General features: G+C 73.0%; 99 protein-coding genes, 1 tRNA gene and 1 CRISPR repeat array (1 of these 101 running past the window's edge). Of the genes, 42 read left to right on the top strand and 58 right to left on the bottom strand.

Translation table 11 applies throughout. The features are described 5' to 3' along the window. On the bottom strand, nt 1-79 hold the start of the coding sequence (locus H299_RS0131220; RefSeq protein WP_027751650.1) for a LysE family translocator. The gene continues 560 nt to the left of window position 1, outside the view; the window shows 79 of its 639 coding nt (coding positions 1-79); its start codon is at nt 77-79; its stop codon lies beyond the left edge, outside the window. A 93-nt stretch (nt 80-172) separates the two neighbouring features. Here H299_RS0131220 and H299_RS38800 point away from each other — a divergent pair, with 93 nt between their 5' ends. Both H299_RS38800 and H299_RS37215 read left to right on the top strand, forming a co-directional pair. Beyond that, nucleotides 173-511 (top strand): DUF397 domain-containing protein, encoded by a 339-nt coding sequence (locus H299_RS38800; RefSeq protein WP_078513181.1) that lies wholly within the window; start codon nt 173-175, stop codon nt 509-511. 110 nt (nt 512-621) lie between these two features. Further along, nucleotides 622-816 (top strand): DUF397 domain-containing protein, encoded by a 195-nt coding sequence (locus H299_RS37215; RefSeq protein ID WP_037761494.1) that lies wholly within the window; start codon nt 622-624, stop codon nt 814-816. 10 nt (nt 817-826) lie between these two features. Here H299_RS37215 and H299_RS0131200 read toward each other — a convergent pair whose 3' ends face one another. Further along, nucleotides 827-1627 (bottom strand): SGNH/GDSL hydrolase family protein, encoded by an 801-nt coding sequence (locus H299_RS0131200; protein ID WP_027751647.1) that lies wholly within the window; start codon nt 1625-1627, stop codon nt 827-829. Continuing rightward, the gene (locus H299_RS0131195) at nt 1614-2195 is read right to left on the bottom strand and encodes a PadR family transcriptional regulator (RefSeq protein ID WP_027751646.1); all 582 of its coding nucleotides are present in this window, start codon (nt 2193-2195) and stop codon (nt 1614-1616) included. Before H299_RS0131195 ends, H299_RS0131200 begins: the two co-directional genes overlap by 14 nt. A 158-nt stretch (nt 2196-2353) precedes the next feature. On the opposite strand from H299_RS0131195, the gene H299_RS0131190 reads away from it, so the two are divergent. Beyond that, on the top strand, nt 2354-3358 hold the full coding sequence (locus tag H299_RS0131190) for a MerR family transcriptional regulator (RefSeq protein WP_027751645.1): 1005 nt from the start codon (nt 2354-2356) through the stop codon (nt 3356-3358). A 61-nt stretch (nt 3359-3419) separates the two neighbouring features. Here the strand turns inward: H299_RS0131190 and aac(3) are convergent, their stop codons facing one another. From aac(3) to H299_RS0131170, 4 genes are all read right to left on the bottom strand, one after another. Next, nucleotides 3420-4313 (bottom strand): aminoglycoside 3-N-acetyltransferase, encoded by an 894-nt coding sequence (aac(3), locus tag H299_RS37210; protein ID WP_037761491.1) that lies wholly within the window; start codon nt 4311-4313, stop codon nt 3420-3422. A gap of 90 nt (nt 4314-4403) precedes the next feature. Then, a complete protein-coding gene (locus H299_RS0131180; RefSeq protein WP_027751644.1) occupies nt 4404-4976 on the bottom strand; it encodes a cob(I)yrinic acid a,c-diamide adenosyltransferase in 573 nt (190 codons plus the stop codon). 34 nt (nt 4977-5010) lie between these two features. Beyond that, nucleotides 5011-5766, bottom strand: a complete 756-nt coding sequence (locus H299_RS0131175) for an ABC transporter permease (protein WP_027751643.1) — start codon at nt 5764-5766, stop codon at nt 5011-5013. 87 nt (nt 5767-5853) lie between these two features. Further along, the gene (locus H299_RS0131170) at nt 5854-6669 is read right to left on the bottom strand and encodes an ATP-binding cassette domain-containing protein (RefSeq protein WP_037761637.1); all 816 of its coding nucleotides are present in this window, start codon (nt 6667-6669) and stop codon (nt 5854-5856) included. Between the two features lie 89 nt (nt 6670-6758). Between H299_RS0131170 and H299_RS0131165 the strand changes: the two genes are divergently transcribed. From H299_RS0131165 to H299_RS37200, 4 genes are all read left to right on the top strand, one after another. Next, on the top strand, nt 6759-7397 hold the full coding sequence (locus H299_RS0131165; RefSeq protein ID WP_027751641.1) for a TetR/AcrR family transcriptional regulator: 639 nt from the start codon (nt 6759-6761) through the stop codon (nt 7395-7397). 179 nt (nt 7398-7576) lie between these two features. After that, on the top strand, nt 7577-8425 hold the full coding sequence (locus H299_RS0131160) for a 3-hydroxyacyl-CoA dehydrogenase family protein (RefSeq protein WP_027751640.1): 849 nt from the start codon (nt 7577-7579) through the stop codon (nt 8423-8425). Nucleotides 8426-8619: 194 nt separating this feature from the next. Further along, entirely contained in the window at nt 8620-9036 is a 417-nt protein-coding gene (locus H299_RS37205) for an STAS domain-containing protein (protein WP_078513180.1), read from the top strand. 75 nt (nt 9037-9111) lie between these two features. Then, entirely contained in the window at nt 9112-11949 is a 2838-nt protein-coding gene (locus tag H299_RS37200) for an ATP-binding protein (RefSeq protein WP_158692416.1), read from the top strand. 66 nt (nt 11950-12015) lie between these two features. Here the strand turns inward: H299_RS37200 and nucS are convergent, their stop codons facing one another. Beyond that, entirely contained in the window at nt 12016-12699 is a 684-nt protein-coding gene (gene nucS, locus H299_RS0131145; RefSeq protein WP_027751639.1) for an endonuclease NucS, read from the bottom strand. 217 nt (nt 12700-12916) lie between these two features. Here nucS and H299_RS0131140 point away from each other — a divergent pair, with 217 nt between their 5' ends. Further along, nucleotides 12917-13309, top strand: coding sequence for an SCO5389 family protein (locus tag H299_RS0131140; RefSeq protein ID WP_027751638.1), 393 nt, complete (start codon nt 12917-12919; stop codon nt 13307-13309). A 164-nt stretch (nt 13310-13473) separates the two neighbouring features. Here the strand turns inward: H299_RS0131140 and H299_RS0131135 are convergent, their stop codons facing one another. Further along, on the bottom strand, nt 13474-14511 hold the full coding sequence (locus H299_RS0131135) for an LLM class flavin-dependent oxidoreductase (RefSeq protein WP_027751637.1): 1038 nt from the start codon (nt 14509-14511) through the stop codon (nt 13474-13476). Nucleotides 14512-14686: 175 nt separating this feature from the next. Here H299_RS0131135 and H299_RS0131130 point away from each other — a divergent pair, with 175 nt between their 5' ends. Continuing rightward, on the top strand, nt 14687-15046 hold the full coding sequence (locus tag H299_RS0131130) for a hypothetical protein (RefSeq protein WP_027751636.1): 360 nt from the start codon (nt 14687-14689) through the stop codon (nt 15044-15046). An 82-nt stretch (nt 15047-15128) separates the two neighbouring features. Here the strand turns inward: H299_RS0131130 and H299_RS0131125 are convergent, their stop codons facing one another. The 7 genes from H299_RS0131125 to mce form a co-directional block, all read right to left on the bottom strand. After that, complete coding sequence (locus tag H299_RS0131125; protein ID WP_027751635.1) at nt 15129-16217, bottom strand: ABC transporter permease; 1089 nt, start codon at nt 16215-16217, stop codon at nt 15129-15131. Continuing rightward, on the bottom strand, nt 16214-17398 hold the full coding sequence (locus H299_RS0131120) for an ABC transporter ATP-binding protein (protein ID WP_027751634.1): 1185 nt from the start codon (nt 17396-17398) through the stop codon (nt 16214-16216). Before H299_RS0131120 ends, H299_RS0131125 begins: the two co-directional genes overlap by 4 nt. Nucleotides 17399-17787: 389 nt before the next feature. Next, complete coding sequence (locus H299_RS0131115) at nt 17788-18567, bottom strand: ABC transporter permease (protein WP_027751633.1); 780 nt, start codon at nt 18565-18567, stop codon at nt 17788-17790. 2 nt (nt 18568-18569) lie between these two features. Further along, nucleotides 18570-19571, bottom strand: coding sequence for an ATP-binding cassette domain-containing protein (locus tag H299_RS0131110; RefSeq protein ID WP_027751632.1), 1002 nt, complete (start codon nt 19569-19571; stop codon nt 18570-18572). A gap of 124 nt (nt 19572-19695) precedes the next feature. After that, entirely contained in the window at nt 19696-20649 is a 954-nt protein-coding gene (locus H299_RS0131105; protein ID WP_027751631.1) for a cellulose-binding protein, read from the bottom strand. A gap of 128 nt (nt 20650-20777) precedes the next feature. Next, on the bottom strand, nt 20778-24149 hold the full coding sequence (gene scy, locus H299_RS0131100) for a polarized growth protein Scy (RefSeq protein WP_486587505.1): 3372 nt from the start codon (nt 24147-24149) through the stop codon (nt 20778-20780). A 223-nt stretch (nt 24150-24372) separates the two neighbouring features. Beyond that, a complete protein-coding gene (mce, locus tag H299_RS0131095) occupies nt 24373-24816 on the bottom strand; it encodes a methylmalonyl-CoA epimerase (protein ID WP_027751629.1) in 444 nt (147 codons plus the stop codon). A 136-nt stretch (nt 24817-24952) separates the two neighbouring features. Between mce and H299_RS0131090 the strand changes: the two genes are divergently transcribed. The 3 genes from H299_RS0131090 to H299_RS0131080 all read left to right on the top strand — a co-directional run bounded on the left by H299_RS0131090 (nt 24953) and on the right by H299_RS0131080 (nt 28118). Continuing rightward, nucleotides 24953-26167, top strand: coding sequence for an acetyl-CoA C-acetyltransferase (locus H299_RS0131090; RefSeq protein WP_027751628.1), 1215 nt, complete (start codon nt 24953-24955; stop codon nt 26165-26167). Between the two features lie 129 nt (nt 26168-26296). Next, nucleotides 26297-27256: a methylmalonyl Co-A mutase-associated GTPase MeaB gene (meaB, locus tag H299_RS0131085; protein WP_027751627.1), complete on the top strand. Its 960-nt coding sequence runs from the start codon at nt 26297-26299 to the stop codon at nt 27254-27256. A gap of 70 nt (nt 27257-27326) precedes the next feature. Beyond that, complete coding sequence (locus tag H299_RS0131080; protein ID WP_027751626.1) at nt 27327-28118, top strand: hypothetical protein; 792 nt, start codon at nt 27327-27329, stop codon at nt 28116-28118. A 151-nt stretch (nt 28119-28269) separates the two neighbouring features. Here the strand turns inward: H299_RS0131080 and H299_RS0131075 are convergent, their stop codons facing one another. Then, on the bottom strand, nt 28270-28833 hold the full coding sequence (locus H299_RS0131075; RefSeq protein WP_027751625.1) for a PepSY domain-containing protein: 564 nt from the start codon (nt 28831-28833) through the stop codon (nt 28270-28272). A gap of 110 nt (nt 28834-28943) precedes the next feature. On the opposite strand from H299_RS0131075, the gene H299_RS0131070 reads away from it, so the two are divergent. Both H299_RS0131070 and H299_RS0131065 read left to right on the top strand, forming a co-directional pair. Next, nucleotides 28944-29609, top strand: a complete 666-nt coding sequence (locus H299_RS0131070; protein WP_027751624.1) for a response regulator transcription factor — start codon at nt 28944-28946, stop codon at nt 29607-29609. Beyond that, nucleotides 29602-31212 carry a sensor histidine kinase gene (locus H299_RS0131065; RefSeq protein WP_027751623.1) on the top strand — a complete coding sequence of 537 codons (1611 nt, stop codon included), beginning with the start codon at nt 29602-29604 and terminating at the stop codon, nt 31210-31212. The genes H299_RS0131070 and H299_RS0131065 overlap by 8 nt, the downstream gene beginning before the upstream one ends. Here H299_RS0131065 and H299_RS0131060 read toward each other — a convergent pair. From H299_RS0131060 to H299_RS0131045, 4 genes are read right to left on the bottom strand one after another with little or no spacing between them, the layout of a single operon-like run. Then, a complete protein-coding gene (locus tag H299_RS0131060) occupies nt 31148-31621 on the bottom strand; it encodes a MarR family transcriptional regulator (protein ID WP_027751622.1) in 474 nt (157 codons plus the stop codon). The genes H299_RS0131065 and H299_RS0131060 overlap by 65 nt on opposite strands. Nucleotides 31622-31675: 54 nt before the next feature. Further along, nucleotides 31676-32479 (bottom strand): AIM24 family protein, encoded by an 804-nt coding sequence (locus H299_RS0131055; protein ID WP_027751621.1) that lies wholly within the window; start codon nt 32477-32479, stop codon nt 31676-31678. Continuing rightward, a complete protein-coding gene (locus H299_RS0131050; protein ID WP_027751620.1) occupies nt 32476-33126 on the bottom strand; it encodes an AIM24 family protein in 651 nt (216 codons plus the stop codon). The genes H299_RS0131055 and H299_RS0131050 overlap by 4 nt, the downstream gene beginning before the upstream one ends. Further along, entirely contained in the window at nt 33126-33764 is a 639-nt protein-coding gene (locus H299_RS0131045; protein ID WP_027751619.1) for an AIM24 family protein, read from the bottom strand. The genes H299_RS0131050 and H299_RS0131045 overlap by 1 nt, the downstream gene beginning before the upstream one ends. A 355-nt stretch (nt 33765-34119) precedes the next feature. On the opposite strand from H299_RS0131045, the gene H299_RS0131040 reads away from it, so the two are divergent. From H299_RS0131040 to H299_RS37195, 3 genes are all read left to right on the top strand, one after another. Next, on the top strand, nt 34120-34479 hold the full coding sequence (locus H299_RS0131040; protein WP_027751618.1) for a DUF3817 domain-containing protein: 360 nt from the start codon (nt 34120-34122) through the stop codon (nt 34477-34479). Then, a complete protein-coding gene (locus H299_RS0131035; RefSeq protein ID WP_027751617.1) occupies nt 34476-34766 on the top strand; it encodes an MTH1187 family thiamine-binding protein in 291 nt (96 codons plus the stop codon). The genes H299_RS0131040 and H299_RS0131035 overlap by 4 nt, the downstream gene beginning before the upstream one ends. Before the next feature lie 161 nt (nt 34767-34927). After that, entirely contained in the window at nt 34928-36805 is a 1878-nt protein-coding gene (locus tag H299_RS37195) for a glycosyltransferase family 2 protein (protein ID WP_078513179.1), read from the top strand. 63 nt (nt 36806-36868) lie between these two features. On the opposite strand, the gene H299_RS0131025 is transcribed toward H299_RS37195, so the two are convergent. After that, nucleotides 36869-37858, bottom strand: a complete 990-nt coding sequence (locus tag H299_RS0131025; RefSeq protein ID WP_027751616.1) for a winged helix-turn-helix domain-containing protein — start codon at nt 37856-37858, stop codon at nt 36869-36871. Nucleotides 37859-37944: 86 nt separating this feature from the next. Between H299_RS0131025 and H299_RS0131020 the strand changes: the two genes are divergently transcribed. The 4 genes from H299_RS0131020 to icmA all read left to right on the top strand — a co-directional run bounded on the left by H299_RS0131020 (nt 37945) and on the right by icmA (nt 42144). Further along, nucleotides 37945-39270, top strand: coding sequence for an MFS transporter (locus H299_RS0131020; RefSeq protein ID WP_027751615.1), 1326 nt, complete (start codon nt 37945-37947; stop codon nt 39268-39270). Between the two features lie 21 nt (nt 39271-39291). After that, complete coding sequence (locus H299_RS0131015; RefSeq protein ID WP_027751614.1) at nt 39292-39801, top strand: MarR family transcriptional regulator; 510 nt, start codon at nt 39292-39294, stop codon at nt 39799-39801. Nucleotides 39802-39897: 96 nt separating this feature from the next. Further along, nucleotides 39898-40230 (top strand): DUF3817 domain-containing protein, encoded by a 333-nt coding sequence (locus H299_RS0131010; RefSeq protein ID WP_027751613.1) that lies wholly within the window; start codon nt 39898-39900, stop codon nt 40228-40230. Nucleotides 40231-40443: 213 nt separating this feature from the next. Next, on the top strand, nt 40444-42144 hold the full coding sequence (gene icmA / locus H299_RS0131005) for a coenzyme B12-dependent isobutyryl-CoA mutase large subunit (protein ID WP_027751612.1): 1701 nt from the start codon (nt 40444-40446) through the stop codon (nt 42142-42144). 55 nt (nt 42145-42199) lie between these two features. On the opposite strand, the gene H299_RS37190 is transcribed toward icmA, so the two are convergent. Continuing rightward, nucleotides 42200-42844: a TetR/AcrR family transcriptional regulator gene (locus H299_RS37190; RefSeq protein WP_037761482.1), complete on the bottom strand. Its 645-nt coding sequence runs from the start codon at nt 42842-42844 to the stop codon at nt 42200-42202. 198 nt (nt 42845-43042) lie between these two features. Between H299_RS37190 and H299_RS0130995 the strand changes: the two genes are divergently transcribed. The 4 genes from H299_RS0130995 to H299_RS39790 all read left to right on the top strand — a co-directional run bounded on the left by H299_RS0130995 (nt 43043) and on the right by H299_RS39790 (nt 47313). Next, the gene (locus H299_RS0130995; protein WP_027751611.1) at nt 43043-44008 is read left to right on the top strand and encodes a tetratricopeptide repeat protein; all 966 of its coding nucleotides are present in this window, start codon (nt 43043-43045) and stop codon (nt 44006-44008) included. A gap of 587 nt (nt 44009-44595) precedes the next feature. Beyond that, the gene (locus H299_RS0130990) at nt 44596-45210 is read left to right on the top strand and encodes a DUF6230 family protein (RefSeq protein ID WP_027751610.1); all 615 of its coding nucleotides are present in this window, start codon (nt 44596-44598) and stop codon (nt 45208-45210) included. Nucleotides 45211-45320: 110 nt separating this feature from the next. Further along, nucleotides 45321-45899, top strand: a complete 579-nt coding sequence (locus H299_RS0130985; protein ID WP_027751609.1) for a DUF6114 domain-containing protein — start codon at nt 45321-45323, stop codon at nt 45897-45899. Continuing rightward, a complete protein-coding gene (locus tag H299_RS39790) occupies nt 45889-47313 on the top strand; it encodes a hypothetical protein (protein ID WP_027751608.1) in 1425 nt (474 codons plus the stop codon). The genes H299_RS0130985 and H299_RS39790 overlap by 11 nt, the downstream gene beginning before the upstream one ends. An 89-nt stretch (nt 47314-47402) precedes the next feature. Here H299_RS39790 and H299_RS37185 read toward each other — a convergent pair whose 3' ends face one another. From H299_RS37185 to H299_RS0130965, 3 genes are read right to left on the bottom strand one after another with little or no spacing between them, the layout of a single operon-like run. After that, the gene (locus tag H299_RS37185) at nt 47403-48395 is read right to left on the bottom strand and encodes a phytoene/squalene synthase family protein (RefSeq protein ID WP_486587501.1); all 993 of its coding nucleotides are present in this window, start codon (nt 48393-48395) and stop codon (nt 47403-47405) included. After that, nucleotides 48365-49192, bottom strand: a complete 828-nt coding sequence (locus tag H299_RS0130970; RefSeq protein ID WP_027751607.1) for a class I SAM-dependent methyltransferase — start codon at nt 49190-49192, stop codon at nt 48365-48367. The genes H299_RS37185 and H299_RS0130970 overlap by 31 nt, the downstream gene beginning before the upstream one ends. Nucleotides 49193-49226: 34 nt before the next feature. After that, nucleotides 49227-49916 (bottom strand): tRNA-dependent cyclodipeptide synthase, encoded by a 690-nt coding sequence (locus H299_RS0130965; RefSeq protein ID WP_027751606.1) that lies wholly within the window; start codon nt 49914-49916, stop codon nt 49227-49229. A 278-nt stretch (nt 49917-50194) separates the two neighbouring features. Between H299_RS0130965 and H299_RS37180 the strand changes: the two genes are divergently transcribed. Then, nucleotides 50195-51034: a methyltransferase domain-containing protein gene (locus tag H299_RS37180; RefSeq protein WP_051263011.1), complete on the top strand. Its 840-nt coding sequence runs from the start codon at nt 50195-50197 to the stop codon at nt 51032-51034. Nucleotides 51035-51144: 110 nt separating this feature from the next. Here the strand turns inward: H299_RS37180 and pyk are convergent, their stop codons facing one another. From pyk to pta, 3 genes are all read right to left on the bottom strand, one after another. Beyond that, nucleotides 51145-52572: a pyruvate kinase gene (pyk, locus tag H299_RS0130955; RefSeq protein ID WP_027751605.1), complete on the bottom strand. Its 1428-nt coding sequence runs from the start codon at nt 52570-52572 to the stop codon at nt 51145-51147. Between the two features lie 69 nt (nt 52573-52641). Further along, on the bottom strand, nt 52642-53868 hold the full coding sequence (locus H299_RS0130950; RefSeq protein ID WP_027751604.1) for an acetate kinase: 1227 nt from the start codon (nt 53866-53868) through the stop codon (nt 52642-52644). Then, nucleotides 53865-56090: a phosphate acetyltransferase gene (gene pta / locus H299_RS37175; RefSeq protein ID WP_078513177.1), complete on the bottom strand. Its 2226-nt coding sequence runs from the start codon at nt 56088-56090 to the stop codon at nt 53865-53867. The genes H299_RS0130950 and pta overlap by 4 nt, the downstream gene beginning before the upstream one ends. Before the next feature lie 293 nt (nt 56091-56383). Here pta and H299_RS0130940 point away from each other — a divergent pair, with 293 nt between their 5' ends. Next, nucleotides 56384-57409 (top strand): 6-phosphofructokinase, encoded by a 1026-nt coding sequence (locus tag H299_RS0130940; RefSeq protein ID WP_027751603.1) that lies wholly within the window; start codon nt 56384-56386, stop codon nt 57407-57409. 77 nt (nt 57410-57486) lie between these two features. On the opposite strand, the gene H299_RS37170 is transcribed toward H299_RS0130940, so the two are convergent. The 7 genes from H299_RS37170 to H299_RS0130910 all read right to left on the bottom strand — a co-directional run bounded on the left by H299_RS37170 (nt 57487) and on the right by H299_RS0130910 (nt 64401). Beyond that, the gene (locus H299_RS37170; protein WP_051263010.1) at nt 57487-57861 is read right to left on the bottom strand and encodes a TIGR02452 family protein; all 375 of its coding nucleotides are present in this window, start codon (nt 57859-57861) and stop codon (nt 57487-57489) included. Beyond that, complete coding sequence (locus H299_RS37165) at nt 57798-58427, bottom strand: TIGR02452 family protein (protein WP_051263009.1); 630 nt, start codon at nt 58425-58427, stop codon at nt 57798-57800. The genes H299_RS37170 and H299_RS37165 overlap by 64 nt, the downstream gene beginning before the upstream one ends. A 75-nt stretch (nt 58428-58502) precedes the next feature. Further along, complete coding sequence (locus tag H299_RS0130930; RefSeq protein ID WP_078513174.1) at nt 58503-59396, bottom strand: carbohydrate ABC transporter permease; 894 nt, start codon at nt 59394-59396, stop codon at nt 58503-58505. A gap of 1 nt (nt 59397) precedes the next feature. Next, on the bottom strand, nt 59398-60327 hold the full coding sequence (locus H299_RS0130925; RefSeq protein ID WP_078513194.1) for a carbohydrate ABC transporter permease: 930 nt from the start codon (nt 60325-60327) through the stop codon (nt 59398-59400). 5 nt (nt 60328-60332) lie between these two features. Next, nucleotides 60333-61688, bottom strand: coding sequence for an ABC transporter substrate-binding protein (locus H299_RS0130920; RefSeq protein ID WP_027751600.1), 1356 nt, complete (start codon nt 61686-61688; stop codon nt 60333-60335). Between the two features lie 176 nt (nt 61689-61864). Beyond that, the gene (locus H299_RS0130915) at nt 61865-62578 is read right to left on the bottom strand and encodes a response regulator (RefSeq protein WP_027751599.1); all 714 of its coding nucleotides are present in this window, start codon (nt 62576-62578) and stop codon (nt 61865-61867) included. Next, the gene (locus tag H299_RS0130910) at nt 62575-64401 is read right to left on the bottom strand and encodes an ATP-binding protein (RefSeq protein WP_027751598.1); all 1827 of its coding nucleotides are present in this window, start codon (nt 64399-64401) and stop codon (nt 62575-62577) included. The genes H299_RS0130915 and H299_RS0130910 overlap by 4 nt, the downstream gene beginning before the upstream one ends. A gap of 227 nt (nt 64402-64628) precedes the next feature. Here H299_RS0130910 and H299_RS37160 point away from each other — a divergent pair, with 227 nt between their 5' ends. Beyond that, nucleotides 64629-66050: a cation:dicarboxylate symporter family transporter gene (locus H299_RS37160; RefSeq protein WP_051263008.1), complete on the top strand. Its 1422-nt coding sequence runs from the start codon at nt 64629-64631 to the stop codon at nt 66048-66050. A gap of 354 nt (nt 66051-66404) precedes the next feature. Here H299_RS37160 and H299_RS37155 read toward each other — a convergent pair whose 3' ends face one another. From H299_RS37155 to H299_RS0130880, 5 genes are all read right to left on the bottom strand, one after another. Continuing rightward, on the bottom strand, nt 66405-66959 hold the full coding sequence (locus H299_RS37155; protein ID WP_051263007.1) for a GNAT family N-acetyltransferase: 555 nt from the start codon (nt 66957-66959) through the stop codon (nt 66405-66407). A gap of 209 nt (nt 66960-67168) precedes the next feature. Next, nucleotides 67169-69553: a 1,4-alpha-glucan branching enzyme gene (gene glgB / locus H299_RS37150; RefSeq protein WP_078513173.1), complete on the bottom strand. Its 2385-nt coding sequence runs from the start codon at nt 69551-69553 to the stop codon at nt 67169-67171. An 81-nt stretch (nt 69554-69634) separates the two neighbouring features. After that, complete coding sequence (locus tag H299_RS0130890; RefSeq protein WP_027751597.1) at nt 69635-71095, bottom strand: maltokinase N-terminal cap-like domain-containing protein; 1461 nt, start codon at nt 71093-71095, stop codon at nt 69635-69637. Between the two features lie 441 nt (nt 71096-71536). Beyond that, nucleotides 71537-73252: a maltose alpha-D-glucosyltransferase gene (gene treS, locus H299_RS0130885; RefSeq protein WP_027751596.1), complete on the bottom strand. Its 1716-nt coding sequence runs from the start codon at nt 73250-73252 to the stop codon at nt 71537-71539. After that, nucleotides 73249-75267 carry an alpha-1,4-glucan--maltose-1-phosphate maltosyltransferase gene (locus H299_RS0130880; RefSeq protein WP_027751595.1) on the bottom strand — a complete coding sequence of 673 codons (2019 nt, stop codon included), beginning with the start codon at nt 75265-75267 and terminating at the stop codon, nt 73249-73251. Before H299_RS0130880 ends, treS begins: the two co-directional genes overlap by 4 nt. A gap of 201 nt (nt 75268-75468) precedes the next feature. Here H299_RS0130880 and glgP point away from each other — a divergent pair, with 201 nt between their 5' ends. Continuing rightward, nucleotides 75469-78051, top strand: coding sequence for an alpha-glucan family phosphorylase (glgP, locus tag H299_RS0130875; protein ID WP_027751594.1), 2583 nt, complete (start codon nt 75469-75471; stop codon nt 78049-78051). Nucleotides 78052-78060: 9 nt separating this feature from the next. Here the strand turns inward: glgP and H299_RS0130870 are convergent, their stop codons facing one another. The 6 genes from H299_RS0130870 to glgX form a co-directional block, all read right to left on the bottom strand. Continuing rightward, complete coding sequence (locus H299_RS0130870) at nt 78061-80028, bottom strand: M4 family metallopeptidase (RefSeq protein WP_051263006.1); 1968 nt, start codon at nt 80026-80028, stop codon at nt 78061-78063. Between the two features lie 391 nt (nt 80029-80419). Continuing rightward, complete coding sequence (locus H299_RS0130865; protein WP_027751592.1) at nt 80420-82015, bottom strand: M4 family metallopeptidase; 1596 nt, start codon at nt 82013-82015, stop codon at nt 80420-80422. 247 nt (nt 82016-82262) lie between these two features. After that, nucleotides 82263-84104, bottom strand: coding sequence for an ABC transporter ATP-binding protein (locus tag H299_RS0130860; RefSeq protein WP_027751591.1), 1842 nt, complete (start codon nt 84102-84104; stop codon nt 82263-82265). Between the two features lie 128 nt (nt 84105-84232). After that, complete coding sequence (locus tag H299_RS37145) at nt 84233-86158, bottom strand: ABC transporter ATP-binding protein (RefSeq protein WP_078513171.1); 1926 nt, start codon at nt 86156-86158, stop codon at nt 84233-84235. 32 nt (nt 86159-86190) lie between these two features. Beyond that, nucleotides 86191-87444, bottom strand: a complete 1254-nt coding sequence (locus tag H299_RS0130850; RefSeq protein ID WP_037761610.1) for an MFS transporter — start codon at nt 87442-87444, stop codon at nt 86191-86193. Nucleotides 87445-87598: 154 nt separating this feature from the next. Next, a complete protein-coding gene (gene glgX / locus H299_RS37140; RefSeq protein ID WP_051263005.1) occupies nt 87599-89791 on the bottom strand; it encodes a glycogen debranching protein GlgX in 2193 nt (730 codons plus the stop codon). A 275-nt stretch (nt 89792-90066) separates the two neighbouring features. Here glgX and H299_RS0130840 point away from each other — a divergent pair, with 275 nt between their 5' ends. Next, nucleotides 90067-91311, top strand: a complete 1245-nt coding sequence (locus H299_RS0130840; protein ID WP_078513191.1) for an Ig-like domain-containing protein — start codon at nt 90067-90069, stop codon at nt 91309-91311. Between the two features lie 55 nt (nt 91312-91366). Here the strand turns inward: H299_RS0130840 and H299_RS37135 are convergent, their stop codons facing one another. Beyond that, nucleotides 91367-92377, bottom strand: a complete 1011-nt coding sequence (locus H299_RS37135) for a CopD family protein (RefSeq protein WP_486587504.1) — start codon at nt 92375-92377, stop codon at nt 91367-91369. Nucleotides 92378-92510: 133 nt separating this feature from the next. Between H299_RS37135 and H299_RS0130830 the strand changes: the two genes are divergently transcribed. The 4 genes from H299_RS0130830 (at nt 92511) to H299_RS0130815 (ending at nt 95433) form a co-directional block, all read left to right on the top strand. Beyond that, nucleotides 92511-93278 (top strand): enoyl-CoA hydratase-related protein, encoded by a 768-nt coding sequence (locus H299_RS0130830; protein ID WP_027751588.1) that lies wholly within the window; start codon nt 92511-92513, stop codon nt 93276-93278. Between the two features lie 409 nt (nt 93279-93687). Further along, complete coding sequence (locus H299_RS0130825; RefSeq protein WP_027751587.1) at nt 93688-94185, top strand: ATP-binding protein; 498 nt, start codon at nt 93688-93690, stop codon at nt 94183-94185. Nucleotides 94186-94292: 107 nt separating this feature from the next. Then, nucleotides 94293-94366: transfer RNA gene (locus H299_RS0130820), tRNA-Met, on the top strand. A 263-nt stretch (nt 94367-94629) separates the two neighbouring features. Beyond that, complete coding sequence (locus H299_RS0130815; protein ID WP_486587500.1) at nt 94630-95433, top strand: SAM-dependent methyltransferase; 804 nt, start codon at nt 94630-94632, stop codon at nt 95431-95433. Nucleotides 95434-95457: 24 nt separating this feature from the next. Here the strand turns inward: H299_RS0130815 and H299_RS0130810 are convergent, their stop codons facing one another. Then, entirely contained in the window at nt 95458-96381 is a 924-nt protein-coding gene (locus tag H299_RS0130810) for a class I SAM-dependent methyltransferase (protein WP_027751585.1), read from the bottom strand. Nucleotides 96382-96589: 208 nt separating this feature from the next. Further along, nucleotides 96590-99892: an AAA family ATPase gene (locus tag H299_RS0130805; protein WP_051263004.1), complete on the bottom strand. Its 3303-nt coding sequence runs from the start codon at nt 99890-99892 to the stop codon at nt 96590-96592. Between the two features lie 175 nt (nt 99893-100067). On the opposite strand from H299_RS0130805, the gene H299_RS0130800 reads away from it, so the two are divergent. After that, nucleotides 100068-100721, top strand: a complete 654-nt coding sequence (locus H299_RS0130800; protein ID WP_078513170.1) for an NAD(P)H-dependent oxidoreductase — start codon at nt 100068-100070, stop codon at nt 100719-100721. Further along, nucleotides 100670-102061, top strand: a complete 1392-nt coding sequence (locus tag H299_RS37130) for an MFS transporter (RefSeq protein ID WP_486587499.1) — start codon at nt 100670-100672, stop codon at nt 102059-102061. Before H299_RS0130800 ends, H299_RS37130 begins: the two co-directional genes overlap by 52 nt. A 113-nt stretch (nt 102062-102174) precedes the next feature. On the opposite strand, the gene H299_RS0130790 is transcribed toward H299_RS37130, so the two are convergent. After that, a complete protein-coding gene (locus H299_RS0130790; protein ID WP_027751582.1) occupies nt 102175-102732 on the bottom strand; it encodes a DoxX family protein in 558 nt (185 codons plus the stop codon). Between the two features lie 151 nt (nt 102733-102883). Beyond that, complete coding sequence (locus H299_RS37125) at nt 102884-103678, bottom strand: type 1 glutamine amidotransferase (RefSeq protein WP_051263003.1); 795 nt, start codon at nt 103676-103678, stop codon at nt 102884-102886. A 135-nt stretch (nt 103679-103813) separates the two neighbouring features. On the opposite strand from H299_RS37125, the gene H299_RS0130780 reads away from it, so the two are divergent. Then, a complete protein-coding gene (locus H299_RS0130780; protein WP_027751581.1) occupies nt 103814-104629 on the top strand; it encodes an alpha/beta fold hydrolase in 816 nt (271 codons plus the stop codon). 118 nt (nt 104630-104747) lie between these two features. Continuing rightward, nucleotides 104748-105386 (top strand): hypothetical protein, encoded by a 639-nt coding sequence (locus H299_RS0130775; protein WP_486587498.1) that lies wholly within the window; start codon nt 104748-104750, stop codon nt 105384-105386. On the opposite strand, the gene H299_RS0130770 is transcribed toward H299_RS0130775, so the two are convergent. Both H299_RS0130770 and H299_RS37120 read right to left on the bottom strand, forming a co-directional pair. After that, nucleotides 105387-106778, bottom strand: a complete 1392-nt coding sequence (locus H299_RS0130770) for a cryptochrome/photolyase family protein (protein ID WP_027751579.1) — start codon at nt 106776-106778, stop codon at nt 105387-105389. It lies immediately after the preceding gene. Next, on the bottom strand, nt 106775-108334 hold the full coding sequence (locus H299_RS37120; RefSeq protein WP_078513188.1) for an SDR family oxidoreductase: 1560 nt from the start codon (nt 108332-108334) through the stop codon (nt 106775-106777). Before H299_RS37120 ends, H299_RS0130770 begins: the two co-directional genes overlap by 4 nt. 284 nt (nt 108335-108618) lie before the next feature. On the opposite strand from H299_RS37120, the gene H299_RS0130760 reads away from it, so the two are divergent. Next, nucleotides 108619-109212: a GNAT family N-acetyltransferase gene (locus tag H299_RS0130760; protein WP_027751578.1), complete on the top strand. Its 594-nt coding sequence runs from the start codon at nt 108619-108621 to the stop codon at nt 109210-109212. Between the two features lie 57 nt (nt 109213-109269). On the opposite strand, the gene H299_RS0130755 is transcribed toward H299_RS0130760, so the two are convergent. Then, on the bottom strand, nt 109270-110139 hold the full coding sequence (locus tag H299_RS0130755; RefSeq protein WP_027751577.1) for an imine reductase family protein: 870 nt from the start codon (nt 110137-110139) through the stop codon (nt 109270-109272). Between the two features lie 127 nt (nt 110140-110266). On the opposite strand from H299_RS0130755, the gene H299_RS0130750 reads away from it, so the two are divergent. Then, on the top strand, nt 110267-110884 hold the full coding sequence (locus H299_RS0130750; RefSeq protein WP_078513169.1) for a TetR/AcrR family transcriptional regulator: 618 nt from the start codon (nt 110267-110269) through the stop codon (nt 110882-110884). Here H299_RS0130750 and H299_RS37835 read toward each other — a convergent pair. Next, complete coding sequence (locus H299_RS37835; protein ID WP_027751575.1) at nt 110831-111880, bottom strand: hypothetical protein; 1050 nt, start codon at nt 111878-111880, stop codon at nt 110831-110833. The two genes, H299_RS0130750 and H299_RS37835, sit on opposite strands and share 54 nt — an antisense overlap. A gap of 262 nt (nt 111881-112142) precedes the next feature. Here H299_RS37835 and H299_RS0130740 point away from each other — a divergent pair, with 262 nt between their 5' ends. Beyond that, nucleotides 112143-112865: a Sir2 family NAD-dependent protein deacetylase gene (locus H299_RS0130740; RefSeq protein WP_027751574.1), complete on the top strand. Its 723-nt coding sequence runs from the start codon at nt 112143-112145 to the stop codon at nt 112863-112865. Here the strand turns inward: H299_RS0130740 and H299_RS0130735 are convergent. Together H299_RS0130735 and H299_RS0130730 are read right to left on the bottom strand one after the other, a co-directional pair. After that, complete coding sequence (locus H299_RS0130735; protein WP_027751573.1) at nt 112843-113088, bottom strand: DUF397 domain-containing protein; 246 nt, start codon at nt 113086-113088, stop codon at nt 112843-112845. The genes H299_RS0130740 and H299_RS0130735 overlap by 23 nt on opposite strands. After that, nucleotides 113085-114005: a helix-turn-helix domain-containing protein gene (locus tag H299_RS0130730; protein ID WP_486587497.1), complete on the bottom strand. Its 921-nt coding sequence runs from the start codon at nt 114003-114005 to the stop codon at nt 113085-113087. The genes H299_RS0130735 and H299_RS0130730 overlap by 4 nt, the downstream gene beginning before the upstream one ends. 91 nt (nt 114006-114096) lie before the next feature. Here H299_RS0130730 and H299_RS0130725 point away from each other — a divergent pair, with 91 nt between their 5' ends. After that, complete coding sequence (locus tag H299_RS0130725) at nt 114097-114483, top strand: ATP-binding protein (RefSeq protein ID WP_051263001.1); 387 nt, start codon at nt 114097-114099, stop codon at nt 114481-114483. A gap of 96 nt (nt 114484-114579) precedes the next feature. Further along, nucleotides 114580-115340: a CRISPR direct-repeat array (repeat unit 29 nt; unit sequence CTGCTCCCCGCGCACGCGGGGATGGACCC). Nucleotides 115341-115343: the final 3 nt, after the last annotated feature.

Here is a 115343-nt window from a genome sequence, read left to right as displayed (position 1 = left end):
ACATCATGTCGGGCCCTGGAGTGATACACAGGGCAAAGGCGGCGGCCAGGAAGGTCACGTACAGAGAAGCATCTACCATGGCCGCCATGCTGGCCAGTGCGCTCTCGCACGGCGACCCAATTCCACGGACTGAGATGTCGGCCGCTGGCCGCTGCGTCGTTCACACGCACGGATGGGCGCACGTTTGCGGGTCGCGGAGTTCGAACCAGACGCTCTTGCCGGATGCCGCGGAGCAGGCCGCTCTCAGCATGGAAGAGTCGGAACAGGTCATCCACCACATCGCACGAGAGTGGTGAGATCTGTGAGAATCAACAAGGCAACCGAGTGGCAGAAGTCCTCGTTCTCTGGCGGGGAGGGAGCGAATTGCGTCGAGGTCGCACAGAAGGCGCCTGGTGTCGCGCTCCGTGAAGGTGACGAACCCAGCGTTGTCGTGGAGACCACGCAGGCTCGGTTCGCCGGGCTGATATCCCTTGCCAAGCGCGGGGGTTTCCCATACCTCGCTGGTCGGTGACCTCCCCGTCGGTCGGGGGTTCGACCGCTTCGTGGGTGTGGGTGCCGTCTCCCCCGAGCATGACCGCCGCGCACGTGCCTGGCCCACATGGAGTGAACTGTGAGACGCGGATGCCGTGGCAGAAGAGTTCGTTCTCGGAGGCCAACGGCCCCGAGTGCGTGGAAGTTGTGCGGGTGGGCGATGGGGTCGCGCTCCGCGAGAGCGACGACCCCCGTGTCGTCATGGAGACCACACCCGTCCGGTTTGCCGGGCTGATAGCCGTCGCGAAGCGGGGGACGCTGGCGGGGGTCGGCCGGGGCCGGTGAGGCGCGCCGGTTAGCCCGGCAGCCGTACCGGGGTCAGTTCAGGCTGCTTCGCGGTGCGGCCGTCGCCCGTGGAGCGTCCGCGCATGCGGCGGTGTACCCAGGGGCCGAGGAAGCCGCCGATCCAGGCGGCCTCCGTCGCCGCCGTCTGCCACGCGCGGCGGGCGGGGCGTGGCGGCAGCGGGTGGGACCAGGAGTCGTCGCTGCCGGGCAGGCCCAGCGCGTCGGCGGCGGCTGCGGCGATCCGCGCGTGGCCCAGCGAGTTGGCGTGCAGCCGGTCCGGACGCCAGATGCGCGGGTCGGCGGCGAAGGAGAGGGGGAAGGTGTCCACGACGGTCACCCCGTGGCGCGCGGCGGCCAGCCGGATACGGGCGTTGAGGTCGAGTACGCGCGGGCGCAACGGCCGGGTGGCCGGGGCGAGCCGGGCGATGTCGGGGAAGGTGAAGGTGAACACGCGGGCCCCGGCTGCGGTGAGTTCCGCATACATCGCCTCCAGGTCGTGGCCGACGGCCACCGGGTCGTAGCCGGGCCGGATCAGGTCGTTCATCCCGGCCAGTACGGCCGCCAGGTCGGGCCGCATCGCGAGTGCGGGCGCGAGCTGCTCGTCGCGGATGCGGGCGGTGACCCGGCCGCGTACGGCCAGGTTGGCGTACCGGACCTCCGGGTTGACCGTGGCGAGCAGGGCGGCGAAGCGGTCGGCCCAGCCCCGGTAGCCGCGTATCTCGTCGCCGTCGCCCAGCCCTTCGGTCTGGCTGTCGCCGAGCGCGACGAAGCGGGCGTAGGCGGGTGCGGGCGGCGTTTCAGGGTCCGGCATGGCGGGTGGTCTTCCTCTCGTGCAGGACGCGCGCGGTACTCAGGCACCAGGTGCGGTGCTCCCGTTCGAGTGCCCGGCCGCGCAGGCAGGTCAGGTACGGTCCGACGCGGTCGCCCGCGCGCAGGAAGGTCTCCTCGTCCAGGTCGCCGCGCAGCCGGACGAGCAGCTGGTCGAAGATCGCGGCCCGGGCACCGGCGACCTCCGCGCGTTCGCGCAGCTGCGCGAGCACCGCGTCGGCTCCCTCGGTGTCCAGCTGGTCGACGGCCTGGACCTTGACCATCAGGTCGTCCCGGATGAAGGACGGTTTGGCGGCTGCCGCCGCGAAGCGCTCCAGTTCGCCCATCCCGGCTTCGGTGACGCGGAAGAGCCGCTTGTTGGGGCGGGTCTCCTGGACGACCTCGCGGCCGGCGACCAGCCCGTCCCGCTCCAGCTTCGCCAGCTCCAGGTAGAGCTGCTGCGGCAGCGCGTACCAGAAGTTGGCGACGCCGATGTCGAACGCCTTGGCGAGCTGGTATCCGCTGTACTCACCGTCGAGCAGCGCGGCCAGTACGGCGTGGCGCAGGGCCATGGGTCAGCCTCCTCCTCGGCGGTGGTGTCCGGTGGTGTCCGAACAGATAGTCAACAATATGAGTAATCATAACACTGAGCATGCCGAGTCGGCCGCTTGACCCGTCCCCAGGGGGTCGGGTCTAGCGTGCGGGTACCGGACCACGGAAGGAGGAGCAGATGCGAGCGGGAGAGGCCGCCGCCTCGGCCGGAGTGACGGTCAAGGCGCTGCGCTACTACGAGTCGGTCGGGCTGCTCCGGCCCGAGCGGCTGCCCAACGGGTACCGCGACTACAGCGCCGCCGACGTCCGCCTCGTCACGGAGATCCGCGCGCTGCGGTCGCTGGGCATGACTCCCGAGGAGACCCGGCCGTTCCTGGTCTGTCTGCGGGAGGGGCACGAGGCCGCCGACGACTGCCCGGAGTCGCTGGCCGCGTACCAGGAGAAGATCGACAGCCTGGACGTGCTGATCAGCGGGCTCACCCGCAGCCGGGCAGCGCTGGCGCGGCAGATGCGTGCCGCCGCCCGGCGGGGTTTCCCGCCGCCCTTCCCCGACGAAGAAGACGACTTCGCGGAAGACTCCGCAAAAGAGGAGGCACCACGCATGTCCACGGCACTACCCAGCCCCGACCCGCTGCCCCAGGGTCTGACCGCTCCCGAGGACGACGGCGGAGCCCGCCATCTGATCGGCCAGCGGCTGCCCCCGCTCTCCCTGCTATCCACGGACGGGGAGCACGTCGTCCTCGACTCGGCCGAGCGCGGCCGGTGGGTGCTCTTCCTCTACCCGCTGACCGGCGAACCGGGCCAGGACATGCCCCGCGGCTGGGACGAGATCCCCGGAGCACGGGGATGCAGCCAGGAGGCGTGCGGCTTCCGGGACAACCTCGCCGCGCTCGAGGCGGCGGGCGCCCGCCAGGTCCTGGCGCTGTCGTCCGACCGGGCCGAGTACCAGCGCAGCCTCGTACAGCGCCTGCACCTGCCCTATCCGCTGCTCTCCGACCCGCGGCTCTCGCTGGCGGACGCGCTGCGGCTGCCGACGTTCGAGGCCGACGGCAACAGGCTGCACCGGCGCCTGACGATGGTCGTCGACGGCGATCGGATCGCCCACGTCTTCTACCCGGTCTTCCCGCCGGACACGCACGCGGCGCAGGTCGCCACGTGGCTGGCGGCGAACCCGCCGGAGTGACGGGCGCGGGCCGGGGTGTGCCGCGCCGCCGGACACGCACGCGCCGCCGGGCGTGACGCGTTCAGCCGGGTGAGGGCTCGGGCGCAGGCGCATCCGGGGCGCTGCCGCCGCCCAGTTCGCGTTCCATCCAGGCCACCCCGAACCGGGCCGCCTCGCCCGCGTTGAAGAGATGGCTCTCCGCCGCGCCGACCTGGCCGCGGGTGCCGATGCCGGCCGCGAGCATGTCGCGGGCGATCACGGTGAACGGCCACTCGTCGTCGTCCGGCACCACTGACGAGTAGTCGAAGGCCCCGTCCTCCGAGTCGATGTCGTGGAAGCGGCGCCACACCCGCGCGCCGTCCACCAGGATCGGCTGCTCGTACTCCACGAAGCGCTTGCCGGGCGCATCCGCCAGCGCCTCGGAGTGGTGCAGCAGGGTCATCGAGTCGAGCGGCGCGCCCAGCAGCAGCACCTTGCCGTCCGCCTCGACCAGCCGGGCCAGCGGGCTGCCGGGGCCGTGCGGGCCGTCCCAGGGATGGTCCGCCATCAGCGCGGCGGCGCTGGAGCCCAACGCGGCGAAGCTCGCGTCCGGGTGGCGGCTGCGCACCGCGCCCGGCCAGCGGCGCAGCGCCTCGGGCAGCCTGCCGTTGGCGTGGTCGGCCTCGCTGACCTCCGGGTCGTACGCCGGGTGGTGCGCGCGCAGTTCCGCCTGCCACTCGGCGGGCCAGTCGGTGAAGTCGTACGGCGGCGCGTCGTTCCAGCCGCAGGTGACCATCAGTGTGCCCGCCGCGCCGACCACGTCCAGCAGCGCGCCGACGACCGTCGGCGGACCGCCCGCAACGTAGCCGAGCGCCGACATCCGGGTGTGGAACATCACCGTGTCGCCGGGGCGCAGACCGAGCGCGCGTACGTCCCTTGCCAGCCGCTCCCTGGTGACCGGGCCGCCGGAGCGGGCGAGCAGTTCCTCTTCATCCATCCGGCCAACCTGCCATGCGGACGATCTTGGCGCCAGCGATTTCCGGCCGGTGACCGCGAGCGGGCGGTACGGGGCGGGCGTGCGGCCGGACTAGCGGTTCTCGCCCGGCACCCACAGGACGTCGCCGACCGCCTTGTTCGCCGTACGGGCCAGGATGAACAGCAGGTCCGAGAGGCGGTTGAGGTACGTCGCCGTCAGCGCGTTCATGACGTCGCCGTGCTCCTCCAGAGCGGCCCAGGTCGAGCGCTCGGCGCGGCGTACGACGGTGCACGCGTGGTGCAGCAGGGCCGCGCCGGGGGTGCCGCCGGGGAGGATGAAGCTGCGCAGCTTCTCCAGCTCCTCGAGGTAGCGGTCGCAGTCGGCCTCGAGCTTGTCGACGTAGCCCTGCTCGACGCGGAGCGGCGGGTACTCCGGGTCCTCGGCCACCGGGGTGGCGAGGTCGGCGCCGACGTCGAACAGGTCGTTCTGCACGCGTACGAGGACCTCCCGCACGTCCTCCGGGAGCGCTCCGGTCGCGACGGCGACGCCGATCACGGCGTTCGCCTCGTTGGCGTCGGCGTAGGCGGTGATGCGGGAGTCCGTCTTGGCGGTGCGGCTCATGTCGCCGAGGGCGGTGGTGCCGTCGTCTCCGGTGCGGGTGTAGATGCGCGTCAGGTTGACCATGCGCCGAGCGTAGCCGTGCCGCCGCGACGGGCGCTCACGCGCCCGCCTTGCGGAAGAGGCGGGCGCCCGCCGTCATCGAGGCGGCGGCCAGGGCGGCGGCGACCGCCGCGCCCAGGAGCACCGTCCCGTCCGCGTAGTCGCTGACAAACGCCGCCCGTACCGCGTCCACCAGGTAGCGCAGCGGGACGAGGTGGGAGAGCGTGTCCAGCCAGCCGGGCGCCAGGGCCATCGGCAGCAGCAGTCCGGACAGCAGCATCACCGGCAGGTTGACGGCGTTGACGACCGGTGCGAACGCCTGCGGCGAGTCCACCCGCATGGCCAGCGCGTACGACAGCGAGGCGAGCGACATCGCCAGCACCGCCACGAACGCGAAGCCGACGAGCGCGCCGAGTACCGGGACGCGCAGCCCGAAGGCGACCCCGGCCAGCACCAGGAGAACGGACTGCATCAGGAGTTGTACGACGTCCCGCAGCACCCGTCCCAGCAGCAGGGCCAGCCTGCTCACCGGGGTGACCCGCATCCGCTCGATCACCCCGTACTGCTTCTCGAGCAGGATGGAGAAGCCCGCGAAGGCCGAGCTGAACAGGCCTAGCTGGATGAGCAGGCCGGGGATGAGGATCTGCCAGGCGTCGCCCTCACCGCCCAGCGGGACAGTCTCCAGCAGCGGGCCGAAGAAGACGAGGAACAGCATCGGCTGGAGGAGGCCGAAGGTCAGCGCGAGTCGGGAGCGCAGGGTCTGGCGCAGGTAGCGGCTGAAGATGACACCGGTGTCGGTCAGCAGTTGGGGCATGGGTATGGCTCCGCTTCTCTTCTGTACTGCACTGCTCTGTACGGCTTCTGTGGGACGCGGCTTCCGCGCGGCTTGCTCTGCCGTGCGTCAGACGGCGACCGGGGCGGCGGCCGGAGGTCCGGCGGGGGACGCCGGGCCGTGGCCGGTGATGGCGATGAAGGTGTCCTGCAAGGTGGCGTCGGGCGACCCGCCGTACTCCGCCTTGAGGGCCTGCGCCGTGCCCTGGGCGACGACCAGGCCCTTGTCGACGATCACCAGCCGGTCCGCGAGGGCCTCCGCCTCGTCCAGGTAGTGGGTGGTGAGGAAGACGGTCATGCCCAGCTCGGCGCGCAGCCGCCGCACCAGCTCCCACAGGTCGGCGCGGCTGCCGGGGTCGAGCCCGGTGGTCGGCTCGTCCAGGAAGAGGATCTCGGGCCGGTGGGTGAGGCTCATCGCCAGGTCGAGCCGCCGCCGCTGGCCGCCGGAGAGCGCCGCGCATCCGCGGTCCAGCAGGCCGGTCAGGTCCAGCTCGGCGGCCAGCTCCTCGGCGCGGGCCGCGGCCTGGGCGCGGGGGAGCCGGTAGAGCCGGGCCTGCGTGGTCAGTTCCTCCCGCACGGTGATCTGCGGATCGACCCCGCCGGCCTGGGCCACGTAGCCGATCTTGCGGCGTACGCCCTCGGGGTCGCGCGCCAGGTCCAGGCCCGCGACCGTCGCGGTGCCGCCGGTGGGGGCGAGCAGGGTGGTGAGCATGCGGAGCGTGGTGGTCTTCCCCGCGCCGTTGGGGCCGAGGAAGCCGAGGATCTCACCGCGCTCGACGGTCAGGTCGATGCCGCGTACGGCCTCGACGGTGCCGGACTTGAGGGTGAAGCTCCGGGCGAGGCCGGAGGCGTGGAGGGCGGGGGCGGGGATGGCTGGGGGGTGCATGGAGGAGGGCATGCCGCCAAGAAAAGCAGAGTCACTTAAATTTTGCAATCACTCCAAAATTCTCGGGCCGCGACCGGTAGACTGCGCCCATGACGGGGCTCAGGGAGCGGAAGAAGCAGCAGACCAGGCAGCTGATCGCGGACGTCGCCACCGGTCTCTTCCTCGACCGCGGGTTCGACGGGGTGACCGTCGCAGAGATCGCCGAGGCCGCTGAGGTCTCGGTCAACACGGTCTACAACTACTTCCCCTCCAAGGAGGAGCTGTTCTTCGACCGCGAGCCGGAGGTCGTCGCCCGCGCCTCGACGCTCGTACGGGAGCGGCGGCCCGGCCAGTCGGCGGCGGACGCCCTGCTGGACCGCCTGCGTGGGGACCTGGACGAGCGGAACGCCTACGTCGGCCTGACCGAGGGCTACGACCGCTTCATGCAGCGCGTCCGCGAGTCGCCCGCGCTGCTCGCCCGGCTCTGGCTGATGCAGGTGAGCGTGGTGGCGCACCTGACGGAGACGCTGCGCGAGGAGGCGGGCGCCGCGCCCGGCGACCCGGCTCCGGAGGTGGTCGCCACCCAGCTGAACGGCATCAACACCACCATCTTCCGCACGGTTTCGGCGGGCGTCACCGAAGGGCTGCCCGAGGACGAGATCGTGCGGCAGGCACGCCGCGCGCTGGACGTCTTCGTCTCGCTGCTCAGCGACGAGGTGCTCAACTACGCGACGCGCCCGGCCGGATGAGCGCGCGCGGCGGAGGCGGGCGCCCCGTACGCAGGCCGGAATGAGCACCAAGCCTCCCGGAACGGGCGCGGCCGGTGTGATGTCCGCCAGGTGAGACGTGATGCGTGTCTCTTCGCCGTCCAATGCCCCTGCCCCAGACGCTAAAGTCGCCCCACACCGTCAAAGGAGAGGTGACCGTCGTGGCGAAGAAGCTCGCCGTCATCGGGGCCGGACTCATGGGCTCCGGCATCGCACAGGTCTCGGCGCAGGCCGGCTGGGACGTGGTCCTCCGCGATGTCACCGACGAGGCTCTCAGCCGTGGTACGGACGGGATCAAGGCGTCCCTCGACAAGTTCGTCGGCAAGGGCAGGCTGGACGCCGAGGCGGCGGCCGGAGCGCTCGGCCGGATCACCACCACCACGGACCTGGACGCGGCGGCCGACGCCGATGTCGTCGTCGAGGCGGTCTTCGAGAAGGTCGACGTCAAGCGGGAGATCTTCCGTACGCTCGACCGGGTGGTGAAGGAGGACGCGATCCTCGCCTCCAACACCTCCGCCATCCCGATCACCAAGATCGCGGCGGCCACCAGCCGCCCGGAGCGCGTGGTGGGCACCCACTTCTTCTCGCCGGTGCCGATGATGGGGCTGTGCGAGCTGGTGCGGGGCCACAAGACCAGTGACGAAACCCTCGCCGCCGCCCGGGAGTTCGCCGAGTCGACCGGCAAGACCTGCATCGTCGTCAACCGCGACGTCGCCGGTTTCGTGACCACCCGGCTGATCGCGGCGCTGGTCGTCGAGGCCGCCAAGCTGCACGAGTCGGGTGTCGCCTCCGCCCAGGACATCGACACCGCCTGCAAGCTCGGATTCGGTCACGCCATGGGGCCGTTGGCCACCGCCGACCTCACCGGCGTCGACATCCTGCTGCACGCGGCGGACAACATCTACACCGAGTCGCAGGACGAGAAGTTCGCCCCGCCGGAGCAGATGCGCCGCATGGTGGACGCGGGTGACCTGGGCCGCAAGAGCGGCCAGGGCTTCTACTCGTACTGAGTGCACCGCCCGCGCGGGGCGCCGCACCCGGGCGGGCCGCCGCGGATCACCCGCAGGGGTGATTTCCGTATCGGTTCGAGCACGGACCGCGACTTGACTGGCCGTCAGGCAGTCGGGTGTGGTGAGAATTTGAAACGTAAAGGTTCACGCGCGCGCACCGGTGCACGCGCACAGCAGCGATCCCGGGAGCGTTTATGCACATCAGGGGCGACCACGCCGAGCTGGTCGTCGGAGGCCGCCTCGACGTCCGCAGTGCCGCGGACGCCCGTACGGCCCTGCACTCCGCCGTCGACTCCGGGCGCGGCGACCTCGTACTCGATCTGGCCGGTCTCGACTCCTGGGACGCGACGGGGCTCGGCGTCATCATGGGCGCCCACCGCCGCGCGGGCCGCTGCGGACGGCGCCTCGTCCTGCGCGACGTGCCGACGCAGATGCAGCGCCTGCTCGTCGCCACCCGGCTGCACCGCATCCTCGCCATCGAGGACGGACCGCTCGGCCCTCTCCCGGTGGCCCCCAGGTCCGCCCGCGGCGCCGCCCACGGGACCGGCCCCGCGCTGGGCGAGCCCGGTCCGCCGCCCGTCGCGCAGGTGCAGATCCTCACCAAGCCGTGACGTACCGGCTCGCGACGCGGCTGTCGGCCTCAGGGATACTGTGCAGCCGACAGCAGCTTCATGGGGGCGGAGGCCATGGTTCAGCACGAGGGTGACCACTTCGGCGGTCAGGAGTCCGGCGGCGGGGTTTCCGGCGGCGACGGAGCCGGTGCCCGGCAGCCGGGGCACGAGCCCGCCGGCCTCGGGCCGGCCGGCGCCGAACCGCCTGGCGGCATGCCCTCGCACGAGCCCGGCGGCCCCCCGGCCCGGATGGCCCAGCTGATATCCGGCGACTACCTCCTCACCGTCAACCCGGTGGACGGCAGCGAGATCGAGCCCTGCCCGCCCGGCCGCAGGCCCGGCGCCCCCGCCAGACGGGCCCTGCGCGACCGTCCGCGCGCCTCCCGCCCCCCGGCCGGGCGCCCCGGCCACTCGCTCAGCGGCGCCGCCGCCGGTCCCGCCCCGCTCCTGGAGCGGGAAGCGGAGCGGGAGCGCCTCGCCCGGCTGCTGGCGCGCGGCCGGTCCGTCCGGCTCACCGCCGCTCGCGGGTCCGGGCGCAGCGTCCTGCTGGACGCCGTCGCCGAGGACATCACCGCCCTGGCGCCCGACGGCGTGGTACGGCTCAGCGGCTACCACCGCACCGCCGACCAGATCCTCCGCGACCTCTTCGCAGCCGTCTACGACGCCCCGCACATCCGCCCCGACCAGCGGCAGCTGCACGAGTCACTGGCCACCGTCGGCGCGGTCGTGCTGCTCGACGACATCGAGTTCGGCGGTGCGGCCCTGGACGAAATCCTGGCCGCCACCCCCGAGTGCGCCTACCTCATCACCGCCACACCGGACATCGCCGCGCCCTCGGCGGACGCCGGACTGGAGGAGGTCTTCCTCGCCGGGCTCAGCCGCACCGGCTGCGTGGAGCTGCTGGAGCACGTACTGCGGCGGCAGCTCACCCTCGAGGAGTCCGACTGGGCCGGCGACCTCTGGTTCACCACCGAGGGGCTGCCGCTGGGCTTCGTACAGGCTGGTGCCCTGCTGCGGCAGCGGTCCCGGCGCGGCGGCGCCGGTGCGCCCGGCGCGGCGGGTCCGGCGCCGGCCGCGCTGCCGGGCACGGGCAGCCGGGGCGGCGGCGACGGCATCGCCGCCGTGGTGGCCGAGGGACTCTCGGAGCCCGCCCGCGAAGCGCTGCGCTTCACCCTGGCCCTTGGCGGCGAGCTGCCCCACTCCGCCCATCTGCCCGCCCTGGTCGGCGACACGCAGGCGGACGCCGCGCTCGTCGAACTGACCGGCTGCGGCCTGGTCACCCCGGTCGGCGGCCACTACCGGCTGGCGGCCGGAGCCGCCGCCGAACTGGTCGCCGCCGGTTACGAGGACGGCGCCGGGGACCGCGTGCTCTCCGCCGCCCAGCACTACGGCTGGTGGGTCGGCCACCCCAAGGTGCTCCCGGAACAGGTCGGCGCCGAGGCGGACGCCGTGCTCGCTGCCGTACGGGGCGCCCAGCGCGGCGGCCGGGCCAGCGCGGCCGTCCTGCTGGCCCGCGCGGCGGCGCCCGCGCTGGCGGCGGCGCTGTGCTGGGAGGCGTGGGAGCGGGCGCTGCGCAGCGGCCAGGAGGCCGCGCGGAACGCCGGGGAGGTCGCCGAAGAGGCGTACTTCCACCACGAGTTGGGCGTCCTGGCGCTCTGCCTGGGCAATCCGGAGCGGGCCCGCGCCGAACTGGAGACCTCGGTCGGCATGCGGGGCGCGCTGGCCGACCGGCGCGGGACGGTGGCCGGACGCCGCGCGCTGGCGCTGGTGACCGACCGGCTGGCGGCGGGCGCGGGCGGCGTCGCGGCGGCGCCCGCGGCGGGTGTGCCGGGCCCCGACGCCACACCGACCAAGGCGACCACGGCGGTGCTGCCCGGTGGGCCGCCCGCGCTGGGCGCGGGTGCGGGGGCGGCGGCGTCCGCACCGTTCACCGGGTCGGAGGCGGAGACGGGCGTACTGCCCGCCGTGGCCGCGGCCGGGCCCGGCGCCCCCGGGGGCACGCCGCCGAAAGCCTCGCCGGACGACGCGACGCCCTCCCAGCCGCGCCCCGCGCTGGGCGAGGAGGACTCGCCCTCCTCGGGCGTGCCGCCCGTGGTGCCGCTGGGGGCCAGCGCCTCCGCCCTGGCCTCGTCCGGGGGCGGCACCGACCGCACCGGGCCGCTGATATCCGGCGCGTCCGCACCGCCCGGGAGCCGTGCGGAGACCGGCCCCATGCCCACGCACCGGCTGGCGCGCAGCACCCGCCGCAACCTCGTGGCGGCGGGCGCCGGGGCGGCGCTGGCCGTCCTCCTGGGCACCGTGGTCACCGTCACCAGCGTCTCCGACAGTGACGACCAGCCGGCGGACACCGTGAAGCCCGAGCGGTCGACCTCGCAGCGCGAGACGGAGAGCGAGACGCCCTCCAGCAGCCCGTCCGCCGCCGCGGACACCCCGGCCCCCTCGGCACCGGTCAGCGAACAGCCCGCGCCCGGCCCGACGAGTGAGGTGCCCACCCCCTCGGAGTCCTCGAGCCAGGCCTCCCCGAGCGAGTCCGAGTCCACGCCGGAGGAGGACGGCTCCTCACCCGCCGACGGGGGCACCACCAGCGGTTCCGGCTCCGACGGCGGTGCGGACGGCGGGGGCGCCGACGGAGGAGCGGCCGACGGGGGCAGCGACGGCGACCCCAGCGGCGACCCCACGGGTGATCCGAGTGGTGATCCCACCGGTGATCCGAGCGGCGACCCGAGTGGTGATCCCACCGGTGATCCGAGCGGCGACCCCAGCGGCGATCCCACGGGTGAACCGAGCGGCGACCCCACCACCGGCGGGGAGACCGACGCGGGAGCGAACGGCGGCGCGGGCGGCACGGCCGAAGCGGTCGAGGGGACACAGCCCGGCGGAGGGGCCGGCGGCACCGCCGGAGCACCGGCCTGATTGCTCACCAGCCCTGTGCGGTGCGGGCTCCCGCGGAACAGCCGGAGCTTCGGAACAGCCCGGGCTTCAGAACAGCCGGAGCTTGTCGTCCTCGATGCCGCGCAGTGCGTTGTAGTCCAGCGTCACGCAGGAGATCGCCCGGTCCGTCGCCAGCACCCGTGCCTGCGGCTTGATCTCCTGGGCCGCGAACACGCCCTTCACCGGGGCCAGTCGGGGGTCCCGGTTGAGCAGTTCCAGATAGCGCGTCAGCTGCTCGACGCCGTCGATCTCCCCGCGCCGTTTGATCTCGATCGCGATCGTCGTGCCGTCCGCGTCCCGGCCCAGGATGTCCACCGGGCCGATGGCGGTGGGGTACTCGCGCCGGATCAGTGACCAGCCCTCGCCCAGGGTCTCCATCCGGTCAGCCAGCAACTCCTGGAGATGCGCCTCGACGCCGTCCTTGATCAGGCCGGGGTCCGTGCCCAACTCGTGCGAGGAGTCGTGCAGTACCTCCTCCATGGTGATGATGAGCTTCTCGCCGCCCTTGTTCTCCACCGTCCACACGGTGCCTCCGCCGTCGTCCGCGCCGCCCGTGACCTCCTTGAGGGTGCAGGGCGGAGACATCCAGTTGAGCGGCTTGTAGGCGCGGTCGTCCGCGTGGATGGAGACCGAGCCGTCAGCCTTGACCAGGATGAGGCGCGGGGCCGAGGGGAGATGGGCGGTGAGCCGGCCCGCGTAGTCGACTGAGCAGCGGGCGATGACGAGTCGCATGGTCGGTCACGCTACTGGACGCCTGCGGGTGCACGCGATTCGCCCTCCGGTCGGCCGGCCGGCCCGTGGCTTGTTGTGTGCGCATTCGCCTGGTGCGTCCGCACCAGCAGGCTTACGCTACGCAGCGGGAGCGTCGCCGTCCGGAACTGCCCGGCGAGGCGGGGTTCCCGGTCCCGTCCGCGAGACCCCGGCCTCCGGGGTCGCGAGAGGAGAACTCATGTCGCTCGACGTCTCACCGGCCCTCTTGGAGCAGGCCGAACGAGGCGAGGTCGACGAAGCCGACTTCGTCGACTGCGTCCGTACTTCGCTGCCCTACGCATGGGAAATGGTCAGCTCGCTGGTGGCACAACTGAGTTCGAACGGCGGTGAGTTCGCCGACAACCAGACACCCCCGCCGGACGAGCAGGCGCGAGGGCAGCTCCTGCGCGCGCTGGCGAGCGATGCGATACGCGGCTCGCTGGAGCGTCACTTCGGCGTCCGGCTCGCCTTCCAGAACTGCCACCGGGTCGCCGTCTTCCCGCTGGACCCCTCGGTCGACGAGCGGCTCGGCCGCTTCACGTCCGTACGGGGCCAGTTGCTCAACCAGTCACCGGAGCTGCGCGACTGCTGATTACGGCAGCGGCACCGGTCGCGGCAGCGCCTCTGGTGAGGGCATCGTCTCGGGTCGGCGCGAGCGAGCCGGTGGTGCGCCGTGGCGGCGGGTACCCCTCAGTCGCCGCCACGGCGCACCACCCATGGCGTACGCCCCTGGCTCCCTGCCCTCGCTGCCGCTGCTCAGTGCAGCAGCGGCAGCACGTCGCCGCCCAGCCGCCGGACGTTCTCCTCCGTCGCCGCGAGGTCGCCCGTGCCCTCGACGAGCAGGGCGAAACGGCTGATTCCCGTCAGCTCCGCCGTCCGCGCCAGCCGGTCCGCGCACCACTGCGGGGGCCCCACCGGGTGCAGTCCGCACAGCATCTCCGTGTAGGCGAGCGGATCGCGCACGGACCGCGCCCGCCCGTCCACCGTCCGGTGCGCGCCGAGCCCCTCGCGCAGCCAGCCGGGCATCGCCTTGGTCAGCGCCTCCGTGGCCTCCGCGCGGGTGTCCGCCAACTGCGCCACGCCCGCCGAGACATGCCGCGCGGCGGCCTCCGCGACCACCTCCGGCGGATGCCCGGCCGCGAGCGCCTCCCGGCGCCACAGCTGCGTCATCGACGCCTTCTCCTCGTCCCCGCAGTGCATGCCCAGCAGCATCGGCAGCGCCCGCCCGGCGGCCAGCCGCACCGATCCCGCCGAGGTGCACGCGACGACCACCGGCGGCGTCTCCGGCACCCCGGCCGCCCCCTCGCCCGAACGGGGGACGACCGCGACCTCGCGGAAGGCGAACCGCTCGCCGTCCGCGCCGACCGACGGCTCCCGGAGCCAGCGCAGCAGCAGGTCGAGCGCCTCCGGGAAATCCTGCTCGTACGCGCGCACGCCGCCGCCGAAGACCTCCAGGTCCATCCACGGGCCGCCCCGCCCCACACCGAGCGTGAACCGCCCGCCCGCGGCCAGGTGCAGCAGCGCCGTCTGCTCGCCGAGCGCCACCGGGTGGGTGCTGGAGAGCACGCTCACCGCCGTACCCACCCCGATCCGCCGGGTACGGCCCAGCAGCAGCGCGGCCAGCGTCACGGCCGACGGACACACGCCGTACGGCACGAAGTGGTGCTCGGCCAGCCACACCGCGTCCAGCCCGGCCCCCTCCGCCTCCTCGGCGGTACGCACCGCCCGGTGCAACGCCTCGCCGTGCCCCTGGCCCGGGAACTGCGCGGCCAGCACGAACGCTCCAACCCGCATCGAAATACGCCTCCTTGGGCCCGCCCACGACTCCCCACCCGGCATTAACGCCTGACACGTGCCAAGGGCACGGTCTGGGCTGAAAATCCTTCCATGAGCCTGGCTCACCGGGTCAGTACGCTGGTGGGACGCGCCGCAGGACCCTGCGGAGCGTCCCGGCCGAATGAGGTGTCCCGTGTCCCCGCGTCGTAATCGCCCGCGCAGCGGCGGCCGTTCCGCAGGCAGCCAGAGTGGGCGCGACGCGTCCGGTGACGAGGGCGCGGACGAGGGCCGCTCCGGGCTGCGCTACGGGCTGGAGCGGACCGAGGAGTGGCGCGGGGAGGAGTGGGTGGTGCGCATGGTCGGCGGGTCCTCCGGCAAGCGCTACCGGTGCCCGGGCTGCGACCAGGAGATCCCCTCCGGAGTCCCGCACGTGGTGGCGTGGCCCGGACAGGGGCAGGTGGACGACCGGCGGCACTGGCACAAGTCCTGCTGGAACGCGAGAGACCGCCGGAGCGCGCGGCTCCAGCGGTCTCGGCACGCACCCCGCTACTGAGGGCGGGGGCTGCCCGGGCCCTGTCGACCGGACAGGCCCAGAGGTCCCAGAGGTCCCAGGCGGCCCAGAAGACTCAGGCGTCCTAGACGTCCCGCTTGGTCAGCAGGGCGTACGCGCTCATCAGCGCCGCGGTCGTCACCAGTGCGAGCAGGCCCAGCAGCGGCCAGCCCGAGGCGTCCTGGTCGTCCTGCATAGGGATGAGGAAGAGCGAGGCCAGGCCGTTCAGCGGGGAGAACTCCAGGATCTTCTCGCGCAGCGTCTCCATGCTCTCGCCGACCATGAACAGCGCGATCACCAGCGGCAGCAGCACCACGCCCATCATCGTCGTGATGGCCCCGGCCGAGTGCCGCAGCATCGCGCCGACGGCGAGCGCGAGCAGGCCCAGCAGCGCGACGTACAGCCCGGCGCCTACGGTCGCGCCCAGCCACTCGCCGTCCTGTACGACGTACTCGCCCGCCTCGATGGAGTCCGCATAGTCCGAGTGGGAGTAGTCGCCGTAGAACGGCCGGTCCAGCGGGCCGGACAGCACCGAGTAGTGGATCAGCGCGGTGAGTGTGCAGGCGACCGTCGTCATGACGAAGGCCAGCAGGAAGAAGATCAGCGCCTTGGCGAGCAGCACCCGGCCGCGCTGCGGGCAGGCGGTGAGGGTGGTGCGGATCATGCCGGTGCCGTACTCGGAGGTGATCACCAAAACCCCGAGCGTCATGATGCAGATCTGCCCGAGCATCAGCCCGAACAGGCCGCTGGAGAGCATCGGCATGCTCACGCTGTCCTCGCCCGTGCGGCCCAGCGCGGTGAGCGCCCCGATGCCGACGACGAGCACGAACATGATGCCCAGCGTCCACATCGTCGAGCGCACCGAGCGGATCTTGGTCCACTCGGAGGCGATCGCGTGCCCCAGATGCGTCGGGGTGATCGGGATCGGCGACGCGTAGCCGACGGCGCCGTACGGGGCGGCTGCCGGACCCTGGCCGGCGGGCGGGCCGGACGGCGGCGGGTACTGCGCCGGGTGCCCCTGGGGCGGCGGCGGGCTCTGGGGCGGCGGCCCCTGCGGCGGGGGGCCCGCGGCCGGGGCCTGCTGCGGCGGCTTGTCGAGCGTGGTGGGCTGCGCGGTGCGGGCCGCGGCCTCGGCTCCCGGCTGTGCCTGGGGCTGCTGGTCCGGCGTCGTCATCGGTGGTCCTCGGGAGTGGGAGCGGCGGTGGGGGCGGTGGGGGCGGCGGTGGCGGCGCCCGGTACGGGCGGCGCGGCCTGGGCCGGGGGCGCCTGCCAGCCCTGCGGGGCCGCGTACGGCGACGGCTGCTGGCCCTGCGGCGGCGGCCCCTGCGGCGGCGGGTAGCCCGCGGGGGCGCCGCCGGGCGGCATCCCGTACGGCGCGGCCCCGTACGGCGCGCCGCCGGGTGGCACGGCGGGGCCCTGGAGCCCGGCGCGCTGGTCCGCGGTGGAGCGGTAGTCCACGGCGCCCTGCGTCATGCGCATGTACGCCTCCTCCAGCGACGCCTGGTGGGGCGACAGTTCCCACAGCCGTACGCCCGCGTCGTGCGCCAGGTCGCTGATCCGCGGCAGCGGCACCCCCGTCACGCGCAGCGCGCCGTCCTCCTCCGGCTGCACCGCCCCGCCCGCTTCGGCCAGCGCCGCGCCGAGCTTCTCGCGCTGCTCCGGCGCGTCGTCCGGGGTGCGGACCCGGGCGAAGCCGACCGAGTTCTGGGCGATGAAGTTGTCCACCGAGGTGTCGGCCATCAGCTGACCGCGGCCGATCACGATCAGGTGGTCCGCGGTCTGCGCCATCTCGCTCATCAGGTGGCTGGAGACGAAGACCGTACGGCCCTCGCTCGCGAGCCGCTTCATCAGGTTGCGCACCCAGAGGATGCCCTCCGGGTCGAGCCCGTTGACCGGCTCGTCGAACAGCAGCACCTGCGGGTCGCCGAGCATGGCCGCCGCGATGCCCAGCCGCTGGCCCATGCCCAGCGAGAAGCCCTTGGAGCGGCGGCGGCCCACGTCCTGGAGCCCGACGACGCCCAGCACCTCGTCCACCCGGCGGTCCGGGATGCCGGAGAGCTGCGCCAGCGAGAGCAGGTGGTTGCGGGCGCTGCGCCCGCTGTGCACCGCCTTGGCGTCCAGCAGCGCGCCGACCTGGCGGGGCGCGTTCGGCAGGTTGCGGAAGTTGTGGCCGCCCACGGTGACCCGGCCCGAGGTGGGCTCGTCGAGGCCCAGGATCATCCGCATGGTGGTGGACTTCCCGGAGCCGTTCGGGCCCAGGAAGCCGGTCACCGCCCCCGGCCTTACCTGGAAGGACAGGTTGTAGACGGCAGTCTTGGCGCCGTAGCGCTTCGTCAGGCCGTACGCCTCGATCATGCAGATGCCCCTGAACGCAGAAACGGGGCTCGATATCGCCCCCCGACACGGGCTAGGAGGCTACAGCGACGGTTTTGGTTCCCGAACAGCGGAGTCTGTTACTCCTCGCCCGCCTCCGGCCGCTCGTACCCGACGCCGACGCTCCTCGACACGGCGCTCGCTCGTGCCTCGCTCACTTGGTCTCCTCGCTTTCGGCGTCGGCGCGGCCTTTGGCGGGTGAGGGGGGTTTTTTCGCCCGCTTCCGGCCGCTCGTACCCGACGCCGACGCTCCTCGACACGGCGCTCGCTCGTGCCTCGCTCACTTGGTCTCTTCGCTTTCGGTGTCGGCGCGGCCTTTGGCGGGTGAGGGGGCATCGGCGCACCGATGCAGGCGGCGCGGGGTGAGTCCGTCAGGCGTCCCGCTTCTTGAGCACGAGGTAGCCCGCGACCAGCGCGGCGACCACCCAGCCGACCATGATCAGCAGCCCGCCCCAGGGCCCGTACGGCCGGTCGTCGCCGCCCATGCCGCCCTCCACCACGGACATGACCATCGAGCCCGCCTGGTCCGGCAGGTAGTGCCCGAACTTGCGGGTGGCCGACACGCTGCCGAGGATGTTCGAGATCAGGAAGAAGAACGGCATCAGGATGCCGAACGCCAGCAGCGGGCTGCGCATCACGAAGGTGACGCCCATCGCGAACAGCGCGATCAGCGTCATGTAGAGGCCGCCGCCGATCACCGCGCGCAGGACGCCGGGCTCCCCGATCGTCGTGCTGTGGTCGCCCAGCAGCGCCTGCCCAAGGAAGAAGGTGACGAAGCTGGTCACCATGCCGACCACCAGGACCAGGGCGGTGGCGACAACGAGCTTGCACGCCATGAACGTGCCGCGCTGCGGCACCGCGCCCAGCGAGCTGCGGATCATGCCGGTGCTGTACTCGTTGGAGACGACGAGCACGCCGAAGGCGATCATCGCCAGCTGTCCCAGCGTCATGCCGGAGAAGCTGATGAAGGTGGGGTCGAACGTCGCCTTGTCCTCGGCGCTCAGGTCGTCGAAGCTCGAGTTGGTGAACGCGCAGATCAGGGCCGACAGGCCCACCGTGACCAGCAGCGCGGTGACCAGGGTCCACAGCGTGGAGCGGACCGACCGCACCTTGGTCCACTCCGAGCGGAGCACCCGTGTGGTGTGTGCCATGGTCAGCGTCCCTCCGTCCAGCCCTGGCCCCACGCCTGCCCGCCGGGTGGCGGCTGCCCGCCCGGCGGCGCGAGGGGGACGCCGCCGGGACCCTCCGCCGTCGTGTGCGCGTGGTACTCCACCGATCCCGCCGTCAGCTGCATGAACGCCTCCTCCAGCGAAGCCTTCTGCGGGCTCAGTTCGTGCAGCACGAGGCGGTGCTCCGCCGCCAGTTCGCCCAGCCGCGCCGCGTCGGCGTCCTCCACCTCCAGCGACCCGTCCCCGACCAGCACCGGCGTGATACCCGCGCCGTGCAGCACGTCGCGCATCCGCTCCGGCTCGGGCGTCCGCAGCCGTACGTAGGTGCGCGAGTTCTCGGAGATGAACGCGGCCATCGAGGTGTCCGCCATGAGCTTGCCCTGTCCGATGACCACGAGGTGCTCGGCCGTCAGCGCCATCTCGCTCATCAGGTGGCTGGAGACGAAGACCGTACGGCCCTCCGAGGCCAGTTGCTGCATCAGCGTCCGCACCCAGTGGATGCCCTCCGGGTCGAGCCCGTTGACCGGCTCGTCGAACATCAGGATGCGCGGGTCGCCCAGCAGCGCGGCGGCGATGCCCAGTCGCTGGCCCATGCCCAGCGAGAAGCCCTTGGGCCGTTTTTTGGCGACCGACGCCAGGCCGACCATGTCGAGGACCTCGGAGACCCGCCGGTCGGGGATGCCGTTGCTCTGCGCCAGGCACAGCAGGTGGTTGTACGCCGTACGGCCGCCGTGCACCGACTTCGCCTCGAGGAGCGCGCCGATGTAGTTCAGCGGCTCCTGGAGCTGGCTGTAGTGGCGGCCGTCGATGCGGATGTCGCCCGCGGTCGGACTGTCCAGGCCGAGCATCATGCGCATGGTGGTGGACTTCCCGGCGCCGTTCGGCCCGAGGAATCCCGTCACCACGCCCGGGCGCACCGAGAAGGTGAGATGGTCCACGGCGAGCTTCGCGCCGTATCGTTTCGTCAGCCCTTCCAGCTCGATCATAGGAACGACGCTAAGGCCGCAGGAGAGCCGCCGTCCACAGGTGTGCCCCCGCCCGGGTCGATCGGGGTCGATCAGGCGGGGGCACACGTGGCGGCCATGCTCCGGGGCCGCCCCCGGCAGGCTCTCAGCGCGACTGCTGTGCCGGGACGCCGCGCGTACGCGCCTCGTCCTCCGCGGAGTCCTCGTCGGCCGGGGAGCCGGCGGCGGCGACTGCGGCACCTGTGAGCGTGGCGAGCATCTCGCGGACGTTGGTCAGCTGCGCGTTGATGCTGTCCCGACGGTTCGTCAGGGCGGCCAGCTCACGCTCGGACTCGCTGCGTACGCGGTCCGCCTTGGCGTTGGCGTCGGCCACGATGTCCTCCGCCTGGCGCTGCGCGGTCTCCACCGTCTGACGGGCGCGGCGCTCCGCGTCCGTGCGCAGCTTCTCGGCCTCCAGCCGCAGCTGCTCCGCGCGGTGCTCGATCTCCGCGAGGCGCTTCTCGGCCTTCGCCTGCCGCGAGGCGAGGTCGCGCTCCGACTGCTCCCGCCGCTTGGCGAGGTTGGTCTCGAAGTCGGCGGCGGCCTGCGCGGCCTTGGCGCGGGTGTCCTCGAAGAGGGAGTCGGCCTCCTCGCGCTTGGACTGCGCGTCCTTCTCGGCCTCGCTGCGCAGCGTCGACGCGTCACTCTTGGCCTTCTCGACGACCCGGGCGCCGTCGTCCTCCGCCTTCGCCTTGCGCTCGGCGGCGAACGCCTCCGCGTCGTTGCGGACCTGCTGCGCGGCGCCCTCGGCCAGCTCGCGGTGCTGCTCGGCGGCGCGGCGAGCCTCCTCACGCAGGTCCTTGGCCTCCTCCTCGGCGAGGCGGAGGATCTTCTCGACCCGGGCACCCAGACCGGCGTACGAGGGCTCGGAGTCGGAGACCTGAGCCTGGGCGTTCTGCGTTTCGAGGTGCAGCTCCTCGATGCGCTTTTCCAGAGAGGTGATGCGGGCCAGTGCGCTGTCACGGTCGGCGACGAGCTTGGTGATGCGGTCGTCCACCTGCCCGCGTTCGTAGCCACGCCGCACCAGCTCGAAGCCGAAGGGGGAGGAAGTGTCGCTCATGGGGTTCCTGTCGAGTCAGACGGGTTATCAGACGGGGAGTGAGTGATACGGGGAATCCTAGGGGGACAAACGGCGTGTCATCGAGCTAACGGCCGTTCGATCTGGAGAATGTGCGCTCGTTCGAGTGGCTACCGCTCCGAGCGCTTGCTACCCGACCGTGTCGTACTTACACCAACACCTGCCTTGACGCCACCATTTGACCCGGCACCAGCCCCACTCTTCTTGCTGCTGCCCGAGCCACCGCTGCCGGAACCGCCTCCGGCCCCCGGTGTCTCGAACGACTCCAGTGCCTCCAGCACTTCCTGGACACGGGAGATCTCGGCGTTGATGTCTTCCTGGCGCCGTTCCAGGACGTCCAGTTCGCGGCGGCCGTCGTCGACGGTCTGCCGGGCCTCCGCGGCGGCCTCCTCGCGCAGCTGCTTCGCCTCGCGCAGCACGCTGGCCTTCTTCTGCTCCGCCTCCTTGAGCAGCCCCTCGGCCTTCTTGACCGCGGCGATCCGCACCTTGCCCGCCTCGGAGTTGGCGTCGGCCACCAGCTTGGCCGCCTTCTCCTGCGCCTCGGTGAGCTGCTCCTCGGCCGCCTTGACCAGCTTGTCGCAGCGCTCGCCCGCCGACCGCATCGCCTCGGCCGATTCCCGCCGCGCCCGGTCGTGCAACTGCTCGACCTCGCCCTCGATGCGCGTCCGTAGGTCCTCCGCGCGGTCCCGTACGGCCACCGCGTCGTTGCGCGCCTCGTTGAGCATCGTGTCGGAGTCCCCGCGCGCCTGCTCCACGACCGCACGGGCCTCCGTACGGGCGTCCGCCACCAGCCGGTCGGCCTCCTTGCGCGCGGCGCCCACCATGCTGTCGGAGCGCTTCTCGGCCTCGGCGCCGCTGCGCCGGGCCTCCTCCTCCGCCTTCGCCAGCAGCTGGTCCGCCTGCTCGGCGGCCTCGCCCCGCTTGCGCGCCGCCGCCTCGCGGGCCTCGTCCCGCACCCGGTCGGACTCGACGCGGGCCTGCTCGGCCTGCGCCAGCGCCTCGGTGACCGCGCGCTCGGCCATCGCCTTGGCGGCGTCCGTCTCCTCCCGGGCGTCCCTGCGCAGCGCGGCCACCTCGCGGTCGGCCTCGGCCCGCAGTTCGGCCACCTCCCGGTCGGCGTCCGCCCGCAGCGCGCTGGTCTCCTCGTGCGCCGCCGCGCGCAGCGCCGAGACGTCCAGCTCCGCCTGCTCGTGCAGCCCGGCCACCGACTCCCGGACCTGCCGTGCCGCCTCCTCGCCCGCGGCCACCAGCTCCGCGGCCCGCCGCTCGGCGTCCTCGACCAGGGCGGTGGCCTCCGCGCGCGCCTGCTCGGCGCGCTGCCGGGCCGAGGCGAGCAGCTCCTCGCTCTGCTCACGGGCGGTGGTGCGCTCCCGGTGCGCCTCCTCGCGGGCGTCCGCCAGCAGCTGCTCGGCCTCCCGGCGGCGACGCGCGGCCTCCTCCTGGGCGGCGGACAGCGCCTCGGCCGCCTCGGTCGTCGTACGCTCCGCCGCCGCGTCGGCCTCGGCCCGCACGCGGTCCGCGGTCTCCTGCGCCTCGGTGCGCAGCCGCTCCGCCTCCGAGGCCGCCTCGGTGCGCAGCTGCACGGCCAGCGACTCGCCCTCGGCGCGGGACTGCGAGGCGTCCGCCGCGGCCTCGGTGCGCAGCCGCTCCGCCTCCTGCTCGGCCTGCTCGGCCAGCACCCGGCGGCGCTCGGCCGCCTCGGCGCGCAGCCGCTCGGTCTCCGTGCGGGTGTCCTCGCGCAGCCGCTCCGCCTCGCCCCGGGCGTCCCCCAGCGCCTGCTCGGCGGCGACGATCTTCGCCTCGGCGTCCGCGCGCAGCCGCTCCAGGTCGGCCGCCGTCTCCGCCCTGCGGTCGGCCGATGCCTGCTCGGCGTCCTCGCGGACGCGCTGGGCGGCGGCGTCGGCCTCCGCGCGGGTGCGCCCGGCCGACTCCTCGGCGGCGGTGCGCAGCTCTTCGGCCTCCGCGCGGGCCTTCTCCAGCGCCTCCTCGGCCTGTGCGCGCAAGGTGCCGGCGCGCTCGGCGGCCTCGGTGCGGACCCGCTCGCTCTCCGTGCCCGCGTCGCCGCGGATGTCCTCGGCGTCCGCCCTGGCCTTGGCGAGCAGCTCCTCCGCGCTGGTGGCGGCCTCCTCGATCTGCTGCACGGCCTCGCGGCGGGCCTCGCCGCGAATCCGCTCGCCCTCCTCGGCGGCCTCGGCGCCCAGCTGCTCGGCCTCGCCGCGCAGCCGCCGCGCCTCCTCCTGGAGCGCGACGGTCTTGGCGCGGTACTCCTTGGTGTCGTTCTTCGCGGCGCCCTTCAGCTCCTCGGCGGTGTCGTGCGCCTCGGCACGCAGCCGGTCGGCCTCCTCCTCGGCCTCCCGGCGCAGCCGCTCGGCCTCCTCGGAGGCCGCCTTGGTGGTGGCCTTGGCCTCCTCGGACGCCTTGTTGAGCACGTCCTCCGCCGTGCGGGCCGCCTCCGCCAGCTGGTTCGCCGACTCCTCGGCCGTCCGCGTCCGGGCGTCCTCCTTGGCCTCCGCGATCAGCCGGTCGGCCTCCGTACGGGCGTCCGCGCGCAGCTGCTCGGCCTCGGCCCGCAGCGCCTCGGACTCCTTGGTCGCCTCGCCGACCATCCGGGCCACCTCGGCCTTGGCCGTACGGACCCGCTGCTCGTTGACCGACTCGGAGTCGCTCAGCCGCTTGGCCGCCGCCTCCTGGGCCTCCTCGATGCTCCTGGCGGCCTCGGCGCGCGCCTCGCGCAGCGCCGTCTCGGCCTCGCGCATCCGCTCCTCGGCCCGGCGCACCAGGTCGGCCGCCTCGCGGCGGCTGGCCTCGGACTCGGAGGTGGTGGTGGTGCGCAGCTGCTCGGCCTGGTCGGCGGCCTCCTGCGCCTGTGCCGAGGCGGCACCGACCAGGCGCTCGGCGTCCGTACGGGCCCGGCGCAGGAGGGCCTCGGCCTCGGCGCGGGCGGAGGCGGCCTCGGTGCTCAGCCGGTGGCGCGACTCCTCGGTCAGCCGCTGCGCCTCCGCGCGGGCGGAGGCGAGCGAGCGCTCCGTCTCGGCGCGGGTCTCCTCCATCAGGCGGCGGGCCTGCTGCTCGGTGCGGGTGCGCAGCTGCTCGGCCCAGGCGACGTTCTCGTTGACGTGGGACTCGACGGTGGCGCGGCGCTCGGACAGCTCCTGGTCCAGCTGCTGCCTGCGCCGCACGGCCTCGCTGTGCAGCTCGGACTCCAGCCGGGCCTGCGCCTCCGCCTGCTCCTGGAGGAGGCGCTGGCTCTGGGCGCGGACGTCACGCAGCTCGCGCTCCGCGTCGGCCCGCATCTGGTCGGCCTGGAGCTGCGCGGTGTGCAGCAGCTGCTCGGCCTGGTGCGAGAGGTTGTCGTAGCCGGCGGGGCGCGTGGCGAGGGCGCGGCGCGCCTCGTGGAGCTTGGCGCGCAGCACTTCGACCTGGTAGCCGAGGTCGTCGGCGTGTTCGACGGCCTTTTCGCGCTCCTTCTTGAGCCGCTCCATCTCGGCCTCGAACTGCGAGAGGTGGTCGTCAGCCTCGTAGCCCGGCACTGCGCGGTCCCATCCGTCCCCTGGTCGTTGTGAAGTGAACTGGCCTTTCCCGATGCCGTGCAGGGGAAATGGTGTCAGATCATCGGCGGAACGTGGACCGAGCGCAGCCCGGAACCCTCCACAGGGTCCTGGAGAGCCCGCCCCGACGCCACTCTACCGGCCGGGGAAGCGGACGTCAGTGGTCCGTTGTGGCGGAGGGCGACGCGGAGGTTACCAGCTCGGTGAGGACGCCATGGCAGTCCTTGGGGTGGAGGAAGGTGATCCGGGAGCCCATGGACCCGCGCCGGGGCTCGTCGTAGAGGACACGGACGTCCCGGCCGGCGATGGTGCCGGCGGCGGCGTCCACGTCGGGGGTGCCGAAGGCGATGTGGTGCACGCCCTCGCCGTGCCGCTCCAGCCACTTGGCGACCGTCGCGTCCGGCCGTACGGGCTCCAGGAGCTGGATGTACGAGGCGCCGCCGTCGTCGGTGCCGCCCACCCGCAGCATGGCCTCCCGTACGCCCTGCTCCTCGTTGACCTCGGTGTGGAAGACCTCGAACCCGTAGGTGCGCCGGTAGAACTCGACGGTCGCGTCCAGGTCGAAGCAGGCGATTCCGATGTGGTCGATTCGCGTCAGCATGGAGACAGTGCAGCGCTCCGCCGGTCGATTACGCAACGTGCGCACGGTCACACCGGCTGGACGGTGACCGGACGGAGTACCGCTCAGTATGTTGGGGGGTGAACCCTCGTTAACGTCCGGACGGGAAGAGGAACTCATGTCTGGCATCACCGGCAGGCCCCCCACCACCACCTCCGTGATCGTCGCCGGCGCCCGTACGCCCATGGGCAGGCTGCTCGGCTCGCTGAAGTCCTTCTCCGGCGCCGAGCTGGGCGGCTTCGCCATCAAGGCGGCGCTGGAGCGCGCGGGAATCGGCGGCGACCAGGTCGAGTACGTCATCATGGGGCAGGTGCTCCAGGCGGGCGCGGGGCAGATCCCGGCCCGGCAGGCGGCGGTGCACGCCGGCATCCCGATGGACGTCCCCGCCCTCACGGTGAACAAGGTCTGCCTCTCCGGCCTCGACGCCATCGCGCTGGCCGACCAGCTGGTGCGGGCCGGGGAGTTCGACGTGGTCGTCGCGGGCGGCCAGGAGTCGATGACCAACGCGCCGCACCTGCTGCCGGGGTCCCGTGAGGGATACCGCTACGGAGCGCTGGAGGTCCTGGACTCCATGGCGCACGACGGGCTGACCGACCCGTTCGAGCACATCGCGATGGGCCAGTCCACCGAGCACCACAACGGCCTGCTGGGCATCGGGCGCGACGAGCAGGACGCGATCGCCGCCGCCTCGCACCAGCGGGCCGCCGCCGCGCAGCGTGAGGGGCGCTTCGACGCCGAGATCGTCCCCGTCGAGGTCCCGCAGCGGCGCGGTGAGCCGGTGCTCGTCACGCGGGACGAGGGCATCCGCGCGGACACCACCACCGAGTCGCTGGCCAGGCTGCGGCCCGCGTTCGCCTCGGACGGCACGATCACCGCCGGTTCGGCCTCCCAGATCTCCGACGGCGCCGCCGCGGTGGTCGTGATGAGCCGGGCCAAGGCGGAGGAGCTGGGCCTGGAGTGGCTCGCCGAGATCGGCGCGCACGGCAACGTCGCGGGCCCGGACAACTCGCTCCACTCGCAGCCCTCGAACGCGATCGCGCAGGCGCTGAAGAAGGACGGCCTCTCGGCCGGCGACCTCGACCTGGTCGAGATCAACGAGGCGTTCGCGGCCGTGTGCGCGCAGTCGGTGAAGGACCTGGGGGTGTCCCACGACAGGGTGAACGTCGACGGCGGGGCGATCGCCCTGGGGCACCCGATCGGGATGTCCGGGGCCCGTCTCGTGCTGCATCTCGCGCTCGAACTGCGGCGGCGCGGGGGCGGCGTCGGTGCGGCGGGCCTGTGCGGCGGCGGCGGCCAGGGCGACGCGCTGATCGTCCGGGTGCCCGGCGCGTAGGGTCTGGCGTGCCGCGGGTGCGGGGCCAGGCGGCCCCGCACCCGCCGAAGCACACAGCGGGCAGCACACAGCGGGCGGCAGGAAGCGGTGCGGCGGTGGCCGCCGCAGGGACAGAGGAGCTGGGACCGGATGGTGGACGTCCCCACACTGGTGGCGCAGGCGAGGGAGGGCCGGCCGCGCGCCGTGGCGCGGCTGATCTCCCTGGTGGAGGGGGCCTCGCCGCAGCTGCGCGAGGTCATGGCGGCGCTGGCCCCGCGCTGCGGCCGGGCGTACGTGGTCGGGATCACCGGCTCGCCCGGGGTGGGCAAGTCGACCTCGACCTCCGCGCTCGTCTCCGCCTACCGGAAGGCGGGCAAGCGGGTCGCGGTGCTGGCAGTCGACCCCTCCTCGCCGTTCTCCGGCGGCGCGCTGCTGGGCGACCGCGTGCGGATGAGCGAGCACGCCTCCGACCCCGGCGTCTACATCCGCTCCATGGCCACCCGCGGGCACCTGGGCGGACTGGCCTGGGCGGCGCCGCAGGCGATCCGGGTGCTGGACGCGGCGGGCTGCGAGGTGATCCTCGTCGAGACGGTCGGGGTGGGCCAGTCCGAGGTGGAGATCGCCGCACAGGCCGACACCAGCGTCGTCCTGCTGGCCCCCGGCATGGGGGACGGCATCCAGGCCGCGAAGGCGGGCATCCTGGAGATCGGCGACGTCTACGTGGTCAACAAGGCCGACCGGGACGGCGCGGACGCCACCGCCCGGGAGCTGAACCACATGCTCGGCCTGGGCGAGGCCCGCGGCCCTGGCGACTGGCGCCCGCCGATCGTCAAGACGGTCGCTGCCCGCGGCGAGGGACTCGACGAGGTGGTCGAGGCCCTGGAGAAGCACCGGGCGTGGATGGAGGAGCGCGGCGTGCTCGCGGAGCGCCGGGCACGGCGGGCGGGGCACGAGGTCGAGGCCATCGCCCTCACGGCACTGCGCGAGCGGATGGAGGGCCTGCACGGCGACCGCCGCCTGGACGCCCTGGCCGAACGGATCGTGAACGGCTCCCTGGACCCGTACACGGCGGCCGACGAACTGATCGCCGGCCTGAAGTCCGACGCGTGAGCGGGCTGCGGCCCGCCGGTAGCGGCGAAGCCGCGCACCTCGTACTGACTGCCGGAAGCGGTACAAGAAAATGACGATTCTCTCGGTGCATTCGGAGTCGCTGCGAAGCCCGGACCGGAAAAGGGCACTGCTCGCTCTGTCCCGGCTGGCAGAGACTGCGGCCCCGCAGAGTGTCGCCTTCGAGGAAGAGGCGGTTACCTGGATTCCGCACCTGCTGGAATTGGCGTTGGGTGAAGATATCGTCGTCAAGGCTGAGCTGCTCACCTACCTGGGAAACGTGCACGGATCGGCTCTCGGAGCCTGGGAGCGCATCAGAGGCGAGTGTGGTCCCGAAGAAAAGCCGGAATACGACGAAATGGTCGACTGGGAGCGAAGCATCGCCGCCAGCTATGAAGCCGCCGCTCCCGCACTGCTGGAAATTGTCAGGACGGTACCGGATCAGCGAGTCTGTGGCGCTGCGCTGCAGATCCTGTCGAAATTGGAAAGCCAGGGGGCAACGCTCGTGCCCACCCTGATGTCGATGTTCGATGAAGTAGTCGACAGCGGCTTGCGGGTGGACATCGTCGAGGCTCTGGCGCATGCGGGAATCTCCCTGGGCCCTGACGCGGGCGCTCTCGCATCGGTCCAGGACTGGATGCACGCACGACGAGGAAGCACGGCACCAGGGGTGCGGCTGGGGGTGACGCTCAGCCTGCTGGCCAGGGCCGAACCCGACGCCCGGGGGCCTTTGCAGCGATCAGTCGTCACATTCTCCGAGGAGGAGCGCGCCGCGGCACTGGAAGCGATGTGGCTCTACGAGCGGACTGTCGAATGGGCCACCAGGCGAAGAGTGGTGGCCGGGTCGACGCGCTACGTCGGCTGACATCGCCGGACCACGGCCGCCCCGAGGCTGGTCCGCCCACGCCCGGTACGGACGCGGGCAGCGCCGCACCCCGCCGGGCGGTCTCGGCGGGGTGCGGCGTCGCGTGGCCTGCTCACAGCGTTCCGCTCCGTGCGCGGAGGGCTGCCGTGAGTCAGTCGTCGTCGCGGTCGTCGCGGTCGTCGCGGTCGTCGTCACCGCGGTCGTCCGCGGCGTCGTCCTGGTCGGCGTGCTTGTCGAGCAGCTTGCCGGTGTCGGCGTCGAGGGTGACCTCGTACCACTTCTTGTCCTTGCCGAGGACGTCCGCCTCCCAGACCAGGCCGCGCCGGTCCTTCGCGCCGTCGTCGCTGTCGTCGTCCAGGTCGACGGACTGCACGGTGCCGCCCGGCACGGCGGCCAGCGCCTTGTCCACGGCCTCCTTGGCGGACAGCTTCGCCCCGGCCAGCTCCTTGGCGTCGTCGCGGTCGTCCCGGTCGTCGGCCCGGCGGTCGTCGCCGTCGTCGTCACGGCCGTCGTCGTCCCGGTCGTCCTGGTCGTCGCTGTCGTCCCGGTCGTCCGTGGAGTCGTTCTGCGCGCCGCCGCGGTCCGAGGACGAGGTGCCCGCCCCGTCGTCGGAGTCCGAGGCGACGGCGAAGGCGCTGGTGCCGCCGATGGTCAGCGCGGCGGCGGCGATGGCGGAGATCAGGAACTTGCGCTTGTTCGAGGTCGTGCGGTTCATGCTGTGCCTCCCTGGCGGTCGATGACGTGACCTACCGTCGCAAGGCGTTGCTGAAGCCACGCTGAAGCCGCCTGAAGATCCCTTCAGCAAGCTTCGGGCAAGCTGGACGCATGCGCCTGTTGATCGTGGAGGACGAACGGCGGCTCGCCCTGTCGCTGGCCGGAGGACTGAACGCCGAGGGGTTCGCCGTCGATGTGGTCCACGACGGGCTGGAGGGACTGCGCCGCGCCGGCGAGGGCGTCTACGACCTCGTCATCCTGGACATCATGCTGCCGGGCATGAACGGCTACCGGGTCTGCGCCGCCCTGCGCGCGGCCGGGCACGAGACGCCGATCCTGATGCTCACCGCCAAGGACGGCGAGTACGACGAGGCCGAGGGCCTGGACACCGGCGCCGACGACTACCTCACCAAGCCGTTCTCCTACGTGGTGCTCGTCGCCCGGGTGCGGGCGCTGCTGCGCCGCCGTACCCGGGGCGCGGCGACCGTCCTGCGGCTGGGCGCGCTGACCGTGGAGCCGGCCAGCCGCCGGGTCGCGGTCGGCGAGCGCGAAGTGAGCCTGACCGCGAAGGAGTTCTCCGTTCTGGAGCAGCTGGCGACCCGCGCGGGCGAGGTGGTCTCCAAGGCGCAGATCCTGGAGCACGCCTGGGACTTCGCCTACGAGGGCGACGTCAACATCGTGGAGGTCTACGTGAGCGCGCTGCGCCGCAAGCTCGGCGCCGGGTGGATCACCACCGTGCGCGGCGCCGGATACCGGCTGGTGGACGCCGGTGCGTAGGGGCTCCGTACGCGCCAGGGCCGCGATCGGTGCCACGGCCGTGGTCGCGGTGGCGCTGGTCGCCGCCGGGCTCGCGGTGATCTCGGCGCTGCGCGGCGGGCTCGCCGACAACGCCCGGCTGGAGGCGGAGTCGGCCGCGCGCGAGGTCGCGGCGCAGGCGGCCGACGTCACCGGGCGGAAGCTCGGCGGCATCGAGGGGCTGGAGAGCGACGCGCCGGTGCAGGTCGTGGACGCCGACGGCAAGGTGCTCGGCGCGTCCGAGGGGCTGACGGGGGCCCGCGCGCTGGCCGACTTCCACCGCCCTCCGCAGCCGCCGCGCCCCGATCCGGCGCCCAGCCGCACGGACGACGACGGGGACGCCGATTCCGACGACACCGATGCGGACGACAACGATGCCGACGAGGACGCGGACGACGCGGACGACTCCGAGCGCTCGGACGGCGACTCGGCCACCCCCGCCCCCTCCCCGCGCCCCGTCACCGTCGACCGCGACAGCGACGACGAGACCCTCACCCTCCCCGTCGACGACGACGGCGAGCCCGCCCCCGCGTCCGAGGCCACCGGGAAGCAGGACTTCCGCGTCGTCGCCGTCCAGAGCGTGACCCGCGACGGCACCCCCGTGACCGTCTACGCCGGTGCCTCGCTGGCCGACCAGGAGCAGGCCGTCGACTCGGTCAGCCGGACGATGCTCATCGGCCTGCCCGCCGTGCTGGCGGTGGTGGCCGCGGTGACCTGGCTGGTGACCCGGCGGGCGCTGCGCCCGGTGGAGGGCATCCGGCGCGAGCTGGCGGAGATCACGGCGAGCACCGACCTGAGCCGCCGCGTGCCGGAGCCCGCCGCGCGCGACGAGGTGGCCCGACTGGCCCGTACGACGAACGAGACGCTCACCGCGCTGGAGGCGTCCGTCGAGCGCCAGCGCCGCTTCGTGGCGGACGCCTCGCACGAGCTGCGCAGCCCCATCGCCTCGCTGCGCACCCAGCTGGAGGTGGGCGCCGCGCACCCCGAGCTTTTGGACGTGGACGGCGCGGTGCAGGACACCGTACGGCTCCAGGGGCTCGCCGCCGATCTGCTGCTGCTCGCCCGGCTGGACGCGGGGGAGCGCCCGGGGGACGCCCCGGTGGCGCTGTCCGCGCTGGTGCGCGAGGAGCTGGACCAGCGGGTGGGCGACCGGCTGCCGGTGGTACGGGGCCGGCTGGCGGACGCGGAGGTGCTCGGCTCGCGCGGCCAGCTGGCGCGGGTGCTCGGCAACCTGCTGGACAACGCCCAGCGGCACGCGGTGGCGACCGTACGGGTCGGGGTGCGCCTGAGCGAGGGCTGGGCGGTGCTGGAGGTCGCGGACGACGGCGCGGGGGTGCCCGAGGCGGAGCGGGAGCGCGTCTTCGAGCGCTTCGTACGCCTCGACGACGCGCGCACCCGCGACGAGGGCGGCGCCGGGCTCGGGCTGGCCATCGCCCGCGACGTGGCACGGCGGCACGGCGGCACGCTGAGTGCGGGCACCGCCCCGGAGGGCGGTGCGCTCTTCGTGCTGCGGCTGCCGGTCAGGAGTCCCGGTGGCCGTGCAGATGACTCGCGACCGGGGCCAGCGACTTCTGGAGACCGGTGAGGCTGTCCTCCGGCAGCAGGTCGATGAAGTGCCGCCGTACGGAGGCGACGTGGTGGGGGGCGACGCCGCGCATCGTCTCCCAGCCGTGGTCGGTCAGGACGGCGAAGAGCCCGCGCTTGTCCGAGTCGCAGCTCTCCCGCCGCACCAGGCCGCTGTTCTCCATGCGGGTGATCTGGTGCGAGAGCCTGCTCTTGGACTGGAGGGTGCGCGTGGCCAGTTCGCTCATCCGCATCCGGCGGTCCTCGGACTCGCTGAGGTTGACGAGGATCTCGTAGTCGTTGTTCGTGAGGCCGAACGGCTGCAGGTCGCGCTCCAGTTGGTGCATGAGGAGGCGGCTTACCTCCAGATGCGTGCGCCACACCCGCTGCTCCTCGTCGTTGAGCCAGGGGGTGCCGTTTTCGGGATTCATACCTGTCGACCTTACTGAGAGATCCGTCTTACCGAGAGAGCCGCGGGCGGGTGATCACAGACCGAAGCGCCGTTGCAGGTCGCCGAGCTGGCCGGGCATCCGGGGTGTCTGCCCGCCGGTGCGGCCCGGCCCGCCGCCGGGGGAGGGGGTGCCGCCGCCACCGCCGGGCACACCCGCCTGCTGGGGGACGGCCCCGGTGGCCTGCTCCGGCATGAGCACCTCGGTGGACTGGATGAGCACCGAGCCCGCCCCGACGAACTCGAACTGGTGCTCCTCGCCGGAGGAGCCGCCCAGGCCGGTCATCGCCCGCAGTCCGCCCAGGACCCCGCGCAGGTACTGGTGGTCGTAGTGATGACACGGGGAGGGGCAGTCCGCCCAGCCCACCAGCGCCTGCGGGTCGACCCGGACGGGCGGCTCCACGAAGTGCACCGGACCGTTGGACGCGGCGACGAACTTGCCCGTCCCGATCAGGGTGAGGAAGCCGGGGATGATCGACTGCTTGAGCGAGAGCGTCGGCTCGAAGGCCAGCAGGTTGCCGGAGCGGATGGTGAGGTTGCCCTCGGCCAGGTCGTAGGAGTTGACGTCGAAGGCGCGGTCCGCGAGCAGCATCCGGCCCTCGCCCTGTGCCACCACCCAGTCCGCGGCGTGCAGCGGCGAGTGGAAGCTGCCCGCGACCAGCCGGTCCAGCGGGCCGTGGCCGATGCCGTGGAAGTCGATCTGCCCGAAGTAAGCGATCATCTTCCCCTTCTGGAGGAACCACTGCCCGTGCAGGTCCACGCAGAAGGCGTACGCGTTGACGTTGTCGTCCGAGGGCAGGGAGTGGAAGTCGTACACCTGGGGGCCCGTCGCACCGGTCACAGCTTCTCCTCGCTCGCCTGCACGAACACCGCGCCGTGCCCGGACAGCTCCAGCTGGAAGCCCTCGCCGGAGCCGCGCCCGACCATGTCCCGCCAGCCGAGCGCGGTGGAGAGCTTGTTGCGTACGTCGCCGTGGTGCGCCACGTACGCCTGCGGATCGACGTGGACGGGGCGGCCGGGCGAGATCGGCAGCTCCAGGACGCCGCCGTGCGCCATCACCGCGACCGCGCCCCGGCCCTTGAGGGTGGTGGTGAACAGCCCCTGCCCGGTGACCTGGCCGCGCACCATGCCCATCACCCCGCCCTGCGCGCCCAGGAAGAGCGTGCCCTGCTCCAGCGAGCCGTCGAAGGCGAGCAGCCGGTCGGCCTCGACGCAGAGCGTGTCCCCGTCCAGCTCGACCACCTGGACGTGGTGGCCGCCGTGCCCGAAGAGCACGGTGCCGTCCCCCTCGACCGTCATCAGCGGGGCGGCCTCACCGGCGACCCGTCTGCCGATCATGGACATCACCCCGCCCTGTCCGCCGGTGCGGTTGGGCGCGAAGGTCACCTCGCCCCGGTAGGCGATCATCGCCCCGCGCTGGCTGAACATCCGCTGCCCGGGCAGCACCCGGGCCTCCACCAGCTTCGAGTTGATCTCACGGAAGGCCATCAGATCTCCCCTCCGACCGTGTTCCGCTCGCTGGGCTGCACGTAGACCAGCCCCTCGCCCTCGAAACGGACCTGGAAGGACTCGCCCGAACCCTCCCCCAGGTACGTACGGAAGCTGACCCCGGACTGGAAGCTCTGCCGCAGGTCGCCGGTGTGCGCGACGTACGCGCCGGGGTCGACCTGGAGCGGGGTGCCGCGAGTGACCCGCAGTACGACGGCCGGGCCGTCGGACATCAGCGCGGCCTGCCCGCTGCCCTCCACCTTCGTGGTGAAGAGGCCGTTGCCCTGGGAGGCGCCGCGCACGCCGGTGAAGGCGGTGCCGGTGCGCAGCGCGGCCTCCGTGCACAGCAGGTTGCTCGCCTCGACGTGCAGCGTCTCGCCGTTCAGCCGCACCAGGCTGATGTCGGCGGCGCGGTCCGCGAAGTAGCAGGTGCCCTCGCCCTTGACCTCCATCACGGTCAGCGATTCGCCGGTGAGTCTGCGGGTGACCATGCCGCGCAGGCCCTCGCCGCCGCCGGACATCTTCTTGAAGGCCATCCGGCCGTCGTACGCGACCATCGAGCCGTTCTTCGCCCGCACCGCGTCGCCGGTGAGGATCACCGCGAGCACCTTGCCGCCCTCGAGCAGAAACTGAGCCACAGGGGTGAACTTATCCGGCCATGAGCAGGGATACCAGGGCCCCTGCCCGGGTGGAGCCGGGTCGCGTGCCCGACGGGACGGGGTCCCAGGCGTTCCGGCGGCCTGAGAGCCTGCCGGGTCGCCGTGGTCCGGTCGGCGGGTGTGGACCGGTGTGTGGCGCCGAGGCGGAGGAGGGAGTCGACGCGGAGCGTCGGTGGCCGACGGCAACGCGCGTGCCAGGGCGCACCCGCCCGGTCAGAGGCCACCCGGCAGGCTCTGAGAGAATGGCCGGGCTCGTGCGCCGCGCGGGGCGGGGGGAGGCCCGGGGAGCGCGCCGGGCGCCGTCCGTTCCCGCCGTACTCACGAAGGCACTCCTGTGGACCTCAAGACCGCCGCCGCCCTGCACCGCCTGCGACTCGTCTCCGTGCCGGAGGCGCTCTCGTTTCCCGCCCTGCTGATCTTCGGTTCGCTGCTCAGCCGGGTCTCGGACATCGACTTCCTGATGATGCCGCTGGGCATCCTGCACGGCCTGCTCTTCGTCGCGTACGTCGTGCTGCTGGCCGACGTGTGGAACCGCGCCAAGTGGCCGCTGGGCCGGGTCGCCTTCTTCCTCCTGCTGGCGGTGCTCCCGTTCGGCGGGCTCTACGGCGACCGGGTGCTCAAGCGGGACGAGCGGGCCGGGGTCATCGCCGCGCGCGCCCGCCAGGAGAAGGTGGGGGGAGTGGTCAACCAGTGATCGTCGCCTTCTCCGTCACGCCGCTGGGCGTGGGCGAGGACGTGGGGGAGTTCGTCGCCGACGCGGTGCGCGTGGTGCGCGAGTCGGGGCTGCCCCACCGTACGGACGCGATGTTCACCTCCCTGGAGGGTGAGTGGGAGGAGTGCATGGAGGTCGTGCGCCGGTCGGTCGCCGCCGTCGAGGCGCGGGCTCCGCGCGTCTCGCTGGTCCTGAAGGCCGACATCCGGCCGGGTGTCACCGACGGTCTGACCGCGAAGGTGGAGACCGTGGAGCGGTACCTCGCCTGAGAGCCCCTCGTCTGACGGCACCTCGCCTGACGGTGCGATGTCTGACGGTGTGACGCCTGACGGTGCGGCGGGCACCGCCCGCTCGGACCCTTTCAGCTCGACACGGGTCGCTATGTCCACTTTGGTGGGCTTATCGGCTTAGTTGACGTGCTGGAGGGACTGTGGCGCCGGAGGGCTACGACTACGAGACCTACAGCCGGATCACCGGCCCTCTCACCACCGCGGGGCCCGACTACCGGGTCCGCTACCGCAGCCTCCTCTTCCAGGGGCCGCGCCGCGTCCGCGCCCTCCTGCTGACGGCCGCCGCGCCCACCGCGTGCCTGGTCATGCTGGTCTGGCTGATGTGGCCCTCGCACTGGACGCAGCGCGGCGGCGGCGCGGGGTGGCTGACCGGCGCCGACGTCGTGATGCTCGTCGCGCTGGGCCTGATCGAGCTGTTCCGCCTGGTCAACGTGGTCTCCATCGCGCACGCCACGCTGGTGGCCTGCGACCCGCAGCCCGTACGCGCCAGGAAGGGCATCCGGGTCGCGTTCCTGACCACGTACGTGCCGGGCAAGGAGCCGCTCGCCATGGTCCGGGCCACCCTGGAGGGGGCGCTGCGCGTACGGCACCGCGGCCGGCTGCACGTGTGGCTGCTGGACGAGGGGGACGACGCGGAGGCGCGCGCGCTCTGCGCCGAACTGGGCGTCCATCACTTCACCCGGAAGGGTGTCGAGGACTGGAACCGGCCGCGTGGACCCCATCGGGCGAAGACCAAGCACGGCAACTACAACGCCTGGCTGGACGCGCACGGCGACGACTACGAGTTCTTCGCCTCCGTCGACACCGACCACGTCCCGCTCCCCGGTTTCCTGGAGCGGATGCTCGGCTACTTCCGCGACCCGGACGTCGCCTTCGTCGTCGGGCCGCAGGTGTACGGCAACTACCGCGGCGTCGTCACCAAGTGCGCCGAGAGCCAGCAGTTCCTCTTCCACGCCCTGATCCAGCGCGCGGGCAACCGCTACGGCTCCGCCATGTTCGTCGGGACCAACAACTGCGTGCGCGTCTCCGCGCTGAAGTCCATCGGCGGGCTGTGCGACTCGATCACCGAGGACATGGCCACCGGCTTCGAGCTGCACCGGCGGCGCAACCCGGAGACCCGCCGCAGGTGGCGCTCCGTCTACACCCCGGACGTGCTGGCCGTCGGCGAGGGCCCGGAGTCCTGGACGGACTTCTTCACCCAGCAGCTGCGCTGGTCGCGGGGCACCTACGAGACGCTGCTCACCCAGTACGGCCGCACCCCCCACCGGCTCTCGGCCGGGCGGCTGCTGAGCTACTCGCTGATGCTCGCCTACTACCCGATGAGCGCCCTGACCTGGATGCTCGGGGCCCTCAGCTGCACCCTCTTCCTTTGGGTCGGCGCCTCCGGCACGCAGGTGCCGCCGTCCCTGTGGCTGATGCTCTACGGGGACGCGGCGGCGCTCCAGATCGGCCTCTACGTGTGGAACCGGCGGCACAACGTCTCCCCGCACGAACCCAAGGGCTCCTCGGGGGTGGCCGGGATGCTGATGTCCGCGCTCTCCGCGCCGATCTACGCCCGCTCCCTGGTCGCGGCGGCGCTGCGGCGGCCGTGCCGGTTCGTGGTCACCCCGAAGGGCGGCTCGGTCAGCCTGGACCAGCCCGCCACCTTCCGCACCCACCTGTGGTGGGCGGCGGCGGTGGCGCTCTCCTTGCTGGCGTCGGTGGTGCTCGGGCACACGCATGTCGCGATGCGGCTCTGGTCGGTGCTGGCGCTGGCGGTCGCCCTGGCCCCGGCGGTGGTGTGGTGGTACGCGGCACGCAAGGGCGAGCGCCCGCTGCGGGAGCTGGCCACGGCGGGGCTGCGGGCGCTGCGCGCCGTTCGCGTGCCCGGTGCCCGCGCCGCCGCGGAGCAGCGGGCCGCGGCGGGTGCGGCCGAGGGGGCCGGGGCGGAGTCCGCGCGGGCGGCGCTGGGGGAGGCGTCGTCCGGGGGGCCGGGCGAAGCCTCGCCGGCGCTGGCCGCCAGCTCCGGGCGCGGCTGAGAGGCAGTCCGACAGCCGCCGCGGCCCCCGGCGGTCACGCCGCAGCGCGCCCCCGCCGCCCCGTCACGTGCGGACCTCGCCCCGGGTGAGCGCGATGCCCAGCGGCGTCCGCTCGTAGAGCACCTGGTGCCGCAGCCGGTAGGAGGTCAGCAGCCCGGCCGCGCGCAGGGCGGACAGGTGCACCGAGACCGAGGAGGGTGCCAGTCCGAGCCGCGCGGCCAGCCCGGTCGTCGAGGCGGGCTCCGTCAGCGCCGCCAGCACGGCCGCCCGGTTCGCGCCCAGCAGCCGCACCAGTGCCGCCGGGGTGTCCGCCGCGGGCTCCGACCAAAGCGCCCCGACGCCGCGCGCGGGGTAGACCAGGGCCGGCTCCCAGGGCGGCTCGATGCCGCTGATCACGTGCGGCCAGGCGAACACGCTGGGGACCAGCGTCAGACCGGCCCCGCCCAGCGTGCGGGTGTAGGCGTAGCAGTGGTTGACCGACAGGGTGCCGTCGGACCAGGAGACCTCGGAGTGGAGGCCGTCGAAGAGGGCGGCGAGCCCGCCGTCCGCGAGCCGGCGGGTGTGGAAGGCGATGTCCGCCTCCAGCAGCGCCCGCAGCCGGGGCCAGTGCGGGGCGATGAGCACCTCCCAGGCGCGGGCCTTGGCGTCCGCCAGCAGCTGGACGGCCGCCCCCGGGTCGGCGAGCATCGCCCGCCCGGACGGGGTTTCCGCCGCGCCGGGGGTGTCGGCCAGCGAGCGCAGCAGCTCGGCGCGGGCGAGCGCGGGGTCGGTCGCGCGCACCCGGTCCATCTCCTCGGCGAAGGAGGTGACCGGGCCCGCCGGCGGCGGGCACAGGAAGTCCGGCGTGTAGCCCCGGCCGGGCATCAGCAGCCACAGTGGCTCCAGGCCCAGGCCCTTGGCCGCCTCACCGCTCTGCCGCAGCCAGGGCAGGTGGTGGCTCCAGCGGCCGGGGTAGGCGAGCAGCCGTACGGCCTGCTGCGTCTCCCAGGAGGGGGACAGCGCGAACCGGCAGTTGAGCAGGTCCTCGGCACCGAAGTGCATCTGGTGCGGCACGGGTGCCTCCGGCTTCTGGGCTGCCAGGTGATTCGCCCGGTGGCGAAACACTACGTCCATACGGGGCATCCCCGCAGGCTGTCCGCATGCCAGCTCAGGGTGAGCGCACCGCTCACGGATCACCGGGCAGCCCCGTGCCGCCGACCCCGCCCCCACCACCTCCGCCGTCCGGCTCCGCCCCGCCGGAGTCCGCGCCGTCCGAGGGGAACGAGGGGAAGGGCGGCGGCTACCGCGAGGTCTTCGCCGTCCGCGAGTTCCGTGCCCTCTTCGCCGCGCACGTCCTGTCCATGCTCGGCGGCGTCGTCTCGCACATCGCCCTGCCCGTGCTCGTCTTCGCCGAGACCGGCTCCCCGCTGCTGTCCGCGCTCACCTTCGCCGCCGGCTTCCTGCCGTTCGCCGTCGGCGGCGCCGTGCTGGCCCCGATCGCCGACCGCTACCCCGCGCGGCGCATCCTGGTCGGCTGCGACCTGGTGTGCGCGCTGTGCGTGGGCGCCATGCTGCTGCCCGGCGCCCCGGTCGCCGCGCTGCTGGTGCTCCGCGCCCTCTCCGCGTTCGTCCAGCCGCTGTTCGGCGGCGTAAGGGCCGCCAGCCTCGGCGAGATCCTGGACGGAGACGGCTTCGTCCTGGCCCGCTCCCTGATCCGGATCGTGGCGCAGAGCGCCCAGATCGTCGGGTACGCCGTGGCGGGCCTGCTGCTGATCCTGGTCACCCCGCGCGCCGCGCTGCTGATCACCGTCGGCTGCTTCCTGGGCTCCGCGCTGATCCTGGCCACGCGCACCCGGCTGCGCCCGCCGGTCGCCGCCACCCGGCACGCCGGCGGCACCCGTGCACTGCTGGCCGACCCCCGGATACGGGCGCTGCTCGCGCTGACCTGGCTGCCGCCGGCCTTCGTGGTCGTCCCGGAGGCGCTCGCCGCCCCGTACGCCGCGCAGCTGGGCGCGGGCCCGGCGGCGGTGGGGCTGCTGCTGGCGGCGATGCCGGTCGGCTCCGCGCTCTCGGAGCTGGCTGTCGGCGCGTGGCTGGGCCCGCGGGCCAGGGAGCGGCTGGTGCTGCCGCTGGCGGTCTGCCTGCTGCCGCCGCTGCTCGTGTTCGCGCTGCGCCCCGGGCTGCCGCTCGCGCTGGCCGCGCTGGTGCTCTCCGGCGCCGGGATGGCGTACATCCTCGGGCTGGACCGCTGGTTCTTCGACGCCGTCCCCGAGGAACTGCGCGGCCGGGCGATGACGCTGATGTCCGGCGGCCTGATGACCGGCCAGGGCATCGGCATGGCGGCCGGGGGACTGGCGGCGGAATACGTGGCGCCGCACTGGGTGGCCGCCGGGGCGGGCGCGGCCGGCACCTGCTGCGTACTGCTGGCCGTGCGGGCGGTCCGGCGGTGCGGACCGATTGCTGAGACACCCGTGCCCATCATGTGACCGCCCGGTAGGGTCTCCTGCGTGCCGAAGCCGCTCAGCCTGCCGTTCGACCCGATCGCCCGCGCCGACGAGCTATGGACGCGCAGATGGGGAGCCGCGCCCTCGATGGCCGCGATCACCTCCGTCATGCGCGCGCACCAGATCCTGCTCGCCCAGGTGGACGCCGTCGTCAAGCCGTACGGCCTGACGTTCGCCCGGTACGAGGCGCTGGTGCTGCTCACCTTCTCGCGCCACGGCGAACTGGCGATGTCGAAGATCGGCGAGCGGCTGATGGTCCACCCGACGTCGGTGACCAACACCGTGGACCGGCTGCGGAAGTCCGGGCTGGTCGCCAAGCGCCCCAACCCGAACGACGGGCGTGGCACGCTCGCCTCCATCACCGACAAGGGCCGCGAGGTGTGCGAGTCGGCCACCCGGGACCTGATGGCCATGGACTTCGGGCTGAGCGCGTACGACGCGCAGGAGTGCGCGGAGATCTTCGCGCTGCTGCGTCCGCTGCGGGTGGCGGCGGAGGACTTCGACGCGGAGTGACCGGGCGGGGCCGCGGCGGTACGGGCCCGCGCGCGGCCCGGCGGTCCCGGCGGGCCCCGGGTAGATCGCCCGGAGGGGGCCGATACGCTCGTCTCCATGAAGAAGAGCGTCCTGACCCGCTACCGGGCGATGGCCTATGTCACCGCCGTCATGCTGCTGGTGCTCTGCGCCTGCATGATCTCCAAGTACGGCTTCGACAAGGGCGAGGACCTCACGTTCGTGGTCTCCCAGCTCCACGGTGTGCTCTACATCGTGTATCTGATCTTCGCCTTCGACCTGGGCCAGAAGGCGCGCTGGCCGTTCGGCAAGCTCCTGTGGGTGCTGGTGTCCGGGACGATCCCGATGGTCGCGTTCTTCGTCGAGCGCAGGGTGCGGCGCGAGGTCGAGCCGCTGATCGAGGGAGCGCCCGCGCAGCCGGTCGGGGCCTGACGGCCCCGGGGCCGGGCCGGGCCCCCGCCGGTCCGCACGCTGTGACCCGAGCCTCCAGGGACACACCTTGCGGTGAGGGGCCTTACAGGCGGACACTTAGTAGGACGTCCTAGTAAATTGCTCTCCGGCAGAGTCGGCCCCCACCCCGGGCCGCCCCGTCCGGAGCCGCACCGGGACCCCGTGGTGCGGGAGCGCAGAGAGGCGAGAGACCGCATGGATGCTGAGGCCATCGAGCAGGGGCGCAGGCGCTGGCAGACGCGCTACGACGCGGCGCGCAAGCGGGATGCCGACTTCACCACGCTCTCGGGCGACCCGGTCGAGCCGGTCTACGGCCCGCGGCCGGGCGACTCCTACGAGGGATTCGAGCGGATCGGCTGGCCGGGCGAGTATCCGTTCACCCGCGGCCTGCACCCCACCGGCTACCGGGGGCGGACGTGGACCATCCGGCAGTTCGCCGGTTTCGGGAACGCCGAGCAGACCAACGAGCGGTACAAGATGATCCTGGAGGCGGGCGGCGGCGGCCTGTCCGTCGCCTTCGACATGCCGACCCTGATGGGCCGCGACTCCGACGAGCCCAAGTCGCTCGGCGAGGTCGGGCACTGCGGCGTCGCCATCGACTCCGCCGCCGACATGGAGGTCCTCTTCAAGGACATCCCGCTCGGCGACGTCACCACCTCGATGACCATCTCCGGCCCCGCCGTGCCGGTCTTCTGCATGTACCTGGTCGCGGCGGAGCGGCAGGGCGTCGATCCCTCGGTGCTCAACGGCACGCTCCAGACCGACATCTTCAAGGAGTACATCGCGCAGAAGGAGTGGCTCTTCCAGCCCGAGCCGCATCTGCGCCTCATCGGCGACCTGATGGAGCACTGCGCGCGCGGCATCCCCGCGTACAAGCCGCTCTCCGTCTCCGGGTACCACATCCGGGAGGCGGGCTCCACGGCCGCGCAGGAGCTGGCGTTCACGCTGGCGGACGGCTTCGGGTACGTGGAGCTGGGGCTCTCCCGGGGCATGGACGTCAACCACTTCGCGTCCGGCCTCTCCTTCTTCTTCGACGCCCACCTCGACTTCTTCGAGGAGATCGCCAAGTTCCGCGCGGCCCGCCGCATCTGGGCCCGCTGGATGCGCGACGAGTACGGCGCCACCTCCGAGAAGGCGCAGTGGCTCCGCTTCCACACCCAGACCGCGGGGGTGTCGCTGACCGCCCAGCAGCCGTACAACAACGTGGTGCGCACCGCGGTGGAGGCGCTCTCGGCCGTTCTGGGCGGGACCAACTCGCTGCACACCAACGCCCTGGACGAGACGCTCGCCCTGCCCAGCGAGCAGGCCGCGGAGATCGCTCTGCGCACCCAGCAGGTGCTGATGGAGGAGACCGGCATCACCAACGTCGCCGACCCGCTGGGCGGCTCGTGGTACGTCGAGCAGCTCACCGACCGGATCGAGGCCGACGCGGAGCGGATCTTCGAGGAGATCAAGGAGCGCGGGCGCCGTGCTGTGCCCGCGGGCGACCACCCGGTGGGGCCGATGACCTCCGGCATCCTGCGCGGTATCGAGGACGGCTGGTTCACCGGCGAGATCGCCGAGGCCGCCTTCCAGTACCAGCGGGCGCTGGAGAAGGACGAGAAGCGGGTCGTCGGCGTCAACTGCCACACCGGCTCGGTCACCGGCGACCTGGAGATCCTGCGGGTCAGCCACGAGGTGGAGCGCGAGCAGGTCCGGGTGCTGGCCGAGCGCAAGGCGGCCCGCGACGAGGGGGCCGTACGCAAGGCGCTGGACGCGATGCTCTCGGCCGCGCGCGGCGACGCCAACATGATCGAGCCGATGCTCGACGCCGTCCGGGCAGAGGCCACGCTCGGCGAGATCTGCGGCGTACTGCGGGACGAATGGGGCGTCTACACAGAGCCGCCGGGCTTCTGAAGCGTCGTTGACCGACGGCAGCGCGGGCCGCGCGCGCCAGGGCGTGACCGCCGCGTCAGTGGCCACCGGGCAGACGCCGCGGCGCGGCGGGGGCCGCCGGCGCGGCCGGCGGTCCCGTGGCGCCCAGCCCCGCCACCAGCAGGGCGGCGAGCGCGGCGGCCCACTCCGCGTCCACCGGCTCCGCGCTGACCAGCGCCCGGTGCACGACGGCGCCCGCGATGACGTCGAAGACCAGGTCGGTCTCCCGGGCCGCCGTGTCCGGGTCGCCGTCGGGCGGCAGTTCGCCCCGGGACTGGGCCCGCGCGCGGCCCTCCAGCACCAGCCGCTTCTGGCGGTCCACCACGGCGCTGCGCAGTTGCCCGCGCAGCGCCGGGTCCCGGGTGGACTCGGCCACCACGGCCATCAGCGAGGTGCTGGTCTCCGGCCGCGCCAGCAGCGCGGCGAAGGAGAGCACGACGCCCTCGACGTCGGCGTGCAGGCTGCCCCGGTCGGGGAGGCGCAGTTCGTCGAAGAGGACGGCGACGGCGTCCACCACGAGCGCGCTCTTGCCCGCCCAGCGGCGGTAGAGCGTGGTCTTGGCCACTCCGGCGCGGGCGGCCACGTCCCCCATCGTCAGCTTGGGCCAGCCGAGTTCGACCAGCGCGGAGCGCGTCGCGTCGAGGATCGCGCCGTCGGCGGTGGCACTGCGGGGTCTCGCCATGGTCGGCAGACTAGGCCCTGTCGTCAAAGTGACGCCGTCCGGCCGGACGGCGTCACTTTGACGACAGGGCCTAGCGCCGCCTCAGGCACCCCCGGTGTTACGCTACGACTCGTAGCGAAACGGCCGCCCGGGCGGCAGCCACACACGCTGGGTGGGGACCCAGTAACGAACGCGGCGCGGAGGGGGGAGACTGGTCTCATGCAGCCACGCAATATGTCCATGAGCGGAGTGGTCGACCTCGCCGCGGTGAAGGCGGCCGGAGAGGCCAAGCAGAAAGCGGAGCAGTCGCGGGCCGACGCCGCCGAGCGGGGCGGGAGCCCCGCCCCGGCCGGCCTGGTGATCGACGTCGACGAGGCGGGCTTCGAGGCGGACGTGCTCCAGCGCTCCGCCGAGGTGCCGGTGGTCATCGACTTCTGGGCCGAATGGTGTGAGCCCTGCAAGCAGCTCAGCCCGGTCCTCGAGCGACTGGCGCACGAGTACGCCGGACGCTTTCTGCTCGCCAAGATCGACGTTGACCAGAACCAGATGCTGTTCCAGCAGTTCGGTGTGCAGGGCATCCCCGCGGTGTTCGCGGTGGTGGCCGGGCAGGCCCTGCCGCTCTTCCAGGGGGCGGCTCCCGAGCAGCAGGTCCGGGAGACCCTCGACCAGCTGATCCAGGTCTCCGAGCAGCGCTTCGGCATCACCGGCCTGGAGGGGGTACCGGCCGGGGAGGAGGCGGGGGCGGCGCAGCCGCAGGCGGCCGAGCCGCCCGAGGACCCGGCTCTCGCGGCGGCGCACAGCGCGCTGGACGCGGGCGACCTGAACGGCGCGGTGCAGGCCTACAAGAACGTCCTCTCGGGCGATCCGGGCAACGTGGAGGCCCAGCTCGGGCTGGCCCAGGCCGAGTTGCTCGGCCGGGTGCAGGGGCTGGACCCTCAGCAGGTGCGTGCGGAGGCGGCGGACCGCCCCTCCGATGTGCAGGCGCAACTGCGCGCGGCCGACCTCGACCTCGTCGGCGGTCACGTGGAGGACGCCTTCGGTCGGATCGTGGAGACGGTGCGGCGGACGGCCGGGGATGACCGAGAGGCAGCACGCCTCCGGCTCCTGGGGCTTTTCGAGGTCATCGGGGCGGACGATCCGCGCGTCGTGACCGCACGTGGCGCGCTGGCCCGCGTCCTGTTCTGACCTGGCCACTCGGCGCGTCACCACTCATTGATTTAGCGACATCAGCGGCTGCGTTTTACCAAAACTTGGGAAGCGCAGCCGCTGCCTACTCGCTGTAAGTGCGCGCTCGCATTTGACCCGGACATGTCCGAATAATCCTCCCGTTGACCGACAGTCTCCGGCGACCCTCTGTCGCGCGTCCGCGCCTCTGGGCGGCTGTCCGGTTATCGAGTCGTTACTCGAGAGTAATGAACCCCTTGTGTGCGGGCCCCGGATGCACCACGATCGGCCAAGCTTGGTCCGTCTTCCTGCGCGCAGCCACAGATGCCGTGCCAGGCTGACGGTTCCCCACCGAGTGGGCCGGAAGCGGCATCGCCGGCCCGCGGGCAGGGGGGTCTCTGCCGTCGGCGGAGCCTGTCCGCTCATGAGGGTTGCGCGAGAGCGTGGCCAGTGGTTGTCACTCGGGGGTGATCGCCGACAGCTCGGACGCACGAACCAGTACGTCTTCAGGTGGCGGCGTTCCCCTTTCCGAGGACGTAGCACTTCTCCCATCCCCGGTACGGCCCGCGGCCCACGCCGGAGATGTACGTCCGAGAAGGAGGAAAGTCATGGAGTCTCTGGCTCGTGGCGGGACCAGATGGAAGCGGTTCGCCGTCGTCATGGTGCCCAGCGTTGCCGCTACAGCCGCCATCGGACTAGCCCTGGCCCAGGGCGCGCTGGCGGCTTCGTTCAGTGTTTCCGGCCAGCAGTTCAAGGTGACCGCCGACCGGCTCGAAGCCACCGGGTTCACGCAGTACGGCGCACTCGACAGCACGAAGAAGGGCAACAAGCCCGTCACCGTCGTCGGGATGAACGACGCGGAGATCGACAATCTCTGCCAGTCGGTGGTCATTCCTGTCCCGATCTTCGGCGACGTGTCGATGAAGCTCAGCGCGGGCAGGGGAGAAACCCCCGTGACGGCGAAGAAGCTGTACATCGACGCCGACGACCTGGCCGCGAACGCCACGTTCAAGAACATCGACATCGGTGTCTCGATCGACGACACGACCAAGGGTCCCGGTGCGCACAAGGGCGACAACTACCTGGGGGGCTCCTTCGCCCAGCAGGCCGACGCGGTCATCTTCACCGACGTCAAGCAGCGCGCCTGGGCGACGACGGCCGGAACTTTCAAGCTCAGCGGCCTCAAGATGTCCGTCAAGAAGGGCGCGCACGAGTGCTACTGACGCACTGAATCCGTACGGGCGCGGGGCGGGGCCCGGGCAGCACACCTCGGTCTCGGGCCCGTACGGCCGTTCCGCAAGCAAGCTTTTGCCAGTCCCGAGGAGCTGTACACATGAGCGCCGACACGCGAGAGCGGCCGATCGACCGGCTCGGCCGGATGCGTGGGAATTTCCGGGTATGGCGCGGTCAGCGCCCCTTCTGGGGCGGGATACTCACGCTCCTCGCCGGTATCCCGATCATGTACATCCCCTATCAGAACCTCACCCTGGGCTCGCTCACCATCCGCATGTCGACGACCGCGGGCGCGGGTTCGCTCATCATCGGCGTCCTGCTGATCGTGCTCGGTCTGACCATGTGGTTCCAGCCGCAGTCCCGGGTGTTCGCGGGTGTCGCGGCGATCCTGCTGGCTCTTGTCTCGCTGGTCGTCTCCAACCTCGGAGCCTTCCTGATCGGCTTCCTGCTGGGGCTCATCGGCGGCGCGCTCGGCGTCTCGTGGGCACCCGGAAGACCGGTCGAACCCACCGCCGCGCGCAGTGGCACCCAGGGCGCGCGAGGGGAGGCGGCCGGATCACCGGATGCCGGCGGCGCCACGGACGACCTGAGAGTCACGGGAAGGGCCTCGGCTTCGGCTTCGTCCTCGCCGGCCGAGACCGACGCGAACCATGCGAAGGGGAGGCAAGGTGCCGGGTGACGGAGCGCGGGAGGAAGCCGAGGCCGCGGCAGGGGGCGTGACCGGCGCGGCCCGCACCAGAACCGGTCCCCGGCACGCGGCGCCGCGCAAGCCGTTGCTGACCCGGCTGCACCTCCCCGCGGGCAAGGCGATAGCCATGGCGGCGATGCCGTCCGCGGTGCTGATGGGTATGGGGCTGACCCCGCAGTTGGCGAGCGCGAAGCCGCTGCCCAAGAACCCCTTCAAGGACGGCCCTTGCGTGTCCGCCCCGGACAAGGAGGCGGAGGAGAGGCAGCAGGCCGCGAAGGAGAAGGCCGCGAAGGAGAAGGCGGCGCAGGAGAAGGCGGCGCAGGAGCGGACCGCCGCCAAGGAGCGGGCCGAGCAGGACGACGCCGACGCGAAGCCGGGCAGCCAGGGCGGCAGCGGCGACCGCGCGCCCTCGGACTCCGGCGGCTCCTCGCCGTCCGACCCGGACCCGGAACCGGACGAACGTGAGCCGGACGAACGTGAGCCGGACGACTCCGAGCCCGACGACCGCGAGCCGTCAAAGCCGGAGCCCTCCCAGCCCGAGCCGGAGAAGCGGAACCCGCTGGACCCGCTGGGCCTGGGCGAGAAGCTCAGGGACGCCTTCACTCCCCGGGAGGAGCGGGAGCGGGCGGAGCGCGAACGCCGTGAGGCGGCGGAGCCGGACGACGCAGATGAGTCGGACGAGCCGGACGACGTGGACGAGCCGGACGGGGCGGATGAGTCCGGCGGGCCAGGCGCGGCGGAGTCCGACCGGGCCGGGGCCGGGTCCGAGGCAACCGAGCCCGAGCCCGAGCCCGAGCCCGACGACGGGGCCGGCAGCTCCGGGCGCGAGTCGGCGAAGCCCGCCGAGGAGTCGAAGGAGCAGCGGCCCGGCGCCTCCGCCGAACCGCGGGACGACGACGCCGCCGAGCCGGACGAGGACGGCCGGAAGCCGTTCCCGTGCGTCGAGGAGAAGAAGGTCGCGGGCGAGGACGAGCAGACGCCCGTCACGCTGCCCAACCAGCCCTGGTACCTGGAGGCCTCCTCGCTCGCCCTGCACGACCTGGACTACGAAGGCGTCGTCAACGTGACGATGGCGAACGGCAAGACGAAGCAGGCGCTCAAGTTCACCTCCAGCGGGCTCGACATCGGCGACCTGCACCAGATCGTGGCCGGTCCGGGCGGTACGAATTACCACGTCGAGGCGGGCAAGGGCACCATGTCCACCATCCGCGACGGCCAGGTGACGATGTACACGGAGCGGCTGGAGGGCAATCTCTTCGGCCTCATCCCGATCGTGTTCGACCCGGAGCACCCACCGCCGCTGAACGTCCCCGAGGCGTACTTCACCAAGGTGAAGGTCACTCAGGCGGGCCAGTTCGGCGGCACGCTCACCATCCCCGGCCTCCACCAGTCGATCACCAGGTAGCCCGCGGTACCGGCCCGCGCGCCCCGGGCGCACGTACGGGCCCGCACCCCCCGTCAGGTGCGGGCCCGGCGTGCGGTCGGCGGCGCCGGTCAGTTCCCGCGCCGCGCCAGGTTTCCCGCGTACGCCAGCCCGGTGCCCCCCAGGGCCCGGGCGCCGTCCCACGCGGCCCGTGCGCGGGACGGCTGCCGTAGTACGTCGTAGCGGTTGCGGACCAGGCTGTGCAGCGAGTCGCGGCCGAGCGCGTGGTACCGCCGCGCGAACCGCTGCGCCGAGGGGTGCACCAGCCGGTGCCAGCCCTCGGACTCGGCCAGCAGGCGGTGGACGCGCAGCGCCTGGTGGCGCACCAGCAGGCGTACGGGCTCGGTCATCACGCCGCGGGTCACCGCGGACGCCAGGTCGTCGCGCCCGGTGCCGAAGCGCGCCAGGTCCTCCTCCGGGAGGTAGACCCGGCCCAGCCGCAGATCCTCGGCGAGGTCGCCCGCGAAGTGCAGCAGGTACAGCCCGTGGCTGAGCGCCACGGCCATCTCCTCCGCCTCCGGCGCGGACGGCTCCAGCAGGGCGTTGACCCAGGTGGTCGGCTCCCCGCTGACCCCCCGCATGTAGCCCTCCAGGTCCTGGTAGGTCGGGTAGTCCACCACCTCGAGATCGGTGCGCAGGGTGCGCAGGAAGAGTTCGACGGACGCGGCGGTGATGCCCCAGGTGCGGGTGAAGTGCGCGAACGCCGTCGCGATCAGCTGGTCCTGGCGCATCGGCTCGGCGCCGGCCGGCCGGGTTCCGGGGCCGTCCTGCAACTGCTTGGCCAGGTACGCCTGGAAGTCGTCCAGGCGGGCGGCGCACTCCTGCGGTGTCCGGTCCGGGTCGTCCACCAGGTCGTCCACGTGGCGGCAGAACGCCAGGAACGCGTCGTAGTAGGGCCGCTTCCCGGCGGGCAGCAGGCAGCGCGTGCTCGGGTAGGCGGCGGGATTGCGGGTCCGCAGCCGCTCGCCGCAGGCGTGGTACGCCTCGGTGAGCGGGCTGCCGGTGATGCCCGCTGCGGCCAGTTCGCGCGTCTTCAGGACGTCCTCCCCGAGGTGAGAATCCACGTCTCGTAGAGGGTCTCCGGCCCGGCGGGCGCCTCCGTGTAGTTGTCGCGGACCTCGATGCCGGTGAAGCCCGCGCGGGCGGCGAGGCGGCGGATGGTCTCGTGCTCCAGGGCGTACATGCGGTGCACTTCATGGCTCCTGGCGTACCGCTCCCCGGCGCCCTCCTCGTCCCCGGCGCCCTCCTCGCGGAGGAACTGCACGTACGTCAGGTCGTAGTGCGCCCGCGAGGGGGGAGTCTCGAAGGTCCAGATGTACGCGACGCCGTCCAGCTCCGCGGCGTGCACCTTGGGCGCGGCCGGGTCGAAGGAGCGGTTGAGCAGGGTGGCGCTGAGCAGGTCGAAGACGAACGTGCCGCCCGGCCGCAGCACCTGGGCGACCGACTCGAACGCGCCGGCGAGCACCTCCTGGTCACCGAGGTAGTTGAACCCCGCCGCCGCGCTGAGGACCGCGTCGAACGGACGGGGGAAGGACGGGATCTCGGGCAGCGCGGACCGGACGAGCGGGACGTCCGGCCCCAGCCGGCGCCCGGCCTGCTCCAGCATGGCCGCCGAGCGGTCCAGCCCGGTCACGCGGTAGCCCCGGCGGGCCACCTCGGTGAGGGTGAGGCCCGTCCCGCAGCAGACTTCGAGCACCTCCTCGACGGGGGTGGGCTGGGCCCGCCAGTGCGCGTCGAGGAAGTCGGCGATGCGGTCGCGGGGCGCCTCGCCGCGCTCGGCGATGACCCAGTCGACCAGGCGGTCGTACGAGGCTGCCAGGCGGGAGTAGGGCGTCGCCGGCGCAGGGATGGTCTTGAGCATGGGTGTGACGGTCACTCTCTGTGATGTGCCCGGGTCACGGGGCGGTGGGTTGGGCGGGACGTACGATCGCGTGCCCCTGATGGGGTGCTGCCCGCAGCGCGCACTTTCCGGAGAAGATGAGGTCGGCGAGCGGCAGCCGCTGGTGGTAGAAGCACAGCGACGAGGACATGTCGAAGATGTCCACCGAGGCCAGGAAGAACGGGAGTTCCTCGATGAGGTAGCGCGCGCTGCGCTGGACCTGCTCGGGGGTGGGTGCGTACCCGGGCGACCTGGCGGCGAGCACGTCGCGGCTCATGGCCAGGCAGGTGTCGCGCAACTGGCCGTCCTCGGAGACCAGTTGCTCGCAGTGCCCGAGGAGGCGCTGGTAGGTGGTGTTGGCGGCCAGGTCGGACATCATGTGCAGGCCGTCCGCGGGGCGCGGGCCGCCCTGGGCCTGCCAGGCCCGGTTCACCCGGTTGCGCAGGACGTTGATCTCACCGCGTGCCTTCCGCTCCGCCCGCTCCGGGTCGTACCCCATGGCCACGTAGGTGTGCACCAGGGGAGAATCCGGAATGACGACGTCGACCACGGAGAATTCACCGCACAGCCAGCCCAGCAGGTCGGTCAGCAGCGGCACCCGGAAGTAGCTGTTTCCCGGGCTGACTCCGAATACCACATGCTCTTTCTTCTGGTAAACCTCATAACAATTCTCGGTGAACGGCTCGACGAGGAACTTCGCAGACACGACACGTCCTTCTTCTGTTCGCTGAGGAACAGTCACTCATGACGTCTCCATGCTGAGGGCCCGCCAAGGCGCCTTTGGTGCACAGTCATACGGACGAGTGAAAGAGAATGCGCAGAAACGATTGCTCTGCGAGCCGGCCGATAAAGTCACCTGATCTGCATTCCGCACCCCGGTGCCGTTCCGGCCCGTATCGCCGAGCTCAGGGTGATCAGCTGTTCGGCTGCCGCCGCGGGAAATCGAAATTCCGGGCAGAGCCTTCGAGGGGACGGACCGCCGCTGTGCGTACGCATGACACCAGCCCGCCGGGAGGCACCGATGAGGTCGCGCATCTGTACGAGACCGTGACCGAGCTGCTCACGGCGCACTACGGCACCCATCTGCACATGGGTTACTGGGACGAGGGGCAGTCCGCCTCGCTCGCCGACGCGACGAACCGGCTGACCGACGAGGTGCTCGCCCGCCTCGGAGCCGCCGACGGGCAGCACGTGCTCGACGTCGGCTGCGGAAACGGCGCGTCCGGCCTCCGGCTGGCCGCGGCCCGGCGGGTCGCGGTGACCGGCGTGACGATCAGTCACCGGCAGGCCCGCGCGGCGGCCGAAGCCGCGCGGCGGTCCGGCGGCGCGGAGCGGGTGCGCTTCCTGCACGCCGACGCGATGGCGCTGCCCTGCCCCGACGGCCACTTCGACGCCGCGTACGCGATCGAGTCGCTGGTCCACATGCATCCGCCGGAGGCCCCGCTGCGGGAGCTGGCCCGTGCGCTGCGGCCCGGCGGGCGGCTGGTGATCGCCGACGGCTTCCTGCTCCGTCAGCCGCCGGCGGAGGACCTGCGCCTGCTGGAGGAGATGGCCGCGACGGCGAGCATGCACCGCCCGCCGCTGTTCGGCGAGTACCACGCGCTGCTCGCGGGTGCCGGGCTGCGCGTGGTGGACTCCACCGACATCACCGCGCACACGCGGCCGTCGCTGCCGCTGCTGACGGCGGCGGTGGAGGCGGTGTGGGCGGGCCTGCCCCCGGCCGCGCGGAGCCACCTCTCGCTGGACGGCTTCACCGCCGCGTTCACGGCCGCCGCCGCCTCACCGGACCTGGCGTACCTGCTGCTGGTGGCGGAGCGGGACTGATGCGGGCGCGGTGTGCTGCCGTGCGTGGTGCGCCGGGGTGCGCCGGGGTGCGCCGTGGCGCGGGGTGTCGGCGGGCCGCGGCGGGGCGGGCGCCGGGCCCGCCCCCGCCGTCAGCTGTCCGCGCCGTCCAGGTGGTGCACCCGGACCATGTTCGTGGTGCCGGGCACGCCGGGCGGCGAACCGGCGGTGATGATCATGGTGTCGCCGGTGTCGTAGCGCTTCAGCTTCAGCAGCTCGGCGTCGACCAGGTCCACCATCTCGTCCGTCGTCCCCACGTGCGGTACGACGTAGGTCTCCACGCCCCAGCTCAGCGCCAGCTGGTTGCGGGTGGCGTCGTCCGTGGTGAAGGCCAGGATGGGCTGGCAGGCGCGGTAGCGGCTGAGCCTGCGGGCCGTGTCGCCCGACTTGGTGAAGGCGATCAGCGACTTGGCGTTGAGGAAGTCGGCCATTTCGCAGGCCGCCCGCGCCACCGAACCGCCCTGTGTACGCGGCTTCTTGCCCGGCACCAGCGGCTGGAGCCCCCGGCTGAGCAGCTCCTCCTCGGCGGCCTCGACGATCTTCGACATGGTCTTGACGGTCTCGATCGGATACTGCCCGACGGACGACTCGGCGGAGAGCATCACCGCGTCGGCGCCGTCCAGGATCGCGTTCGCGACGTCGGACGCCTCGGCGCGCGTCGGGCGCGAGTTGGTGATCATCGACTCCATCATCTGGGTCGCCACGATCACCGGCTTGGCGTTGCGGCGGCACAGCTCGATGAGGCGCTTCTGCACCATCGGCACCTGCTCCAGCGGGTACTCCACCGCCAGGTCGCCGCGCGCCACCATCACTCCGTCGAACGCGAGGACGACCTCCTCCATGTTCGCCACGGCCTGCGGCTTCTCGACCTTGGCGATCACCGGCACCCGGCGCCCGACCTCGTCCATGACGCGGTGCACGTCGCGTACGTCGGAGGCGTTCCGCACGAAGGAGAGCGCCACCATGTCCGCGCCGAGCCGCAGGGCGAAGCGCAGGTCCTCGATGTCCTTCTCGGACAGCGCGGGCACGTTCACCGCGGCGCCCGGCAGGTTGATCCCCTTGTGGTCGGAGATCACGCCGCCCTCGATCACGATGCAGCGCACCCGCGGGCCGTCCACCTCCAGGACCTGGAGGGCGACGTTGCCGTCGTTGATCAGGATCGGGTCGCCCTTGGAGACGTCCCCGGGCAGGCCCTTGTACGTGGTGCCGCAGATCGTCTTGTCACCGGCCACGTCCTCGGCGGTGATGGTGAACTCCTCGCCGCGGACCAGTTCCACCGGCCCCTCGGCGAAGGTCTCCAGCCGGATCTTGGGCCCCTGGAGGTCGGCGAGCACCCCCACGGCACGCCCGGTCTCCTGTGCGGCCTTGCGGAGCCGGTGGTACCGCTCCTCGTGCTCGGACTGGGACCCGTGGCTCATGTTGAAGCGGGCCACGTTCATCCCCGCTTCGATCAGCGTCTTCAGCTGGTCGAAGGAGTCGACGGCGGGGCCCAGGGTGCAGACGATTTTGGAACGGCGCATGGAGCGCATCCTCTCACTTTGTTCAAGAGCGGAACGTATCAGGGGGTGGAACCGGAGCGGTGCGCGGTCTCAGCGCACGGGGCTGACCAGGGCGTATGTCTGCTGAGCGATCTCCAGCTCCTCGTCGGTGGGGACGACGGCGACCGCGACCCGCGCGCCGTCGGGCGAGATGAGCCGGGGTGTGTCCGCCCGCGCCCCGTTGCGCTCCGCGTCCACCTCCAGCCCCAGCCCCGCCAGTCCGGCCAGGGCGGCTTCGCGCACCGGCGCCGAGTTCTCGCCCACGCCCGCGGTGAAGGCGAGCGCGTCCACCCGGCCGAGCACCGCGTAGTAGGCGCCGATGTACTTCTTGAGCCGGTGCACGTAGATGTCGAACGCGAGGCGCGCCGCGTCGTCGCCCTCGTCGATCCGGCGGCGGATCTCCCGCATGTCGTTGTCCCCGCACAGCCCGGCCAGGCCGCTGCGCTTGTTGAGCAGCTCGTCGATGTCGTCGAAGGACATCCCGGCGACCCGGTGCAGATGGAAGATCACCGCCGGGTCCAGGTCCCCGGAGCGGGTGCCCATCACCAGGCCCTCCAGCGGGGTCAGCCCCATCGAGGTCTCCACGCACACCCCGCCGCGCACCGCGGAGGCGGAGGCGCCGTTGCCCAGGTGCAGCACGATCACGTTCACCTCGGACGGCTCCCGGCCCAGCAGCAGCGCCGTACGCCGCGAGACGTAGGCGTGCGAGGTGCCGTGGAAGCCGTAGCGCCGCACCCGGTGCGTGTCCGCGGTGCGCACGTCGATGGCGTAGCGCGCGGCGTGCTCCGGCATCGTGGTGTGGAAGGCGGTGTCGAAGACGGCGACCTGGGGCAGTTTGGGGTTCAGCGCCTGGGCGGTGCGGATGCCCATGAGGTTCGCCGGGTTGTGCAGCGGTGCCACCGGCACCAGCCGCTCGATCTCCCGCAGCACCGGCTCGTCGATGAGGGTCGGCTCGGTGAACCGCTGCCCGCCGTGCACCACCCGGTGCCCGATGGCCGCCAGTTCGGGTGAGTCCAGGCCCAGCCCGTCGGCGGCCAGCTCCGCGGCCACGCTCTTGAGCGCCGCGTCGTGGTCGGCGATCGGCGCCTCGCGTACCCGCGCGGCGGCGCCGGCGGCGAGCGGGTCGTGCGCCAGCCGGGAGGTGGACTCGCCGATCCGCTCCACCAGGCCGGAGGCGAGGCGGGAGTGCTCGGCCATGTCCAGCAGCTGGTACTTCACCGAGGAGGAGCCGGAGTTGAGGACGAGGACGCGGGTGGGGGCGGGGCGGGCGGAGGTCATGAGGCGGTGCCCCTCTGCGAGGTCCGTACGGCGGTGGTGTCCTGCGGCCGGGCCGCGGTCCGGGACGGGGCGGGTGGCTGGTCCGGGGGCTGTGGCTGTGGCTGGGCCTGCGGCTGTGCCTGGATCGCGGTGATCGCCACGGTGTTGACGATGTCCTGCACCAGAGCGCCCCGGGAGAGGTCGTTGACGGGTTTGCGCAGGCCCTGGAGCACCGGCCCCACCGCCACCGCGCCCGCCGAGCGCTGCACGGCCTTGTAGGTGTTGTTGCCCGTGTTCAGGTCCGGGAAGACGAGCACCGTCGCGCGGCCCGCGACCTGCGAGCCCGGCAGCTTGGTCGCCGCGACCGAAGGCTCCACGGCGGCGTCGTACTGGATCGGGCCCTCCACCGGAAGCTCCGGGCGGCGCGCCCGTACCAGCTCGGTGGCCCGCCGGACCTTCTCCACGTCCGCCCCCGAACCGGAGGTGCCCGTCGAGTAGGACAGCATCGCGATCCGCGGCTCCACGCCGAACTGCGCGGCGGTGGCGGCCGACTGGACCGCGATGTCCGCCAGCTGCTCCGCGTCCGGGTCCGGGTTCACGGCGCAGTCGCCGTAGGCGAGCACCCGGTCGGCCAGGCACATGAAGAAGACGGACGAGACGATGTTGCTGTCCGGCGTCGTGCGGATCACCTCGAAGGCGGGCCGGATGGTCGCGGCGGTCGAGTGCGCGGCGCCGGAGACCATGCCGTCGGCCAGGCCCTCCCGCACCATGAGCGTCCCGAAGTACGAGACGTCCGCCACCACGTCGTACGCCAGTTCCACCGTCACGCCCCGGTGCGCGCGCAGCCGCGCGTACAGCTCGGCGAAGCGCTCGCGCAGCGGCGAGGTCTGCGGGTCGACGATCCGGGCCGTCGCCGGGGCGTCCGCGTCGCCCCCGCCGATCTCGTCGTCGCCCAGCAGGGCCAGGTCCAGGCCGAGTTCGGCGGTGCGCCGACGGACGGCGGCGGTGTCGCCGAGCAGCGTCAGATCGCAGATGTTGCGGCGCAGCAGCACCTCGGCCGCGCGCAGGACCCGCTCCTCGGTGCCCTCGGGCAGCACGACGTGGCGGCGGTGCCTGCGGGCACGCTCGACCAGCTGGTGCTCGAACATCATCGGCGTGACCCGGCCGCTGCGGACCACGGACAGCCGCTCGGTCAGCTGCGCCGTGTCGACGTGGCGTTCGAAGAGGCCGAGTGCGATCTCCGCCTTGCGCGGGCTCGTCGCGGTCAGCCTGCCCCGGAGCGTGACCAGCTCGGCGGCGGTGGGGAAGGAGCCGTGCGGGACGGCGAGCACGGGGGTGCCCGGGGCGAGCCGGGCGGCGAGCCGCATCGTCTCCTCACCGGGCCGTTCGTCCAGGGTCAGCACCACGCCCGCTATCGCCGGGGAGCCGGCCGAGTGCGCCGCCAGCGAGCCGATGATCAGGTCCGCGCGGTCGCCCGGCGTGATGACCATGCAGCCCTCGGTGAGGGCGGGCAGGAAGGTGGGCAGATGCGCGCCGCCGAAGACGAAGTCGCGGACGTCGCGGGCGAGCCCGGCGTGGTCGCCCAGCAGCACCTCGGCGCCGAGGGTGTCGCGGACCTGGGCGACGGTGGGGGCTTCGAGCGCCGGGTCCTCCGGGAGGACGTAGACCGGCTCGGGCAGGTGGCGGCCCAGGGCGCGGGCGGCCTCGCGGGCGTGGCTGTCGCGCACCCGGTTGGCGATCATCGCGATCACCTCGCAGCCGAGGGAGGTGTAGGCGTCGTGCGCGTTGCGCACTTCGGCCACCACCGACTCGGCGCTCTGGTCGCGGCCGCCGACCACCGGGAGCACGGCGGCGCCGAACTCGTTGGCCATCCGCGCGTTGAGCGCCAGCTCGGCGGGGAGTCCGGTGTCGGCGAAGTCGGTGCCCAGCACGAGCACCGCCTCGTAGTCGGCGGCCACCGCGTGGAAGCGGTCCACCAGCAGTGACAGCAGCTCGTCCGTCCCCCGCTCGGCCTGGAGCGCCGCCGCCTCCTCGTAGCCGAGGCCGGTCACGGAGGCGGCGGGCTGGGCGAGCCGGTAGCGGGAGCGCAGGAGGTCGAAGACGGCGTCGGGCCCGTCGTGCGCGAGCGGCCGGAACACCCCCACCCGGTCCACCTGGCGGGCCAGCAGCTCCATCACGCCCAGGTCCACGACCTGGCGGCCGTCCCCCCGGTCGGTGCTGGTCACGTACACGCTGCGCGTCACGCGTGGTCTCCCTTGCTCCTGCGTCGTGCGCCGTGGACCGCGTGCGGGCGGGCCGCGCGGTGCGCGGTCGCGGCGCGGGTGTGAGGTGTGCCATGGACGCCTACGGCGCGTCCGCGGTCCGGCGGCACTAGTCTTGACGTTACCTGCGTGCCCGATGATGCCGCGCGTCAGGCGTTCTCGTGTGTTGGACGCCGGTGCGGGATGTGTTCAAGACATGAAAGAATCGCATCGGCTCATCAGACCGACGCTCCAGTAAGTGGGCGCGAAGCAGCGAGCAGGAGTAGCGAAGCCTCATGCGTATCGGAGTCCTTACCGCGGGCGGAGACTGCCCCGGCCTGAACGCCGTGATCCGCTCCGTCGTCCACCGCGCGGTGGCCGACCGGAACGATGAGGTGATCGGATTCGAAGACGGCTTCCGGGGGCTTCTGGAGGGCCGCTGGCGTCCCCTGGACATCGACTCCGTGGCGGGCATCCTCGCCCGCGGCGGCACGATCCTCGGCTCCTCCCGGCTGGAGCGCGACCGGCTGCGTGAGGCGTGCGACAACTCCGAGGAACTGATCGAGCGCCTCGCCCTGGACGCCCTCATCCCCATCGGCGGCGAGGGCACGCTGACTGCCGCGCGGATGCTGGCGGACGCGGGCCTGCCCGTCGTCGGCGTGCCCAAGACCATCGACAACGACATCTCGGCCACCGACCGCACCTTCGGCTTCGACACCGCCGTGGGCGTCGCCACCGAGGCCATGGACCGCCTCAAGACCACCGCGGAGTCGCACCAGCGGGTCATGGTCGTCGAGGTCATGGGGCGGCACGCGGGCTGGATCGCGCTGGAGGCGGGCATGGCCGCCGGCGCGCACGCCATCTGCATCCCCGAGCGCAACTTCCAGGTCGACGACTTGGCGAAGATGATCGAGGAGCGGTTCGCACGCCGCAAGCGGTTCGCCCTGATCTGCATCGCGGAGGGCGCGCACCCGGCCGAGGGCTCGATGCCGTACGAGAAGGGCGTCATCGACCAGTACGGCCACGAGCGCTTCGTGGGCATCGGCAACCGGCTGGCGGTCGAGCTGGAGCACCGGCTCGGCAAGGAGGCCAAGCCGGTCATCCTGGGGCACGTGCAGCGCGGCGGCACCCCCACCGCGTACGACAGGGTGCTCGCCACCCGCTTCGGCTGGCACGCGGTGGAGGCCGTCCACCGGGGCGAGTTCGGCCGGATGACGGCGCTGCGCGGCACGGAGATCACGATGGTGCCGCTGGCGGACGGCGTGTCCGAACTGAAACGCGTCCCGCAGGATCGGATGGACGAGACCGAAGCGGTCTTCTGACCTCCGGCGCCTGCGCGGGTCCGGCGAGGAGCGCGGCGGCCTGGGCGTGATGCCGTACGGGCGCCCGCGCCCCGCCGTCACCCCGCGTCGGCCAGTGCCCACTCGAACGCCTCGCGCAGGGCGTCGTCCCGGTCCAGGACGGCGAACACCACCTGCTCGAAGACCCCCGCGAAGTCGCCGCGCAGGTGGATCGCGAACGCGTCGGCGACCTCCGCCGGGTCGTTGTCGAACACGCCGCACCCCCACGCGCCCAGGACGAGGCGGGTGGTTCCGTGATGGGCCGCCACGGCCAGCACACCGCGGGCGCGGGTGGTGAGCGCGCCCGGAATCCGCCCTGCCGCGTGGGGCAGGTCCCGCTCGATGATCCGGCGGTTCGGCGCGGCCGACGTCAGGAACGCCGTGCGCAGGGGCGCGGGCAGCCAGGAGCCGTCGTCCCGGCGGAAGACCGGCACATTTTTTGCACTCGGTTCGCCTCCGGGCGCTTGTACCCGGTGTCGACACTCCTCGACGCTTCGCTCGCTTCGCTCGCTTGGTCTCGTCGCTTTCGACACCGGCGCGCCCTTTGGCTCACTCGCTGTTCCGGCGCGTACACCACCCGGTCGCTGTAGAACGGATCAGGATTGTCCCGGTGGAACGTGTAGAACTCCGGGCAGCGGACCAGCGCGTCGTACAGCGCGCTGGAGCGGGCCAGGCTCTCCTCCTGGGCACGCGCTCCCCGCGTCACACCCCCACCCGGATTGCGGGCCGAGGCGAAGTTCAGCACAGCCACCCCGCCGTCCCCGGCCAGCCTTTCCGCAGCCTCAAGGGTGCTCTCCTCGGTGACCTCGACGCGGGTGGCGCCGCCGCCGCTGGGAAAGGGCAGGCGGCGAAGCTCACCGGGGAGGTAGAGCCGGGTCCCCTGGCGCATGTCTTCGAGCGGGGAGGAGAGGTCCACCCGCTGCCCCTCGTACTCGTACCACCCCTGCTCGAAGGCCGCCTGGGTCTCCTGCCATCTCCTGCGCACTGCCTGAGCCTCCATGGTTTCCGTGGGAGGGGCAGTCAAGCAAAGCCAACAGCCTGTAACGGCAGGCGGGTTGGCTCCAGCCGTTGCGGGTCAGCCCTTGACACCTCCGCTCAGTGTGAAGCCGCCGCCGAGGCGGCGCGCGATGAGGATGTAGAGCACCAGCACCGGGGTCGTGTAGAGGATGGAGAACGCGGCCAGTTCGCCGAAGGCGACCGCGCCGTAGTTGCCGAAGAAGGTGAAGATGCTGACGGAGGCGGGGAGTTGCTCGGGACTGAGCAGCAGCATGAAGGGGACGAAGAAGTTCCCCCACATCATGATGAAGCTGTAGATCGTCACCACGGCCAGGCCCGGGCCCATCAGCGGCACGATCACGCGGGTCAGCGACTGGAACCAGTTCGCGCCGTCCGTCCAGGCCGCCTCCTCCAGCACGACCGGGACGCCGTCCATGAAATTCTTCATCAGCCACACCGCGAACGGCAGTTGCGAGGCGGCCAGGAAGAACGAGGTGCCCGCCCTCGTGTCGATGAGGTTGATCTGCACGAACAGCCCGTACACCGGCACCATGATCGCGGTGATGGGCAGGCAGGTGGTGAAGAGGATGCCCAGCAGGTACGGGCGGCTGAAGCGGGACCGGTAGCGGGAGAGCGGGTACGCGGCCAGGGCCGCGCAGACCATGGTCATCAAGGTGGCGCTGCCGCAGATGAGCAGACTGTTGAGCATCGGCGTGAAGGTGATCTCGTCGGTGAGCACCGCCGAGAAGTTGTCCAGCGTCGGCGACTCGGGCGGCTTGACCTTCAGGTCTGCCTCGGCGTCGAGGGAGGCGAACACCAGCCACAGCAGCGGGACGACGAAGGCGGCGGCCACGGTGAGCAGACCGAGGTCGGCGGCCAGCCGCTCGCGGGTGCGGCGGGAGAGGCGGAGCCCGGGGCGGCGCGCGGGTCGGGTACGGGGCGCGGGGGTGCGGCGCGCGGGGGTGCGGGCCATCTCAGACCTCCTCGCGCATCAGGCGCAGGTAGACGACCGAGAAGAGCGCGCCCACCAGGAGCAGCAGCAGCGCGACCGCCGTCCCGTAGCCGATCAGCGCCTTGGTGAAGGCCTGGTCGTACATGTAGACGGGCAGCGTCTGGCTGCGCGTGCCCGGACCGCCCCGGGTCATGGCCCAGATGAGGCCGAAGACGGAGAGGGTCTGGAGGGTGTTGAGCATCAGGTTGGTGCCGATGGACCGCCGGATCATCGGCAGCGTCAGATACCACAGCCGCTGCCAGGAGTTGGCGCCGTCCATCTGGGCCGACTCCTTGACCTCGGTGGGGATCTCGGCGAGCGCGGCGGAGTAGACGAGCATGGAGAACGCCGTGCCGCGCCAGATGTTGGCGAAGGACACGGCCAGGATCGGCAGGGTGAACAGCCAGTTCTGGGCGGGCAGGTGCAGCCAGTCCAGCAGGGCGTTGAGGGTGCCGCGCCGGTGGAAGAAGGTGTAGAGCAGGAACCCCGCGACGATCTCGGGCACCACCCAGGCGCAGATGACGATGGCCCCGGTGACCGTCCGCACCGTACCGCTCGCGCGCTGCATGAGCGCGGCCAGGGCCAGTCCCAGGGTGTTCTGGCCCAGCAGCGAGGAGATGACGGTGAAGACCAGGGTCAGCACGACGGCGTTGCGGAAACCGTCGTCCTGGAACGCCTTGGTGAAATTGTCCAGGCCGACGAAGGAGGCGGACTCCTGGCCGGTCAGCTGCATGTCGGTCAGCGCGATCCAGACGCAGTAGCCGATCGGGCCGCCCAGGAAGAGGAGCAGCAGCGCGGTGGCGGGGGCGACCGGCAGCCAGCGCCAGTAGCGGCGCCTGTCGCGACGGCTTCGGCGTGGCGGCGGGCCGGAGCGCCGCCGGCGGCCCCCGTGCGGGGGAGCCGCCGTCTCCAGGGTGCTCACGGGCGGGTGACCGCGCCGTCGGCGATGGACTTCACTTGCTCGTCGTACGCCTCGGCGGCCTCGGCGGGGGACGAGTCGCCGGTGGTCACCGTCTCCATCGAGTCGACGAGGGCGGCGGAGACCTGCGGATAGACCGGCAGCGTGGGCCGGTACTCGCTGACCTCGACGAGGTCGGTGAAGAAGTCGATGCCGGGCATCGACTCGAGGTAGGCCGGGTCCTTCGCGACGTCGCTGCGGACGGCGATCTGCGCGCCCCGTACACAGAAGTCGGCGGCGTTCTCCCGCGTCTGGAAGGTCTCGATCATTTTCCACGCGAGATCGTGGTTGTCGGACTTCTGCGGGATCGACCAGGTCCAGCCGCCCGACATGCTCACCTTCCCCGGTGCCTGGCCCTGCTGCGTCGGCATCGGGGCGCGGCCCATGGTCTGCGGCCACTCCGGCCAGGGGTTGCCGCCGGTCTTGATCCACTGCTGGCTGAGCCAGGAGCCGTCGAGGGCGATGGCGAGCTTCCCCTCGGGGAGGAGTTCGGTCGCCACCCTGGTCTGGATGTTGGGGGAGAGGGCGTCGGAGACCTCGGGGCCCAGCTTCTCGGAGTAGACCGTGTCGACGAACTCCAGGCTGTCCCGGAAGCCCTTGCTGCCGGTGACCCACTTCTTGGACTTCTTGTCGTAGAGCGGGTCCCGCGTGCCGTACAGGAGCATCTCGAAGCCCTGCATCGCAGCGGCCTCGCCCGCGCCCTTGCCGGTGAAGACGTTCAGCGGGATGACGCCGGGGACCTCGCGCTTGAGGGTGCGGGCGGCCTTCAGTACGTCGTCCCAGCTCCGGGGCGTCCACTTCGCGGGGAGCCCGGCCTTCGCGAAGAGCTTCTTGTTGTACCAGAGGCCGCGGGTGTCGGTGCCGTCCGGTACGCCGTAGGTCTTGCCGTCCTCCCCGCGGGCGGCGGCCTTGGCGCTGTCGTCGAAGACGGCCCAGTCCTTCCAGTCCTTCAGGTACGTGTCCAGCGGCAGCAGGTAGCCGCTCTTGATGTCGGAGTTGATGAGGAAGGTGTCCTCGTAGACCAGGTCCGGGGCGGTCTTGGGCGAGCGCATCATCTGCTGGATCTTGGTGTAGTAGTCGTTGCCGGAGGACTGGATGGGGACCAGCTTGACGTTCTTGCCGGGGTGGGCCTTCTCGAACTTGGCGGCGATGTCCTTGATGTAGTCGTCGCGCCAGGTGACATCGTTGTCGGTTTCCTTGTGGAAGGCGACCTCCAGCGTGTCCTTGTCACCGCCGGACCCCTTGCCGCAGCCGGTGAGCATGCCGAGGGTCAGGGTGGCGCTGAGGGCGAGGATCAGCGGAGTGATGGGGCGCACGGGCAGGACCTCCTGGGCCACGGCCTGGGACGGTCCGGGCGGACCGCCAGCCTCACGGTGCTTGTGATCGGGGACCGTACGAGCGTCTTCACGACCGGTCAATGGGGCCCGCGCGATCTCCCCCGCACGCCCCGCGCACGCCTCCGACACCAGTGGGACGGGTGGGGCGGGGGTGGTCACGGCGGTGCCGGCCGCCAGCGGTAGCAGAACTCCGGACGCCCCACCTGCCCGTACCGCGGGCTGCGCTCCGCCTGCCCCGCGGTGACCAGATGTTCGAGGTAGCGGCGGGCGGTGATCCGGTTGACGCCGATCTCCCGCGCGCCGGCGCTCGCCGTCAGCCCGTCGGTCCCGGCCGCGCGCAGCGCCGAGGTCACCGCCTCCAGCGTCGCGCCGCTGAGCCCCTTGGGCAGGGTGGCCGGATGCGGGGCGCGCAGCGCGGACAGCGCGCGGTCGACCTCCGCCTGGCTGCCCGCCTCGCCGTCCGCGCCGCGGGTGCTGCTGCGGAACTCCGCGTACCGCTGGAGCCGGTCCCGCAGGGTGGCGAAGGTGAACGGTTTCAGCACGTGCTGGACGACGCCCAGCGACACCCCCTCGCGCACCACCGACAGGTCGCGGGCCGAGGTGACCGCGAAGACGTCCGTGGTGTGCCCGGCGCCGCGCAGCGCGCGCAGGAGCGAGAGGCCGTGCCCGTCCGGCAGATAGAGGTCGAGCAGGATCAGGTCGACCGGCAGCCGGTCCAGCGCGCGACCCGCCTCCGCGCGGGTGTGCGCGAGGGCGGCCACCTCGAAGCCGGGCACCCGCGAGACGTACAGCGCGTGCGCGTCGGCGGCGACCGGGTCGTCCTCGACCACCAGCACCTGGACGCGGGCGGGGACCGCCGGGGCGCTCACGCGCCGCTCCCGGCGGGCACGGGGCGCGCCTCCGTACGCAGCGGCAGCCGTACGGTGAACTCCGCCCCGCCGTCCGGCGCCTCGCCCAGCCGTACGGTGCCCCGGTGGCGCCGCGCGGTCTGCTGGACCAGGGCCAGGCCGAGGCCACGGCCGTCGCGGGGCGCGCCGTCCGCCGCGGCGGCGGGTGGGGCGGTGCCGGGTGCGGTGCCGGGCGCTCCGCCGGCGGGTGGTGCGCCGGTCGGTGCCACGTCGGCGCCGGGCAGCTTGGTCGACCAGCCGCGGCGGAAGACGTCGCGGGCGTCGGCCGGGCTGATGCCGGGCCCGTTGTCCGCGACCCGGACCACCAGCGCGGTGCGTTCGTACGCCTCGCCGCCGCCTGCCCGGTCCGCCCGCACGGTGACGGTGACGCGCGGCGTACGGGGCGCGTCACCAGGCGAAACGCCGGGTACGGCGGCGCCGGGGTCGGCCGGGTCGGCGCCGTCCGGGTCGGCGCCGTCCGCGGCGGCGGCTGCCGCGTCCACCGCGTTGTCGATCAGGTTGCCGACGATCGTCACCAGGTCGCGGGCCGGGAGCTGCGGAGGGATCAGCCCGTCGTCGATGCGGCTGTCCGGCGTGAGCGCCAGGACGACACCGCGTTCGTGCGCCTGTGCGGCCTTGCCCAGCAGCAGCGCCGCCAGCACCGGTTCCGCGACGGCCGTCACCACCTGGTCGGTCAGCGCCTGGGCCAGCTCCAGTTCCTCCGTCGCGAACTCGGCGGCCTCCTCCGCCCGGCCCAGCTCGATCAGCGAGACGACCGCGTGCAGGCGGTTGGACGCCTCGTGGGCCTGCGAGCGCAGCGCCTCGGCGAAGCCGCGTACCGAGTTCAGCTCACCGGCCAGCGACTGGAGTTCCGTGTGGTCGCGCAAGGTGACGACGGTGCCGCGCCGTTCGCCGCCGGAGACGGGCGAGGTGTTGACCACGACGACCCGCTCCGCCGTCAGGTACACCTCGTCCACCCTCGGTCCGGCGGCCAGCAGCGCGCCGGTCAGTGGTGCCGGGAGGCCCAGTTCGGCGATGTCGCGGCCGAGCAGGCCGGGGCCGGAGAGCCCGAGCAGCTCGCGTGCCCCGTCGTTGATGAGCGCGACGCGGCGCTGGCCGTCGAGCATCAGCAGCCCCTCGCGTACGGCGTGCAGCGTGGCCTCGTGGTAGTCGTGCATCCGGCTCAGCTCGGCGGCGTTCATGCCGTGCGTGTGGCGGCGCAGCCGGGCGTTGACGACGTAGGTGCCCAGTCCGCCCAGGGTCAGCGCGATCCCGGCCACGCCCAGCAGGACGGTGACCTGCCCGCGCACCTGCGCGCTGATCGCCTCCACCGCGATGCCCGCGCTGACCAGTCCGACGACGCGGTTGCCGTCCCGGATGGGCGTGACCACCCGCACGGAGGGGCCCAGGGTGCCGGTGTAGGTCTCGGAGAAGGTACGGCCCGCCAGTGCGGGCGCGGTGTGGCCGACGAAGGTGCCGCCGATCCGCTCCGGGTCGGGATGCGTCCAGCGCTGCCGCCGCGTGTCCATGATCGTCACGAAGGTGACGCCGGTGTCGTGCCGCACCTGCTCCGCGTAGGGCTGGAGCACCTCGCTGGGCCGGTCGGTGCGGATCGCCCGCGGTACCGAGGGCGAATCGGCGACCGCCTGCGCCACCGCCATCGCCCGGTGCCGGGCGGACTTCTCCGCCTGGTCGCGGTCGGTGACGTAGGTGAAGATCGCGCACCCCGACACCAGGGCGGTGACCAGCACGACCTGCATCGCGAACAGTTGTCCCGCGAGGCTGCGGGGGCGGGGGACACGCATGCGGGCCAGTGTGCCCGGACGGTTCGCCGAGGTGAACAGGGGGCGGCGGCGGGGTCGCGCCGAGGGGTGGCGGAGGCCCGGTTCCGTGCACGAAATGTACGTAACAGTGACCTGGGCCACACACAGGCGCATAGTCGCCGGGATTCCCGAGCCGCGAAACCGGCGCCGCAGCGCGCCGTCCGCGGCCGGGGGTGCGACCTTCAGCCGCCCTCCCCGAGGAGCCCGACGTGTCAGGCCAGTCTCCGCCCGGTAGCCGCCGGGACAGAACGCACTACCTCTACCTCGCCGTGATCGCCGCGGTGGTCGCGGGGATCACGCTCGGCTTCGCCGCCCCCGGCGTGGCGGTCGAGATGAAGCCGATCGGTGAGGGCTTCATCAGCCTCATCAAGATGATGATCTCACCGGTGATCTTCTGCACGATCGTGCTGGGCATCGGCTCGGTCCGCAAGGCGGCCAAGGTCGGCGCGGTGGGCGGGCTCGCGCTCGGCTACTTCCTGCTCATGTCCACCATCGCGCTCGCCCTCGGGCTCGCGGTCGGCAACATCATCGACCCGGGCAGCGGCCTCGACCTGACCGAAGAGGTGCGCAAGGCCGGAGCCGCCGAGGCCGAGGGTGCCAGCGAGGGCACCGCCGACTTCCTGCTCGGGATCATCCCCACCACCCTGGTCTCCGCCTTCACCGAGGGCGAGGTGCTCCAGACGCTGCTGGTCGCGCTGCTCGTCGGCTTCGCGCTCCAGGCGATGGGCCGGGCGGGCGAGCCGGTGCTGCGCGGCATCGGGCACCTCCAGCGGCTCGTCTTCCGGGTGCTCGCCATGGTCATGTGGGCCGCCCCGGTCGGCGCGTTCGGCGCGATCGCGGCGGTGGTCGGGGAGACGGGCACCGACGCGCTCAAGTCGCTGGCCGTCATCATGATCGGTTTCTACACGACCTGCCTGCTGTTCGTCTTCCTCGTCCTGGGCGCGCTGCTGTGGCTGGTCGCGCGCGTGAACATCCTGTCGCTGCTGAAGTACCTGGCGCGGGAGTTCCTGCTGATCGTCTCCACCTCCTCCTCGGAGTCGGCGCTGCCGCGCCTGATCGCCAAGATGGAGCACCTGGGCGTCAGCAGGCCGGTCGTCGGCATCACGGTGCCGACCGGCTACTCGTTCAACCTCGACGGCACGGCCATCTACCTCACCATGGCCTCGCTCTTCGTCGCCGAGGCGATGGGCGACCCGCTGACCTTCGGCGAGCAGCTCTCACTGCTGGCCTTCATGATCATCGCCTCCAAGGGCGCGGCCGGGGTCACGGGCGCCGGTCTGGCCACGCTCGCGGGCGGACTCCAGTCCCACCGGCCCGACCTGGTCGACGGCGTCGGCCTGATCGTGGGCATCGACCGCTTCATGAGCGAGTGCCGCGCGCTGACCAACTTCGCGGGCAACGCGGTGGCCACGGTGCTGGTCGGCACCTGGACCAAGGAGATCGACAAGGAGCAGGTCGCCGAAGTCCTCGCGGGGCGCCGCCCGTTCGACGAGGCGTCCCTGGTGGACGACGGTCACGGCTCCGCGGAGTACGAGGCGGACGGCGGCGCGGGGGAGGAGCGCGAGCCGCGGGACGGAGCTGCGAACCTGCCCGACCAGGACAGGCTCACCAAGACCGAGGCGGCGCGCTAGTGCCGCGTCAGGCAAGGTTTGCCCGGTAGCGAGGCGTCCTGGTGCGGCCGGCCGGAAGGCGCCTGATCGGCCTCGTGGTGGGCTACTCGGTCGATCGGGCAACGCAGCGGATGGGCGTGCCAGGACGGCGAACGGAGTGAACCTTGCCTGACGCGGCACCAGACGCCTGCACGCTTCCCCCAGGCCCTGGCCGGCCTGGGGGTCCCCTCTCGCTGCATTGGACCGGAACCCCGGGCAGCCCACGGCAAGCGCCTTCCGGGAGCCGCCCCAACGGGGCCGGGACGGAGAGAGCGAGGCGGTCACGCCGGCCCGCAGGCCCAAGGGGTGCGGACGCGGTGCACCGGAACGCCTCCGCTACGGGCGCACCCTGCCTGGCGCGGCAGCGTGTTCCGTCCCCGCGCCGGTCTCCTCGCGCCCGGCGGCCCAGTCGGTCTCGTAGAACTTCACCCGCTCGTCCTCGGAGACCTGCCGCATGCCCGCCGCCAGCATGACGCGCTGGGAGGCGGTGTTGTCGTGGTCGGCGTCGCCGCGCACACAGGTGAGCCCCCGCGCACGGGCGAAGTCGAGGAGCCCGCGCAGCGCCTCCGTGGCGTATCCCCGGCCCCGCGCCTCCGGGATCAGCGCGTAGCCGATCGGGGCGGTGCCCGCCGCGTCCGGCGGCTTGTTGAAGCCGAGGCCGCCGATGGCGCGGCCGTCCTCGCGGCGGCGGATCTCGTAGTTGCCGAAGGGCTGCGGATTTCCGGGGCCCGCGCAGGCGTTGAGAAAATCCGTGGCGCCCTCCACGTCCCCCGGAGCCGGATAGCCGGGCGCCCAGAGATCTCCCTCGCCCGGTGTGCCCGCGCATACGCGCTCCGCCTCGGCGACGGTCATCGGATGCAGTACGAGGCGCGCGGTGAGGAGATCGTCCATGGCCGCGAGAAATATCATGCCTGGTGCCGGTTCGCACCCCGATTTTCCTACCGGACGCCCCGGCGCGGTGTTCGTGCCCGACGTGCGGGCGATCCGCGAGCTTTGGCGGAGCCGGGCGGACCTGCTCGACGGTACGCAGCCGCCGCCCGTGGGGAGCGCGGCGACCTCGCCTGCCGCCGTATTCCGTCCCGTTCCCGTCCGGGCGGAGTTCACCCGGCTGAAGGCGGCGCAGGCGGCGCTGCTGGGGCGGAGGCGGCAGCGGGGCCGACCGGGCCGCGTGCCGGACGGAACCAGACCGTGGCCAGCGGCGGGAGCGTCGCGCGCAGCGAGACCGGGTGGCCGTGCGCGGGCACGGGTTCGGGGGAGAGCGGGGCACGGTGGCGCACGTCGCCGCCGCCCCACGCCAGGGCGTCCGTGTTGAGCACCTCCGACCAGGCGGCCACCTCGCCGGGGACGCCCAGCCGGTAGTCGTGCCGCACGACGGGGGAGAAGTGTGAGACGGCCAGCAGCGGGTCGCCCGCGGCGTCGAAGCGGAGGAAGGCGAAGACGTTGTCCTCGCTCGCGTCGCACGCGACCCAGCGGAAGCCGCCGGGGTCCGTGTCGCGCTCCCAGAGCGCGGGCGTGCGCGCGTACACCTGGTTCAGCTCGCGCACCAGGTCGCGTACGCCCCGGTGGTCCGGCTCGGCCGGGTAGGCGGGGTCGAGCAGCCACCAGTCCGGGCCGTGACTCTCGGCCCACTCCGCGCCCTGGGCGAACTCCTGCCCCATGAAGAGCAGTTGCTTGCCCGGGTGGGCCCACATGAAGCCGAGGTAGGCGCGGTGGTCCGCCCGCTGCTGCCACCAGTCGCCGGGCATCTTGGAGACGAGGGCGCGCTTGCCGTGCACCACCTCGTCGTGCGAGATGGGCAGCACGTAGTTCTCGGACCAGGCGTAGACCAGCGAGAACGTCATCTCGTGGTGGTGGTACTTGCGGTGCACCGGCTCCTTGGCGACGTATTCGAGCGAGTCGTGCATCCAGCCCATGTTCCACTTGAAGCCGAAGCCGAGGCCGCCGTGGTCGGTCGCGCGGGTCACGCCGTCCCAGGCGGTGGACTCCTCGGCGAGGGTCATGATCCCGGGGCAGCGGCGGTAGAGGGTGGCGTTCATCTCCTGGAGGAAGGCCACCGCGTCCAGGTTCTCCCGGCCGCCGTGTGCGTTGGGCGACCACTGGCCGTCCCGGCGCGAGTAGTCGAGGTAGAGCATGGAGGCGACGGCGTCGACCCGCAGGCCGTCGATGTGGAACTCCTCGCACCAGTAGACGGCGTTGGCGACCAGGAAGTTGCGCACCTCGCGCCGCCCGTAGTCGAACTCCAGAGTGCCCCAGTCGGGGTGTTCGGCGCGCGCCGGGTCGGCGGGCTCGTACAGCGGTTCCCCGTCGAAGCGGGCGAGCGCCCAGTCGTCCTTGGGGAAGTGCGCGGGGACCCAGTCCATCAGCACCCCGATGCCCGCGCGGTGCAGCGCGTCCACCAGGAAGCGGAAGTCGTCCGGGGTGCCCAGCCGGGCCGTGGCGGCGTAGAAGCCGGTCACCTGGTAGCCCCACGAGCCGCCGAAGGGGTGCTCGGCGACCGGCATCAGCTCCACATGGGTGAAGCCCAGATCCCGTACGTAGTCCGGCAGTTGCTCGGCCAGCTGCCGGTAGTCCAGGCCCGGCCGCCAGGAGGGCAGGTGCACCTCGTAGACGGAGAGGGGCGAGCGGTGCGGGGCCTGGGCGGCGCGGTGCGTCAGCCAGTCGGCGTCCTGCCACACGTGCCGCGAGACCTCCACCACGGAGGCGGTCGCGGGCGGGCACTCGGTGCGCCGTGCCATCGGGTCGGCGCGGAGCGTACGGGAGCCGTCGCGGCACGCGATCTCGTACTTGTACAGGGCGCCCTCGCCGACCTCCGGCACGAACAGCTCCCACACGCCGCTGGAGCCGAGCGAGCGCATCGGCAGCGCCGTGCCGTCCCAGCAGTTGAAGTCCCCGGCCAGCCGGACGCCGCGTGCGTGGGGCGCCCAGAGGGTGAAGCGGGTGCCGGTGACCCCGGCGTGCGTCATCGGGCGGGCGCCGAGCGCGTGCCACAGCTGTTCGTGGCGCCCCTCGGCGATCAGGTGGAGGTCGAGTTCGCCGAGGGAGGGCAGGAAGCGGTACGGGTCGGTCACCCGCAGCTCCGCGGGGGCGGCGCCGGAGCCGTCGCCGTCGCCGTCGGCTTCACCGGCGTAGCGCAGGAGCAGCTCGTACTCGGGGATCTCGGCCACCGGCAGCACCCCGGCGAAGAAGCCGTCGCCCTCCGGGTGCAGTTCGGCCCGCAGCCCCCTCGCCAGCACGGTGACCGCACTGGCGTACGGCCGCAGCACCCGGAGCACGACGCCGCCGCGCGCCGGGTGCGCGCCCAGTACGGCGTGCGGGTCGTGGTGCGCTCCCGCGAGCAGCCGCCGCCGGTCGTCCTCCGCGAGCGGCTCGGCGGCCCGTACGCCGTGACCGCTCGCGCGGGGACGGGGCGGGGCGGCGGCCGGCGTACGGGCGCGGAAGGTCGCCGGGACGGCGGCGGTCGGCGGCTGGTCGGGGCGGAGTGTCATGGGGGCGGCCCTCCGGGCTCGGTCGGGGCGTGGCGGTGTCGGGGCGGGTCGGGGCGGGTCGGTGGCGGCGGGGCGGGCCGTTCAGGAGTCGGCAGCGGCGAGCCTGCGGACGGCGGAGAGCGGGATGGGCAGCCAGGCGGGGCGGTGGCGGGCCTCGTACAGCACCTCGTAGACGGCCTTGTCGGTCTCGAACGCGCGCAGCAGCGCGGCGTCCTCGCGCGGGTCCGTGCCGGAGACCTCCGCGTAACCGGCGCAGAACGCGGCCCGGTTGGCGGCGGCCCAGCGCTGCGTCCAGCCCTCGCCCATGCCCTGCTGGCAGGCGGCGTAGTCGAACGAGCGCAGCATGCCCGCGACGTCGCGTACGGCGGGTTGCGTGCGGCGGCGCTCCTCGAGCGGCCGGGCGGGCTCGCCCTCGAAGTCGATCAGGCTCCAGCGGCCGTCCTCGGCCCGCAGCGCCTGGCCCAGATGCAGATCGCCGTGGACGCGCTGGGCCCGCCGGGTGTGCCCGCTCCGCCCCAGTGCGCCGAGTGCGGCGAAGGCGTTCCGCAGCCCCGTACGGTGCGCGCGCAGCGCGGGCACGGCGCGCGCCGCCGACTCCAGGCGGCCGGTCATCTCCTGGGCGAGCCGCTCCAGCTGGGTGCCGGAGAGCACGGTGGTCGGCAGCGCGCCGGCCAGTCCGCCGTGCACCTCGGCCGTGGTCCGGCCCAGCGCCCTCGCCGCTGCGGTGAAGTCCTGCCGCGCGGCGAGCGCGCGCAGCGCCAGCTGCCAGCCGTCGCCGCTGCCCGCCAGGAAGGGCTGGAGCACGCCCAGGGTGAGCCGCGCGGCGTCGGGGGTGGCGCCGACCGCCTCGAACCAGGCGGTGGGCTCCGGGACCCGGTCGCACCCGGCGCGGGTGAGCGCGAGGGGCAGCTCCAGGTCGGGGTTGAGGCCCGGCCCCACCCGGCGGAAGAGCTTGAGGATGTAGGTGTGGCCGTAGACCACCGAGGAGTTGGACTGCTCGGCGTCCAGCGGCCGGGGGCGCAGCGGGCAGGCGGGGGTGGCGGGGGCGGCGCCGGGCGGACCGCTCGCGAAGCGGAGCGCGCCCAGCCGCCCCGGCGCACGCAGCCGCTCCAGCAGCAGGCCGGTCAGCCGCGCGTCGTGCAGCGCGTCGTAGACCGCGAGCCCGCACAGGGGGCCGTCCGCCGGGCGGCCGACGAGCGCGGGGGCGAGAGCGGGCGGCAGCACGGAACGGGTGCCGAGCAGCAGCTGGTAGCAGTCGTCCTCGGCACCCGGGCCGAGCCGGGCCGCGGCGCCGGGCTGCCGCGCCCGTACGAGCAGGTGCAGCAGGCCCGGCGCGCCGCCCCCGGCGGCGCGGGGCAGCAACTCCGTCGCGGCGACCGGTGCGAAGCCGGTGATCGGGTGGCCCTTCCCGGCGAACCACCGCTGCCGCGGCAGCCACTCGGCGAGCAGCGGTGCCAGCGAGCGAAGCAGCTCGGCACCGGCGTGCCCGGCGGGCGGGGGAGCGGGCGGGGCCGTCGTGAGGGGTGAGGAACTGTCCGACATGCCGTCCTTTCCCCGGGCACACGAAAGGTACGCGAAATATTCCGATATGCGTTGCGGGGCGCTCGGCGGTGCGGGATGTGTCGCCCGAGATTCCGCCGTGCGGCGTAGGGCCTCTCCGGTGGATCATTCCGGGCGCGCGGCGTCCGGCGCCGCACCTTGCCGCGTTGTCGGGGGTCACGCGGGTACGGCCCCGTACGGGGGTGGTCCTCCGCCTTGCGGGTCTGTCCGGTGCGGTGGCGGTGCGCAGTCGCCCCGCTCCGTGCGCCGCCCCGCTCCGTGCGCCGCCCCGTCCGGGGCGCCGCACCTGGGCGTGCGGTGTGCGGGGCCTGGGTGAGCGCGGGTTTCGGGTGCGTGCCGGCGCGGGTGCCGCCGCGCCTCGTACGGTGCGGCGCGGCACCGGCCGGGGCCGTGCCCCGTACGGTGCCGCCCGCCGCGAGGCGCTCAGTGCTGCCGGCGCAACCGGAACCAGTAGAAGCCGTGCCCCGCGAGCGTGAGCAGGTACGGCCACTCGCCGATCGGCGGGAACCGGACGCCGCCGATCAGCTCCACCGGCACCCGCCCGTTGTAGTCCCGCAGGTCCAACTCGGTCGGCTGCGGGAAGCGGGAGAAGTTGTTCACGCAGATCACCAGGTCGTCCGCACCTTCACCGGGCAGCGGCGCCTCCCGCAGGAAGGCGAGCACGGCCGGGTTGGACGAGGGCAGCTCCGTGTACGTGCCCAGTCCGAACGCCGGGTTCTGCTTGCGGATCTCGATCATGCGCCGCGTCCAGTGCAGCAGCGAGGACGGGCTGCTCATGGCCGCCTCGACGTTGGTGACCTGGTAGCCGTAGACGGGGTCCATGATGGCGGGCAGCGAGAGCCTCCCCGGGTCGCTGGAAGAGAATCCGGCGTTCCGGTCGGGGGTCCACTGCATCGGCGTGCGCACCGCGTCGCGGTCACCGAGCCAGATGTTGTCGCCCATGCCGATCTCGTCCCCGTAGTAGAGGATGGGCGAGCCGGGCAGCGACAGCAGCAGCGCGGTGAACAGCTCGATCTGGTTGCGGTCGTTGTCGAGCAGCGGGGCGAGCCTGCGCCGGATGCCGATGTTGGCCCGCATGCGCGGGTCCTTGGCGTACTCGGCGTACATGTAGTCGCGCTCTTCGTCGGAGACCATCTCGAGCGTGAGTTCGTCGTGGTTGCGCAGGAAGATGCCCCACTGGCAGCCGGAGGGGATGGCCGGGGTCTTGGCCAGTACCTCCGAGACCGGGTAGCGGGACTCGCGCCGCACGGCCATGAAGATGCGCGGCATCACCGGGAAGTGGAACGCCATGTGGCATTCGTCGCCGCCGCGGGCGTAGTCGCCGAAGTAGTCGACGACGTCCTCCGGCCACTGGTTGGCCTCGGCCAGCAGCACGGTGTCCGGGTAGTGGGCGTCGATCTCGGCCCGCACCCGCCGCAGGAAGGCGTGCGAGGCGGGCAGGTTCTCGCAGTTGGTGCCCTCCTCGGCGTACAGGTAGGGCACCGCGTCCAGCCGGAAGCCGTCGATGCCCAGGTCCAGCCAGAAGCGGAGGGCCGAGATCATCTCCTCCTGGACGGCGGGGTTCTCGTAGTTGAGGTCCGGCTGGTGGGAGAAGAAGCGGTGCCAGTAGTACTGCTTGCGCAGCGGGTCGAAGGTCCAGTTGGACGCCTCGGTGTCGACGAAGATGATCCGGGCGTCCGGGTAGCGCTTGTCGTCGTCGGCCCAGACGTAGTAGTCGCCGTACGGGCCGTCCGGGTCGCTGCGCGACTCCTGGAACCACGGGTGCTGGTCGCTGGTGTGGTTCATCACCATGTCGATGATGACGCGCATGCCCCGCTGGTGCGCGGAGTCCACGAACTCCACGAAGTCGGCCAGGTCGCCGAACTCGGGCAGTACCGAGGTGTAGTCGGCGACGTCGTAACCCCCGTCGCGCAGAGGGGACTTGAAGAAGGGCGGCAGCCACAGGCAGTCGACACCCAGCCATTGCAGGTAGTCGAGCCTGGAGGTGAGGCCCTTCAGGTCGCCGACGCCGTCACCGTTGCTGTCCTGGAAGGAGCGGACGAGGACTTCGTAGAAGACCGCGCGCTTGAACCAGTCCGGGTCGCGGTCCTTGGCGGGTGTGTCCTCGAACGTGTCGGGGACGGGCTCGTTGACGATCATGGATTGGGTGACCCTCCGGTCGATGGGGACGGTCGCAGGGAGAACACGTGAGCCGGCGCGGGCGCCCGGCCCGGAACCAGGCGCACATAGTTGTCCCTGCCCCAGTAGTAGGTTTCTCCGGTCAATTCATCGAGCACCGGAAAGGACTCGGCACCGCTTTCCTGCGCGGCGGTGAGGCCGAGTTCCGAGGTGTCCAACGACACCGTCGCCTCGTGGGTGTGGTGCGGATCGAGGTTGATCACGACGAGCACGCTGTCGGCGCAATGCCGTCCGCTCCGCTTCGAGTACGCCATGACGTGCTCGTTGTCGGTGCGGTGGAAGTGCACCCCGCGCAGCTGCCGCAGCGCGGGCTGTTCGCGGCGCAGCCGGTTGAGCGTGGTGATCAGCGGCACCAGGGTCTGCCCCGAGCGCTCGGCCGCCGCCCAGTCGCGGGGGCGCAGCTGGTACTTCTCCGAGTGCGCGTACTCCTCGCTGCCCGGCTCGGCCGCGTCCGACTCGCCCAGCTCGAACCCGGCGTACATGCCCCAGCTCGGCGCCATCGTCGCGGCCAGCACGGCCCGTACGGCGAACGCGGGCAGCCCGCGCCCCTGGAGGGCGGCGGGCAGGATGTCGGGCGTGTTCACGAAGAGGTTGGGCCGCAGGTACGCGGCGGACTCGCCCGCCAGCTCGCGCAGCCAGCCGGTCAGCTCCGCCTTGGTCTCGCGCCAGGCGAAGTAGGTGTACGACTGCTGGAAGCCGACCTTGGCCAGCGTGTGCAGCATCGCGGGGCGGGTGAACGCCTCGGCGAGGAAGACGACGTCCGGGTCGGAGCGGTTGATGTCGCCGATGACCTTCTCCCAGAACACCACCGGCTTGGTGTGCGGGTTGTCCACCCGGAAGATCCGTACCCCCCGGTGCATCCAGAAGCGCAGCACGCGCAGCGTCTCGCGCACGATGCCCCGGTAGTCCTCGTCGAAGGCGACGGGGTAGATGTCCTGGTACTTCTTCGGCGGGTTCTCCGCGTACGCGATCGAGCCGTCCGCCCGCCGGTGGAACCACTCCGGGTGCTCCTTGACCCAGGGGTGGTCCGGTGAGCACTGGAGCGCGAAGTCGAGTGCCACCTCCAGGTCCAGCTCGCCGGCGCGCGCCACGAAGTGGTCGAAGTCCTCGAAGGTGCCCAGGTCGGGGTGGAGCGCGTCGTGGCCGCCCGCCCACGAGCCGATGGCCCACGGCGAGCCCACGTCGTGCGTGCCCGCCGTCAGCGCGTTCCCCGGGCCCTTGCGGCAGGTGTCGCCGATGGGGTGTACCGGCGGCAGGTAGACGACGTCGAAGCCCATCGCGGCCAGCGCGGGAAGCCGCTGCGCGGCGGAGCGCAGGGTGCCGGAGACCGGCGGCTCCCCCTCCTGGACCACCGCGCCCTCGGAGCGCGGGAACATCTCGTACCAGGCGCCGTACAGCGCCCGTTCGCGCTCCACCTGGAGCGGCAGGGACGGGGAGGAGGTGACCAGTTCGCGCAGTGGGTGCCGGTCGAGCACGCCTGTGGCCGCCGGGGCCAGCGCGGCGGCCAGCCGGTCCGCCTCCGGCAGGGCGCCGTCGCGCAGCGCCGCCGCGGCGGCCAGCACGGCGGCGCGCCCGTCGCCCCGCGGCACCCCGGCGGCGGCCCGCTCGTGCAGGGCCGCGCCCTCGGCCAGGGTGAGTTCGACGTCGAGGCCCGCCGGGATCTTGATACGGGCGCACTCCCGCCAGCTGGTGACCGGATCGCTCCACGCCTCGACCGTGTACGTCCAGCGCCCTTCGGCGTCGGGGGTCACCTCCGCGCCCCACCGGTCGCTGCCGGGCGCCAGTTCGTGCATCGGAGTCCACGGGCCCGAGCGCCCGCCCGGATCGCGGAGTACGACGTTGGCCCCGACCGCCTCGTGCCCTTCACGGAAGACGGTGGCGGAGATCTCGAAGGTCTCGCCGGTCACGGCCTTGGCGGGGCGCCGACCGCAGTCGACGAGTGGATGGACGTCCAGCACGGGAATGCGACCGATCATGGGTTCACCTGACAGACGTGCGGAAGTGTGCGGGTATCCGGTCATTTGTAGTCCCTTGTCCGCTTCTCCGTACCGCGCGGGCTGCCTGGCCCGGCCCGCTTCACCCGGCTGGCGGTGCCGGTGGCCGCGGCCTCCATGCCGTCGCGGCGTCCGCCGTGTTCGGTCCACGGCCGTCGCCTGTTGGTCCGTTACCGTCGACGCGTGAAGGCAATTCGTCGCATTTCGGTCCGTCCTGTCCTGCCCGAGCCGCTTCGGCCGCTCTCCGAACTGGCGCGCAACCTGCGCTGGTCCTGGGACCCCGGTACCCGGGAACTCTTCCGCACCGCCGACCCGGCCGGCTGGGAGGCCGCCGGCGGTGACCCGGTACGGCTGCTCGGTTCCGTGCCGGCGGAGCGGCTGGCCGAGCTGGCCCGCGACCGGCGGTTCCTGCGGCGGCTCTCGGTGGTGGTACGGGACTTGCGGGACTACCTGGAGCAGCCGCGCTGGTACCAGCGCGAGGGCGCCCGGGACGCCGGGCCGCTGCCCCGCGCGATCGCCTACTTCTCCCCGGAGTTCGGCATCACCGAGGCGCTCCCGCAGTACTCCGGTGGCCTGGGCATCCTGGCGGGCGACCACCTCAAGACGGCCAGCGACCTGGGCGTGCCGATGATCGGCGTCGGACTCCTCTACCGCCGCGGGTACTTCCGCCAGGGCCTCTCCCCGGACGGCTGGCAGCTGGAGCGCTACCCGGTGCTCGACCCGCACGAGATGCCGCTGGAGCTGCTGCGCGAGCACGACGGGACCCCCGTACGGGTGGTTCTCGCGCTGCCCGGCGGGCGGTCGTTGCGCGCGCACGTGTGGCAGGCGCGGGTGGGCCGGGTGCCGCTGCTGCTGCTCGACTCCGAGGTGGAGGAGAACTCCCGCGGCGAACGCGAGGTCACCGACCGGCTGTACGGCGGCGGCAGCGAGCACCGGCTGCTCCAGGAGATGCTGCTGGGCATCGGCGGCGTACGCGCGGTGCGCGCCTACTGCCGGGTCAGCGGCCATCCGGAGCCGGAGGTCTTCCACACCAACGAGGGCCACGCCGGGTTTCTCGGCCTGGAGCGGGTGCGCGAACTGGCTGGGCTGGGGCGGGGCTTCGACGCCGCGCTGGAGACGGTGCGCGCGGGCACGGTCTTCACCACCCACACCCCCGTGCCCGCCGGGATCGACCGCTTCGACCTCGAACTGGTCGCCCGGCACTTCGGCGACGACGCCGAACTGCCGGGCATCGCCGCCGAGCAGGTGCTCCGCCTGGGCACCGAGAACTACGGCGGCGGCGAGCCGGACCGCTTCAACATGGCCGTGATGGGACTGCGCCTCGCCCAGCGGGCGAACGCGGTCAGCACGCTGCACGGCACGGTCAGCCGTGAGATGTTCGCCGGGCTGTGGCCCGGCTTCGACCCGGCCGAGGTACCCCTCACCTCGATCACCAACGGGGTGCACGCCCCCACCTGGGTGGCCCCCGAGATGCCTCGCGAGCCGGGCCGGCTGGCCGACGCCGAGCTGTGGAAGCTGCGCCGCACGCTGCGCGGCCAGCTGGTGCAGGAGGTACGCGCGCGGCTGTACGCCTCCTGGCGGCAGCGCGGCGCGGTGCGCGCCGAACTGGGCTGGATCGAGGGCGTGCTCGACCCGGACGTGCTCACCATCGGTTTCGCCCGCCGCGTCCCCTCCTACAAGCGGCTCACGCTGATGCTGCGCGACCCGGAGCGGCTGACCGGGCTGCTGCTGCACCCGGAGCGGCCGGTGCAGATCGTCGTCGCGGGCAAGGCGCACCCGGCCGACGACGGAGGCAAGCGGCTCATCCAGGATCTCGTGCGGTTCGCCGACGACCCCAGGGTGCGCCACCGGATCGTCTTCCTCCCGGACCACGGCATGGGCATGGCGCAGAAGCTCTGCCCCGGCTGCGACGTGTGGCTCAACAACCCGCTGCGGCCCCTGGAGGCGTGCGGCACCTCGGGCATGAAGGCCGCCCTGAACGGCGGTCTGAACCTCTCGGTGCGGGACGGCTGGTGGGACGAGTGGTTCGAGCCGGACTTCGGCTGGGCGGTGCCCAGCGCCGACGGCGCGGCGGCGGCCGACGAGGAGCGGCGGGACGACATCGAGGCCGCCGCGCTCTACGAACTGATCGAACGCCACGTCGCGCCGCGCTTCTACGACCGCGGCGCGACCGGCCGCGGCCTGCCCGGCCGCTGGATCGAGATGGTGCGGCAGACCCTGGAGCGGCTGGGCCCCAAGGTCGTCGCCGACCGGATGCTGCGCAGTTACGTGGAGCTGCTGTACGCGCCGGCCGCGCGGGCGCACCGGGCGATGGACGCCGCCGCGGCCGAGGAGCTGGCCGCCTGGAAGGCCCGGGTGCGGGCCCGTTGGGGCGGCGTGGCGGTGGACCACGTCGAACAGCGCGGTGCGTCCGCCGCCTCCCTGGAGCTGGGCAGCTCACTGGCGCTGCGGGTGCGTGTCGCGCTGGGCGGGCTGCGCCCGGACGAGGTGGAGGTGCAGGCGGTGGCGGGCCGGGTCGACGAGTCGGACGCGCTCGCGGCGGGGGAGACCGTACGGGTGGCGCTCAAGCCGTCCGGCGGACCGGATCTGGAGGGGCGCTGGACGTACGAGGGGCCGCTCGCGCTGGACCGCACCGGGCCGTTCGGCTACACGGTGCGGGTGCTGCCCGCCCACCGGCTGCTGGCCGGGGCGGCGGAGCTGGGGCTGACCGCCGCCCCGCCGGACGATGTGGGGCGCTCCGGTGGGGCGGCGGTGCTCATGCACTGAGCGCGAGGATCACAAAGTGAGCTTCCAGCTGTCGATGTAGCCGGTGTCGCCGCGGTAGACGTCCTTGACGCGCAGCTTCCAGGTGCCGTTGGCGACTTCGGAGGACGCGTCGGTCGTGTACGTCTCCTTGATGTCGTTGCCCGAGTCCCAGCTCGCGCCCTTGAGTGGGTAGGCGGTGCCGTCCGGGGCGACCAGGTCGATGACCAGGTCGCCGCGGTAGGTGTGCTTGATGTCGACGGTGACCTTCAGCCCGGCGGGTGCGTTGCCGCTCGCGCCGGTCACCGAGACGGGTGAGGTGACGGCCGCGCCGAAGTCCGGGATGTTGACGTTGTCGGTGTTCTCGAACTCGCCACCGCCGGGCTGGCCGGGGTCGTCCGGCCGGGCGCCGACGTTCACGGCGGCCCAGGCGTGGGCGACGCCCAGCTGCTCGGGGCTGTCCGCGCCGTAGAGTTCGCCGGCGGCCTCCAGGGTGTGGGTGCGCGCGTTGGCGAAGGTCTCGTTGGCGGTCATCTTCTCGGCCAGCGCCTTGAACCAGATCTTCTCGGCGGCGGCCCGGCCGATGCCGGTCACCGGCAGGTTGTCGTAAGTGGGGCTGTCGTACTGGACGCCGTTGATCTCCTTCTTTCCGCTGCCCTCGGAGAGCAGGTAGAAGAAGTGGTTGGCGATGCCCGAGGAGTAGTGGACGTCCACGTTGCCGGCGCCGGGGTACCAGTTGTCCAGCGAGGAGCCGTCCTTGCTGGGCTTGTCCATGTACCGCAGGGGCGCTCCGGTGCCGAAGAGGTCGATCTCCTCGCCGACCATGTAGTCGCCGATGTCCTGGGGGTTGTTCGCGTGGAACTCGACGGCGGCGGCGAAGATGTCGGAGGTGGCCTCGTTCAGGCCCCCTGACTCCCCGGAGTAGACGAGGCGGGCGGTGTTCGAGGTGACGCCGTGCGTCATCTCGTGCGCTGCGACGTCGATCGAGGTCAGGGGGTGCTGGTCGTTGCGGCCGTCGCCGTAGGTCATGCAGAAGCAGGAGTCCTGCCAGAAGGCGTTCTGGTAGGCGTTGCCGTAGTGGACGTTGCTGGTCGCGCCGACGCCGTCGTTGCGGATGCCGTTGCGGTTGTGCACGCCCTTGTAGTAGTCCCAGGTCAGGGCCGCGCCGTAGTGCGCGTCCACGCCCGCGGTCTGCACGTTGCTCGGTGAGCCGGTGCCCCAGACGTCGTCGGCGTCGGTGAGCACCTGTCCGGTGTCGGAGTTCTTGGTCTGGTGGCCGCCCCGCTGCGTGTCGTTCATCCGGTACGCGCCCGACGAGCCGGAGGTGCCCAGCTGGACGGTGCCGCTGTACTGGCTGTTGCCGGTGCCGTTGTGGACGCCCTGGTACTCGTAGAGCTTCTTGCCGGTCTTGGCGTCGGTGATGACGTGCAGTTCGTTGGGTGTGCCGTCCTTCTGCGTGCCGCCGACGACCTTCTCCCAGGCGAGGGTGGGCTTGCCGTCTGCGGCCCAGATCACCTTGCGGGGTGCCTTGCTGCCCTTGGCCTCGGCGGCCTTGGGCTTCTGCGCGGCGGGCGCCTCGGTCGTGGGCACGCTGATCTTCGCCTCGACGGCCTTGTCGACGCCGTCGACCCTGCCGTCGGGGGCCCGGTGCACGATGATCTCGGCACCGAGGACGGGCAGGCCGCGGTAGACCTGCTCGTAGCGGGTGTGGGTGGCGCCGTCGCGGTTCTTGACCACGTCCCGCACGCGCAGTTCGGCGCCGGTGCCCAGTTCGAGCGCGTCGGCGGTGGCGTCCTGCTTCTGCTCCGCCTGCTGGAGCAGGGCGGCCTTCTGCTTCGGGGTCACCTTGGCGGGAAGGGCACCGGGATTGGCCTTGGAGGTCTCCGGCGCGGCGCTGGCCGTGTTGGCCTGCACGCCGACGGCCACCATGGCTGCGGTGGCGAGGAGCGCTCCGGCGGCTCTGGCGCGCCTGTTGGCACGTCTGGGGGAGGTGGGTCTCACGCGTAACTCCTTCTCTGCTCGGCCGCGCGGGGGGCGCGCGGCCGCGTGGGGATGCCGGTCGGCGGTGGTTCGCCGGCCGGCCCTGTACGGCAGATCAGTTGGAGCGGTGCTGCGTGTGGGGGGAGGGCGGTACGGCGGGGCGGGATGGGGCGGTGGAGGCCGCGGCGCCGACCGGGAGTCAGCGTGCCACTGCGGACCGTACATGTCAGGGCCGCGACAAGAGTTTGGCTGAAACCTGTTCGCTGTCCAGAGTTCGACGTCCGGCTATCGGAAGGACGCCGCCCCGCCCGGGGCCGTGTGACCTCGGACGGGGCGGCGTCGCGCGGGTTGCTGGGCTGTCGTGGTGCGGTCCCGCGGTGGTGTCGTGTTCCGGTGCTTTGGTGCTTTGGTGCTACGAGACGTTCACGGCGGTCCAGGCGGCCTCGACCGTCTTGACCTCCTCGCTGTCCGCGCCGTAGAGACCGGTGGCCGCTGCGACCGTGGCCCGGCGGGCGTCGGCGTAGTCGGTGGTGGAGGTCATCTCCTCGGTCAGCGCCTTGAACCAGATCTGCTCGGCCTTCTCGATGCCGATGCCCTCGACGGTGGAGCCGTCGGCCGTCGGCGAGTTGTACTGCACGCCGTTCACCTCGCGCTCGCCGCTGCCCACCGACAGCAGGAAGAAGAAGTGGTTGGCGATGCCCGAGGAGTAGTGGACGTCCACGTCACCCGCGTCGGGGGACCAGAAGTCCAGCGAGGAGCCGTCCTTGCTCGGCTGGTCCATGTAGCGCAGCGGGGTGCCGTCGCCGCGGATGTCGATCTTCTCGCCGACCAGGTAATCGCCGACGTCCTCGGGGTTGTCCGCGCTGAACTCGACGGCGGCGGCGAAGATGTCGGAGGTCGCCTCGTTCAGCCCGCCGGACTCGCCCTGGTACTCCAGGCCGGCGGTGTGGGAGGTGACGCCGTGCGTCATCTCGTGCGCCGCTACGTCGATCGAGGTCAGCGGGTGCTCGTTGTTCGCCCCGTCGCCGTAGGTCATGCAGAAGCAGGAGTCCTGCCAGAAGGCGTTGACGTAGTTGTCGCCGTAGTGGACGTTGCTGGTCGCGCCCTCGCCGTCGCCCTTGATGCCGTCCCGCTTGTGCACGCTCTTGTAGTAGTCCCAGGTGAGGGCGGCGCCGTAGTGCGCGTCCACGCCCGCCGTCTGGCGGTCGGCCGCGGTGCCGTCGCCCCACGCGTCGTCCTCGTCGGTGAAGAGGTCGCCGCCGCTCTGCCCGCCGCCGAGGTCGTACGTCTCGTGGCCGCCGCGTTCGCCGTCGGTCAGCGTGAAGGAGCCCGACGAGCCGGAGGTGCCCAGCTGGACGGTGCCGCTGTACTGGCTGTTGCCGGTGCCGTTGTGGACGCCCTGGTACTCGTAGAGCTTCTTGCCGGTCTTGGCGTCGGTGATGACGTGCAGTTCGTTGGGTGTGCCGTCCTTCTGCGTGCCGCCGACGACGTTCTCCCAGGCGAGGGTGGGCTTGCCGTCTGCGGCCCAGATCACCTTGCGGGGTGCCTTGCTGCCCTTGGCCTCGGCGGCCTTGGGCTTCTGCGCGGCGGGCGCCTCGGTCGTGGGCACGCTGATCTTCGCCTTGGTCGCCTTGGTGACCCGCTCGGTGGCACCGGACTCGGCGCGGTGGACGACCAGGTCGCCGCCGAGGACCGGAAGGCCGTCGTAGGTGCGCTCGTAGCGGGTGTGGGTGGTGCCGTCCTGGTTCTTGACGACGTCCCGGACCTCCAGCCCCTCCTTCGCGCCGAGACCCAGTTCGCGCGCGGTCCTCGCCTTGGCGGCCTCGGTGCCGGCCGACTTGACCAACTGGGTGTGCTGGGCGGCGGACAGCGGCGCGGGCGCCCCGTCCGGGGCGGCGGTGTCCGTCGCCGGGGAGGCGTCCGCAGTGCCCGCGGTGACGCCTGCCGCGACCAGGGCGGCCGTGGCGGCGAGCGCGGATATGCGGTGCTTCCTGCTGATGCTTCTCACTCGGTCTCTCCTCTGCCGTGGGGGGCCGGAGCGTTCGTGGGGAACGGGGTCTCCGGACAGAACTGAGGTGCGTGTGACGTGCGTTTGTGTGTGTGGTCGCTGCATCGGAAGACTGCCACTTAGGGCGCGTACATGTCATCAGTGCGAGGGAAGTCGGGCCACCTTGGCCGGAAATCGTTACGCGATCACCGGATAGCGGGCAGCCGGTCACTCGGTCAGCCGGTCAGCCGGTCAGCCGGGCAGCCGGTCAGACCAGGGAATCCCGCCACGCCCGGTGCAGCCGGGCGAAGCCGCCCGTGCCCGCGATGAGTTCGGCCGGAGGGCCGTCCTCCACGATCCGTCCGCCCGACATCACCAGCACCCGGTCGGCGATGTCCACCGTGGAGAGCCGGTGCGCGATGACCACTGCCGTACGCCCGCGCAGCACCGTGTCCATGGCCCGCTGCACGGCCCGTTCGCCGGGGATGTCCAGCGAGGAGGTCGCCTCGTCCAGGATGAGCACGGCGGGATCGGCCAGCAGCGCGCGGGCGAAGGCGACCAGTTGGCGCTGCCCGGCGGAGATCCGGCCGCCGCGCTTGCGCACGTCCGTGTCGTACCCCTCGGGCAGCGCCGCGATGAATGCGTGCGCCCCGATGGCCCGCGCGGCCTCCTCGATCTGTGCGCGCGTCGCGTCGGGGCGGCCGATCGCGATGTTCTCCGCGACGGTGCCGGAGAAGAGGAACGCCTCCTGGGTGACCATCACCACCGCCCCGCGCAGCGTGCAGGTGTCCAGTTCGCGCAGGTCGGTGCCGTCGAGCAGCACCCGGCCCTCGCTCGGATCGTAGAACCGCGCCAGCAGCTTGGCCAGCGTCGACTTGCCCGCCCCCGTCGCGCCGACCACCGCCACCGTCTCCCCGGCGGCCAGGGTGAGTCCGAAGCGCGGCAGTACCTCCGCGCCCGTGCGGTAGGTGAAGCGCACCGAGTCGAACACCACCTCGCGCCCCTGGCTGCCCGGCTTCCGCTCCGGCAGCGGCTTGGGCTCGGCGGGCTCCGGCACCGACGGGCGCTGGGAGAGGAGACCGGCGATCTTCTCCAGCGAAGCGGCGGCCGACTGGAGGCTGTTGAGGAACATCGCCAGCCGGTCGATGGGCTCGTAGAGCCGCCGCAGGTACAGCGCGGCGGCGGCCAGCACCCCCAGCGCCAGCTCGCCCGAGGCCACCCGGTACGAGCCCCACAGCACGATCGCGGCGACCGCGGTGTTCGCCGTCAGCCGGGACCCCACGACGTAGCGGGCCATCTCCAGGATCGCGTCGCCGTTCTTCCGCCGGTGGTGGTCGTTCAGCTTCCGGAACGCCTCGTCGTTGGCCACCTCGCGCCGGAAGCTCTGCACCGGGCGGATGCCGTTCATGGTCTCCGCGAACTTCACGATCACGGCGGCGATCGCGGTGGAGCGGCTGCGGTAGAGGCGCATCGACCGGCGCTGGAAGGTGCGCACCAGCAGGGCGAGCGGCAGGAAGGAGAGCAGCGCGGCGGCGCCCATGGCCAGGTCCAGCCAGAGCAGCAGCGCACCGATGTAGGCGACCGAGAGGACGACGGTCAGCAGCTCCTGGAGCCCCTCGTCCAGCAGTTCGCGCAGCGCCTCGACGTCGGTGGTGGAGCGGGAGATCAGGCGGCCGGAGGTGTAGCGGTCGTGGAAGTCGACGCTGAGGTCCTGCGCGTGGCGGTAGATCCTGCCGCGCAGGGCGAGCAGCACCGTCTGGTTGACCCGGGCGGCCGTCCTGATGAAGCCGTAGTGCAGCATGCCCGCGGTGAGCGCGCAGAGCAGGTATCCCACGGCGACGGCGATCAGCGGGCCGTACCGGTCCCCCTCGCGCAGGGCGGGCACGGCGTGGTCGATCGCGTACGCCACCAGCAGCGGGCCCGTCTGGACGGCCGCCTGCTGGAGCAGCAGCTGGATGGCGGCGGCGGTGACGTGGCGGCGGTGCGGGCGCAGCAGCGAGGCGAGCAGCCGGCGGGACGCGCCGGGGGGTGCGGGGAGCACGTCCCGGTCGAACGGGTCCTCGGCGGGCCGGCCCGCCGGGGCGGGTTCCACAACCGGGGCGGGTTCCACAACCGGCGTGGGCTCCGTACCCGGTGTGGGCTCCGCGCCCGGGGCGGGGCTCGGCGGCGGCACCTCCGCGGGTGCCGCTCCGGCCGGCTCCGGCCGGGGCTCCGGCTGCTGGCCGTCCACCGTCGTGGTCACCGTGCGCTCCTCTCCCGCTCGTCCGGCTGTGCTTCCCGCCCTCGCGCGGCGTCCGGCCGCCGGTTCTGGTCACCGGACATCAGCGCGGCGTACTCCGCGTGTTCGCGCAGCAGTTGGTGGTGTGTGCCCACCGCCGCGACCCGACCGCCGGAGAGCAGCGCCACCCGGTCGGCGAGCAGCACCGTGGACGGCCGGTGCGCGACGACCAGCGCCGTGGTGGCCGCCAGCACCTCGCGCAGCGCCGCCTCGACGGCCGCTTCCGTGTGCACGTCCAGCGCGGAGAGCGGATCGTCGAGCACCAGGAAGCGGGGCGAGCCGACGACGGCACGGGCCAGCGCGAGCCGCTGCCGCTGTCCGCCCGACAGCGAAAGGCCCTGCTCGCCCACCTCGGTGGCGGCGCCGTGCGGCAGGGCGGCGACGAAGCCGTCCGCCTGGGCGACGCGCAGCGCGCGGGCCACGTCTGCCTCCCCGGCGTCCCCCGCGCCCATCAGGACGTTCTCGCGCACGCTCGCGGAGAAGAGGGTCGGCTCCTCGAAGGCCACCGCGACCAGCGACCGCAGCTCCTGCCGGGACATCGCGCTGATGTCGGCGCCGTCGAGGGTGATGCGGCCCGAGGACAGCTCGTGCAGCCGGGGGATGAGGGCGGTCAGCGTCGTCTTGCCGCTGCCGGTCGCGCCGACGAGTGCCATCGTCTCGCCCGGCCGGATGTGCAGGTCGAGGGCGTCCAGGGTGGGGGCGGAGCCGGGCGGGGCGTCCGGGTAGCGGAAGGTGACACCCGAGAACCGCAGCCCTGCGCGACCGCCGTCGCCCGACGGCCCGGTGGGCGACCGGGCCGGAGCGCTCCCGTGGGCGGCCGGGGGGTCCGAGGGCAGCGGGGTGTCCAGCACCTCGAAGTAGCGGTCGGTCGCCGTCGCCGCCTCGTTGCTCATCGCCAGCAGGAAGCCCAGCGACTCCACCGGCCAGCGCAGCGCCAGCGCCGTGGACAGGAAGGCGACCAGGGTGCCCGCCGAAAGGGTGCCGTCCGCCACCTGCACCGTGCCCAGCACCAGCGCGGCGCCGATGGCGATCTCCGGCAGCGCCATGATCACGCCCATCACCCCGGCCAGCATCCGCGCCTTGCGCAGCTCCGTGCCCAGCAGCCGCCGGGAGAGGGCGCGGAAGGCGTCCGCCTGGCTGCGGTGCCGCCCGAACCCCTTGATGATGCGGACCCCGAGCACCGCCTCCTCTATGACCGTGGTCAGGTCGCCGAGCTGGTCCTGCGCCTTGCGGCCGGCGAGGGAGTAGCGCACCTGGAAGAGCGAGCACAGCACCGCCAGCGGCACCAGCGGGGTGAGGATCACCAGCCCCAGCGTCCACTCCTGGACCAGCATGATGGCGCAACCGGCCACGATCGTCGTGCCGTTGACCACCAGGAAGGTCAGGGGGAAGGCGAGGAAGAGGCGCAGCAGCTGGAGATCGGTGGTCGCCCGGGACAGCAGCTGGCCGCTGGACCAGCGGTCGTGGAAGGCGACCGGGAGACGCTGGAGGTGCCCGTACAGGTCCGCGCGCAGAGCGGCCTCGACCCCGGCGAGCGGGCGGGCCACCAGCCAGCGCCGCAGCCCGAAGAGCAGCGCCTCCAGCACGCCCACGCCCAGCAGCAGCGCGCCGCCCAGCCACACTCCGCCGGTGTCGCCTTCGGCCACCGGGCCGTCGACGATCCACTTCAGCACCAGCGGGATGACCAGGCTCAGGCAGGACGCCACGACGGCGACGACGGCCGCGCCGAACAGCCGGGCGCGCACCGGCCGGACGTACGGCCACAGGCGCAGCAGCGAGCGCACGGCGGAGCGGTCGGCGCCGGGGGTGCCGGTGCCGGGAGCGGCGGAGGCGTCATCGGTGTCGGCGTCAGCGGTGTCGGTGCCCTTGGCGGTGGTGGGAGTCATCAGGGGTGAGATTACGGTTCGCCACTGACATCTCACACTCGGTTTTCTGCCCTCCGAAGGTTCCTGATCGCGGGCACGGCCAGCAGCGAGGAGCAGATGACGATCGACATCATCCCGCTCGCCACCAGCACGTTGCGCCCGCCGAACAGCGCGGCCGCCGGGCCCGCGAGCGCCTGTCCGACGGGCAGCATCGCCACCGACCCGGCGACCTCGTAGGCGTGGATGCGGCTCAGTACGGGGCGCGGGATCTGGGTCTGCACGCTCGTCGCCCACATCACGCCCCAGAAGGCGGTGCCCGCGCCGGACACCGCCGTGCAGGCCATGATCACGCCGAGCGGAAGCTGGAGTCCGACCGAGGCCGGGTAGAGCGCGTAGGCGAAGAGGGCCAGCGACCCCGCGCGCAGCAGCCGGGCCGGGCGGGCCCGGATGGCGAGCAGCCCGCCGCACACTGTGCCCGCGCCGAGCGACGAACTGATCAGGCCGAACGCCCCCGGACCGTCGGCCGGGATGATCTCGCTCGCGACGAGCGGCACCAGGGGGCCGGTGATCGTGATCATCTGGATCATCCAGATGAGGATCACCGCCCACATCCAGGTGCGGGCGCGGAACTCCCGCCAGCCCTCGGCGAGATCGGCGCGGTAGGAGGTGCGGCCCGCCTTCGCCGCGCCGTCGGCCTTCGCGTCGTCACCCTTCGCGTCGGCCGTCCGCGCAGCCCCGCCCGCCCCGGGCCGGGCGGGCAGCCGCAGGAGCAGCAGGCACACCGCGCTGAGCGCGTACGTCGTCGCGTGTGCCGCGAAGACACCGCCCGAGGAGGCGAGCGCGACGAAGACGCCCGCGAGGGCCGGTCCGGTCAGCATGGCCACCGACTCGCCGGTGCGGATGGCGCCGTTGGCGCTCTGCACGTCCCGCGCCACGCGGGTCACGGTGCTGGCCACGCCGGGCTGGAACGTACCGGCGGCGATGCCGTTCACCGCGCCGATCACGCAGATCTGCCACAGCACCACGTGCCCGCTGAAGAAGAGACCGGCGGCCAGGCCCTGGGTGCCCACCCGCACCACGTCCGCGCCCACCATCAGCAGGCGGGTGTTCATCCGGTCGGCGAAGACGCCGCCGAAGATGACGAAGCCGGCGAAGCAGACGGAGAAGGAGGCCATCGCGTAGCCGATGGCGCCCGCGCCGTGTCCGTGTTCGAGCAGGCCCGCCGAGAGGGCGACGGGCAGCATCGCGTCGCCCAGCATCGCGACGGTGCGGGCGGTGAAGAAGAGGAGGAAGGGGCGGGACCACAGGCGCGCGGACGGCGTGGGCGCCACGGACCCGGCGGCGGACGGGGCGGGGTCGGACGGGCCGGAGCCGGCGGGTGGGGCGGCCCCGGAGCCGGCGGTCCTGGGTGCGGTCACGAGCGCTCAGTCTGGTGTTCGATCAGCCCTCGCGTCCAGTCGTTTACGGCTGTGCGCGCAGCAGCTGAACAGATCGTTCCGCAAGCGCCGTCTTCGTCCCGGCCCGGTGCACCGTTCCCGGCGCACGCCGCTGGTCCTCGCGTGAGGTGTCCACCAGCAGTTCGTAGCGCTCCCCCCAGGGCGGGCCCGGCAGCGGGAAGCGGACCGGCTCGGCGCCGGCGTGCAGCAGGCACAGGAAGCTGTCGTCCGTCACCGGCACCCCGCACGCGTCGCGCTGCGGGATCTCCTGCCCGGAGAGGTACATCCCCAGCGTCGTCCCGGGCGCGAACCAGTCCTCTTCCGTCATCTCCCGCCCGTCCCCGGTGAACCACGCCAGGTCCCGCAGCCCCTCGGGCCCGTGCGCGCGCCCGGAGAAGAACGCCTTGCGCCGCAGCACCGGATGGCCGCGGCGCAGCCGCAGCAACCGGGAGACCAGCGAGGCCAGCGAGCTCCACTCCGGATCGTCCGCGAGGGACCAGTCGACCCAGCTGAGCGGGTTGTCCTGGCAGTACGCGTTGTTGTTGCCCTGCTGGGTGCGCCCCATCTCGTCGCCCGCCACCAGCATCGGCACCCCGGTGGACAGCAGCAGCGTGGCGAGCATGCTGCGCAGCCGGCGGCGGCGCAGGGCGGTGACGTCCGGGTCGGTCGTCTCGCCCTCCGCGCCGCAGTTCCAGGAGCGGTTGTCCTGGGTGCCGTCCCGGTTGTCCTCGCCGTTGGCGCCGTTGCGCTTGTGCTCGTAGGTCACCAGGTCGCGCAGGGTGAATCCGTCGTGCGCGGTGATGAAGTTGACCGAGGCGTACGGCCGCCGGCCGCCCCAGGCGTAGAGGTCGCTGGAGCCGGACAGCCGGTAGCCCAGGTCCCGCAAGTCGGGCACCGCACCGCGCCAGAAGTCGCGCACGGTGTCGCGGTAGCGGTCGTTCCACTCCGTCCACAGGGGCGGGAAGGAGCCGACCTGGTAGCCGCCGCTGCCCACGTCCCAGGGCTCGGCGATCAGTTTCACGCGGCGCAGCACCGGGTCCTGGGCGATGACGGCCAGGAACGGCGACAGCATGTCGACGTCGTGCATGGAGCGGGCCAGAGCCGCGGCGAGGTCGAAGCGGAAGCCGTCGACGCCCATCTCCTGGACCCAGTAGCGCAGCGAGTCGGTGAGCAGCCGGAGGGTCTGCGGCTGGACGACGTCCAGGGTGTTGCCGCAGCCGGTGTAGTCCGCGTAGCGGCGGGGGTCGCCTTCGGCGGGACGGTAGTACCCGAGGTTGTCGATGCCGCGCAGGGAGAGCGTCGGGCCGCGCTCGCCCGCCTCCGCCGTGTGGTTGTAGACGACGTCGAGGATCACCTCGATGCCCGCGCCGTGCAGCGCCCGCACCATCCGCTTGAACTCGCCCACCTGCTGCCCGCGGGTGCCGGAGGCGGAGTAGGCGGCGTGCGGGGCGAAGTAGCCGACGGAGTTGTAGCCCCAGTAGTTGCGCAGCCCGCGCCGCAGCAGATGGTCCTCATGGGCGAACTGGTGCACGGGCAGCAGCTCCACCGCCGTCACCCCCAGCCCGGTCAGATGGTCGAGCGCGGCCGGGTGCGCGAGCCCGGCGTACGTGCCGCGCAGCGGTTCGGGGATGCCGGGGTGCAGCTTGGTGAAGCCGCGCACGTGCAGTTCGTAGAGGACGGAGTCCGGCCACGGCGTCTTGGGCCTGCGGTCGTCGTCCCAGCTGTCCCGGTCGTCCACCACGACGCCCTTGGGCACGTACGGCGCCGAGTCGCGCTCGTCCCGCACGGTGTCGGCGAGGTCCTGCTGCGGCCAGTCGCGCACATGGCCGTACACCTCGGCGGGCAGCCGGTAGCCGCCGTCCACGGCGCGGGCGTACGGGTCCAGCAGCAGCTTCGCCGGGTTCCAGCGGGCGCCCGCACGGGGGTCCCAGCGGCCGTGCACGCGGTAGCCGTAGCGGTGGCCGGGGCGTACGCCGGGGACGAAGCCGTGCCAGATCTGCTGGGTCAGCTCGGTCAGCCGGCAGCGTGTCTCCCGCCCCTCGTCGTCGAACAGGCACAGCTCGACGCCTTCGGCCGCGCCGGCCCACAGGGCGAAGTTGGTGCCCTCGACGCCGTGCGGGCCGACGTGGTGGCGGGCGCCCAGCGGCTGCGGGCTGCCTGGCCACACGGTGCCCTCGGGCAGCGCCGGGGGGAGCGCGCTCTGGGGTGGGTGGGACACGTGCCGCCTCCTGCTGCTGTTCGCGGTGTCGGGTTCTGTGCGAGGGAGCCTTTCCCCCGCCGTCGTCCGCTCTCACGGTCCGTGGCCGAAATTCGCGCCGTGGAGCCCGGACGGGGCAGGAAGAAGGGCGTGCCGAGTGGCCGAAAACTGCGACTGAACAGTGACAAACACAGTGGCGACGTTGATACAGCCGTGTGGTTTTCTGTGGCAGATCGGGGGCGCACGCCGGGTGCGCGGTACGTGCGAGGGGAGAGGCTTTCGTGGATCTGAAGGCCATGTGGAACGCAGGCGCGACACGTGCGGGGGGCAGGGGCCGGATAGTCGGCGGATCGGCGGCCGCGTTCGTGATCCTGCTGGCCGTCATGTTGTTGATGGTCGCCTCCTGCGGCGATGGGGGCGACTCGGCGGCGGGGGGAGCACCTCAGGAGAAGCGGGAAGTGCCCAAGGGGCCGTCCGAGGCGGTCGTGACCATCGCGCCGAAGGACGGCGCCGACGACGTCGCCACCACCGGCGCGCTCAAGGTGACGGCGGCCAAGGGGAAGCTGACCAAGGTCACGGTCAAGAACGCCGAGGGCGACCGGATACCGGGCAGGATCGTCAAGAAGGGCACGGCCTGGCAGCCGGACAGCCATCTGATGACCAAGACGGAGTACTCGGTGGACGCGATCGCCGAGGACCCGGAGGGGCGCACCTCCGCCGAGCACAGCAGCTTCACCACCATCGTCCCCAACGACACCTTCATCGGCTACTACACGCCGGACGACGGTGACAAGGTCGGCGTCGGCATGCCGGTGTCCATCCGCTTCAACCGGCCCATCGCGGACCGGGAGGGCGTGGAGAAGGCCGTCACGGTCAAGGCCGACCCGAAGGTCGAGATCGAGGGCCACTGGTTCGGCAACGACCGGATCGACTTCCGCCCCGAGAAGTACTGGAAGGCGGGCACCAAGGTCACCCTCGACCTCAACCTCAACGGGGTGGAGGGCGCCAACGGGGTCTACGGCACCCAGAAGAAGATCGTGAAGTTCACCGTCGGACGGGCCCAGGTCAGCGTCGTGGACGCGAAGAAGAAGACGATGACCGTGCTGCGCGACGGCAAGAAGATCAAGACCGTGCCGATCAGCGCCGGAGCCCCGGCCACCTCGACGTACAACGGCAAGATGGTCATCAGCGAGAAGCACGAGGTGACCCGGATGAACGGCGACACGGTCGGCTTCGGCGGCGAGTACGACATCGAGGACGTGCCGCACGCCATGCGCCTGTCCACCTCCGGCACCTTCATCCACGGCAACTACTGGGCCGGCAAGTCCACCTTCGGCTCGGCGAACACCAGCCACGGCTGCGTCGGCCTCTTCGACGCGCGCGGCGGCGGCGACCGGAGCACGCCAGGGGCGTGGTTCTACCGCAACTCGCTCGTGGGCGACGTGGTCGAGGTGAAGAACTCCAAGGACGAGACGATCCAGCCCGACAACGGGTTCAGCGGCTGGAACATGGACTGGGAGGAGTGGACCGCCGCGCAGTGACGCGGCGTACGGGGCGCGCCGGGTGGGTGCACGGCGGGCGGCGGCGTACGGGGCGTCAGCGGGGCAGCGGGACCACGGTCAGCACGGCGGAGACCACCACGATCCCGGCCAGGGCCACCGATTCGGCGCTGGCCGGGCGCGCCGTGCCCTCCAGGTCGCGGCGCCGGTGCAGCCGTCGCCGGGCGCCCAGGGCCAGGGCGCTGACCGCCGCGAACAGCGCGAGCTTCGCGAGCAGCGTCCGCCCGTACGCGGTGTCCAGGACGGCGTCCAGGGGCATCCGCCGCAGGGTGCTGAGCGTGCCGGTGACCGCGACCGCCGCGAAGGCGCAGGCGGCCAGCTTGGTGTAGCGGCCCCACAGCGCCCGTACGGCGGTGGGCCGGTGCCGCCACAGCCGCGCCGTACGCAGGACGTAGGCCAGGCCGCCCGCCCACAGGCAGGCTGCCGTCAGATGGACGAAGGTGAGCAGCGCGCCGTAGAGCGGGCTGTCCGGCTCGGGGTGCGCGCGCAGCGCCTCGGCCAGCACGACCATGGCCAGCGGCAGGGGCGCCCAGCCGTACCGCCGGGTGCCGAAGCAGAGCGCGGCGAGCAGGAATCCGTTCGCCGCCAGATGGGCCAGGCCGCCGGTGCGGGTGCCGTACACCTCGACGAGGTCCGCGCTGCCGGACGCGGTCGCCAGTGAGCCGCCGCTGTCGAGCAGCAGCAGTTGCCCCTCGGCGGAGACTGCTCCCACGATCGCCGCTGCCGTGGCCCAACTGCGCGGCAGGCCGTGCGTCAGCCGGGTGTCCTTCGCCGTCCCGGCGGCGGAGCGGGCCATCCTGGCGACGGCCAGTTCGCCCAGCAGCAGCGCCAGCGAGACCACGAGCGCGGACCGCAGGAGCGCGGAGGTGCCGGTCGCGGGCGAGCGCAGCTCGTTCGTCCCGAGGGTGGCGAGGGTGGCGCCGGTGAGCGCGAGGAGCACGGCGGCCAGGACGAGGCCGCCCGTCAGGGCGGCACGGCGGAGCGAGCGGGGCCGGGCGTGGTGGGTGCGGGGGACGGGTCTGTCGGGGGCGGCGTGGTCGGAAAGCATCACAAGGCGATCATCTCTGTGCGTTCGCGGTGCAAGGGGGGATATGGACGATTAACGGCATGTCGGATTCTGTGCCCCGCCTCCTTCGGGCAGGGCCTGCCGCCCCGCAGTGAACGACGGCTAACCTGCCCGTATGACTGTGAATCTTGAAGTCGACCAGGGCGTCGGCATCCTCCGCCTCGACCGTCCGCCGATGAACGCGCTGGACATCGCCACCCAGGACCGGCTGCGCGAGCTGGCCCAGGAGGTGACCGACCGCACGGATGTACGGGCCGTGCTGGTCCACGGCGGCGAGAAGGTCTTCGCGGCGGGTGCGGACATCAAGGAGATGCAGGTCATGGACCAGGCGGCGATGATCGCCCGGTCCCGTGCCCTCCAGGACTCCTTCACGGCGGTCGCCCGCATCCCCAAGCCCGTGGTCGCCGCGGTCACCGGCTACGCCCTGGGGGGCGGCTGCGAACTGGCGCTCTGCGCGGACTTCCGGGTCGCGGGGGAGCGCGCGAAGTTCGGCCAGCCCGAGATCCTCCTCGGGCTCATCCCCGGTGCGGGCGGCACGCAGCGCCTCGCGCGGCTGGTCGGCCCCTCGCGCGCCAAGGACATGATCTTCACCGGGCGGCAGGTGCGCGCCGACGAGGCGCTGTCCATCGGACTGGTCGACCGCGTCGTGCCGGACGGCGAGGTCTACGCGCAGGCGCACGCCTGGGCCGCGGCGCTGGCCGCCGGTCCGGCGCTCGCGCTGCGGGCCGCCAAGGAGTCGGTGGACGCGGGCCTGGAGACGGACCTGGACACCGGGCTGACGATCGAGCGGAACTGGTTCTCGGCGCTCTTCGCGACGGAGGACCGGGAGACCGGGATGCGCAGCTTCGTCGAGGAGGGGCCGGGCAAGGCGAAGTTCCGCTGAGCCGGGCTGGTGTGAGCCTGCCGGTCGGGGGCCTGCCGGGCTGAGTCGGTTCGGGCTGGTCCGGGCTGACGTGGTCCGGGCCGAGCGCGGTGACGCGTACGTGCGGGGCGCGCGGCGGTGTCGGGCGCTCCGGCGCGCGGAGGACCGCCTTCCGGGCGCCGGCGCCCCGCCCGCCCCGCCGTTCGCCGCCCCGCTCGGCGGCCCGTCCGGCGCCTGCGCGGGGGTCGGCGTGTGCCGCCGGAGCGCTCGGACCGCCGCTGGTCACACCCGGTCGCCCGGAGGATGGCCGCGCCGCCCGTAGACTTCCGGCCGACCCGGGTGCGGGCGGCGGCGTACGGCGTGATCCCGCGTATCCGTCCCGAAGCGCCCGCGTGGGCGCCATGATGGGGCCATGGTGGGAGAGGGAGACGTGTCGAGCACGACCGAGGCACCGGAGGCGGGGAGCGGCGCGCCGTCCGGCCGCCTCGCCACCGGCCGTCCGGCGGCGGACCTGGCCGTCCTGTTCGAACTCGTCGGGGACCCGACGGCGCGCGAGGTGCGGCTGCCCAACCGCCCGCAGTCCGCGCGCACCGCGCGCCGCCTCACCGAGGCCGTCATGACCCAGGTCTGGTCCCTGCCCGAGGAGCCCACCGAGCAGGCCGTCCTGCTCGTCTCCGAACTGGTGGGCAACGCCGTACGGCACACTGGCGCGCACGTCTTCGGGCTGCGCATGCAGCGCCGCCGGGGCTGGATTCGGATGGAGGTCCGCGACCCGTCGCGGGGGCTGCCCTGCCTGCTGCCCGTCCATGAGCTGGACACCAGCGGGCGCGGCCTCTTCCTGGTCAACACCCTCTCCGACCGCTGGGGCGTGGACCTGCTGCCGCGCGGCAAGAACACCTGGTTCGAGATGCGGGTACCGGAGCGCTGATCCGCACGCGCCGCCCTCTCTCCCGTGCCCCGCAGGCGTGGCGAGCCCGCCGCGCCGGAAAGCGATTTCCCCTGGGGCGGCGCGTGCCGTACAGTCCAGGACATCGCCGCGGGGTGGAGCAGCTCGGTAGCTCGCTGGGCTCATAACCCAGAGGTCGCAGGTTCAAATCCTGTCCCCGCTACTGCGAAGAAGGCCCGGCACACCACGTGTGCCGGGCTTTCTCCTTTCTCCGCCGCCGCTGTCGCCGCCGCCCCCGCCCGCCCGGTGGTGCGGTGAGCGCCACCTCACCCAGCGTGCGGAGGTCCCGGCGGTATATCCGGTGAATTCCCTTTCTCCCTCAGGTGTCCGTCACGGTCCGCGCGAGTCCGGGCGGCCCGCAGGCGGCCGGCCGGCCGAATTCGCGGGATACTGGCGGGACTTGTGGAGTCTCTGGAGGATCACATCGTGCATGAGGGAATATCGCCGCCGATCGATTCGCAGCCGCATCCGGCCCGGGTCTACGACTGCCTGCTCGACGGCAAGGACAACTACCTGGCGGACCAGGCCGTGGCCGAGGAGCTGAGCCGCCGGTGGCCGGACATCCGCAAGGGCGTGCACGAGAACCGCGCGTGGATGCACCGCGTGGTCCGCCACCTGGCCGCCGAGGCGGGGATGGACCAGTTCCTGGACATCGGCACGGGCATCCCGACCAGCCCCAACCTGCACGAGGTCGCCCAGCGGGCGGTCCCGGCCTCCCGGGTGGTCTACGTCGACAACGACCCCGTCGTCCTCAGCCACGCCGGCGCCCTGCTCAAGCCCCTCAGCAGCGAGGGCAGCACCACCTACCTGGAGGCGGACCTGCGGGAGCCGGAGCGCATCCTCGCCGCGGAGCAGGTGCGCGAGACGCTCGACATGGGCCGGCCCGTGGCGCTCATGCTGGTGGCGATCCTGCACTTCCTGGAGGACCGCGAGGACCCGGACGGCATCGTCCGCACCCTCGTGGACGCCCTTCCCTCCGGCTCCTACGTGGCCATCTCGCACGCCTGCGGCGACGAGGCGCCCGAGGACGCCGCCGAGGCCGCGGCGTTCTACCGGGAGCGCAAGGTGTCCGCGCCGGTCGTGCCGCGCGGACACGCGCGGATCGAGGAGTTCTTCACGGGCCTGGAGCTGATCGGGCCGGGCGTGGTCCCGGTGGGCCAGTGGATGCCGGAGATCCCCGGTACGGGGGAGCCCGGCGTCTTCCACGGCGGCGTCGCCCGCAAGGCGTGACCGTCGCCCCGGCGGCCCGCCGCGTCAGGCCTCGTGCGGGGCCCGCCCCGTGTGCACGGTGACCGCCCGCAGATAGAAGGCGTCCGGACGCCGCAGGAGACCGGTGGCGGCGTCCGGGTCCAGGAGCGCGTCCAGCGTCTGCCGGTCGTCGTCCGCCAGGTCGGCGCCCGCCTTGTCCCGCAGGCGGCTGAACGTGGTGTGCAGGTGCTCGCGCGCCCGTGCGTCCAGCGGGGCGGGCAGGTCGACCAGGAAGGTGCGGGAGCCGCCCGGGGCCAGTCCGGCGCGCGTGAGCATGCCCGGCCAGTCCTCCACGGTCCGTACGGAGCCGGGCAGCCCGTCGCGCATCGCGCTGAACCACTCCTGGACGGCGGCCTCCAGCCTGGACTCGAAACCGGGGCGCCCCAGGCCGGGGTCGCGGGGCAGGCAGCGCAGGCCGAGGCCGCTCTCGGCGACCGCGAGCAGCCCGCCGGGCCGCAGGCAGCGGGCCAGGCCGTCGAGCGCGGCCTGCTGGTCGCCGACGTGATGGACCGTCTGACTCGACCAGATCAGGTCGGCGCCGCCCAGAGCCGCCAGGGTGCCCAGATCCTCGGGCAGTTCGGCCTGGTGGACGCGGACGCGGTCTGCCAGCCCGAGCGAGGCCGCCCGCGCCGCGGTGCGCTCCAGGAGCCCCGGGGCGCCGTCCACGGCGACGGTCTCCGCGTCGGGGAAGGCCCGGGCCAGCAGGGCGGTGACCACTCCGGGGCCGCTGCCCACGTCCAGGACCCGGCCGACACCGCCGCTCGGGCCCGCCGCGCCGCCCAGGCCGTCGCGCAGCCACGCTGCGGCGGCCTCCAGGTAGGGCGTGTGCAGTTCGGCCTCCCGCTCCAGGACGGCGGCCATCTCCTGCCAGTCGAGGTCGTCGTGCGTGTGCGTGTGTGCGTGCGTGTGTGCGTGCGGGGCGGCGCTCATCGAGGACCTCCGGTGACGGGGCGGGGCGTACGGACGGGGGCGTACGGACGGGGCGTCTTCCGCGGCCGACCTTGCGGCATACCCGCGCCCGTTGCCAAGAAGTGTTGCCGTTTCCGGGAAGCGGAGGCCGCGCGGCGGGGCCGCACGGGCGGCTCGCTGCGCCGTACGGGGGAGCCCGGGTCCGTCGCGGGCGCCGCCGCAGGCTCCGTCACAGGCGCCAGCGGACCGCCGACGCCGGGCGGTAGCTGCAGTGCGCGCCTGTGGAGACCGCGTCCGTCAGGTGCTCGGCGAGCGGGGGGTGGGAGGTGCGGAGCCGCCGGAGCACGTCGCGAATCCGGGCGGTCACCCGCTGGCGGGCGCGCTCGGCGTCGTCGCCGAGGCGCCGGGGCCGCCCGCCCAGCCCGGTGGCGCGCCGCAACTCGTCCAGCAGCGCCTCGCGTTCCTCGTCCAGGGCGGCGGCGCGGCGGTCGTCGTGGCGGTCCGCGGCGTTCTGGATCTGCTCGTCCAGGCTGCGCAGACGGTCGCGGTACGCCTGGCGCGCCTGCTCGTCGAGCACCGGATCGGCGCCGAGGGTGCGTGCTCCGGCCGCCGGGCCGCCGCCCGGTGCCAGCAGGTCGCGGACGGCGATGTCGACGCCCGGGTGGGCGAGAAGCGTGCGCAGGTCGTGCAGGCCCTTGGCGTCCCGTACGTGCACGGTCCGGGACGCGTAGCGCAGCGTCCACACCTGCCCCTCCGGGCGGAAGACGTTCTCCCCGTCCTCCGGGTCCTGCGGGTCCTCCGGTTCCGCGCCGTCCGCGCCTCCCGCCCCGTACGGTGCGGCGTGCGGCGCCGTCCCCCGCCCCGTACGGGGGGAGCCGTCGAGCGCCGCCGACATGCCCAGCTCGCCGGCCTCCGCCCGCGCCCCCTCCCGCATGGCCGCGGCCCGGGCGGCGTCCTCGGGGCGGCCGCGGGCGGCCAGCGCGTCCGCGAGGCGAGCCCGCGCCAGTACGGACCACGGCCGCGCGCCGAGCCGGTCCGCGGCGGCCACCGCCGAGGTGAACCCGGTGACGGCCGCGTCCCAGCGCTCCTGCGCGGCGTCCAGCGCCGCGGACCACAGGACCAGCGGCCCCCACACCACCGAGGCGCCCGAGAACGTCGCCCACCGGTCCCGTACCGGCGCGATCGCGGCACGTGCCTGTTCGCACTGCCGCGCGTCCCCGGTGAGCGCCGCGATCTGCGCGCGGAGCACCAGCAGCAGCGGCGTGAAGCGGCCCGGCAGCTCGCTCACCGTCGCCTCCACCTCCGGCAGCAGCCGCAGTGCGGTGGCGGCGTCGCCCCGGTGCGCGGCGGAGAAGGTCTCCAGCACGGTCGAGAACGGGTCGCCCGGGGTCGCCGCGTGCGCCGTCGCGTCGGCTTCGTCATTCCGGCCGCGCAGCAGTTCCAGCCCCCAGACCTGGTCCCGCCACATGCGGTGGCGGTCGACCTCGCCGACCCGTTCGCCGAGGGTGAGCGCCGCGTCGATGTCCTCGCGCGCCTCCTCGAACCGCCCGGTGAGCGTGGCCAGGCTGCCGCGCCGGGACAGCGCGAGGTACCGGTGCCGTGGCAGCCGGGTGCGTTCGGTGAGCGCGGCGAACGCGGCCAGCTCGCCGCGGGTGCGCGGATCGCCGCGCTCCAGCAGGGCGAGGGCGCGCAGGAAGGACGCCAGCGACTCCAGTTCCCGATCGCCCGCGCGCCGGGCGACGGTGCCCAGTTCGTCGAGCAGGCCGAGCCGCTCGGTGTCGGTGCCCGGCCCCCACATGGCGTCGTGGTGGGCGAGCAGGCACCAGCCGAGCGTCTCGTCGTCACCCTCGCGCCGTGCCAGTGCGACGGCCGCACGGCTCAGCTCGCGGCCCCTCTCCTCCTGGACGGCCTTGTGGGTGCGGGCCATGCTGCCCGCCGCCAGCACGCGCGCGGTGAGGGAGGGGTCGGGCGAGCCGAGGCGTTCCAGCCCTTCCCGCGCCTCGTCCATCAGCTCGATCTGCGGGGCGGAGTGGTGGTCGGGGTTGCCCAGCCGGTGGATGCCCAGCGCGGCCCGCGCCACCAGCTCCGCGTCGCCCCGGGCGCGGGCGGTGGCCAGCGCGGCGGCGAACGCCGCGCGGGCGGCGGTCAGCTCGCCGCAGTGGTCGAGCGCGGTGGCGAGGTCCAGCTCGATGAGCGCACGGGTACGGACGGAGCCGTCTCCGGTGCCTGTGCTGTCGCCGGTGCCGTCGCCGTCCTCGGTGCCGTCGCCGTCGCCGGTCAGGGCGAGCGCCGCGCGGTAGTGCCGTACGGCCTCCTCGGACGCCAGCCTGCCGTGGGCGTCGTGCGCCGCGTGCAGCAGGTGCTCCCGCGCCTCCCCGCGCGGGATGCGCGGCACGGCGAGGCGCGCGTGGTGCGCCCGTGCGGCGGGGCTCAGCGTGGCCGGGGCGCGCGGCGCGTGCAGTACGGCGGCATGGGCCAGCCGCCGCCCGTCGGCACCGAGCCCGTCGTACAGGCATTCGCGGACGAGGTCGTGCGTGAACGCGTAGCGCCCGGGTCCGGAACGGGTCACCAGGCGGGTGGCGAGGGCCGGTTCGAGCAGCTGCTCCAGGTCGCCCCCGGTCTCGGCCGCTCCGGCGAGCAGTTCGCCGTCGAAGTCGTGGCCGATGACGGCGGCGCGGCCGAGCAGCGCGGCGGACGGTGCGGGCAGCAGCGACAGGCGTCGCTCCACCGCGTCCCGGACCCCGGCGCCCACGGGTGTGGACCCCCGGGTGGAGGAGTCCAGTTGGGCGGTCTGCTCGACGAAGAACGGATTGCCGCCCGTCCGCCGGTGCACCTCGGCTGTCGTCTCCTCCGCAGGCGCCCGGCCGGTGGTACGGGCGATCAGCGCGCCGACCTCCGCCGGGTCCAGCCCGCTCAGCCGAATGTGGGTGGCGCGGGAGACCAGCGGCAGCAGCAGCGAGCGGGCCGGGTGGCCGGGGGCCTCGACCTCGACGTCGCGGTAGCTGCCCAGCACCAGGACCGGTTCGAACCACGCGTGCCGCACGGCGAAGTCCAGCATCCGGAGCGAGGCGGTGTCCGCCCAGTGCAGGTCGTCGAGCACGACCACGGTCGGACGCAGCCGGGCCGCGCTGACCAGCAGCGTGGTGAACGCGTCGTGGAGGCGGAACGCCGCTTCCTCGCCCGTCCCGGGGGAGGGCCGCGCGCCCGCCTCGCCGAGCAGTACCGGCAGGCTGTCCCCGGCCGCCTCGGACGCCGCCGACCACTCGTCCGTACCGGCGCTGCGGGCGAGATCGCGGACCACCTGGACCCACGGCCAGTAGTCGGGCGTCCCCTCGCCCTCCCAGCAGGAGGCGCTGAGCACCCGGGCTCCGCCGCGCGCCGCCTCCGCGGCGGCCTCCGCCAGCAGCGTGGTCTTTCCGATCCCGGCCTCGCCGCTGACCAGCACCAGCCCGCCGTGGCTCGACAGCAGCCGGGCGACCTCCGTACGCAGCACCGCGACGGAGTGCGCGCGGCCGATCAGCGCTTCCGGCACAGCGGATTCCACCTCCTTGAAATCTCCGCGACCCGGGGCTCAGAGGGGGCCTGACCTGCGGCGGGAGCCGTACTCGAAGCCGCGGCGGAGGGCCTGTGAGATCCCGTCTCACGGCGGTGAGGACCATCCTCGCGCCCCTGGGGGTGAGAGCACCGAAAGGCTACCGGAGGACGTCATGCCGACCGCTCAGACCGACCACAACCCCCAGACCGACCACAGCGCCCAGACCGACCCCGCGCAGCGGAGCACGGGCACCGGGGGACCCGCCCCGCTGCGCCTGGCCGTCATCATCGGCAGCACCAGGGAGGGCCGGGCGGGCGCCGCCATCGGCCGCTGGTTCGTGACCCAGGCACAGCGGCGCGACGACTTCGCACTCGACGTCATCGACCTGCTCGACGTGGAACTGCCCGTGCGCTTCCCGGCCGAGCCGACCCCGGAACAGGAGGCGTGGGCCGCCCGGATCGGCCGGGCCGACGCGTATGTGATCGTCACACCGGAGTACAACCACGGCATCCCGGCGGCGTTGAAGCACGCGATCGACCTGGTGGACGAGGAGTGGCACGCCAAGCCGGTCGGCTTCGTCTCGTACGGCGGCCTCGCCCGGGGTCTGCGCGCGGTCGAGCAGTTGCGGCTCGCCTTCGCAGAGCTGCATGCCGTGACCCTGCGCGACGGGGTCAGCGTCAACGTCTTCGACGGCGGCACCGACGAGCACGGCTGGGTCCGGGACGGCGGCGGCGCCGGCAGCGCGGTGAAGGTGCTGCTCGACAAGCTCGAGTGGTGGGCCGCGGCGCTGCGCACGGCGCGCACCACCCGGCCGTACGGCGCGTGAGCGCCGCGATGCCGCCCCGTACGCCGCCGCGCCCCGGCGGTTGCGAGCCCGCCACCGAGGCCGTACCCGAGCCTGCCGCCGTACCCGCACCCGTCCCCGGCGGCGCCGGGCCGCGCGCCCGGAGGGTCTCCCCGTTCGCGCTCGCGGCGTTCGCCGGGCCGCTGTCGTTCGGGATCACCGGCCCCACCCTCGTGCTCGACGACGTCGCGCACGACCTCGAGGTCTCCGTCGCGGCGGCCACCGCCGTGGTCACCGCCTTCGGCTGGGGCCTCGCGGTGGGCACCCCCCTGATGGGCGTCCTGCTGGCCCGGCGCGGCCTGCGGACCGCGCTGGCCGTCTGCGCCCTGCTCATCTCCTGCGGGGCGGCGCTCGTCCTGACCGTCCCCGCCCTCGCGGCGCTCGTCGCCGGTGCGGGCCTTCAGGCGCTGGGGGCCGCCGGGGTGCTGGTGATCGGCATGAGCCTGGCCGACTCCGCGCGGTCGATGGGCGTGGTGACCGCCACCATGGCCGGGCTGGGCGCCGTGGCGCCGCTCATCGGCACCGAGGTCAGCGACGCGCTGTCCTGGCCCGCCGCGCTGGCGATGACCGCGCTGAGCCTGCTGGCGGTGCCCGCCGTACTGCGCGGAGCGGGGGACGGCGTACGGGGCGGCCCACGGCGCGGCGTACGGCGCGGCGGCGCACCCGCTCCGGACTCACCGCCGTTCGACGCGGCGGGCGCCGCGCTGCTGGTCGCCGTGGTGACGGCGCTGGTGTTCGTGCCGCAGCGGCCTCTGGCGGCCGGGGCGTGCACGGTGGCGGCGGCGCTGCTGCTCGCCGCGCACCTGCGCCGCAGGCCCGACGGCTTCCTGCCCGCCGTGCTCCTGACCGCTCCCCGGTTTCTGTTCTCCGCCGGGCTCGCCTTCCTCCTGGCGGTGGGCAACTTCGGCGTCATCTACGCCTCACCCGACCTGCTCGGCGACCTCACCGGCTGGTCGACGGGGCAGTTGGGGATCGCCTTCGCCGTGCCGTACCTGGCCGGGGGCGCGCTGTCCTGGCTCCTGGTCGCCGCGTCCGCCCGGGTCGGCTACGGAGCGTTGGTCACCGCGCTGGGCGGCGCTGCGGCGGGTGCCGTCGCGGTGATCACCTTGGTGGCGCTCGGGGCGGAGTGGCTGCCGCTGATGTTCCTGGGGATGACGACGGGTTCGCTGGCCGCGGCCACCGGGCAGGGGGCGCTCGCGCTGCGCGCCGCCGCAGCGGTGCCGGAGCCGCGGCGGGCGACGGCGATGGGCCTGTTCAACCTGTGCTACCTGCTGGGTGCCGCCTTCGGCCCGGCGATCGCCGCCCTGGCCGTACCGGGGTGACGCCCTGCCGGGGTGAGGCCGTACGAGGCCGGTGACCGGGGGTGCGGTACCCCGTCCGCCGGCGGGCGGGCCGCCGGCGGACGGGGTACGCCCGCCCCGTCGGGCGCAGGCCGTCAGGCGCAGGCCCGCCGGGCGCGACGGGTCTGTCGGCGGGACGACTTCTGGACGCTGCGGAGGTTCCCCTGCACCGAGTGGCCCAGCTCCCCGACCTGCTTGCCCGCACCGTGCGCTGCCCGCCGTGCCCGCCAGCCGAGCGACGGCTTCCCTTCGGTGTCGGCGACGGCCAGCAGCAGGCCGCCCGCCAGCCCCACGTTCTTGAGGAAGTGGACGCGGTGCCCGGCGCGTTCGGCCGGGTCCTCGAAATCCCAGTACTGGTGCGCGGCGGCGGTGGTGGGCACCAGGCTGCCCAGCAGCAGCGCGGCCGAGACCCGGGGGAACTTGCCGAGGGCGAAGGCCGTACCCGCGACGATCTTCACCACGGCGTCCACCTTGACCAGCGTCTCCGGGTCGGTCGGTACGGAGTCGGGCAGCTTGTCGCTCTGCTTGTCGAGGGTCTTCTCCAGCAGCGGCGCGGCCAGCTGGGCGTGGCCCTTGCTGTCGCGGAGGGCGTTGATACCGCCGCCGATGAAGATGGTGGCGAGCAGCGGACGCGCGATACGGCGAAGAATCATGTGGAGCACCCTTTCTGGTTGTCCGGCCCGTGCGGTCCGGCCGGTGGTGTGCGGCCTGCGGTGTGCGGCGTGCGGCATGTGACGCGCGGTCCGGCCGGTCGCCCCGGCCCGTCCTCCCCAACTCTGCCCAGGCACCGTGCGCCGCGCACGTTCACGCGCCGGTAAGGCGCGCCGTACGCACCGTTTCCGCGTCCGGCGTCCCGGCCGTCGTCCCGTCCGCGGCGCTGCCCGTGACGACGGCCGCGAACCGGTGTGCGACCTGCCGCCACACGGGCGTCGCCGCGGGCTCGTCCCGCTCCGCCGTACGCCGCAGTTCGGCGGGGTCGAAGCCCAGGGCCCGCAGCCGCTCCGGTTCCCACGCCGCGACCTGCGCCGCCGTCGTCTCCGGGTGGAACTGCACGCCCCAGGCCCGCGTCCCGTAGCGGAACGCCTGGTAGGGGCAGTGCTCGCTCTCCATCAGCCAGTGCGCCCCGGCGGGCAGCGCGGTGATGGCGTCGACGTGGTTCTCCACCGCCGTCAGCCGGGTCGGCAGGCCGTCGAAGAGGGGGTCACCGGCGGCCTCCGGGCGCAGCGTGAGCGGTGTGCTGCCCGCCTCGGGCGCACCGTGTTCGCCCCGTACGGTGCCGCCTGCCACCTGCGCCAGCAGTTGACCGCCCAGGCAGATCCCGAAGACCGGCACCTGAGCCGCCAGCGCCTGGGAGACCAGGGCACGGGTGGGCGCGAGCCAGGGGGCCCGCTCGTCGGCGTCGGGCAGGTAGCCGCCGCCGAGGACGAGCACCGCCTCGTGCGCGAGCCGCTCGGGCAGCGCGGCCCCGTCGTACGCGTGCACGACGTCCAGGGCCAGCCCACTCCCGTTCCCGGAGGCCTCGCCGCCCTCCACGAGCCAGTCGCCGAATCTGCCCGGGCCTCCGCCCGGACCGTTCTGCACCACGAGTACGCGCGCCATCCCTATGCCCCCTTCACACCGGCTCCTGCCGGCGGTCATCCCATCACCCGCCGGGACCGCGTTCCACCAGGTGGGCGAACGAAACATCCGGGCTCCGCCACTCCGCTTCCTGCCGCCGTCCAATAGAGTGATCGTATGGCCACTGCAACCATCGACGGCATCGCCATCGGCTACGACGACCAGGGCGCACTCGACGCCCCGCCGCTCCTCCTCGTGCACGGACATCCCTTCAACCGAACCATGTGGCAGCCACAGGTCGACGAGTTCGCGGGCGCCGGTTACCGCGTCATCACACCGGACCTGCGCGGCTACGGGGCGAGCGACGTCGTGCCCGGCATCACGCCGCTCGAGGCCTTCGCTCGCGACACCGCGGGCCTGATGGACCATCTCGGGCTGGACCGGGTCATCCTCGGCGGCCTGTCCATGGGCGGCCAGATCGTCATGGAGTTCTACCGTCTCTTTCCGGAGCGCGTCACCGGCCTGCTCTTCGCGGACACCTTCGCCGCCCCGGAGACCCCCGAGGGCAAGGCCGGGCGCAACGCCATGGCCGACCGGCTGCTGGCCGAGGGCATGGGCGGCCACGCCGAAGAGGTCCTCGACAAGATGGTCGCCCCGTACAACCTCACCACGCTGCCCACGGTCGCCGCGCACGTACTGCGCATGATGCGCGACACGCCGCCGGAGGGCGCGGCGGCGGCCCTGCGCGGCCGGGCCGAGCGTCCCGACTACCGCGAGCTGCTCAGGACGGTCTCCGTGCCCGCGCTGGTCGTCGTCGGCACCGACGACGAGTACACGCCGGTCAGCGACGCCGAGTTCATGCACGAGCGGCTTCCCGACTCCACCCTGGCGGTCATCGAGGGCTCGGCGCACATGCCCAACCTGGAGCGCCCCGACGAGTTCAACGCGGCGCTGCGCCTCTTCCTCGCCCGCCTCGCGGACGGCGGCCGTTGACGGTGGAGCACTGACGGACCGGGCGCCGGGGGCACCGGCCGGGGCACCGCACCCGCTGCTCGGCCTTCTCCTCGACGCCGCGGACGGCCGCTTTCCGCCCGTCGACGGCGGCGTCACCGTGACGCCGCCGCTGCCGGGCGGACTGGCGTGCTCCGTCGCTTTCACCGGGCACGCGGTGGTGGCCACCGCGCGCCCGGAGGCGGCGGTGCGCGCCCAGGGCGCGGACGGCTTCGGCGCCTCCCTCGCCCCCGGCTTCCTCAGCTGGCTGGCGGGGCGCGGGGGGCGGATCGGCTGCGTCGACGCCACCCTCGTCGCCCGCGGCACGGGGCGGGTCGGCACGGGCCAGGTCGGCACGGAGCAGGGCGCGTCCGGCGGTGACGGCCCGAGCGCCGCCTCCCCGCTGACCGAGCGCCACGACCTCGACGCCCACCCGCGGGTGCGGCACGCCCGTGAACTGCGCACCGGCGTGCGCGTGTACGGGGACGCCCGCGGCCTGGTCACCCTCGCGGACGGCCTCGCGGGCCGCCGCGAACTCAGCGTCGAACTGGACCCAAGCCGCTCGCCCGGCCCGGACGGGAGCCGTGGCCACGGCCGTGCCCTGCTCCGTGACGCCCTGGCCCTCGTCCCGGCCCACGTGCCGGTCTTCGCCGCCGTCTCTCCGGGCAACGCCCGCTCCCTGCGGGCCTTCCTCGCCGCCGGGTTCGTCCCCGTCGGCAGCGAGGTGCTGATCAGCCCGGGGCCGAGCATCGCGGGCTGATCACCGCAGCCCCCGTGCGGCCCGGAACCGTTCCGCCGTCGCCTCCGGATCGACCAGCGGCTCCGGGTAGTCCAGACCGGCCCGCCGCGCTGCCGCCAGCCGCCACGGGGCGTGCACGGCGCCGCCCTCGACGTCGGCCAGTTCCGGCACCCACCGCCGTACGTACGCCCCGTCCGGGTCGAAGCGGCGGGCCTGGCGGACCGGGTTGAGCACCCGGTTCGGCCGCGTGTCATTCCCGGTGCCCGCCACCCACTGCCAGTTGAGCTGGTTGCTCGCCACGTCCCCGTCCACCAGGAGCGACAGGAAGTGGCGGGCACCGACGCGCCAGTCGGCGTAGAGCGTCTTGGTGAGGAACGAGGCGGCCAGCAGTCTGCCGCGGTTGTGCATCCAGCCCTCGTGGCGCAGCTGCCGCATCGCCGCGTCCACGACGGGATACCCCGTACGGCCCTCGCGCCACGCCGCGATCTCCGCCGGGTCGTCGTGCCAGGCGTCGTGCCGGGTGCGGTAGTCGCACCAGGCCGCCGCTGGGCGGGCCGCCAGCACCTGCTGGTGGAAGTCCCGCCAGGCCAGCTGCCGTACGAACGCGTCCGCGCCGGCCGCCGTCTCGTCCCCGCCGCCGCCCCGTCGCCGCGCGCGGTGCACGAGTTCCACCGCCGAGAGCGTGCCGAAGTGCAGATGCGGCGAGAGCCGGGACGTCGCGTCGCCCGGCAGGTCGTCGTGCCGTTCCGCGTAGTTGCGCAGGCCGCTCGCCGCGCGGCCCGCCCACGCCGCGAACCGCCGCCTGCCCTCGGCCTCCCCGCCCCGTGCCAGGCCGGGGGAGGCCCCCTCCACCGCCGCGCGGGACGGCAGCTCCCGCGAGCCGACCCCCTCCGGCACCCGCACCGCCTCCGGAGCGCGCCGTACGCCGCGCGGCGCCGCCGCCGACCAGCGCCGGAAGTACGGGGTGAAGACCGCGAAGTGATCCCGGCCCTGCGGCGTGACGGCGCCCGGCGGCAGCACCGTCGTCACCGCGTCGTGCACCCGCAGCTCGCGCCCCTGTGCCGCGAGCGCGGCGCGCAGCCGGTCCTCGCGGCGGCGCGCGTAGCCGCTGGCTCCGGCCGCCACGTGCACCTCGGCCGCGCCGGTCTCGGCCGCCACGGCGCACACCTCGCCCACCACGTCACCCTCGCGGACGACGAGCCTGCCGCCGCGCTTCCGCAGCGAGTCGTCCAGGTCGGCCAGGCAGTCCGCGAGGAACGCCCGCCGGTTGGGCGCGTCGAAGCCCGCCGCACGTACGCCCGCGTCCCGCACGAAGAGCGGCACCGTACGGTGCGCGGCGGCCAGCGCGGCGCACAGCACGGGGTTGTCGTGCACCCGCAGATCGGCGGTGAACAGCGCGATCGAGACGCTCATCCGTCGCGCTCCGCCCGCTCGGAGCCGCGCCCCGCCCGCCCCGCGCCGTCCGCCGCCCGCCCCGCGTCGCCGCGCCCCCCGTCCGGCGCGGCCGACTGCGCGGCGGCCCGCGCGATGTTGCGCGCCATGCCCCCGAACACCAGCCCGTGGAACGGCGCGACGCCCCACCAGTACGCCTGCCCCGCGAGCCCGTGCGGATGGAAGACGGCGCGCTGCCGGTAGACGGTGCGCCCCGCTTCGTCCCGTGCCGACCGCAGCTCCAGCCACGCCAGCCCCGGCAGCCGCATCTCCGCGCGCAGGCGCAGCAGCCGCCCGCGCTCGATCTCCTCGACCCGCCAGAAGTCCAGCGAGTCGCCCACCCGCAGCCGCGTCGCGTCGCGCCGTCCGCGCCGCAGCCCGACGCCGCCCACCAGCCGGTCCAGCCAGCCCCGTACCGCCCACGCCACCGGCAGCGAGTACCAGCCGTGTTCGCCGCCGATGCCCTCGATCACCCGCCACAGCGCCTCCGGCGGCGCGTCGACTCGCTGCTCCCGCTCGTCGGTGTAGAGGCTGCCGCCCGCCCAGTCGGGGTCGGTCGGCAGCGGGTCGCTGGGGGCGCCGGGCACCGAGGCGGACGACCAGCGGGTGGCGACGTTCGCCTCCTGGACGCGTTGCAGCGCCAGTTCCACGGAACGGTCGAAGGCGAGCGGGGCGCCGGGCGGCGAGGGCACGTACTGCTCGATGTCCTGCTCCCGGCACACCACCTCGTGCCGCAGCGACTCCGCCAGCGGCCGGGCGATCGAGGCGGGCACCGGCGTCACCAGGCCGACCCACCGGCTGGAGAGCCCGGGCGTCAGTACGGGGACCGGCACGATCAGCCGCCGCGGCAGCCCGGCGACCGCCGCGTAGCGCAGCATCATCTCCTTGTACGTGCACACCTGCGGGCCGCCGATGTCGAACGTGCGGTTCAGCCCGGCGGGCAGCCGCGCGCAGCCCACCAGGTACCGCAGCACGTCCCGCACCGCGATCGGCTGGATCGGCGTACGCACCCAGCGCGGCGTCACCATCGCGGGCAGCCGCTCGGTCAGATAGCGCAGCATCTCGAACGACGCGGACCCGGAGCCGATCACCACCGCCGCCCGCAGCACCGCCGCCGGCACGGGCGCGTCCAGCAGAATCCGGCCCACCTCCGCCCGGGAGCGCAGGTGCGGCGACAGCTCCCGCTCGGGCACGCCCGCCGGGGTGAGCCCGCCCAGATAGACCAGCCGCCGCACTGCGGCCTCGGCGGCCTGCTCGGCGAAGATGTGGGCGGCACGCCGGTCGGTGGCCTCGAAGTCCTTGCCGCTGCCCAGCGCGTGCACCAGGTAGTAGGCGACGTCCACGCCCTGCATCGCCGAGCCGACCGACGCGGCGTCCGTGACGTCGCCGCGCACCACCGTGACCTCGGACGCCCACGGGTGGTCGCGCAGCTTGGCGGGCGTGCGGGCCAGGCACACCACCTCGTGCCCGGCCGCGAGCAGTTCCGGCACCAGCCGGCCGCCGACGTAGCCGCTGGCACCGGTCACCAGGCAGCGCAGCGGTGCCGCCTCCGCCTCGGCGCCCGTGCCGGTGGCCCGCGCGCCCGTGCCCGCGCCGCCACGCCCCTCCGTACGCTCCGTGGCGTCCTCTCCGGCGCGCCCCGCCTGCCCGACGCGCTCCTCCTCGCCCTCCTCGGTCACGGACCGCCTCCTCTCCCCGTCCTGGGCGCACGGTGCTCCGCGCGCACGGCGCCCACTGTGCCCCCTCGAGGCGCGCGACGCCCGCTCTGGCGCACCGGAAATCCGGTGTGACAACACATCCGGCAGCAGCACATACTGCGTGGATGAACGTTCATGCGGGCACCGTGCCGCGCCGCGACTTCCGCTACAAGCCCACGATCGACGGCGAGCTGGTCCAACTCCGCCCCGTCACGGAGGATGACACAGCCGCCCTGCTGCCGATGCTGCGCGACGCGGAGGTGGCGCGGCTGACGGGCAGCCACGACGAGGGCGAGTTCGAGGAGGCGCGCGTCCGGGCCTGGTACGCCGGCCGCGCCGACCAGGACGACCGGCTGGACCTCGCCGTCGTGGAGCGCGCCACCGGCCGCTGCATCGGCGAGGCCGTGCTCAACGAGTGGGACGCGGACAACGAGAGCTGCAACTTCCGTATCGCCTTCGTCCCCGGCGTGTACGGGCGCGGCCTGGGCACCGAGGCGACCAGGCTGCTGGTGGGCTACGGATTCGAGGAGCTGGGCCTGCACCGCGTCTCGCTGGACGTCTACCCGCACAACCCCCGCGCCCGGCGCGCGTACGAGAAGGCGGGCTTCGTCGCCGAAGGGGTGCGGCGCGAGGCGCTGTACTGGGAGGGCGAGCGGGTGGACGCGATCCTGATGTCCGTGCTGGCCCATGAGTGGGCCCGGCACCACGGGCGCCCCTGAGCGTGTGCCGGGCGCCCGGTCCGCACCGGGCGCCCGCCGACGTGCCGTGCCCGCGTGCTACTTCGCGGCGGGCCGCAGGACCTCGGTGAGGCTGGTGAAGCTGTCGCCCCCGTGCCCGGCCGCCAGCCCGCGCCGGAAGATCTCCAGCACGGCCTCCGGCAGCGCCGCGTCCACGCCCGCGTCCTTCGTCGTGTGCACGACGTGGTCGACGCTCGCCACCCCCATGGCCAGCCGGTCCACGTCGCCCGGGTGCTCGCCCGCGTCGAGACGGGGCGCGTAGAACTCCAGGAACTGCGCCACGTCCGCCGCGCTGCGCACGTACGGCAGCAGCTCCGACGCCTTGATGCCGTGTGCCCCGGCCAGCGTGAAGGCGTGCAGGCAGGCGAGCATCGTCGTCCAGAACACGTCCATGTTCAGCTGGTAGTACAGCGCCGCCAGCCCCGCGTCCGCGCCCCGGTAGTCGGTGGCGGTGAGCACCGCGAGGGTGTTGCGGTGGGCCTCGAAGAGGTCCGGCGGCCCGCTGTAGAGCGTCGAGAACTCCGGGTCGCCGATGCCTGACGGGGGCGTCAGCACCCCGCCGGTCAGATATCCGGCCCCGTGCCCGGCCGCCCACTTCGCCCCGTCCCGCGCCTTCTGCGGGGTGTCCGAGCTGAGGTTGACCAGGACCCGGCCCGCCAGTGCGTCGGCGGCGGGTTCGAGGATCTCGTACATCGCGTCGTAGTCGGTCAGGCTCAGTATCACCAGCTCGTTGGCGGCGACCGCCGCCCGCGCCGTCGCCGCGCGCACGGCGCCCTTGGCCACCAGGGCGTCGGCGCGGCTCGCCGTCCGGTTCCACACCGTCACGGCGTGACCGGAGTCCAGGAACGCCTGCGCCATCGCCTGGCCCATCGGACCGAGCCCGATCACGGTCACCGGCTGCTTGCTCATGGGATCACCATTCCTCTGTCTGCATGGCGCACGTGTCTGCACGGGGCGCCACTAGAACGAACGCTCTATCTAGTAGGGAGCGTAGCGCATCTCTAGAACGAACGCTCTATCCGGTAGGCTCGGGCAGGTGAAGACCACCAGCGCCCACGACGGGACGGCCCCCGCCCCCGCCCTCGGCACCCGGGAGCGGATCGTCCGTACGACCTCGCTGCTGATGCAGCGCCAGGGCTACGACGGCACGGGCATCAAGCAGATCTCCCGTGAGGCCGGGGCCACCCTCGGCTCCGTCTACCACTTCTTCCCCGGCGGCAAGCAGCAGCTCGCCGTCGCCGCCGTCCGCCACGGCGACCAGGAGTTCGCCGAAGCTCTGCGCGAGGCGCTGGCGGCCCACGACGACCCCGGAGCGGCCGTCGCCGCCTGCTGCGACATGCTCGCGGACGGGCTGCGCGCGTCCGACTGGATCGAGGGCTGCCCCGTCACCGCCACCGCCCTGGGCACGGCGGGCCGCGCCCCCGACATCCAGCAGGCCGCTGCCGAAGCCTTCGCCCGCTGGCAGGACCTCGTCTTCGACAAGCTCCGCGAACCGGGCGTCGGCATTCCCGAGGACGACGCGCGCGAGCTGGCCCGCACCGTCATCAGCACCCTGGAGGGCGCGGAACTGGCCGCGCAGGTCGCCCGCGACGACGAGCCGCTACGGGCGGCGGGCAAGCACCTCGCCCGCCTGATCGGCCTCTACCGCCGCTGACGGCGCCGCCCCGTCCGGGGCGGCGGAGCCGAGCACGGAGCGCCAGCCCTCCCCGCTCCGGATGCGCTCGACGGGACCGCCGGGGCGCGGCGGCTCCGGCGCCCGCCGCACCTCCGCGAGCGGCGCCGCCGGGCGCTCCCAGCCGGGCAGCGGCGGCAGATACCGCAGCAGCCGCGCCCGTACGAACCCGCGCGGGCACCGCACCCCTTCCTCCGGCAGGCCCTGCACGACCACGGCCCGTACGGTCTCCGGCCCCTCGCCGCGCAGCAGGTAGTGCCCGGCGAGCTGGGCCAGTTCGCGCGCGTCCGGCGCCGTGAGCGCCAGCTGCGGCGCGGAGCGGCGCAGTCGCAACAGGACGCGCTCCGCCCGCGCGGCGTACGGGGCCAGCGGCCCCGTCAGCGGCGGCAGCGGCGCGGCGTCCGGCTCGGTCTTCGGCACGGCGCCTTCCCGCGTCGCGGGTGCGGGCGTGGGGACGGGGAGGGGGGTCTGTTCTGCTTCCGTCTGATCCCCCGCCAGGGGGCGCCGCCGGGTGCTCCGCGTGGCGGGTGGACCGGCCGCCGGTCCCTGCGCCGGCCACGCCGCCGCCCAGGCCGCCGAGTTGACCAGCCGTACGCCCAGCCTGCGCGAAGCGGCGGTGTCCTTGCCCAGCCGTGCGGCGTCTTCCGCCGCCGCCCATCCGGCCGCGACTTCGTCCCCGCCGCGCAGCGGTACGAGGGAGACCAGCCGCTGTTCCCGGATCTGGCCGCGTACGTTCTGCCGCTTGCGCGCGTGCCAGTGCCCATGCATGCGCAGGGACTTGCGGGCGGCGTTGGTCTTGTCCTTGCCCATCCGCAGCTTCCGGGCGACGGTGTCGCTGGTCTGGCGGTTGCGCGGGGCGAGCTTGGCGAGCGCCTGGAGGAGGCGCAGCGCGGCGTCGCTCAGGCCGACGTCGTCGATGAGCGCTTCGGGTGTCTGGAGGAAGGGCGGGCGCGCGGGCGCGTTAACATCGCGGGGCATCGTCAGTGGGGTCCTTGTCCAACTGTCGGTGTAGGCCCTCGGTGTGGTGTTGGTAGCACCTGCCGGGGGCCGCTTTCGTGCTGCTGCCGCCCAAGGTAAGCCCGTGATCCCCCGTCAGGCACGAAGCGTAAGGAAGAGGGCCGCAAGCGGGCACCTTCGATCGCCCGACGGCCAACACCGTGCGCCGGACGGTCACGAGCAGGCGCCGGGCCCGGCCCGTAATCGCGTCGCCGTGCCGCGATCCGCTGCGTACGCTCCCCGCATGACGCTCGTCGCAATCCTCAGCGGCGCCGGAATTTCCACGGACTCCGGCATCCCCGACTACCGTGGACCCAACGGCCTGTGGCGACGCGACCCCGGCGCAGAGAAGCTCGCGACGTACGGCGCGTACATGAACGACCCCGACGTCCGCCGCCGCTCCTGGCTCATGCGGCGCGACACCCCGGCCCTGAGCGCCGCACCGAACGCCGCGCACCACGCGATCACCGCACTGGAGCGCTCGGGTGCTGCCGTCCGCGTCCTCACCCAGAACGTCGACGGCCTGCACCAGCTCGCGGGCACCTCACCCCGCAAGGTCCTCGAACTGCACGGCACGGCCCGGAAGGTCGTCTGCACCGCCTGCGGGGCGACGTCCACGATGGAGGAGGCGCTGAAGCGCGTCGCGGCGGGGGAGGACGACCCGGACTGCCGGGACTGCGGCGGCATCCTGAAGGCGGCCACCGTGATGTTCGGTCAGCAGCTCGATCCCGAGGTGATCTCCGAAGCGATGGCGATCGCGCAGGCGTGCGACGTCTTGGTGGCGGTCGGCACCACGCTCCAGGTCCAGCCCGCCGCCTCCCTCGCGGGCCTCGCCGCCGACCACGGAGCCCGCCTGATCATCGTCAACGCGGAACCCACCCCGTACGACGACCGCGCCGACGAGATCCTCCGCGAACCCATCGGCACGTCCCTGCCCGCGCTGCTCAGCCGATACCACTGCACATGACGACGAACGCGCGCCACGCCTCCGGCGCCACGGCCAGCTGCGGGCCACCGACATCCTTGGAATCCCGCACATGCACGGCGCCGGGGCACGCGGCGACCTCCACGCAGTTGCCGCCGTCGCTGCCGCTGTGGCTGGACTTCCGCCAACTGACCGCGATTTCAAGGCAGTCGCCACCGCCACTGCCGCTGTAGCTGCTCTTGAACCAGGTCAGCTCGCTGCTCATTGCTCTCCCCCCGCAAGTTCGATCAGACGCGCGGACTCCTCGATATTGAGGGCCTGCGAGCGCAGCTTGCCATACCGCAATCCGAAGTCACTGACCGTGTGCGCCTCGGTGATCACCACCCCCGTGTCCTGGGATTCCAGATAGGCCACTCGCCGGTGTCCCTGAGTCTCCAGCAGCACCATCGGACCGTTGAGCCCCGGATGCATGCCCGCGCGCATCGGCACGACTTGGATCTCCACGTTGGGCAGCTTGGTCACCTCCACCAGGCGGCGGAGCTGGGACCGGAGAATGGCCGGACCGCCCACGGGGTTGCGCAGCACCGGCTCCCACACCACGAACGAGAACTGCACCTTCGGCGTGCGGGTCAGCAGCTTCTGCCGTTCCATCCGCGCTTCGAGATGCTGCTCGAACAACTCGGGCTCCAACTGCGGCACGTGACCACTGAAGACGGCCCGCGCGTACTCCTCGGTCTGGAGCAGCCCCGGTACGAGCTGCGGCTCGTACTGGAAACGGCTCACCGCCTCCAGCTCGATCTTCGCGAAGTCCTGGAAGAACCGGGGAAGTTTGGCCAGTTCGACCTCTTCCTGCAACGCCAACAGCGCGCCCCGCGCACCCAGCACGCGTTCGGCCGCCTCCGTGAACGTGTACTTCGCCGGGCGGCGGCCCTGCTCGATGGACGAGGTCTGCTCGTACGAGTACCCGACGCCGTCGGCCAACGCGGACTGCGTCAACTGGGCCTGTTCACGGAAGAGTTTGACCAGGCGGCCGTAGCAGCGCCACGCCTCCGGCCGGTCGTCCTGCTGCTGGGACTGCGTCTTCCTCGTCGTCGTCTGGCGGCCCATGCCCGCCACCTCCCCGTCAGAGCGGTCCAGCCCGTACACGTCCCGTACCAGCCCGTACGCCGCAGATCGGTACACCGGACTGATCTGGCCACTCTAGACGGAGTGACGGGATGGTCACCCTGTGAAGCCACAAACTCCCCCCGCCGTCCCTACCCGCCTCTTCTGCATGCGATTCACCCCCACGTTTCGCGGCGTCCGCCTCGCCCGCCATCTGGCCGCCGACCGGCTCAACTCCTGGGGGCATCCGTACGACAGCGCGCCGACCCGCACGGCGGAACTGATCGTCGGCGAACTCTGCGCGAACGCGGTCCGCCACGGCTGCGTGTCCGGAGCGGACTTCGAGCTACAGGTCACCCTCCTGCGCGACGCGATCCGCATCGACGTCTCCGACGCCTGCCACGAACGGTGCCCCTCGCTCGCCCCCGAACTCCCGCCCGTCGAAGCAGAATCGGGCTACGGCCTCTTCCTGGTCGCCGCCCTCGCCACGAACTGGGGTACCCAGACCCACGAACCCCTCGGCAAAACCATCTGGGCCGAGGTCGCCCTGCGCTAGCCTGGCCCGATGAACTCCCCGCCGGGCGATTTGTCGCATTCCCAACAAGTAAACGAAACCGACCTTCCCACCGGGTAAACCCGCAGGTCACCCAGTCTGCTCCCCGCGCACGCGGGGATGGACCCGACGTTGATCAGTAGCCTGCGCAGGTGCAGGTCTGCTCCCCGCGCACGCGGGGATGGACCCGCCAGCAGCGCCCCCACCTCCGCGCCGTCGCCCTGCTCCCCGCGCACGCGGGGATGGACCCCCTCTACTTCCTCGTCCCCGCTGGCACGGCCGCTGCTCCCCGCGCACGCGGGGATGGACCCGTAGGCGGAATCGTCTGCATCAGACCCTTGGACTGCTCCCCGCGCACGCGGGGATGGACCCTGCGACAGCTACGGGTACAGCTACGGCGACGACTGCTCCCCGCGCACGCGGGGATGGACCCGTCCCGAGCGGCGTGTGAACCTTGTAATAGCCCTGCTCCCCGCGCACGCGGGGATGGACCCTGCTACCGCGACGACCTCGGCGAGCCAGTGCCCTGCTCCCCGCGCACGCGGGGATGGACCCCACCGCGGTGGCAGTGGAGATCCTGACCGGCACTGCTCCCCGCGCACGCGGGGATGGACCCCTCCCCGACCTCGTCGTCCTCGCCACCGAGCCCTGCTCCCCGCGCACGCGGGGATGGACCCTGCTACCGCGACGACCTCGGCGAGCCAGTGCCCTGCTCCCCGCGCACGCGGGGATGGACCCCACCGCGGTGGCAGTGGAGATCCTGACCGGCACTGCTCCCCGCGCACGCGGGGATGGACCCCTCCCCGACCTCGTCGTCCTCGCCACCGAGCCCTGCTCCCCGCGCACGCGGGGATGGACCCTGC

Source organism: Streptomyces sp. CNH287, from assembly GCF_000424825.1.
Note: the sequence above shows the minus strand (reverse complement) of the source record. Positions and strands in the feature narration are given on the sequence as shown.

Coding starts and splice junctions, on each gene's coding strand:
- nucS (WP_027751639.1), bottom strand. CDS start 12,699: ATGCGACTCGTCATCGCCCGCTGCTCAGTCGACTACGCGGGCCGGCTC.
- H299_RS0131190 (WP_027751645.1), top strand. CDS start 2,354: ATGCGAGCGGGAGAGGCCGCCGCCTCGGCCGGAGTGACGGTCAAGGCG.
- scy (WP_486587505.1), bottom strand. CDS start 24,149: ATGGAGCGGCTCAAGAAGGAGCGCGAAAAGGCCGTCGAACACGCCGAC.
- H299_RS0131110 (WP_027751632.1), bottom strand. CDS start 19,571: ATGATCGAGCTGGAAGGGCTGACGAAACGATACGGCGCGAAGCTCGCC.
- H299_RS0130890 (WP_027751597.1), bottom strand. CDS start 71,095: ATGTCGGACAGTTCCTCACCCCTCACGACGGCCCCGCCCGCTCCCCCG.
- H299_RS0131070 (WP_027751624.1), top strand. CDS start 28,944: ATGCGCCTGTTGATCGTGGAGGACGAACGGCGGCTCGCCCTGTCGCTG.
- H299_RS37145 (WP_078513171.1), bottom strand. CDS start 86,158: ATGACTCCCACCACCGCCAAGGGCACCGACACCGCTGACGCCGACACC.
- H299_RS37190 (WP_037761482.1), bottom strand. CDS start 42,844: ATGGCGAGACCCCGCAGTGCCACCGCCGACGGCGCGATCCTCGACGCG.
- treS (WP_027751596.1), bottom strand. CDS start 73,252: ATGATCGTCAACGAGCCCGTCCCCGACACGTTCGAGGACACACCCGCC.
- H299_RS37200 (WP_158692416.1), top strand. CDS start 9,112: ATGGTTCAGCACGAGGGTGACCACTTCGGCGGTCAGGAGTCCGGCGGC.
- H299_RS0130770 (WP_027751579.1), bottom strand. CDS start 106,778: ATGAGCGTCTCGATCGCGCTGTTCACCGCCGATCTGCGGGTGCACGAC.
- H299_RS37835 (WP_027751575.1), bottom strand. CDS start 111,880: ATGCCCCGCGATGTTAACGCGCCCGCGCGCCCGCCCTTCCTCCAGACA.
- H299_RS0130780 (WP_027751581.1), top strand. CDS start 103,814: ATGGCCACTGCAACCATCGACGGCATCGCCATCGGCTACGACGACCAG.
- H299_RS0131195 (WP_027751646.1), bottom strand. CDS start 2,195: ATGGCCCTGCGCCACGCCGTACTGGCCGCGCTGCTCGACGGTGAGTAC.
- H299_RS0130910 (WP_027751598.1), bottom strand. CDS start 64,401: ATGCGTGTCCCCCGCCCCCGCAGCCTCGCGGGACAACTGTTCGCGATG.
- H299_RS0130970 (WP_027751607.1), bottom strand. CDS start 49,192: ATGCTCAAGACCATCCCTGCGCCGGCGACGCCCTACTCCCGCCTGGCA.
- H299_RS0130985 (WP_027751609.1), top strand. CDS start 45,321: ATGAGCGCCGACACGCGAGAGCGGCCGATCGACCGGCTCGGCCGGATG.
- H299_RS0130930 (WP_078513174.1), bottom strand. CDS start 59,396: ATGGCCCGCACCCCCGCGCGCCGCACCCCCGCGCCCCGTACCCGACCC.
- H299_RS0130755 (WP_027751577.1), bottom strand. CDS start 110,139: ATGAGCAAGCAGCCGGTGACCGTGATCGGGCTCGGTCCGATGGGCCAG.
- H299_RS0131090 (WP_027751628.1), top strand. CDS start 24,953: ATGTCTGGCATCACCGGCAGGCCCCCCACCACCACCTCCGTGATCGTC.
- glgB (WP_078513173.1), bottom strand. CDS start 69,553: ATGACACTCCGCCCCGACCAGCCGCCGACCGCCGCCGTCCCGGCGACC.
- H299_RS0131020 (WP_027751615.1), top strand. CDS start 37,945: ATGCCAGCTCAGGGTGAGCGCACCGCTCACGGATCACCGGGCAGCCCC.
- H299_RS0131050 (WP_027751620.1), bottom strand. CDS start 33,126: ATGGCCTTCCGTGAGATCAACTCGAAGCTGGTGGAGGCCCGGGTGCTG.
- H299_RS0131180 (WP_027751644.1), bottom strand. CDS start 4,976: ATGGTCAACCTGACGCGCATCTACACCCGCACCGGAGACGACGGCACC.
- H299_RS0130995 (WP_027751611.1), top strand. CDS start 43,043: ATGCAGCCACGCAATATGTCCATGAGCGGAGTGGTCGACCTCGCCGCG.
- H299_RS0131060 (WP_027751622.1), bottom strand. CDS start 31,621: ATGAATCCCGAAAACGGCACCCCCTGGCTCAACGACGAGGAGCAGCGG.
- H299_RS0131140 (WP_027751638.1), top strand. CDS start 12,917: ATGTCGCTCGACGTCTCACCGGCCCTCTTGGAGCAGGCCGAACGAGGC.
- H299_RS0130810 (WP_027751585.1), bottom strand. CDS start 96,381: ATGAGCGCCGCCCCGCACGCACACACGCACGCACACACGCACACGCAC.
- mce (WP_027751629.1), bottom strand. CDS start 24,816: ATGCTGACGCGAATCGACCACATCGGAATCGCCTGCTTCGACCTGGAC.
- H299_RS0131010 (WP_027751613.1), top strand. CDS start 39,898: ATGAAGAAGAGCGTCCTGACCCGCTACCGGGCGATGGCCTATGTCACC.
- H299_RS0131170 (WP_037761637.1), bottom strand. CDS start 6,669: ATGCACCCCCCAGCCATCCCCGCCCCCGCCCTCCACGCCTCCGGCCTC.
- H299_RS0131175 (WP_027751643.1), bottom strand. CDS start 5,766: ATGCCCCAACTGCTGACCGACACCGGTGTCATCTTCAGCCGCTACCTG.
- H299_RS0130840 (WP_078513191.1), top strand. CDS start 90,067: ATGTGGAACGCAGGCGCGACACGTGCGGGGGGCAGGGGCCGGATAGTC.
- H299_RS0130880 (WP_027751595.1), bottom strand. CDS start 75,267: ATGATCGGTCGCATTCCCGTGCTGGACGTCCATCCACTCGTCGACTGC.
- H299_RS0130740 (WP_027751574.1), top strand. CDS start 112,143: ATGACGCTCGTCGCAATCCTCAGCGGCGCCGGAATTTCCACGGACTCC.
- H299_RS0131075 (WP_027751625.1), bottom strand. CDS start 28,833: ATGAACCGCACGACCTCGAACAAGCGCAAGTTCCTGATCTCCGCCATC.
- H299_RS0131105 (WP_027751631.1), bottom strand. CDS start 20,649: ATGAGCGACACTTCCTCCCCCTTCGGCTTCGAGCTGGTGCGGCGTGGC.
- H299_RS0130990 (WP_027751610.1), top strand. CDS start 44,596: ATGGAGTCTCTGGCTCGTGGCGGGACCAGATGGAAGCGGTTCGCCGTC.
- pyk (WP_027751605.1), bottom strand. CDS start 52,572: ATGCGCCGTTCCAAAATCGTCTGCACCCTGGGCCCCGCCGTCGACTCC.
- H299_RS37215 (WP_037761494.1), top strand. CDS start 622: ATGCCGTGGCAGAAGAGTTCGTTCTCGGAGGCCAACGGCCCCGAGTGC.
- H299_RS0130800 (WP_078513170.1), top strand. CDS start 100,068: ATGCCGACCGCTCAGACCGACCACAACCCCCAGACCGACCACAGCGCC.
- H299_RS0130950 (WP_027751604.1), bottom strand. CDS start 53,868: ATGACCTCCGCCCGCCCCGCCCCCACCCGCGTCCTCGTCCTCAACTCC.
- H299_RS0131135 (WP_027751637.1), bottom strand. CDS start 14,511: ATGCGGGTTGGAGCGTTCGTGCTGGCCGCGCAGTTCCCGGGCCAGGGG.
- H299_RS0131120 (WP_027751634.1), bottom strand. CDS start 17,398: ATGATCGAGGCGTACGGCCTGACGAAGCGCTACGGCGCCAAGACTGCC.
- H299_RS0130940 (WP_027751603.1), top strand. CDS start 56,384: ATGCGTATCGGAGTCCTTACCGCGGGCGGAGACTGCCCCGGCCTGAAC.
- H299_RS0131200 (WP_027751647.1), bottom strand. CDS start 1,627: ATGCCGGACCCTGAAACGCCGCCCGCACCCGCCTACGCCCGCTTCGTC.
- H299_RS0130790 (WP_027751582.1), bottom strand. CDS start 102,732: ATGATTCTTCGCCGTATCGCGCGTCCGCTGCTCGCCACCATCTTCATC.
- H299_RS37205 (WP_078513180.1), top strand. CDS start 8,620: ATGCACATCAGGGGCGACCACGCCGAGCTGGTCGTCGGAGGCCGCCTC.
- H299_RS0130760 (WP_027751578.1), top strand. CDS start 108,619: ATGAACGTTCATGCGGGCACCGTGCCGCGCCGCGACTTCCGCTACAAG.
- H299_RS0130735 (WP_027751573.1), bottom strand. CDS start 113,088: ATGAGCAGCGAGCTGACCTGGTTCAAGAGCAGCTACAGCGGCAGTGGC.
- H299_RS0130725 (WP_051263001.1), top strand. CDS start 114,097: ATGCGATTCACCCCCACGTTTCGCGGCGTCCGCCTCGCCCGCCATCTG.
- H299_RS0131115 (WP_027751633.1), bottom strand. CDS start 18,567: ATGGCACACACCACACGGGTGCTCCGCTCGGAGTGGACCAAGGTGCGG.
- H299_RS0131125 (WP_027751635.1), bottom strand. CDS start 16,217: ATGACGACGCCGGACCAGCAGCCCCAGGCACAGCCGGGAGCCGAGGCC.
- H299_RS0131165 (WP_027751641.1), top strand. CDS start 6,759: ATGACGGGGCTCAGGGAGCGGAAGAAGCAGCAGACCAGGCAGCTGATC.
- H299_RS37135 (WP_486587504.1), bottom strand. CDS start 92,377: ATGCTTTCCGACCACGCCGCCCCCGACAGACCCGTCCCCCGCACCCAC.
- H299_RS0130830 (WP_027751588.1), top strand. CDS start 92,511: ATGACTGTGAATCTTGAAGTCGACCAGGGCGTCGGCATCCTCCGCCTC.
- H299_RS38800 (WP_078513181.1), top strand. CDS start 173: ATGGGCGCACGTTTGCGGGTCGCGGAGTTCGAACCAGACGCTCTTGCC.
- H299_RS37155 (WP_051263007.1), bottom strand. CDS start 66,959: ATGGACGATCTCCTCACCGCGCGCCTCGTACTGCATCCGATGACCGTC.
- H299_RS0131080 (WP_027751626.1), top strand. CDS start 27,327: ATGACGATTCTCTCGGTGCATTCGGAGTCGCTGCGAAGCCCGGACCGG.
- icmA (WP_027751612.1), top strand. CDS start 40,444: ATGGATGCTGAGGCCATCGAGCAGGGGCGCAGGCGCTGGCAGACGCGC.
- H299_RS37125 (WP_051263003.1), bottom strand. CDS start 103,678: ATGGCGCGCGTACTCGTGGTGCAGAACGGTCCGGGCGGAGGCCCGGGC.
- H299_RS37165 (WP_051263009.1), bottom strand. CDS start 58,427: ATGGAGGCTCAGGCAGTGCGCAGGAGATGGCAGGAGACCCAGGCGGCC.
- meaB (WP_027751627.1), top strand. CDS start 26,297: ATGGTGGACGTCCCCACACTGGTGGCGCAGGCGAGGGAGGGCCGGCCG.